The following is a 98190-nucleotide window of genomic DNA, read 5'->3' on the forward strand; positions in this document are numbered from 1 at the left end:
AGCGGAGCAGCGTCGGTCAGCTTGTCAGCGAAAGCCTTTTCAACGCTGGCAGCGACGAAGTTTTTGAAGTCGTCTTGCAGAGCCAGGAAGTCGGTCTGCGAGTTCACTTCCAGGATAACGGCAGCCTTACCGTCGTCCTTGATTGCGATTGCGCCTTCAGCGGCAACGTTGCCAGCCTTTTTCGCAGCCTTGATCGCGCCCGAAGCACGCATGTCATCAATGGCTTTTTCGATGTCGCCGTCAGCCTTTTCCAGGGCTTTCTTGCAGTCCATCATGCCTTCGCCGGTACGCTCGCGCAGTTCTTTAACCAACGCTGCAGTAATTGCTGCCATTTTCAAATTCCTCTTGGATAGGTTTTCAACCATTCCACCCGATCGAACGGGCGTTCAATTCTTCCCGAAACACCTTGTAGCTGCTGCACGTTACAAATGCAGGAGGTGCGCTGCCACAAGTGGGCGCCAACAAACGGTTTTCGAGGTGGCAAAAAGGGGGCCAAGCCCCCTTTTTGCTTACTGAGTCAACGCCAGGGCGTCGATTACTCAGCTGCAGCCTGAGTTTCTTCAGCTGCGAATTCAACAGTGCCGCCAGCAACATTGTTGCGACCACGGATCACTGCGTCAGCCATCGAACCCATGTACAGCTGGATAGCGCGGATTGCGTCATCGTTGCCTGGGATGATGTAGTCAACGCCTTCCGGGCTGCTGTTGGTATCGACAACGCCGATGACCGGGATGCCCAGCTTGTTGGCTTCGGTGATCGCGATGCGCTCGTGGTCAACGTCGATCACGAACAGTGCGTCTGGCAGACCGCCCATGTCCTTGATGCCGCCCAGCGAACGATCCAGCTTTTCCAGGTCACGGGAGCGCATCAGCGCTTCTTTCTTGGTCAGCTTGGCGAAAGTACCGTCTTCGGCTTGAACTTCAAGGTCACGCAGACGCTTGATGGAAGCACGAATGGTTTTGAAGTTGGTCAGCATGCCGCCCAACCAGCGGTGATCGACGTACGGCGAACCGCAACGTGCTGCTTCTTCAGCAACGATCTTGCCAGCGGAACGCTTGGTGCCGACGAACAGAATCTTGTTTTTGCCCTGGGCCAGACGCTCTACGAAAGTCAGAGCTTCGTTGAACATTGGCAGGGTTTTTTCAAGGTTGATGATGTGAATCTTGTTACGCGCGCCGAAAATGTACTTACCCATTTTCGGATTCCAGTAACGGGTTTGGTGACCGAAGTGCACACCGGCCTTCAGCATATCGCGCATGTTGACTTGGGACATGATAGTTCCTTAATAAGTCGGGTTTGGCCTCCACGTATCCCAATGACCAACCAGTGGCATAAAGCCAAAAGCACCCAGGTCATCGTGTCGACACGTGTGTGGATTTAAGCTTTTCGGGGTATCCCCGGAAAGCGGCGCATTTTATACCACAGGGTGCGCAGAAACGGAACCCGGAATCTGTAATCGCACCAGGGACATGGGCGCAGCCCCCTTGGAATCGCCTTCAGACACACCATTGTATAGAGAGAGACGATGCACGCAGGCGCGGATTTGCGCCTTTCGTCTGTTAGAATCGGGTTTTTCAGGGTCGCAAAACGCACACCTGCCACCCTATCCGTATCAGCAAGCGCCGCCGAGCGCAGAGAGAGCCTGTATGACCGTCAACCTCAAAACCCCCGAGGACATCGCTGGCATGCGTGTCGCCGGCAAACTGGCCGCCGATGTGCTGGAAATGATTGCCGAACACGTCAAACCGGGCGTGACCACCGATCAACTGAACCAGATCTGCCACGACTACATCGTCAACGTGCAGCAGGCCATCCCTGCCCCGCTCAACTACAAGGGCTACCCGAAGTCGATCTGCACCTCGATCAATCACGTGGTCTGCCACGGCATCCCGAATGACAAGCCGCTGAAGAATGGCGACACGCTGAACATCGACGTCACCGTGATCAAGGACGGCTACCACGGCGACACCAGCCGCATGTTCCACGTCGGCGAAGTGCCGGTCTGGGCCGAACGCCTGTCGCAGGTCACTCAGGAATGCATGTACAAGGCGATCGAAATCGTCAAACCTGGCTGCCGCCTCGGCGACATCGGTGAAATCATCCAGAAGCACGCGGAAAAGAACGGTTTCTCGGTGGTTCGCGAGTTCTGCGGCCACGGCATCGGCAAGGTGTTCCACGAAGAGCCGCAGATCCTGCATTACGGTCGCGCCGGCACCGGCATGGAACTGAAGGCCGGCATGACCTTCACCATCGAACCGATGATCAACCAGGGCAAGGCCGACACCAAGGTACTGGGCGACGGCTGGACCGCGATCACCAAGGACCGCAAGCTCTCGGCGCAGTGGGAACACACCCTGCTGGTGACCGACACTGGCTACGAGATTTTCACCCTGCGCACCGATGACACCATCCCGCGCGTCTCGGCCTGATCCCAAGAACGCTCCCAGCCTTATAGAAGGAAAGCCAATCGATGCCGCAGGTGGATCCCGAACTCTTCGACCGCGGCCAGTTCCAGGCTGAACTGGCCCTGAAAGCGAGTCCCATCGCGGCGTTCAAGAAGGCGATCCGCCAGGCGCGCGAGGTCCTCGACACGCGTTTTCGCAGCGGCCGCGACATCCGCCGACTGATCGAAGACCGTGCATGGTTCGTCGACAACATCCTGCAAAAAGCCTGGGAGCAGTTCAACTGGAGCGAAGACGCCGATATCGCGCTGGTCGCGGTCGGCGGCTACGGCCGGGGTGAGTTGCACCCCTATTCCGACATCGACCTGCTGATCCTGCTGGACAGCGCCGATCACGAAGTCTTCCGCGATTCCATCGAGCGTTTTCTGACGCTGCTGTGGGACATCGGCCTGGAAGTCGGTCAGAGCGTACGCTCGGTCGACGAATGCGCCGAAGAAGCCCGCGCCGACCTGACGGTGGTCACCAACCTGATGGAAAGCCGCACCATCTGCGGCCCCGAGCGCCTGCGCCAGCGCATGCTCGATGTCACCAGCACCGCGCACATGTGGCCGGCCAAGGAGTTTTTCCTGGCCAAACGCGCCGAGCAAAAGGCCCGTCACCACAAGTACAACGACACCGAATACAACCTGGAACCCAACGTCAAAGGCTCGCCCGGCGGCCTGCGGGACATCCAGACGATTTTGTGGGTGGCCCGGCGTCAGTACGGCACCCTGAACCTGCGCGCCCTCGCCGGTGAAGGTTTCCTGGTCGAGAGCGAAAACGCCCTGTTGGCGTCGTCCCAGGAATTCCTCTGGAAAGTGCGTTACGCCCTGCACATGCTCGCCGGGCGCTCGGAAGACCGCCTATTGTTCGATCATCAACGGACCATCGCCGGCCTGCTCGGTTTTGAAGGCGACGACGCCAAACAGGCCGTCGAAAACTTCATGCAGCAGTACTTCCGCGTGGTCATGAGCATCGCCCAGCTCAGCGACCTGATCATCCAGCACTTCGAGGAAGTGATCCTCGCCCCGGAAGACGAAGCACCGCCGCAGCCGATCAACTCGCGCTTCCAGTTGCACGACGGCTACATCGAAGCACGCAACGACAACGTATTCCGCCGCACGCCGTTCGCCATGCTCGAGATCTTCGTGCTGATGGCCCAGCAACCGGAAATCAAAGGCGTGCGCGCTGACACCATTCGTCTGCTGCGCGAGAACCGGCACCTGATCGACGACAACTTCCGCAACGATATCCGCAACACCAGCCTGTTCATCGAGCTGTTCAAGTGCAAGATCGGCGTGCACCGCAACCTGCGCCGGATGAACCGCTACGGCATCCTCGGGCGCTATCTGCCGGAGTTCGGCTTCATCGTCGGGCAGATGCAGCACGACCTGTTCCACATCTATACGGTCGATGCGCACACGCTGAACCTGATCAAGCACCTGCGTAAGTTGCAGTACACCCAGGTGTCGGAAAAATTCCCGTTGGCCGCCAAGCTCATGGCTAAACTGCCCAAGCCTGAACTGATCTACATGGCCGGTCTGTACCACGACATCGGCAAGGGCCGGCATGGCGATCACTCGGACATCGGCGCAGTCGATGCCGAAGCGTTCTGCCAGCGCCATCAGTTGCCCCTGTGGGACAGCCGCCTGATCGTCTGGCTGGTGCAGAACCATCTGGTGATGTCGACCACCGCGCAGCGCAAGGATCTGTCCGATCCGCAGGTGATCCACGACTTCGCGCAGATCGTCAGCGACGAGACCCGTCTGGACTACTTGTATGTGCTGACCGTGGCCGACATCAACGCCACCAACCCGACCCTATGGAATTCGTGGCGCGCCAGCCTGCTGCGCCAGCTCTACACCGAGACCAAACGCGCTCTGCGCCGTGGCCTGGAAAATCCGGTGGATCGCGAAGAGCAGATCCGCCAGACCCAGAGTGCGGCGCTGGACATCCTCGTGCGCGGCGGCACCGATCCGGACGACGTCGAGCAGTTGTGGGCGCAGTTGGGCGATGACTATTTCCTGCGTCACACCGCCGGCGACGTGGCCTGGCACAGTGACGCGATCCTGCAGCAGCCGGCCGATGGCGGTCCGCTGGTGCTGATCAAGGAAACCACCCAGCGCGAGTTCGAAGGTGGCACGCAGATCTTCATCTACGCCCCGGACCAGCACGATTTCTTCGCCGTGACCGTGGCCGCGATGGACCAGCTCAACCTGAACATTCACGACGCGCGGGTCATCACTTCGAGCAGCCAGTTCACCCTCGACACCTACATCGTGCTCGACACCGACGGCGACTCGATCGGCGACAACCCGACCCGGGTCAAACAGATTCGCGACGGCCTGACCGAAGCGCTGCGCAATCCTGACGATTACCCGACAATCATCCAGCGCCGGGTGCCGCGCCAACTCAAGCACTTCGCCTTCGCGCCGCAGGTGACAATCCATAACGACGCCCAGCGTCCGGTGACGGTGCTGGAACTGACGGCACCGGATCGCCCGGGCCTGCTGGCGCGGATCGGCGGGATCTTCCTCGAGTTCGACCTGTCGCTGCAGAACGCCAAGATTGCGACCCTGGGCGAACGCGTAGAAGACGTGTTCTTCATCACCGACGCCCACAACCAGCCGCTCTCCGACCCGCTGCTGTGCAGTCGCCTGCAGGACGCAATCGTCGAACAACTGAGCGTCAATCAGGAACCGGATATCAAGCTTTCGCGCATCAGTATTTGAATTAACAAACTATCCCTGTGGAGGCAGATATAGCTGCCCGGGGCTTTTGTGGTGAGGGGACTTATCCCCGATGGGTTGCGAAGCGGCCCCAAAAACCTGCAATCGCGGTGTATCCGCTACACCGCACGCGATGGTTTTGCGACTGCTGCGCAGCCGATCGGGGATAAATCCCCTCGCCACGGAGTTCTCTCCACATTGAACGAGGCCCCCATGAACAACGCTCTGAACCAGCTCCAGCCCTACCCGTTCGAAAAACTCCGCGCCCTGCTCGGCACGGTCACGCCGAACCCGGACAAACGCCCGATCGCCCTGTCGATCGGCGAGCCGAAACATCGCTCGCCAAGCTTTGTCGCCGAAGCGCTGGCGAACAATCTGGATCAGATGGCGGTGTACCCGACCACCCTCGGCATCCCGGCCCTGCGCGAAGCCATCGCCGGCTGGTGCGAACGTCGCTTTGGCGTGCCGAGCGGCTGGATTGATCCGGCGCGCAATGTGCTGCCGGTCAACGGTACCCGCGAAGCGCTGTTCGCCTTCACCCAGACCGTGGTCAACCGTGGCGACGATGCACTGGTGGTCAGCCCGAACCCGTTCTATCAGATCTACGAAGGCGCAGCGTTCCTCGCCGGGGCCAAGCCGCACTACCTGCCATGCCTGGACGAAAACGGCTTCAACCCGGACTTCGACGCCGTGTCACCGGACATCTGGAAACGCTGCCAGATCCTGTTTCTGTGCTCGCCAGGCAACCCGACCGGCGCACTGATCCCGGTTGATGTACTGAAAAAACTCATCGCCCTGGCCGACGAATACGACTTCGTGATCGCCGCCGACGAGTGCTACAGCGAACTGTACTTCGACGAACAGACCCCGCCGCCGGGCCTGCTCAGCGCCTGCGTCGAACTCGGCCGCAAGGACTTCAAGCGTTGCGTGGTGTTCCACAGCCTGTCCAAGCGCTCCAACCTGCCGGGCCTGCGCTCCGGGTTCGTCGCCGGTGACGCGGATATCCTCAAGGGTTTCCTGCTGTACCGCACCTACCACGGTTGCGCGATGCCGGTGCAAACCCAACTGGCCAGCGTTGCCGCGTGGAATGACGAAGTGCATGTGCGTGCCAACCGTGCGCTGTACCGCGAGAAGTTCGACGCAGTGCTGGCAATTCTCAGCCCGGTGATGGACGTACAGCGTCCGGACGGCAGCTTCTACCTCTGGCCAAACGTGGCCGGTGACGATGCCGCATTCTGCCGGGACCTGTTCGAGCAGGAGCATGTGACCGTGGTGCCAGGCTCGTATCTGTCGCGCGAGGTAGACGGCGTAAATCCGGGCGCCGGGCGCGTGCGCATGGCACTGGTTGCGCCTTTGGCTGAATGTGTGGAAGCTGCAGAACGGATCCGTAACTTCATCACCCGCCAACACTGAGTTGTTAATATCCGTGCCAGTCATCTGGCACGGATATACCCTTCAAGTTACATTCAAAACCACTTTACGACTGCTCCAGACACTGCCCGAAGATTAATCTTGCGCAGTGGTTTTTTGCATGCGCAAAAAAACCAAAAAAACATATCAAGGAAGAGCCTTCATGGACAATCCAACTTCGGAACACAAAAAGAAAATCATTGCCGCCTCCGAAAAATGGCCACCTTATATCAGTTTGATTTTGAGTTCGTTGAATCGCGCCTTTACCGTGCCAGTTCTGTTGGCACGGTAACCCGCCATGAAATCGTACACATATCCAATTTACCTGCTCAGACACAGCAACTAGCATCCTTCATTCAAAGCGACTTTCCGGGAACAAAAAGCAACCCGAGAAGTTACATATGACGAATGAAAACATGGATGTTCGGTTATGCACTCAACCCGGCTTCAGCCAAACAAAAAAACCGAAACCACACGCACCTCCCGCAACATCAAATGCACTTCGGAGGTTCAGTAAAATGTGGGCTAAAAACAATCCGGCAAAATTCTGGACTCCCGGCAGCACTCTCCGCATCGCCTTCCTCAACGGCACGCAGGAATTCAAGGACGCGACCATTGCCGCTGCCAGCAACTGGTTGCCGCACATCAACTTGAAATTCGATTTCGTTGAAGGTGAAGTGGGCGACATCCGCATACTCAGTCAGGAAGGAACGTTTTCCTCCCGGATAGGTACGGATGCTCTGCTACATCCCGATGAGCCGACCATGACACTGTGGCCGCATCCGAGTCTGCCACGTTACTTCGCAGCCAATGTCATGCATGAGTTCGGTCACATGCTGGGCGCGGAGCATGAACAGACCAATCCCACGGCAGATATTCCCTGGGACAAGCCAGCCATCTATGCACAATTTGGAATCACCGCCGATCCGGAAGAAGACGACTCCCAGGCCAGCGTGACGCGCAAACGCCTGCACGACTGGTACTTTGACCGCGGCAATCCCGACGAAAGCATTTATTCGGAATACGATCCAAAGTCGATCATGCACTATCGCATCAGCCAGTCCTGGACCACCGGTGACTTCCAGCTCTTCATCAATCTGGATCTCAGCGAACAGGACAAAATCTTCATGGCGAACGCTTATCCCTGCCCCGCGAGTGAGTGAGCGCATCAGGTCCGTGTCGGGCTATTTGACCTGCCCCAGATTCGCCTCACTCAAATCGAGCTCACCCAGTACCTCGCGCAACACGTCATCACCGATCTGGTGCTGACGGCTGAGGCTATACAGCTCCAGGCGCTGCGCCCGCAACGCCTTCAAGCGCAAACGGCGTTCCAGCAGATCCATCTGGAACGCCAGCGCCTGGGCTTCGGCCGAATCATTGAACACGTCGAGCTGATGACGATACTCGGACATGATCCGCGCCTTGAGTTCCGCCGAGAGTGCGGCCTGCGCCGCATCCTGCGGGCCGACCTCTTCGGTTTCCAGCGCATGGATCGCCGCCTCGGCGGTCTTGCGCCAGGCGTCGCGCACTTCCTGACGACGTTTGTCGTCCGGGCTTTTCTCGATGCCACGCAGCAGCAACGGCAGGGCGATGCAGGCGCAAATAAGCGACAACAGAATCACCCCGGCGGCGATGAAAATCAGCAGATCACGCTCGGGGAACGCCTCGCTACCCATCAACATCGGCACCGACATCACACCGGCCAGCGTCACCGCCCCGCGCACTCCGCCGACAGTCAGCAACCAGCAGGATCGCGCGGTCGGCACTTGCGTCAGGTCGCCCTTGCCGCGCAGCCGTCGCAGCAGTACCGACAGGCGCCAGATGCTCTGTACCCAGATAAAGCGCAACAGCACCAGCGCGAGGAAAATCGCCACCACGTCGAGGCCGCGATACATCAGCGTCGGCCACAACGTCGGCTCGTGGCTGACCACCGCTTTGATGATGTCCGGCAATTGCAGGCCCAGCAGCAGAAAGATCAGACCGTTGAAGGCAAATTCGAGCAATGACCAGACGCTGCGATTGAGCAGCCGGGTGCTGGTCTGCCGCGGCAGCAGATCGAGCCAGCTCTGCATCATCCCCGCCGCCACCGCCGAAAGAATCCCCGAGGCACCCAGTCGCTCGGCCAATACATAAGCGGCGAACGGCAGCAGCAACATGAACACCACGTGGGTGGCCGGATCGTCCCAGCCCCGGGCAATCATCCACGCGCGCAAGCGCCCGACCAGCCAGCTCAGCGCGACGCCGACGGCCAAGCCCCCGACCGCCACCAGCACGAAAGTCAGGCTGGCATTGGCCAGCGAGAACACCCCGGTTACCGCCGCCACCAAGGCAAACTTGAACGTCACCAGACCCGAGGCATCATTCATCAGCGCCTCGCCTTGCAGGATGTGCATCAGCGGTGTCGGCAAGCGGTTCTGCGAGATCGCCGAGACCGCCACGGCATCGGTCGGCGAGAGCACGGCGGCCAGCGCGAAGGCCACCGGCAGCGGAATACTCGGCAACAGCCAGTGAATGAAGTACCCGGCGCCGACCACGGTGAACAGCACCAGGCCAACCGCCAGCGTCAGGATCGGCCCGCGCAGATGCCAGAACTCGCGTTTGGGCATGCGCCAACCGTCGGAAAACAGCAGCGGCGGCAGGAACAGAAACAGGAACAATTCGGGGTCCAGCGCGACGTGCAGGCCCAGTGTCGGCCAGGCCAGCAAAGCACCGGCGGCGATTTGCACGAGAGGCAGCGGCAGCGGGATGACCCGTCCGACCAGCCGCGAAACGCTGACCAGCATCAGCAGGATCAGGACGGTATAAGCGGTTTGCATAAAGCGGAAATCTCAGACAATCGACAGCGTTGAACTGCCATATTAGCCGCTTAGGATGCGTCTGGCGTTTGCACCTATGTCGCACTGCCCTATGTAGGAGCTGCGGCACGCTGCGATCTTTTGACGTTTAAAAACAAAATCAACAGATCGCAGCCTCGTTTCACTCGACAGCTTCTACAGGGATTTGTGCAGGGTAATGAAGCCGGGCGCCCGAAACGCTTTGGTCATGGCATAATCCGACACCATTTTTTTCCAGCACCTGTAAAGGGGGCGATTCCTTGACCGTTTCAAGTAAAACGTTGCACCTTTTCGGCATCAAAGCCTGCGACACCATGAAGAAGGCGCGCACCTGGCTCGATGAACACGCTGTCAGCTACGACTTCCACGACTACAAAACCGCCGGTATCGACCGTGAGCACCTGACCCAATGGTGTGACGAGCACGGCTGGCAAACGGTGTTGAACCGTGCAGGCACGACCTTTCGCAAACTCGACGACGAACGTAAAGCCGATCTCGACCAGTCGAAAGCCATCGAACTGATGCTCGCTCAACCCTCGATGATCAAGCGCCCGGTGCTCGATCTCGGTGACCGAACCCTGATTGGCTTCAAGCCAGACATCTACGCGGCCGCACTCAAGTAAGCAGCCCGTCACTTATTGCTAGAGGTATTCACATGTCCAACTCTCTGTTCAGCATCGCCTTTGGTGTCGGCACGCAAAACCGTCAAGGCGCCTGGCTGGAAGTGTTCTACGCTCAGCCACTGCTCAACCCGTCGGCCGAACTGGTCGCCGCTGTTGCGCCGATCCTCGGCTACACCGAAGGCAACCAGGCCATCACCTTCACCACCGCGCAGGCGGCGCAACTGGCTGAAGCGGTCAAAGGCATCGACGCCGTTCAAGGCAAGCTGCTGACCCGTCTGGCCGAGAGCCACAAGCCACTGGTCGCCACCCTGCTGGCCGAAGACGCACAGCTGACCTCGACGCCAGAGGCGTACCTCAAGCTGCACCTGCTGTCGCATCGCCTGGTCAAGCCGCACGGCGTAAGCCTGGCCGGGATCTTCCCGCTGCTGCCAAACGTGGCCTGGACCAGCCAGGGTGCGATCGACCTGAGCGAACTGGCCGAGATGCAACTCGAAGCGCGTCTGCGTGGCGAGCTGCTGGAAGTGTTCTCGGTGGACAAGTTCCCGAAAATGACCGACTACGTGGTGCCGGCCGGTGTGCGTATCGCTGATGCGGCACGTCTGCGTCTGGGTGCGTACGTGGGCGAAGGCACCACTGTGATGCACGAAGGCTTCATCAACTTCAACGCCGGCACCGAAGGCCCGGGCATGATCGAAGGCCGCGTTTCCGCTGGCGTCTTCGTCGGCAAGGGTTCGGACCTGGGCGGCGGCTGCTCGACCATGGGTACTTTGTCGGGCGGCGGCAACATCGTGATCAAGGTTGGCGAAGGCTGCCTGATCGGCGCCAACGCCGGTATCGGTATTCCGTTGGGCGACCGCAACACCGTCGAGTCGGGCCTGTACGTGACCGCCGGCACCAAAGTCGCGCTGCTGGACGAGCACAACAACCTGGTCAAGGTGGTGAAGGCGCGTGAACTGGCTGGTCAGACCGACCTGCTGTTCCGTCGCAATTCGGAAACCGGTGCCGTGGAGTGCAAAACCCACAAATCGGCGATCGAGCTGAACGAAGCGCTGCACGCTCACAACTAAGTGCCGCAGGCACTTGTGGGAGCGAGCCTGCTCGCGAAGGCGTCCTTGAGGTCGCAAAAAGCTTCGCGAGCAGGCTCGCTCCCACAGTGCCTTGTGTACACCCCGCCCAAGTTCACAGGGCTGAACAGATGATGATTCCCTCCCCGTGGCGCGCCGACTTTCCGGCCATCGCCGCCCTGCAACGGCAAGACCAGACCTATCTGGACAACGCCGCCACCACGCAAAAACCCCAGGCCCTGCTCGACGCATTGACGCATTACTACGCCAACGGCGCGGCCAATGTGCATCGTGCGCAGCATCTGCCCGGCGCCCACGCGACGCAGGCGTTCGAAGACAGTCGGCTCAAGGTTGCCCAGTGGCTGAATGCCGGTGACAGCGGGCAGATCATCTTCACCCATGGCGCCACCAGCGCGCTGAATCTCCTGGCCTATGGCCTTGAGCATCTTTTCCATCCGGGCGATGAAGTTGTCATCAGCGCCCTGGAGCATCACGCCAACCTGCTGCCGTGGCAGCAACTGGCACAACGGCGCGACCTGAAACTGGTGATCCTGCCGCTGGACGCCGACGGCGTGATCGACCTCGGCGCCGCCGTGCGTTTGATCACCCCGCGCACTCGCTTGCTGGCGGTCAGTCAGCTGTCCAACGTGCTCGGTGCCTGGCAACCGTTACCGGCGCTGCTGGCGATGGCCAAGGCGCAGAACGCGCTGACCGTGGTCGATGGCGCACAAGGTGTGGTGCACGGTCGCCACGACGTGCAGGCGCTGGGTTGCGACTTCTACGTATTTTCCAGCCACAAGCTGTACGGCCCCGATGGCCTCGGCGTGCTGTTCGGGCGCAACACCGCACTTGAGCAACTGCAGCCGTGGCAGTTCGGCGGCGAAATGGTGCTGGAAGCCAACTATCACGATTCACGCTTCCGCCCTGCCCCGCTGGGTTTCGAGGCGGGCACGCCGCCGATTGCCAGCGTGATCGGCCTCGGCGCGACCCTCGATTATCTGGCTGGCCTGGATCAGGACGCGGTGTCGGCCCATGAAGCGGCGCTGCACGCTTACCTGCTGCAAGGCCTCGCCGCGCGCAACGGCATTCGTCTGCTGGGCAAGCCGCAATTGGCGCTGGCGAGTTTTGTCGTCGAGGGCGTGCACAACGCCGATCTGGCGCACTTGCTGACCGAGCAAGGTATCGCCGTGCGCGCCGGGCATCACTGCGCCATGCCGTTGCTGAAAAGCTTTGAGCTGGCCGGTGCTATTCGTGTGTCGCTGGCGCTGTACAACGACTCCGAGGATCTGGAGCGTTTCTTTGACGCGCTGGATCAGGCCCTGGAGTTGCTGCGATGAGCCTGCCTCTTGCCGCCGCCGAAGCGTTACAGACCTTTCAGAATGCCGCCGGCTGGGAACAACGGGCGCGGTTGCTGATGCAGTTTGGCGATCGTCTGCCGCCGCTGGATGACGCGGACAAATGCGAAACCAACCGCGTGCATGGCTGTGAGAGCCAAATGTGGCTGGTGGGTGAGTTGCAGGACGGTCACTGGCAGTTCAGCGCTGCCAGCGATGCGCGGATGATTCGTGGGTTGGTGGCGTTGCTGCTGTTGCGGGTCAACAGTTTGAGCGCTGCCGAGTTGCAGCAGGTGGATCTGCCCGAGTGGTTCAATCAACTGGGACTTTCGCGGCAGTTGTCGCCGTCGCGCAGTAATGGCTTGAATGCTGTGCTCAAACGCATGAATGAGTTGGCCACCACCCTGTAGGAGCTGCCGCAGGCTCGGGCCGCGATCGGACGATCTTTTGATCTTGTTTTTTAAAATCAGGATCAAAAGATCGCAGCCTGCGGCAGCTCCTACAAGGGAGTTGTGGGAGTTGGCTTGCCAGCGATGAGGCCCTCAGCCCCTGCATCAAACCTGAGGCTTGACCCGATCCGCCGGGCGCCGCACACCCGCCACAATCTTGTCCACCGCCTTGGTCGCCGCGACCATGCCGAACGTCGCCGTGACCATCATCACCGCGCCAAACCCGCCGGCGCAGTCGAGCTTCACCCCGTCGCCGACAAAACTCTTCTGCAAACAGATGCTGCCGTCCGGCTTCGGATAGCGCAGTTGTTCGGTGGAGAACACACACGGCACGCTGTAATGGCGAGTCACGGTACGCGAGAAACCGTAGTCGCGGCGCAGGGTCGAGCGCACTTTCGAAGCCAGCGGGTCGTTGAAGGTACGGTTGAGGTCGCAGACCTGAATCAGCGTCGGATCGATCTGCCCACCCGCGCCGCCAGTGGTGATGATCTGGATCTTGCGGCGTTTGCACCAGGCGATCAGTGCAGCCTTGGCGTTGACCGCGTCGATGCAGTCGATCACGCAGTCGATGTTCGGCGTGATGTACTCGGCCATGGTGTCGCGCGTCACGAAGTCCGCCACCGCATGCACGGTGCAATCCGGGTTGATCCCGCGCAGGCGCTCGGCCATCACCTCGACCTTGGGCTTGCCGACGGTGCTGTCCAGTGCGTGCAACTGGCGGTTGGCGTTGCTGACGCAGACGTCGTCGAGGTCGAACAGCGAAATCTCACCGACGCCACAGCGAGCCATGGCTTCCGCCGCCCAGGAGCCGACGCCACCGACGCCGACAATCGCCACATGGGCCGCACGCAGGCGCTCGAGGCCCTCGATGCCATACAAACGGGCGATGCCTGCAAACCGCGGATCTTCTGTACTCATGACCATTACCCCAAAAACCGGCGCGCATTATAGGGCCGTCGGCGGACAAGAGCATCTTTGACGCTATGAACGGTGAACGCAGCCGTTTTCACACAACCTTTGTGGCGAGGGAGCTTGCTCCCGCCGGGTCGCGAAGCGGCCCTTGAAAAGCGGACTGCTTCGCAGTCCGGCGGGAGCAAGCTCCCTCGCCACGGGAATTGCTATAACTGAATAACAAAGTTTTCTCTTACAAGCTGTTACTAAAGAACTTAAATCAGGTTGGACTGCCCAATGTCGGGCATTTTCCTGCCCGGTGTACGAGCAGTGAACTGCCGGTGTAGGATTCGCGCCCTTTTGGCGTAAGCCGATCCGTTCCTTCGTTCCACAGCCTTTGGAACCCGAAATAGCTATGTCATCGCGTAAATTTGGTCTCAACCTGGTGGTGGTTCTGGCAATCGCCGCCCTGTTCACCGGTTTCTGGGCGCTGATCAACCGCCCGGTCTCCGCGCCCAACTGGCCGGAGCAGATCTCCGGTTTCTCTTATTCGCCATTCCAGCAGGGCCAATTCCCGCAGAAGGATCAGTATCCGACTGACGACGAAATGCGCCGCGACCTGGAGATCATGAGCAAGCTGACGGACAACATCCGCATCTACTCGGTCGATGGTTCGCTGCAGGACATCCCGAAACTGGCGGAAGAGTTCGGTCTGCGCGTGACCCTCGGGATCTGGATCAGCCCCGATCAGGAACGCAACGAGCGGGAAATCCAGCGCGCCATCGAACTGGCCAATACCTCGCGCAGCGTGGTTCGCGTGGTGGTCGGTAACGAAGCGATCTTCCGCAAGGAAATCACTGCCGAGCAACTGAGCGTGCTGCTGGATCGGGTGCGCGCAGCGGTGAAAGTGCCGGTGACCACCTCCGAGCAGTGGCACGTCTGGGAAGAACACCCGGAACTGGCCAGGCACGTCGACCTGATCGCTGCGCACGTCCTGCCGTACTGGGAATTCATTCCGGTCGACAAGGCCGGGCAGTTCGTCTTCGACCGCGCCCGCGACCTGAAAAAGCTGTTCCCGAAAAAACCGCTGCTGCTGTCCGAAGTCGGCTGGCCGAGCAACGGGCGCATGCGCGGTGGCGCCGATGCGTCGCCGGCGGATCAGGCGATCTACCTGCGCACGCTGGTCAACAAGCTCAACCGTCAGGGCTTCAATTACTTCGTGATCGAAGCCTTCGACCAGCCGTGGAAGGCCAGTGACGAAGGTTCGGTGGGCGCTTACTGGGGCGTGTTCAACGCCGCGCGCCAGCAGAAATTCAACTTCGAAGGCCCGGTCGTCGCCATCCCGCAATGGCGCGTGCTGGCCATCGGTTCGGTGGTGCTGGCGCTGTTGTCGCTGACCCTGCTGATGATCGACGGCTCGGCCCTGCGCCAGCGTGGCCGCACCTTCCTGACCTTTATCGCGTTCCTTTGCGGTTCGGTGCTGGTGTGGATCGGTTACGACTACAGTCAGCAATACAGCACGTGGTTCAGCTTGACGGTGGGTTTCCTCCTGGCACTGGGTGCGCTCGGGGTGTTTATCGTGTTGCTGACCGAAGCGCATGAACTGGCCGAGGCGGTCTGGACACACAAGCGCCGGCGTGAATTCCTGCCGGTGGTGGGCGATTCGGACTACAGACCAAAAGTCTCGATCCACGTCCCTTGCTACAACGAGCCGCCGGAGATGGTCAAACAGACCCTCGATGCCCTGGCCGCCCTCGATTACCCGGACTACGAAGTCCTGATCATCGACAACAACACCAAAGACCCGGCCGTCTGGGAGCCGGTGCGCGACTACTGCGCAACCCTCGGCCCGCGCTTCAAGTTCTTCCACGTTGCGCCATTGGCCGGGTTCAAGGGCGGTGCGCTGAACTACCTGATTCCGCACACCGCCAAGGACGCCGAAGTGATCGCGGTGATCGACTCCGACTACTGCGTGCATCCGAACTGGCTCAAGCACATGGTGCCGCACTTCGCCGATCCGAAAATCGCCGTGGTGCAATCGCCGCAGGACTATCGCGACCAGAACGAAAGCACCTTCAAGAAGCTCTGCTACGCCGAATACAAAGGCTTCTTCCACATCGGCATGGTCACCCGCAACGACCGCGACGCGATCATTCAGCACGGCACCATGACCATGACCCGGCGTTCGGTTCTGGAAGAGCTGGGCTGGGCCGACTGGTGCATCTGTGAAGACGCCGAGCTCGGTCTGCGCGTGTTCGAAAAAGGCCTGTCGGCGGCGTATTACCACGACAGCTACGGCAAGGGTCTGATGCCGGATACGTTTATCGACTTCAAGAAGCAGCGTTTCCGCTGGGCCTACGGCGCAATCCAGATCATCAAGCGCCACACCCGCAGCCTGCTGCGCGGCAAGGATACCGAGCTGACCCGTGGCCAGCGTTACCACTTCCTCGCGGGCTGGTTGCCGTGGGTCGCGGACGGCATGAACATCTTCTTCACCGTCGGCGCCCTGCTGTGGTCGGCGGCGATGATCATCGTGCCGCAACGGGTCGATCCGCCGCTGCTGATTTTCGCGATCCCGCCACTGGCGCTGTTCGTGTTCAAGGTCGGCAAGATCATCTTCCTCTACCGTCGCGCCGTCGGCGTGAACCTCAAGGATGCGTTCTGCGCGGCACTGGCCGGGCTGGCGTTGTCGCACACCATCGCCAAAGCGGTGCTGTACGGCTTCTTCACCAGCAGCATTCCGTTCTTCCGCACACCGAAAAACGCCGACAACCACGGCTTCTGGGTGGCGATTTCCGAGGCTCGCGAAGAGCTGTTCATCATGCTGCTGTTGTGGGGCGCGGCGCTGGGGATCTACCTGGTGCAGGGCATACCGAGCAACGACATGCGTTTCTGGGTAGCAATGCTGCTGGTGCAGTCGCTGCCATACCTGGCCGCGCTGATCATGGCGTTCCTCTCGTCGCTGCCAAAACCTGCGACAGCGCCTGAACCGGCCGCCGCTTGATCAGTTATTGTTGAACGTCAAACGGCGGCCTTCGGGTCGCCGTTTTGCATTAGAATGGTCGCCTTTTTCAATGCCAACACATCCTGTAGGAGCTGCCGCAGGCTGCGATCTTTTGATCTTGCTGTAGATTTTCAAAAACAAAATCAAAAGATCGCAGCCTGCGGCAGCTCCTACAGGTTTACCGTGCGCACCCCGGAGTTATTACATGACGGCCCACGCCGACCTTTCGCCGACCCTCCAACTCGCCATCGACCTGATCCGCCGTCCGTCCGTGACGCCGGTCGACGCCGATTGCCAGAAGCAGATGATGCAGCGCCTGGGCGATGCCGGTTTCACCCTGGAGCCGATGCGCATCGAAGATGTGGATAACTTCTGGGCCACCCACGGCAACGACGACGGCCCGGTGCTGTGCTTCGCCGGCCACACCGACGTGGTGCCGACCGGTCCGGCGACCGCCTGGCAGATCGACCCGTTCAACGCCGTGATCGATGAACACGGCATGCTCTGCGGCCGTGGCGCAGCGGACATGAAAGGCAGCCTGGCGTCGATGACCGTGGCCGCGGAGCGTTTCGTCGCCGACTACCCGAATCACAAGGGCAAGGTCGCGTTCCTCATCACCAGCGACGAAGAAGGCCCGGCACACCACGGCACCAAAGCGGTGGTTGAACGTCTGGTCGCGCGCAAGGAACGCCTGGACTGGTGCATCGTCGGCGAACCGTCGAGCACCACGCTGGTCGGTGACGTGGTGAAAAACGGCCGTCGTGGCTCGCTGGGCGCCAAGCTCACCGTGCGCGGGGTGCAGGGTCACGTGGCCTACCCGCATCTGGCGAAGAACCCGATTCACCTCGCCGCCCCGGCGCTGGCCGAACTGGCCGCCGAGCACTGGGACCACGGCAACGATTTCTTCCCGCCGACCAGTTTCCAGATTTCCAACCTCAACTCGGGCACCGGCGCGACCAACGTGATCCCGGGTGATCTGGTGGCGGTGTTCAACTTCCGCTTCTCCACCGAATCCACCGTCGAAGGCCTGCAGAAACGCGTGGCCGACATCCTCGACAAACACGATCTGGACTGGCACATCGACTGGGCGCTGTCCGGTCTGCCGTTCCTCACCGAGCCGGGCGCGCTGCTCGACGCGGTGTCATCGAGCATCAAGGACATCACCGGCCGCGAGACCAAGGCGTCGACCAGCGGCGGTACCTCCGACGGCCGTTTCATCGCGACCATGGGTACCCAAGTGGTTGAGCTGGGCCCGGTCAACGCGACCATTCACCAGGTCAACGAACGTGTGCTGGCCGCCGATCTCGACGTACTGACCGAGATTTATTACCAGACTCTGATCAAGTTGCTCGCCTGATGCTCGCGTGCCCGATCTGCAGTGAACCGCTGAACAGCGTCGACAACGGCGTGGTCTGCCCCGCCGGCCACCGCTTCGACCGTGCGCGTCAGGGCTACCTGAATCTGTTGCCGGTGCAGCACAAGAACAGCCGTGACCCTGGCGACAATCAGGCGATGGTCGAGGCGCGCCGCGACTTCCTGAACGCTGGGCATTACGCTCCGGTGGCCAAGCGTCTGGCCGAACTGGCGGCAAGTTATGCGCCGGCACGCTGGGTCGATATCGGTTGCGGTGAGGGTTACTACACCGCACAGATCGCCGAGGCCCTGCCGGACGCCGATGGCTACGCACTGGACATCTCGCGCGAGGCGGTGAAACGCGCCTGCAAGCGTAATCCGGCGCTTACCTGGTTGATCGCCAGCATGGCCCGCGTGCCGTTGGCGTCGGGCAGTTGCCAGTTTCTCGCCAGCGTGTTCAGTCCGCTCGACTGGGAGGAAGCCAAGCGTCTGCTCAGCGTTGGCGGCGGCCTGATGAAGGTCGGCCCGACCAGCGGCCACCTGATGGAACTGCGCGAACGCCTGTACGACGAAGTGCGCGAATACACCGACGACAAGCATCTGGCCCTGGTGCCCGAAGGCATGGCGCTGGCGCACAGCGAAACCCTGGAATTCCAACTGACGCTGGACAAGCCCGAGGATCGCGCCAACCTGTTGGCGATGACGCCCCACGGCTGGCGCGCCAGTGCCGAACGCCGCGCCGCCGTGATCGAACAGGCCGAGCCGTTCGTGACCACCGTGTCGATGCGCTACGATTATTTCGTTCTTCAATAACTTTTGGTCTCGGGCAAGTGCCCGGGGCCGGCTAAATCCGCGAATGGATTTTTCAGACCCGCAGTGAGGACATCCATGCGCCAACCGGATATCGAGATTTACCTGAAAGACGCCGACGTCGACCACAAGGCGATTTCCGCCTGGCTCGGTGAGGCTCTGGGCCCGTGCAGCGACTGGGTACAGAAAGGCCAGACCTACAAGTGCAAGGCCGGCAACATCCCGGTGACCTGGTTGCCGAAAGCCGTGGGCAAATGGAACAGCCTGTACCTGGAAAGCGACGCGACCCCATGGGACGACGACATCGCCTGCGCCCGTGCAGCCTTCGCCGCGCTGAACGTCGAAGTGCGTTGCGCACCGGGAACGTGGGTCGAGGAAGAAGGCGAGGAAACGGCTGATCGCTGGATTCGCATCAGCGCCGACGGTGAAGAAGAGATCACCTGGAAAACCGCCTGAAAGCAAAAGATCGCAGCCTTCGGCAGCTCCTACAGGGGAACGCATTCCAAACTGTAGGAGCTGCCGCAGGCTGCGATCTTTTGATCTTGAAAGTTACAGACCTACCACATCCTCAGCCTGCAACCCCTTCTCGCCGGTCACCACCGCATATTCAACCTGCTGACCTTCAGTCAGCGAGCGATGCCCCTCACCGCGAATCGCGCGGTAGTGCACGAACACGTCCACCCCGTCGTCGCGCTGAATGAAGCCGTAGCCCTTGGCGTCGTTGAACCACTTCACATTGCCGGTTTCACGTGTTGCCATCTGTTCATACTCCTTTTTTATTATTGAACAGGCTTTTCGCAGGAAAGCCTTTGCGGAACGTCAGACTGCGTCCGACGTCCATAAAAGGGCCTCGGCGACAGATTGCCGAGTATATGACAGGCGCAAAAAGTCTCAACAGGAGATTACTTCGCCGCTTTTTTGCCGATTTTCGGTGAATACGGCAAACTGTCGACCTCCCGAGCAAACGCTCGGTTTTATTCACTCACGCAGAAGCCGTATGACCCGTTCCCCGTTCCGCCGTCTTGTGTTTGGCACCTTGCGCCGACTGTTGTACCTCTGGGTTCGCTCGGAGACGATCAACCAGTCGTCGTTCACCCTCAACCTCGACCGCAGTCGTCCGGTGTTCTACGTCTTGCAAAACCCCTCGCTCACCGATCTGGCGGTGGTCGACACCGAGTGCACCAAGGCCGGTCTGCCGCGTCCGGTGCTACCGGTGTCAGTCGGGCCATTGATCGAACCGGCGGCGTTTTTCTATCTGACGCCGGACCCTGACTGGCTCGGTCGTCAGGACAAGCGCGGCGCACCGCCGACCCTGACCCGTCTGGTCAGCGCCCTGACCCAGAACGCTGCCGAAGACGCGCAGATCATTCCGGTCAGCGTGTTCTGGGGCCAGTCGCCGGACAGCGAAAACAGTCCGTGGAAGTTGCTGTTTGCCGACAGCTGGGCCGTCACCGGGCGTCTGCGCCGACTGTTGAGCATCATCGTTCTGGGGCGCAAGACTCGCGTGCAGTTCTCCGCGCCGATTCACCTGCGCGAACTGATCGAGCACAACAAGGGCCACGAACGCACCGTACGCATGGCCCAGCGCATCCTGCGCGTGCACTTCCGCAACCTCAAAGCCGCGGTGATCGGCCCGGACATTTCCCACCGCCGTAACCTGGTCAAGGGCCTGCTCAACCAGCCACTGGTCAAGCAAGCGATCGTCGAAGAGGCCGAGCGCGAGAACATCTCCCTGGAAAAAGCCAAGGCTCAGGCGTTGCGCTACGGCAACGAGATCGCCTCGGACTACACCTACACCGCGATCCGTTTCCTCGAAGTGGTGCTGAGCTGGTTCTGGAACAAGATCTACGACGGGATCAAGGTCAACCACATCGAAGGCGTGCAGAAGGTCGCCCAGGGTCACGAAGTGATCTACGTGCCGTGCCACCGCAGCCACATCGACTACCTGCTGCTGTCGTATCTGCTGTTTCGCAACGGCCTGACTCCGCCGCATATCGCCGCCGGGATCAACCTGAACATGCCGGTGATCGGCAGCCTGCTGCGCCGTGGTGGCGCGTTCTTCATGCGCCGCACTTTCAAGGGCAATCCGCTGTACACCTCGGTGTTCAACGAATACCTGCACACCCTGTTCACCAAAGGCTTCCCGGTCGAATACTTCGTCGAGGGCGGCCGCTCGCGCACCGGGCGCATGCTGCAACCGAAAACCGGGATGCTCGCGATCACGATGCGCAGCTTCCTGCGCTCGTCGCGCATGCCGATCGTTTTCGTGCCGGTGTACATCGGCTACGAGCGCGTTCTTGAAGGCCGTACTTACCTCGGCGAACTGCGTGGCGCGAGCAAGAAGAAAGAGTCGATCTTCGACATCTTCAAAGTCATCGGCGCGCTCAAGCAGCGCTTCGGTCAGGTCGCGGTGAACTTCGGCGAGCCGATCAAACTCGCGGAGTTCCTCGACAGCGAACAGCCAGACTGGCGCCAGCAGGAACTCGGCCCGCAGTACAAACCGGCATGGCTCAACGAAACCACCAACCGCCTCGGCGAGAAAGTCGCGCAGCACTTGAACGAAGCAGCGGCGATCAACCCGGTCAATCTGGTGGCGCTGGCGCTGCTGTCGACCACCCGCCTGGCACTTGACGATCGGGCCATGGCGCGGGTGCTGGATCTGTATCTGGCGCTGCTGCGCAAAGTCCCGTACTCGCCGCACACAACCCTGCCGGAAGGCGATGGCCGCGCGCTGATCGAGCATGTGAAGGACATGGATCTGCTGTCCGAGCAGAACGATGCGCTGGGCAAGATTCTCTATCTGGACGAGCAGAACGCCGTCCTGATGACCTACTACCGCAACAACGTGCTGCACATCTTCGCCTTGCCGGCGCTGCTGGCGAGCTTCTTCCAGAGCACCTCGCGCATGAGCCGCGAGCAGATCCTGCGCTACAACCGCGCGTTGTATCCGTACCTGCAGGCGGAGCTGTTCATTCGCTGGTCGCTGGAAGAACTGGACGGCGTGGTCGATCAATGGCTGGAAGCGTTCGTCGAGCAAGGCCTGCTGCGTTTCGAAAAGGACGTGTACATGCGCCCGGCGCCGAGTTCGCGGCACTTTGTGTTGCTGACCCTGCTGTCGAAAAGCATCGCCCAGACCTTGCAGCGTTTCTACATGACCGTGTCCCTGCTGCTCAACAGCGGCCAGAACAGCATCAGCGCCGAAGAGCTGGAGGACCTGTGCACGGTCATGGCACAGCGCCTGTCGATCCTCCACGGTTTGAACGCCCCGGAGTTCTTCGACAAGAGCCTGTTCCGCCACTTCATCCAGACCCTGCTCGACCTCGACGTGTTGCGCCGCGACGAAGCGGGCAAGCTGAGCTACCACGAACTGCTCGGCGAACTGGCCGAAGGCGCGGCCAAACGCGTGTTGCCGGCGGAGATCCGTTTGTCGATTCGTCAGGTGGCGCTGCACCGCAGTGAGGATGCCGCGGAAACAGCGGACGCACCACCAGTTTGAAACTTGCCGACAACTAACGGGGATGTACTTCAATGGCCCCGTTAGTTGACTCATGGATTAATAGGCTCAATCCACCAATCACGATACGGATATCGAGATGAGCCTGTTAATCGAAGAAACCTGCGCAGTAATCCTGGACTTCCGTCTACCACCCGAATTCCGCGCACCTGCCGATGGTGTCAATGAAACCATTGTCAGCATCAAAGTATTCAATTCCCAATCGCCTGTTAACATCAAGGACTGGCACCGTGCTTCGATCTTCGACGCCGGCTGGAAATTTGACTTCCCTCATCACTACGGCGATGTAGGCGTCAGGTACCAAGTCAATGTGCAGATCCTTCATGACCAAATACCGTTGCTGATCGAGCAGGACTACTTCGTCACTGTCAACAGCACTCCCCATCGCCAAACCCTGCACCTGAGCCCGATCGGTTTTCTATATGTCGAGGCTCAAGAAGCCGAAATTGTTGCGCCAGAAGAAGCTGTCACCATCAGTCTGCATGAAGCAGAGTCTCCCGACGTAGAGCTGGCAAGTGTCAAACAGGACGAACAGTCAGTCTCCGGGTTTTATCTGAAATATGATCCTGACAGCGTTATACCCGGTAAGCGCTATGCACTGACGGGTATTGAAAACCGCTACCATCAACGTCTTAGGATTTCGCCTGAACAAGTAGAACTGGTTCCCGCGATGCCAATACAAGCGCGCAGTCGTTTCAAAAATTGATGCAGTGGCTGGAAAAACCCTTACGTTTGTTCACTGACGCTGGCGCCAGAATCCGCTAGATTTGCTTCGGCGCCGGGATTCTTCCGGCGCGAAAGTCTCAGAGGTCCCGATGAAAAAACTCACCCTTCTCGCCGCAGCCACCCTGTTGAGCGCCTGCCAGTCGACCACCCCCGCCGGCAAGGTCGGCCTCGACGGCGAAGTGTTCTACCTGCAACGCATCGCCCTGCCACCGAGCGCGACACTGAGCGTGAGCCTGCAGGACGTGTCGCTGGCCGACGCCCCGGCGGTGGTCCTCGACGAACAGAAAGGCCCGGTCAAAGGCCAGGTGCCGCTGCCGTTCCATTTGAACTACGATCCGGCCCAGGTCAAACCGGGTCACCGCTACTCGGTCAGCGCGCGCATTGAAGTCAACGGCGAGCTGATGTTCATCACCACCGAAAACCACGCCGTGCAACTGGACGGCAACGATCCGCAGCCGCTGAAAATCCGCGTCGACGCGATTCGCTAATTGTCTTTCAAGGAAGCTGCCATGTTCCGCCCCACCCTTCGCTTCGCCGGCCTGTGCGCGGGCCTGATGATCTCTGCCAGCGCTCTGGCACTGTCGCTCAGCGACCTCTCGCAACAAGACGCCACCGGCGGCCTCAAGGATGCCCTGACCCAAGGCGCACAAATCGCCGTCAAACAACTCGGCACCCCGGGCGGTTTCAGCAACAACCCGGACGTTAAAATCGAACTGCCGGGCAAACTCGGCAAAGTCGCCGGCAAGATGAAAGCCTTCGGCATGGGTGCCCAGGTCGACGAACTCGAAACCGCCATGAACAAGGCCGCAGAAAGCGCCGTGACCCAGGCCCAACCGATCCTCGTCGACGCCGTGAAAAAAATGACCGTGGCCGACGCCAAGGGCATCCTCAGCGGCGGCACCGACTCGGCCACCCAATACCTGGACAAAACCAGCCGCGAACAGATCCGCGCCAAGTTCCTGCCCATCGTCAAACAAGCCACCGACAAAGTCGGCGTCGCGCAAAAGTACAACGCCTTCGCCGGCCAGGCCGCGACCCTGGGGGTGGTGGATGCGAAGAGCGCCAACGTCGAAAACTACGTCACCGAACAAGCGCTCAATGGCCTGTTCGAAATGATCGGCAAACAGGAAGAAACCATCCGCAAGAACCCGGCTGCTGCGGCGACGGGCCTTGCGAAGAAAGTGTTCGGCACCTTGTGATTTTTGCCGCTGCACGCAAAAGCCCGCTGAACCGGTGAAGGTCAGCGGGCTTTTTGTTGCGTGTCAGCCTTGCGGATCGACTTGATCGAGGACGCGGTTAACCGACAGCTCAGCGAGCGAAATCATCTGCTGGATACCGAGAAGCTGACTGCACGTCGGACCGCTCAGGGTAAACGCCAACTCACTGGCCATGACATTGGCCGAGGCCAGCGTTTCACAGGCATGGGCGAGCAAGGTTTCGGAATCGACTTCGGGGATGACAGTGAAGATTGTGCTGGGCTGAGTGACGGGTTTGGGCTGTTTTTCAGGCTGGGGCAGGAGGTAGTGATCGAGCGCACGCAGGGCTGCGTCGTGGAGCTTGCGCGAGTCGAGGAAGGCGTAGGGAGAGACGGGGTCGGTTGGTCGTTCGGGGGTGGTTTCGGGTGCGGATTCGGGGGGATTGGGGGTGTGTTTGAACATGGTGGAACTCCTGAAGTAGTGGAGCCGCCACCATTCGCTGCGAAACGAATGTAAGGTGGCAGCTGTACGCAGGTTCGCAGACCGGGACTTCAGGCACCCGGCATACCCGAAGGTATCCCGCGCACAACCGCCATGACACAGGCATAAAAAAGCGCCCGCTTTCGGATGGTGGACGCTGTGCGTCTGAAGTTTAACCGGGCTGCGAAACCCGGTCGCTGATTTTTGCAGCGACACACTCAGGCTAGAGATCGCGCTTCCGACGGGCAACCTGAAAACCTTGTGGGAAGGTTCTGGTTTTCTCCAACCCCCTTAAACACAACCAGACTCAATGTAGGAGCTGCCGAAGGCTCGGGCCGCCATCGCTGGCAAGCCAGCTCCCACAAGATCAAGATCAAAAGATCGCAGCCTTCGGCAGCTCCTACAGGGGATTGGGTGTGGTCTGTTGGAGGTGGGGCGGCTGTCAGGCCGCGATCGCTGGCAAGCCAGCTCCCACAAGATCAAGATCAAGATCAAGATCAAGATCAAGATCAAGATCAAGATCAAAAGATCGCAGCCTTCGGCAGCTCCTACAGGGGATTGGGTGTGTGGCTCTCAGGCCGCCATCGCGAGCAGGCTCACTCCTACAGAAAAGCAAAAGCCGACCACATGCTTTTCACCACTCAATGGCCGAGTGTCAGCTCGCCGAAAGCTTTTGATCTTGCCGTGCCGGCCCCTTCGGCAGGCTGAGTGGAGGGGTTTATCCGGGGGTGGGAGCGCAGCGACCGTTCGACGAAGTCGAACACATCGAGAGGAGGTGCAGCGAAGCAAACCGGAGGCGATGCCCCCGGATGAACCCCGCAACGAAGGAACCCGAGCCTAAGCGAGGGCCGTACGCCGGGGCCCAGCCTTTTGGTTACTTTTCGGCGTCTGGAAAAGTGACTCGCCGTAAGGGCGAAACCGCCAGCGGCAGCACCCGAAGCAACGGATATACACCCAAAACCCCAGGAACATGGTCGGCCCAAAGGCCGCCAAGTCCAAAACCCTCACCCCTCCCGACGCACTCGGAACCAGGCCGCATACAAAGCAGGCAAAAACAAAAGCGTCAAAGCCGTAGCCACAATCAACCCCCCCATGATCGCCACCGCCATCGGCCCGAAAAACACACTGCGCGACAAAGGAATCATCGCCAGCACCGCCGCCAAAGCCGTCAACACAATCGGCCGAAACCGCCGCACCGTCGCCTCGATAATCGCCTGCCAAGGCTTAAGACCAGAGGCAATATCCTGCTCGATCTGATCCACCAGAATCACCGAGTTGCGCATGATCATCCCCGACAGCGCGATCGTCCCCAGCATCGCCACAAACCCGAACGGCTGGCGGAATACCATCAGAAACAACACCACCCCGATCAACCCCAGCGGCGCCGTCAGAAACACCATCGCCGTGCGCGAGAAACTGCGCAATTGCACCATCAGCAACGTCAGCACCACCACGATGAACATCGGCACCCCGGCATTCACTGACTTCTGCCCACGCTCCGAATCTTCCACCGTACCGCCAACATCCAGCAGATACCCGTCAGGTAATTCGGCACGGATCGGATCCAGCGTCGGCTCGATCTGCTTGACCAGCGTCGCCGGCTGCTCCTTGCCGTAAATGTCGGCACGCACTGTCACGGTCGGCAGACGATTACGGTGCCAGATGATCCCTTCCTCAAACCCGTACTCCAGCGTGGCGATCTGCGACAGCGCCACACTGCGACCGTTATCGGTCGGCACCGCCAGACTCGGCAGCAACGACAACTCGGTACGCTCATGCACGGTGCCGCGCAGCAGAATCTCGATCAACTCGTTGTCCTCGCGGTACTGGCTGACACTTGAGCCGGTCAGCGAGCTCTGGAGGAATTTCGCCAGATTGGCCGTGCTCACACCGAGCGCCCGGGCACGATCCTGATCAATGTTCAGGTACACCACTTTGCTCGGTTCTTCCCAGTCCAGGTGCACATTGACCACGTGCGGGTTCTCGCGCACCTTGGCCGCCACTTTGCGCGCCAGCGCACGGACTTCCTCGATGTGTTCACCGGTGACGCGGAACTGCACCGGATAGCCAACCGGCGGACCGTTTTCCAGACGCGTGACCCGCGAACGCAGAGTCGGGAATTGCTCGTTAAGGGTCTCGATCAACCAGGTGCGCAGAGTCTCGCGCTCCTCGATGTTTTTCGCCAACACCACAAACTGGGCGAAGCTCGCCGCCGGCAGTTGTTGATCCAGCGGCAGGTAGAAACGCGGCGAACCGGTGCCGACATACGCCACATAGTTATCGATGCCGGCGTGTTCCTTGAGCATCGCCTCCAGGCGTTTGACCTCGGCCGTGGTGTTGGCCAGCGACGCCCCTTCAGCCAGCTTCAGATCGACCATCAACTCCAGTCGATTGGAGGCCGGAAAGAACTGCTGCGGGACGAAACGGAACAGCATCACCGACGCGATGAACAGACCTACGGTCAGCACAATCACCGTTTTGCGGTGCGCCACGCACCACTCCACCAGACGTCGAACCCGTTGATAAAACGGCGTGCCATACGGGTCGGCCTGGCCGTCAGTCGTGCCGTGTTTAGCCGCATGAATCTTTGCCAGATCCGGCAGGAGTTTTTCACCCAAATAGGGCACGAACATCACCGCCGCCACCCAAGAGGCGAGCAACGCGATGGTCACCACCTGGAAGATCGAACGTGTGTATTCACCGGTGCCGGACTGCGCGGTGGCAATCGGCAGGAAGCCGGCAGCGGTGATCAGCGTACCGGTGAGCATCGGGAACGCGGTACTGGTCCAGGCGTAGCTCGCAGCCTTGATCCGGTCGAAACCCTGCTCCATTTTGATCGCCATCATTTCCACAGCGATGATCGCGTCGTCCACCAGCAAGCCCAGCGCCAGCACCAGCGCGCCGAGGGAGATCTTGTGCAGACCGATGCCGAGGTAATACATGCAGGCAAAGGTCATCGCCAGCACCAGCGGAATGGTCAGCGCGACGACCATCCCGGTGCGCACGCCAAGGGAGAAGAAGCTCACCAGCAACACGATTGCCAGCGCCTCGACCAGCACCTGGACGAACTCGCCCACACCGGTTTTCACCGCCGCCGGCTGGTCGGACACCTTGCGCAGTTGCATGCCGGCCGGGAGGTTTTTCTGCAGGCGCGAGAACTCGCCTTCCAGCGCTTTGCCCAGCACCAGAATGTCGCCACCATCCTTCATCGCTACTGCGAGGCCAATGGCGTCCTCGCCCATGAAGCGCATGCGCGGCGCCGGTGGATCGTTGAAACCGCGATGCACATCGGCGACATCGGAGATGCGGAACGTCCGATCACCGACGCGGATCGGGAAGTTCTTGATCTCCTCGACCGTCTGAAAATTCCCCGAGACCCGCAATTGCACGCGCTCGCTGCCGGTTTCGAAGAAGCCGGCGGTGGACACCGCGTTCTGCTCTTGCAGCGCTTGCTGTACAGCCGCCAGTGGCAAGCCCAAGGTCGCCAGCTTCACATTGGAAAGTTCGACCCAGATCTTCTCGTCCTGCAAACCGAGCAGATCGACCTTGCCGACATCCTTGACCCGCTGCAGCTGGATCTGGATGCGGTCGGCGTAATCCTTGAGCACCGCGTAGTCGAAACCGTCTCCGGTCAGCGCATAGATGTTGCCGAACGTGGTGCCGAATTCATCGTTGAAGAACGGTCCCTGAATATCCGGCGGCAAGGTCTGGCGAATGTCGCTGACCTTCTTGCGCACCTGATACCAGAGCTCAGGGATTTCCTTGGAATGCATCGAGTCGCGGGCAATGAAGGTAACCTGCGACTCGCCCGGGCGGGAGAACGACACGATGCGTTCGTACTCGCCGGTTTCCATCAATTTCTTTTCGATGCGTTCGGTGACCTGGCGCGAGACTTCCTGCGCAGTCGCCCCCGGCCAGCGGGTCTGGATGACCATAGCCTTGAAGGTGAACGGCGGGTCTTCGCTCTGGCCGAGCTTGGTGTAGGACAACGCGCCGACGATGGCCAGCAAAAGCATCAGGAACAGTACGATCTGGCGATTACGCAGCGCCCATTCAGAAAGGTTGAAGCGCATCGGGACTTACTCCTTGTCCGCCAGATTGACCACTCGGTTGGAGCGATCCACAGGCCGCACCTGCTGACGTTCGAGCAATACGTGAACGCCGGCGGCGACTACCCAGTCGCTGGCGTTGAGGCCTTCGAGCACCGGCACGCTTTTCTCGCCGAACGGGCCGATGCGCACCGGGGTCTTTTTCAGGGTGTTGTTGGCGCTGACGACCCAGACGTAGGTCGCGCCGTTTTCCGCGGTGAGCGCCGAGAGCGGCACCGACAGCGGCACGGCATCCGCCGATTGCACAAACACCCGGGCGCTCTGGCCGAGTTCCGCCGGGACTTTGCCACTGGTGAACGAGATGCGCGCGGCGAAGGTGCGGGATTTCGGGTCGGCTGCCGGCGACAGTTCACGAATCTGCCCGGCGAAGCGCTGGTTCTGCTGGGTCCACAGTTCAACGGTCACTGGCTGGCCGACCTTGAACCGCCCGAAGCTCTGCTCCGGCAGGCTGATCGACACTTCGCGCTCGCCATCAGTAGCGAGGGTGAACACGGTTTGCCCGGCGGCAACCACTTGCCCGACTTCCACCGAACGCTTGGCCACCACGCCGTCCTGCGGCGCGCGCAACACGGCGTAACTGGCCTGGTTGGTCGAGACGTTGAATTCGGCTTTGATCTGCTTGAGGCGCGCCTCGCCGGAGCGGTAGAGGTTTTCCGCGTTGTCGTAGGCCGAACGGCTGACCATCTGCCGCTCCATCAGCGTCTTGTAGCGGTCACGCTCGGCGCGCACCAGATTCAGATTGGCTTCGGCGGCGGCGACCTGTGCGCGGGTGGCTTCCAGTTGCAGGCGCACATCCTGCGGATCGAGCTCGGCCAGTGGCTGATCGGCCTTGACGCGCTGGCCTTCCTCGACCAGTCGTCGGCTGACTTTGCCGCCAATGCGGAATGCCAGATCGGGCTCGTAGCGGGCACGGACCTCGCCCGGATAACTTTCCATCGCCTGCGCCGAAGGCTCTGGCTGCACCACCATGGCCGGTCGAACGCTGACTTGCGTCGCCTCTTCCTGACCGCATGCGGACAATAAAACAGCCAGGCTGACTGGCACGGCAAACGACAACGCATGGCGGAACATGGTGACGGACCTTTCGCTAATGGTGCTTGGAATATTTATACTGGCCGGTATGGTATTAATAGCAAACTCACCAGTCCAGTATTAAAAGCGAAGAATGTCGAACAATCTTGCAGCTCCAAACGGCCCGGGCCGTCCGAAGGATCCGGCCAAGCGCCGGGCGATCCTCGACGCGGCGAAAACCCTGTTTCTGAGTCACGGCTACGCCAACACCAGCATGGACGCGGTCGCCGCCGAGGCCGGCGTGTCGAAACTGACGGTTTACAGCCACTTCAACGACAAGGAGACACTGTTCTCCTCCGCGGTGATGGCCAAATGCGAGGAGCAGTTACCGCCGCTGTTCTTCGAATTGCCCGCCGGAATCCCCGTGGAAAATGTGTTGCTGAACATTGCCCGAGGCTTTCATCAACTGATCAACAGCGACGAGTCGGTGAATCTGCATCGCTTGATGATGGCGCTGGGCACGCAGGATCCGAAGCTGTCACAGATTTTCTTCGAGGCCGGTCCCGAGCGCATGGTGCAAGGCATGGAGCGGCTGCTCAAACGCATCGACGAGACCGGCGCGCTGAGCATCGACCTGCCGCGTAATGCGGCCGAGCATTTCTTCTGCCTGCTCAAGGGCGCGGGGAATTTTCGTTTGCTGTATTGCTGCGGTGAGCCGCTGAGCGAAGAGGCGGCAGAGAGTCATGTGCAGGAAGTGGTGGGGTTGTTCATGCGGGCGTATCGGCCCTGATTTTTTAGCGCCTGTTCTGACGTCATCGCTGGCAAGCCAGCTCCCACAGGGATCGTGCTGAACACAAATTGTGCGAACGACACAAAAACTTGTGGGAGCTGGCTTGCCAGCGATTAAGGCGACGCGGTCTCAGGCCTTGAGCGCTTTCTTCGGGTAGATGTCATACCGACTGGATTTGCCATCCAGCGCATGGCTCGGCTTCGGCCCCTCGATGCACGGCGCCTTGCGTGGGCGCTTGACCACCACCCGGTGCGTCGCCAATGCCAGCGCCGCCTCCAGCAACGCCGGTGCATCCGGATCATCCCCGACCAGTGGCCGGAAAAGGCGCATTTCCTTCTTCACCAGCGCGGTTTTCTCGCGGTGCGGGAACATCGGGTCGAGGTAGATCACCTGCGGCGGCTCGCCTTCCCAGTTGCGCATGACCTCGATCGAGTTGCCCTTGAGCAGCTTCATGCGCGCGACAATCGGCGCCACATCGAAATCTTCCGCCGCCCGCGCCAGACCATCCTCCAGCAACGCGCCGATCAACGGCTGACGCTCGATCAGGCTCATCTCGCAACCCAGACTGGCCAGCACGAACGCATCCTTGCCCAGCCCCGCTGTGGCGTCCAGCACCCGTGGGCGCACGCCTTGAGCGATGCCGACCGCCTTGGCGATCATCTGCCCGCTGCCGCCGCCGTACAGACGCCGATGCGCCGCGCCGCCCTCGACAAAGTCCACCCGCACCGGCCCTGGTGCATCCGGGCCGAGCTGCTGCAGCTGCAAACCCTGCTCGCCGACCTGCAAGGCAAACTCACCGTCGTCCACCTGCAGCGGCAGGCCCAGACGCTCGGCCCACTGCTCGGCTTGCGCTTCAAACGTCGGACCGAGGGCCTGGACATGGATGCGGCAGGCCGCGGGTTGCTCAATCATGAAAACACGCTCAAAAAAGTTAAGGATCGGCAAAAAGTGGCCGATAAACCAATCAACGCGCATTTTGCCAGAGCTGAGCGTCAACCGAAAAAAATGTCAGGCATTCTTCCCACATCGATTGGCTACATTTCGCCCAAGGGTGACTTCAGCCGTCATAACACTCAAGCATTGGGCGGCGTCAGTCACCTGTGGCAGGATTTCTTTGCCCAGGCGATGGCCGAACAAACGAGTGATGTGGTGCCGGCCTGTGGCACCTTTCCACCGGTTGACCTGAACAGCCCGGAAGAACCGACCCTGGGCAGCGAGCTGCACGCGCACATCGTCGAGCAGCGTCAGTGCGATGTGGTCGACACCGAAGTACGTCCGCCGGAGCCGCTGTTCCTGCCGATCGCCGAGTTCGAAACCGATCTGCTGGACAAGCCGTTCCCACCGTTCCCGCCAGAAGAACTCAAGGCTCAGCAAGAGCAGCAGGACTTCGACAGCAGCTGGGTCCGTCCAATCGTGATCAACAATGGTCAGCCGCTTCCCGAGCCTGGCCCGGCGCCACAGAAGAAGCCGCTGTACCTGCCGATTGCCGAATTCGACCTCGACCTGCTGCAAAAACCTTATCCACCGTTCCCGCCGGAAGAAATCGTCGAGCAGCAGAAGGCTTTGGACTTCGATAACGGTTGGGCGCGCCCGATCGTGTTGCAGAACCTGCGCCTCGCCGCCTGATCCCTCAGCGACACACGCTCCAGCGCCCGACATCGACATGAAAGTGATTGCGGTGGGCGGCGTTGTAATCCGGACTCAACACCACATTGAACGCCTCACAGGCGCCATCGCGCACCTGACGCAGAAACTGCGCATCCTGATTCTGTTTCGGCCAGTCCTTGAGAACGCTGATGCTGCGCCCGTCCGCCAGCCGAAAACCGGCGATGTCCAGCGCATCGGCACTGGCATGCCGACTGAGCGCCCCGCTCTCGCGGTTATAGACATTGCGACAGGCAAAGCTGCCGAGGTGATCAAGCCGCGCCACCCTCTGCCCGTAAACAGATTGCGCGACGGGTTGCAGGCTATGCCGTTCAAACATCGCGTAAGCCACCGCCAGCGGGCAACTGGCGAGGAAGCTGCTGCTCAGCGCCACCTCACCGCCCTGCACGCGCACGGTACCGATCAGCGGGCACTTGGCATCAGGACTGTCGGCTTGCGCGGTGACGCGCAGACCCGAGTTGCTCAGGACTTGTGCGCATAATTCGGGATTGCCGCGCAGGCGCATCAGCTTGAAACCGGTCAACCAGTTCGGCGCTGCCTTCACGTCCAGCGGCGCCCACGGGTTCCACTCGGCCGGGACGTCGAGCCAGCCGCGCCAGACGCTGAGCACGGCACCCGCGATGATCAGCAGTAGCGACAGCGCGATCCAGCGGCCCATGCTCAGCCTTTGAAAAACTGATTGGCCTTGGCGTACGGCATCGATTGCGACGTGAAGCCGAACGTGCCGTGCTGCTGGATCTCTTCAGCGGCGCGGAAGAACTCGCCGAATGCTGCCAAGGCCAACGCCGAGCCGGTGCTGATCCTGCGCACCCCCATTTCTTCCAACTCCTGTACGGTCAGTTTCAAACCGCCGGACATCAACACATTGACCGGCTTCGGCGCCACTGCGCGCACCACCGCCAGCACTTCTTCGGTGTTACGCAAACCCGGCGCGTACAGCACGTCGGCGCCGGCCTCGGCGAAGGCTTGCAGGCGGCGAATGGTGTCGTGGATATCGGGATTACCGTGCAGGTAGTTTTCCGCGCGAGCGGTCAAGATGAAGGGAAATGGCAGCGTGCGCACCGCAGCGACGGCGGCTTCGATGCGTGCAACGGCGTGTTCGAAGCAGTAGATCGGCGCGTCGGCACGGCCCGTGGCATCTTCGATCGAACCACCGACCGCGCCGGCCTCGGCGGCGCGCAACAGGCTTTTTGCGCACTCGGTGGGGTCATCGGCGAAACCGTTTTCCAGATCCACCGCTACCGGCAAATCCGTGGCCGCGACAATCGCCCGGACGTTGGCCAAGGTGTCATCGAGACTCAGGGCGCCGTCGGCCTTGCCCTGGGAAAACGCGTAACCGGCGCTGGTGGTCGCCAACGCCTGATAGCCCAGACTGGCGAGCATCTTCGCCGAGCCGGCATCCCACGGATTGGGAATCACAAAAATCCCCGGACGCTCGTGCAGGGCCTTGAAGGCCTGGGCTTTGCGGGTTTGTTCTTGAAGGGCGTGGGCGTCCATCGGCAGGCTCCTGGGCAGGGGAAAAATCCGCCTTCAGAGCAAGCCGAGTTGCTCGGCGGCGGGTTCTCTGTATAGCTCAGGCAGGGATGGCAGGCCAGGCAAACGTTGCATCAATTGTGCGTGAAAACGTTGCGCCAGCTTCGCCGCCATGACGTTGTCGGCGGTGTGCAGGAAGATGTACGGCGTGCGGCCCTCTTCGATCCAATCGGCGATTTTCGCCACCCATGGCACGAGGAACGGATCGTTGGCTTCCAGCTCCGGGTGGCCGATGAAGCGCACCTGCGGGAACTGGGTGAACGCCGCCGGACGCGTTGGCACCCGGGGCTTTTTCGATTGCGCGTGGATCACCGAAGACTCGGTCGACAGGCAACTGAACAGCGCCCGTGGATCGAGGCAGATGCGCTCCACGCCACGATCCAGCAGCAGGCGATTGAGCAGGCGTTCGCTCTCACCCTTGGCGAAGAACTGCTCGTGGCGCACTTCCACCGCCAGTGGCCGGTCCAGCGCGTCGATGAACGCGGTCAGCTCCGGCAATCGATGCGGAGTGAAGCTCTTCGATAGTTGCAGCCACAGCGGCGAAACGCGTTCGCCGAGCGGGTTGAGAAGATTTACGAAGGTTTCGGCGGCGGTCAGTTGATCACGCAGGTCACCGCTGTGGCTGATATCGCCGGGAAACTTGGCGGTGAAGCGAAAGTGTTCGGGCATGGTCTCGGCCCAACGCTGCACGGTGGCCGGCGACGGGCTGGCGTAGAAGGTCGTGTTGCCTTCCACGGCGTTGAACACTTGAGAATAGAGACTGAGGAAATCGGCGGTCTTGGCGTCTTCGGGGTACAGATAATCGCGCCAGGCGTTTTCGCTCCAGGACGGACAACCGAGGTAGTAAGGCAGATCCATCAGATGTACAGGTCGAGGCCCAGCACATCCGCATCCCAATCGACAAAACCGGCGGTGCTCAGGTAGCTGGCCAAGGCCATCGCTACGCTTTTGCTCATGGCGCGGTGATAAATCATGTCTTGCTGACGGGCGGGCAGATTGGCCAGGCGTTGTGCGGAGGCTTTGGCAGCGCGGGCGGCCAGTTGCTCTTCAGTCGGGAATTCCAGCTCGCCGTCGATATCGTCGACGGATTCATCCAGCGCCACATTGCCTTTGCGAGGCTTGCGCTTGATGGGGTAGGACTGAGAGGAAAGGCCGTCTATACGCATAATTTCATGCTCGGTATCGATGATGGCAATTTAGCGGCACTTGACCGACTTAGCAAACTGCCGAGTGATAACTAGAACACATAAAGCGCAAAAGGTTTAAAGCGAGGGGATGGAAACTGATGATTGGCAGCTGTAGAAGCAAAAGATCGCAGCCTTCGGCAGCTCCTGCAAAAGCATGCAATTCCTGTAGGAGCTGCCGCAGGCTGCGATCTTTTAAGGGCTCAGCGAGCCTTGGGGGTGGCGACTTTGTCGCGCAGGTAAACCGGTTGCGCATCATCGGCCGGGATCGACTCGCCGCGCTCCCAGCCAAACCGCGCCAGGGTCAGCAGGTCTTCGGCGTGAGGCAGCATGCCAGCGTCCTGACCGCTCGGTTTGACCGCGATCCGCTCGCCATAACCCCAACCCGTCCCGGCACCGAACCACTCACCGCTGGCATCGCCCGGCAGCGCTGCCACTTCCGGCGGCAGTACCGCCTCGACGCCGACCAGACGCATCTCGCCAGCCGTTTCGCGGTAGCAGCCCCAATACACTTCATCCATTCGCGCATCGATGGCCGCCGCGACCTGGCTGACGCCGTGCTCGCGATACGCACGCTGCGCCAGGACGGCGAGGTTGGACACCGGCAGCACCGGACGATCCAGCGCGAACGCCAGACCTTGCACCACACCGATGGCGATCCGCACACCGGTAAACGCACCCGGCCCACGACCGAACGCGATCGCGTCCACCGCTTGCAACGTGGTGCCAGCGTCCGCCAGCAGTTGCTGGATCATCGGCAGCAGCTTCTGCGCGTGCAGACGCGGGATCACCTCGTAATGGCTCGTGACCTTGCCGTCATGCAGCAAGGCAACGGAGCAAGCTTCGGTCGCGGTGTCCAGGGCCAGCAAGGTGCTCATCGATGTATCCAAAACAGGTGGTGGAAAAAGTGCGTCAGTATAAACAACTACGGCCCGCAAGCGGGCCGTGGATGATGCAGCCGATCAGCTTTTTCAGCTCAGCGCTTCGAGCACCTTGGCGGTGATCGCTTCAACCGAACCAACGCCCGGAATGTGGCTGTACTTCGGCTTGCCGTTGGCAGCGGAAAGCTTCTGGTAGAAGTCCACCAGCGGCTTGGTCTGCGAATGGTAGACCGACAGGCGATGACGTACGGTTTCTTCAGTGTCGTCCTTGCGCTGCACCAGATCGTCGCCGGTAACGTCGTCTTTGCCAGCCACTTTCGGCGGGTTGTAGACGATGTGGTAAACGCGGCCGCTGGCCTCGTGAACGCGACGACCAGCGATACGCTGAACGATTTCTTCGTCTTCAACAGCGATTTCAACCACGGCGTCCAGCTCGACACCGGCAGTTACCAGTGCTTCGGCCTGTGGAATGGTGCGCGGGAAACCGTCGAACAGAAAGCCGTTGGCGCAGTCTGGTTGAGCGATGCGATCCTGCACCAGCGCGATGATCAGGTCATCCGACACCAGGCCGCCGGCATCCATGATGCTCTTGGCTTGAACGCCCAGCGGAGTGCCAGCCTTGACCGCAGCACGCAGCATGTCGCCGGTGGAGATTTGCGGAATGCCGAATTTCTCGGTGATGAACTTAGCCTGAGTACCTTTACCGGCCCCGGGAGCTCCCAGCAGAATGACGCGCATCGATGTGCTCCTCAATTTTTTATATAGAAAACAACGGGATTCGCCTCTTTGGGCCAATCTTAAAAAACGGGTCGTGGCCGCACAAACGGCCAAAGGCTGATCAAGATACACAGCAGGCTGCGCCCACACAAGACGCCAAAAGTCGGAGAAACCGGCGCCTGCCGTGACCTTGCGACGCAGTAACCCAAGTCGCAACCCCATCACTAACTGTCGCCTGCCCGCACTTTCTCCCTGTGTACAAAGCGGCACCCGGGCTGTGCACCGGGCGCCCGATACCAGCGCAGAAACCTTAGCCGGTATTACGCAAACCGGCGGCAATCCCCGCCACAGACACCAGCAGCGCCTGCTCCACCGGGCTGCCCTGCTCGACATTCTGTTGCCTTGAACGGGCCAGCAGCTCAGCCTGCAATAGATGTAGCGGATCAAGATAAGTGTTGCGCAGACGGATGAATTCCAGGGTGTCTGGGCTATGTGCCAGCAGTTGCGACTGCCCGGTCAGACCAAGCACCACCGCACACGCCTGCGACAATAGGTCGCGTAACTGCGCGCCCAACGGCAGCAAGTCCGGCTCGACCAGACGCTGGTCGTACGACAGCGCGATGTCGGCGTCGGCCTTGGCCAAGACCATTTCCAGCATGTCGATACGGGTGCGGAAGAACGGCCACTGTTCGCGCATCTGCCCGAGCAGTTCGCCTTCGCCGCGCTCCAGCGCCTTGCTCAGCGCAGTTTCCCAGCCGAGCCACGCCGGCAGCATCAGCCGCGTTTGCGTCCAGCCGAAGATCCACGGAATCGCCCGCAGGCTCTCGATCCCACCGGCACGGCGCTTGGCCGGACGGCTGCCAAGGGGCAAGCGCCCCAGTTCCTGCTCCGGCGTCGATTGGCGGAAATACTCGACGAACTGCGGATTTTCACGCACCACGGCGCGGTACGCGGCGACGCCATCGGCGGCCAGTTCATCCATCAAGTGCCGCCATTCCGGCGTTGGTGGCGGTGGTGGCAACAACGTCGCTTCCAGCACGGCAGCCAGATACAGATTGAGGTTCTGCTCGGCGATGTCCGGCAGGCCGAATTTGAATCGAATCATTTCGCCCTGCTCGGTGGTGCGGAAACGCCCCGCCACCGACCCCGGCGGCTGCGACAGAATCGCCGCGTGCGCCGGACCGCCGCCACGGCCCACGGTGCCACCGCGACCATGGAACAACAGCAGTTCGACTTGCTGCTCGCGGCAGATCTCCACCAGCCGCTCCTGCGCGCGATATTGCGCCCACGCCGCCGCGGTGGTGCCGGCGTCCTTGGCCGAGTCGGAATAACCGATCATCACTTCCTGCGGGCCTTGCAGCCTTGCGCGGTAGCCCGGCAGCAGCAACAGACGCTCCATCACCGGCCCGGCGTTGTCGAGGTCGGCGAGGGTTTCGAACAGCGGCACCACGCGCATCGGCCGCAGCACGCCGGACTCTTTCAGCAGCAGTTGCACCGCCAGCACATCGGAGGCGGCGCCCGCCATCGAGATCACGTAGGAACCCAGCGAGGCGCCCGGTGCGGCAGCGATTTCCTTGCAAGTGGCGAGCACTTCAGCGGTGTCGGCGGACGGTTTGAAATGCGCCGGCAGCAGTGGGCGACGATTGCTCAATTCGCGGGTGAGGAAGCTGATGCGCTGTTCTTCGTCCCAGTCTTCGTAGCGACCGAGGCCGAGGTAGTCGGTGATTTCGGTCATCGCCGAGCTATGCCGCGTCGAATCCTGACGCACATCGAGGCGTACCAGGAACAGGCCGAAGGTCACCGCCCGACGCAGGCAATCGAGCAGCGGCCCGTCGGCAATCACGCCCATGCCGCACTCGTGCAGCGAGTTGAAGCACAGCTCCAGCGGATCGAGCAGATCGCGGTTGTTGTGCAACACATCGGCTGGCGCTGGCGTTGTAGCGCTGAGCGAGGCGTGCGCCCAGTTGCGCGTGGCGCGCAGGCGTTCGCGCAATTGCTTGAGCACCGCCCGATAAGGTTCGGCGCTGTCGCCGGCCTTGGCCTTGAGCGCGTCGCTGGCCTGCTGCATCGATAGCTCGGCGGCCAGGTGATCGACGTCACGCAAGTACAGGTCGGCGGCCATCCAGCGCGCCAGCAACAGCACTTCGCGGGTTACTGCGGCCGTGACATTCGGGTTGCCGTCACGGTCGCCGCCCATCCACGAGGCAAAGCGAATCGGTGCCGCCTCCAGTGGCAAACGCAGGCCCGTCGCTTCATACAGCGCCTTGTCGGCCTTGCGCATATGGTTGGGAATCGCCTGCCACAGCGAATGTTCGATCACCGCGAAACCCCATTTCGCTTCGTCGACCGGGGTTGGTCGGGTGCGGCGGATTTCCTCGGTGTGCCAGGCTTCGGCGATCAGCCGTTGCAGGGTGTTCTGGATCTGTTCGCGCTCGGCGCTGGTCAGGTCGCGATGATCCTGCGCGGCCAGTTGCGCGGCAATCGCGTCGTACTTCTGGATCAGCGTGCGCCGCGCCACTTCGGTCGGGTGGGCGGTCAGCACCAGTTCGATTTCCAGTCGCGCCAGTTGCCGGGCCAGGGATTCGGCGCTGTGGCCTTCATTGCGCAGGCGCGCTAGCAGTTCCGGCAGCACGCGGGACTCGAACGGCGCGGGTTGCGACTCTTCGCGGCGATGAATCAATTGATACTGCTCGGCGATGTTCGCCAGATTGAGAAACTGGTTGAACGCCCGCGCCACCGGTAGCAGTTCGTCTTCGCTCAACTGATTGAGGCTGGCACTGAGTTCGGCGTCCATCGAGCCACGGCGGTCGGCCTTGGCGCCCTTGCGAATCTGCTCGATCTTGTCGAGAAATTCCTCGCCGTACTGGTCACGGATGGTATTGCCCAACAGCTCACCGAGCAGGTGAACGTCCTCGCGCAAGCGTGCATCAATATCGGTCATCAGCAGTTCTCCAGCGTTAATCGGGACGGCGCAGAAACGAATGCTTTGCCCAGAGAGTGCCGCTCTACGGCGCTTCTTACAAGCAGACGACGAAGGGACTTTAAACCTTGGGGCTTGGAGCTAGTCTCAACAGTAAGCCGCACAACGGCTTGCCGCCGGCCCCGCCGGACACTCACCCAGGCCTGCCACGAGCAGGCGCGAAATGAGGTCATCATGAAAATTCGTGAACTCGCCCAGCATTGGGAAGAAAACGCCAAGGGTCGCCTGACCGACACCGGCTACACGATTCATCTGGACGTCGAGGCCGCTGCGCGACTGGCGGCGATTGCCGAGATGTACCCCAAACGTCACCCGGAAGAACTGCTCGGCGAACTGATCGGCGCCGCGCTTGAAGAGTTCGAGGCGAGCCTGCCGTATGTGAAAGGCTCGACGGTGGTGGCGACTGATGAGGAAGGTGATCCGCTGTACGAAGATGTCGGGCCGACACCGCGATTTCTGGCCCTGTCGCGCCGGCATTTGCAGGATTTGTCCGCCGCTGCCGGCAAGCAAAAACACTGACACAACAAAGATCAAACTGTAGGAGTGAGCCTGCTCGCGATAGCGGTGTATCTGTGGCTTTTGATGCTGACTGACACACTGCTATCGCGAGCAGGCTCACTCCTACAGGATCGTGTTTCCTTTTGAAAAGTTTTCTGACTTTCCCCCGCGCGTACCTCTCCCCGCCTCCAAAGTTCCCGGTTTAGAGCCTTGTCCGTTTGGTCAAAAAAAAATTTGGCGATAGGCCATCTTTTCTGAACTTTTGAAAAACGCCTCCGGTCGGAAGCTGTAACCACGCCTGGAACGAGCGTTTCAAAAACGCGCTTTTACACGACGCTTGCGGCTCCTCGACCAGGATGGATTTTCGGTTTTATCAGGAGTTAAACAATGGAGTTGAAGACCATGAAGACCCAAACCTCGTTCTCCCACCTGCGCGGTCTGAAACTGGCTGCTCTGGCTATCGGTACCAGCCTCGTTCTGGCCGGTTGCGCCGGTAACCCGCCGACCGAGCAGTACGCCGTGACTCAATCGGCCGTCAACAGCGCCGTCAGCGCCGGTGGTACCGAGTTCGCTGCAGTGGAAATGAAGCAGGCTCAGGACAAGCTCAAGCAAGCCGAAATCGCCATGCACGACAAGAAGTATGAACAGGCTCGCACCCTCGCCGAACAAGCCGAATGGGACGCTCGCGTAGCAGAACGCAAGGCTCAGGCTGCCAAGGCCGAACAGGCTGTGAAGGATTCCCAGAAAGGTGTTCAGGAACTGCGTCAGGAAAGTCAGCGCACCGTGCAGTAAGCGCGCATCCCGAATCGCAAAGCTGAAACTTTTATCGATAGAAAGGACGACAAATTATGCGTAAGCAACTGATGATCCCCGCTCTTCTGGCCGCAAGCGTTGCCCTAGCTGCCTGCTCTACTCCGCCTAACCCGAACCTGGAACAGGCGCGCACCAACTACGCCGGCCTGCAGGCCAACCCACAGGCGAGCAAAGTCGCTGCCCTGGAAACCAAGGACGCCAGCGATTACCTGGACAAGGCCGACAAGGCTTATCTGGACAAGCAAGACGCAGCCAAGGTTGACCAACTGGCCTACCTGACCAACCAGCGCGTGGAAGTGGCCAAGCAGACCATCGCCCTGCGCACCGCTGAAAACAACCTGAAAAACGCTGCCGCGCAACGTGCCCAAGCGCGTCTGGACGCTCGTGATCAGCAGATCAAACAACTGCAGCAGAGCCTGAACGCCAAGCAGACAGATCGCGGTACCCTGGTGACCTTCGGTGACGTGCTGTTCGCCACCAACAAGGCTGATCTGAAATCCAGCGGTCTGGTGAACATCAACAAACTGGCGCAATTCCTTCAGGAAAACCCTGATCGCAAAGTGATCGTCGAGGGTTACACCGACAGCACCGGCGCTGCTTCGTACAACCAGTCGCTGTCCGAGCGTCGCGCGACCTCGGTACAAGTCGCTCTGATCAAGATGGGCGTAGATCCTTCGCGCATCGTGGTTCAGGGTTATGGCAAGGAATACCCGGTTGCCGATAACAGCAGCGTCTCGGGTCGTGCAATGAACCGTCGTGTGGAAGTGACCATTTCCAACGACAACCAGCCAGTGATGCCACGTTCGGCGGTCAGCTCGAACTAAGCAACACGCGCTAACTCAAAAGCCCCGCCTGAGTGATCAGGCGGGGCTTTTTAAGATCAAAAGATCGCAGCCTTCGGCAGCTCCTACATTGGAATGCATTCTCCTGTAGGAGCTGCCGAAGGCTGCGATCTTTTGCTTTTATGGTTCGAGTTTCTGCGGGGTTTCCTGACCCATGCAGCGCACCGCTTTTTTCTGCGCATTGATCAGCACCCCGGTCAGGCCTTTCTGCTCAGTGTCGAACAGCACCAGCACGCCATCGATGCACTGCGCCACTTGCGGCGCCGGGTCCAGTGAGACTTTGTAGTCTTCGCCCGGCACGGTCTTGAGCATGGTGAATTCGTTGAGCAGCAGCGCATCCTCGGGTTTGGCGAAGTGCAGGTAGCCGTAGTACCACAGCGCCCCGACCGTGCCGAGGATGCTGCAGATACCGGTGATGATCAGCGGGATGGCGTTACGTTCTTCAGTCATTGCGGACTCTCATCTTCAGAATTCGGGGGTTGCGGATAATTCGGGATCTCGCCGAGGCGGCGCAGGCCGTTGAAGTGTTCGGGATCTTCCAGATAGCGCAGCATCACCTGGCGCCAGACCGGGTCACCGAAGGTCTGCACGTGGCCGCCGCGGGTCAGTTGCAGCACGCGCGGTGGTGGCGCAGCCTGATACAGGCGGATGGCGTTGGCCATCGGCACCAGCGGGTCATCGATGCTGTGAAAGATCAGTTTCGGCACGCCCGTGAGCTGCGGCATCGAGTTGATCGCGCTGTCGCCGTCCGGCACCAGCCACGACAGTGGCACCTGAAACGGCCAGGTCAGCCATGAAGTGCTGAGGGCGTACTGGCCGACGCTGCGATAACTGGCGGGCACACCGTCGAGCACGAAGGCCTTGAGTTGCTTCTGCCGCTCGGGATGCTGCACCAGCCAATGCACGGCCATCGAGCCGCCGAGGCTCTGGCCGAGGAGGATCAGCGGCTTGCCTTTGACCTCCGGCGCCTTGTCGAGCCAGGCGAACGCAGCGTCGATGTCCTGATAGATCGCCGGCAGGCTCGGCTTGCCCTCGGACAAGCCATACCCGCGATAGTCCACCAGCAGCACTTGATAGCCGTTTTTCGGCAACCACCAACTGCCGCCGAGGTGCATCGGCAGGTTGCCGCCGTTGCCGTGCAGGTGCAGGACTGTGCCTTTGACTTCAACGCCAGGTTTGGCTGGTAGCCACCAGGCGTTCAGCTTCAAGCCATCGGCCGTGACCAGTGTGACGGTGCGGTATTCGAGCTTGGCTTTTTCCGGGGTGAAGATCTGGCCCGGCTCGGGGTAAAACAACAGCGAACTGCAACCGCCGAGGGTCAGGAGCAGGCAAAAGATGCCGAGGATTCTCATCCGGTGAAACCTCGCAGAATTCGAATTGGAATACAGTCAAAAACTGTAGGAGTGAGCCTGCTCGCGATAGCGGTGTGCCAGTCGATATTTATCTTGATTGACACACCGCTATCGCGAGCAGGCTCACTCCTACAGGGGTGTTGTGTTGGGTTAGAGGATATTGGAGTAATCCGCCTCGATCCGGTCCAGGCTCAAGTGATTGAGGAAGTTGGAGAAGCACATCCACGCCGACAGCGCGTTCATGTCGCGGAACTGTTCCGGCAGATATTTCGGCGGCACCACCAGACCTTCATCGACCAACTGACGCAGGGTACGCATGTCTTCCAGGGTGGTCTTGCCGCAGAACAGCAGCGGCACCTGCTCAAGCTTGCCTTTACGCACAGCCAACTGAATGTAGTTGTAAACCATGATAAAGCCCTTGAGATAGGACAAGTCTTTGGTGAATGGCAGACCGGTCGGGGTCGAACCACGGAACACCCGGCTGGCGTTGCCGTAGCTTTCGGCCATTTCAAAGCCCTGTTCGCGGAAGAACTCGAACACCTGCAAAAAGTCCGCGCCCTCCTCGACCATGTGAATGGCGCGGGTGCGGTTGGTCAGTTTGCGCAAGCGACTCGGGTAGGAGGCGAAGGTGATGATTTCCATCAGGATCGCCAGGCCTTCCTGGGTCACCGTCGACGAAGGTGGGCCTTTGGACAGGAAGGTGCAGATCGGCTGGTTCAAGCCATTGAGCGTGGTGCCGACGTGCACCAGACCTTCGTGGACTTCCAGTGCACGCACGTCGCGGTCGTTGAACAGCGCGTCGGTGCGGATCTTGATGTAGTCGGCGCCTGCCGCCGCGTCGGCGACGATGCCGTCGGACTCGAAAACGCGAATGGTTTCCTCGGCCTCGCCAAACACCTTGTTCAAGCGGGTTTGCAGCAGGTGCACGGCATCCTTGGCGGTGAGGATCTTCGGTTCGTCCTTCAGGTCGCCCCGGCCATCGATGTTGTTCAGGTAGTCGGACATCATCAGGCCGAGGTCGGCCAGGGTCGGGTCGCCGGCGTGGAACGCATCGGAGGCGGCGCCGTAGAGTTCCTGGGAGATCAGGCCGAAATCCTCGGTGCCGCGCGCTTCGAGCATGCGCACCACCATGCGGTATTCCTTGCACATGCGCCGCATGATCTGCCCGACCGGGTTGAACTGGCCGAGCTGGCGGGTGATGTCGCGCTCGATGTTCTGGAATTCCAGTTTGACCTTGCTCGAATCGAAGGACAGCGGCCGATTGAGGTAATAGTCGCGATCCACCGCCGGCATTTCCTTGCCTTTGGCCTTGAGAAAGCCCTTGCGGATGTTCTCGTCCCACTTCACCGCATCGAGCACGCGGATCGGCGTCTGCGCCAGCACAATGCGATCGGACAGCGTGCGTATCGTCTGCTGGTAATCGTCCACCCGAAACTCCTGTAGAAAACTGAATTATTTGGCGCGGGCCTGGCGCTGATAGCGCGCGGCCTCGACGAAGACATCGGAATTGGCCGGATCGTCGAGGTAAGCAAAGACCTTGTCGAGGCTACTGTCGACCTGCACGCCGTCGCCGTCGTCTTCAGTCTGGAAAGCCTTGCCGTCGAGGGCTTGCTGTTTGATCGCCTGATTGATCTGTTCGAGGTCGAGGTTGTACACCACCAGCTCGTGTTTGTCGGTGAGTTCGAAACCGGCGATGGTGTATTGCCCACCGTAACGCGCCGGCACTTTCGCCGACAGGTACCAGCGACTGCCATGGCGCGACACGGTGAACGGGTACGCCTCGCGCTCGTGAGGCCGGGCCTTGAACCAGGTGATGGCCTGATAGCGATCGTTGCCGACGCGGGTCAGCTCAAGGTTCATCGGCTCGCCCCAGGCATTGGTGCTCGACCACCTGCCCAGCAGGCCCTTGGGCGCCGGGTCACTGGCAGGCAGCGGATCCTTGAAGGTCACCAGACAGCCACTGAGCAGCAGGAACGACAGGGCGATCAGCACGCCACGCCAGGCTTTCATTCAATACTCCCTATGAACCCACCACACCTCCCCTGTAGGAGCTGCCGCAGGCTGCGATCTTTTGATCTTGATCTTGAAAATCAAAAGATCGCAGCCTGCGGCAGCTCCTACATTGGGATTGGCGTCAGACGGACAACATTGCGTTACACCGAGGCCAGGACCAGATGCATATACCGCGTCAGAATCCCGAGCATGTCCTGTTCGGCCAAAGGCTCGGCGTCGTTGAGCAGGCCCTGATATTCCATCCGTCCGATAATCGCCGTCAACACCTTGGCATCTTGCTGCGGTTCACGCGAGCCCAGCACCTGGAACAACTGGCAGGTGCCCTGCAGCAGAATTTGCTGATGGGAGCGCACCAGATCCGCCAGCCGCGGGTTGAGCAGCGCTTCCTGGCGGAACGCCTGCTCAGCCATCAGGTGCTCGCGGCGGTTGACCAGTTGCCGGTGCACGTAGTCAGCCATCAGCCGCGCGATGTCATCCGCCAGTTTCGAGCGCGACTCGGGGCTGCCGTCGCCACTGACGACCATCTCGCGCAGCAGGCCTTCGTTGTTGATCCACAGCTTGGCCATGTAGGCCGCGCTGCGTTCGACGTATTGGGCGAAGGTATCGGTGAGCAGGTCATCGATGTCCTTGAAGTAATAAGTAGTGGCCGACAGCGGCACACCGGCCTCGGCCGCCACCGCACGGTGGCGCACGGCGCGCACGCCGTCACGCACGACAATGCGCATCGCCGCGTCGAGAATGTCCTGTCGACGCTGCTCACTGCCCTGTCGGCTGGCCTTGCGGCCCTGGTACTGAACACTTTCAGCGACCGCAGTGGCGATTCCCGCTGCACCTTCTTGAGCGATTGCAACCATCACGACTGGACTTCCTCTGCTATTGCAAAATTAACCAATTGATACATTTGTACCAGACAGGCAATAAAAAGCCGCCTGTTTTAGGCGGCTTTTTAACTGAAACGTTTACGCTTGCGGTCGCATGTGCGGGAACAGGATCACATCGCGGATCGACGGCGAGTTGGTCAGCAACATCACCAGACGGTCGATGCCGATACCTTCACCGGCCGTTGGCGGCATGCCGTACTCCAGCGCACGCACGAAGTCGGCGTCGTAGTGCATGGCTTCGTCGTCGCCGGCGTCCTTGTCGGCCACCTGCGCCATGAAACGCTCGGCCTGGTCTTCCGCGTCGTTCAACTCGGAATAGGCGTTGGCGATTTCACGGCCGCCGATGAACAGCTCGAAACGGTCGGTGACGTTCGGGTTCTCGTCGTTACGACGGGCCAGCGGCGACACTTCGAACGGGTACTGAGTGATGAAGTGGGGCTGCTCCAGCTTGTGCTCGACCAGTTCTTCGAAAATCATCACCTGCAGCTTGCCCAGACCTTCGAAGCCCAGCACCTTGGCGCCGGCCTTCTTGGCGATGGCGCGCGCCTTGTCGATGTCGTTCAGGTCATCGGCGGTCAGCTCAGGGTTGTACTTGAGGATCGAGTCGAACACCGACAGACGGGCAAACGGCTCGCCGAAGTGGAACACCTTGTCGCCGTACGGCACGTCGGTGCTGCCCAGTACCAGCTGCGCCAGTTCACGGAACAGCTCTTCGGTCAGGTCCATGTTGTCTTCGTAGTCGGCGTAAGCCTGGTAGAACTCCAACATGGTGAATTCAGGGTTGTGACGAGTCGAAACGCCTTCGTTACGGAAGTTGCGGTTGATCTCGAACACTTTCTCGAAACCGCCAACCACCAGACGCTTGAGGTACAGCTCAGGCGCGATACGCAGGAACATTTCCATGTCCAGCGCGTTGTGGTGGGTTTCGAACGGCTTGGCTGCGGCGCCGCCAGGAATGGTCTGCAGCATCGGCGTTTCGACTTCGAGGAAGTCGCGCTTCATCAGGAAGCTGCGGATGTGCGCGATCACTTGCGAACGCACGCGGAAGGTCTGGCGCACGTCTTCGTTGACGATCAGGTCAACGTAACGCTGACGGTAGCGCTGTTCGGTGTCGGTCAGGCCGTGGTGCTTGTCCGGCAGCGGGCGCAGCGACTTGGTCAGCAGGCGCACGTTGGTCATTTCGACGTACAGGTCGCCCTTGCCGGAACGCGCCAGAGTGCCTTCGGCGGCAATGATATCGCCCATGTCCCAGGTCTTGACCGCGGCCAGAGTGTCTTCGGACAGGGTTTTACGGTTGACGTAGACCTGGATGCGACCGGTCATGTCCTGGATCACCATGAACGAGCCACGGTTGAGCATGATGCGACCGGCAACCTTGACCGGGATTGCAGCCTCGGCCAGCTCTTCCTTGGTCTTGTCCGCGTATTTCTTCTGCAGATCTTCGCAGTAGTTTTCGCGGCGGAAGTCGTTCGGGAAGGCGTTGCCCTTGGCGCGCTCGGCAGCCAGCTTTTCCTTGCGCAGGGCGATCAGGGAGTTTTCTTCCTGTTGCAGGGCTTGCGGGTCGAGTTGTTGGTCGCTCATGTCTTCAGATATTCCATCAGGTTCGTTGCCCCCGGGCCTGGCGGCCCGGGAATCGCCAGCTGAGCTGGCTCCTACAGGGATCGCGTTGCATCAGCGACCCTGTGTGCGTCTTTTACAGCCCCGACTTCAGGCTGGCTTCCAGGTATTCGTCGATGTCGCCGTCGAGCACCTTGTCGCAGTCGCTGCGTTCGATGTTGGTGCGCAGGTCCTTGATCCGCGAAGCGTCGAGCACGTACGAACGGATCTGGTGACCCCAGCCGATGTCCGACTTGGTGTCTTCCAGCGCCTGGGAAGCGGCGTTGCGCTTCTGCATTTCCTGCTCGTACAACTTGGCCCGCAGCATTTTCATGGCGGTGTCCTTGTTCGCGTGCTGGGAACGCTCGTTCTGGCAGCTGACCACGGTGTTGGTCGGTACGTGAGTAATACGTACGGCCGAGTCGGTGGTGTTTACGTGCTGACCACCGGCACCGGAGGAACGATAGGTGTCGATCCGCAGATCTGCCGGGTTGATTTCGATTTCGACCTTGTCGTCGATCTCTGGCGAAACGAAAACCGCAGAGAACGAGGTGTGGCGACGGTTGCCGGAATCGAACGGGCTCTTGCGCACCAGACGGTGCACGCCGATCTCGGTACGCAGCCAGCCAAAGGCGTATTCGCCCTTGATGTGCACGGTCGCGCCTTTGATACCGGCGACTTCACCGGCCGACAGTTCCATGATGGTCGCGTCGAAACCACGTTTGTCCGCCCAGCGCAGGTACATGCGCAGCAGGATGTTGGCCCAGTCCTGGGCCTCGGTGCCGCCGGAGCCGGCCTGGATGTCCAGGTAGGCGTTGTTCGGGTCCATCTCGTGGCTGAACATGCGGCGGAATTCAAGCTTGGCCAGTGACTCTTCAAGTCCTTGAAGCAGTTCAACGACGTCGTTTACCGCGCCTTCGTCGTTTTCTTCAACGGCCATGTCGAGCAACTCGCGGGAATCGGCCAAACCGCTGGAAAGCTCATCCAGGGTGTCGACGATCTGCGCCAGCGATGCTCGCTCGCGGCCCAGTTCCTGGGCGTATTCAGGTTTGTTCCAGACTGCAGGATCTTCAAGCTCGCGATTGACTTCGATCAGACGCTCATGCTTTTGATCGTAGTCAAAGATACCCCCGAATAGTTTCGGAGCGCTCGGACAGGTCCTTGATGGTGTTCAGGATCGGGTTGATTTCCATGACGGGCAGCACTCGTTGGCGAACTTTTGAAAGCCGGCGAGTATAACGTAATCACGCTGTCACGGCAGCCCGTCTGGCGGCTGTCGGGGCGAATCACTTGACACATTGCCCCTGTAGGAGCTGCCGCAGGCTGCGATCTTTTGATCTTTAAAAGCAAAATCAAAAGATCGCAGCCTGCGGCAGCTCCTACCGGGATCGCGGTTATTCGATGCCGACCTGGTTACGGCCGTTATTCTTGGCCAGGTACAACCCGCGATCCGCCGCCGAAATCAGCAGCCGGCAATCGCTGCCCGCCTGCGGCACCATGGTCGCCAGGCCGATGCTGATGGTCAGGCTCGCCCCTTCGCTCGGGGTGTTGTGCGGAATCTTCAGCGCCGCCACCGTCTGGCGCAGTTTCTCCGCCACCAGCCGCGCGCCGCCCGGCGAGGTGTTCGGCAGCACCAGGGCGAACTCTTCACCGCCGTAGCGTGCCGGCAGGTCCGACGGGCGGGCGCTGGCGTCGCGGATCGCGGTGGCGACCTTGCGCAGCGCCTCATCGCCTTCGACGTGGCCAAAACTGTCGTTGTAGGACTTGAAGTAATCGACGTCGATCATCAGCAACGACAACTGGCTCTGGTCGCGCAGCGAGCGGCGCCATTCCAGCTCCAGGTACTCGTCGAAGTGCCGGCGGTTGGACAGCCCGGTCAGCCCATCGGAGTTCATCAGCCGTTGCAGCACCAGGTTGGTGTCGAGCAATTGCTGCTGGCTGACGCGCAACGCACGGTACGCCGCATCGCGCTGCAGCAGGGTCATGTAGGAGCGCGAGTGATAGCGGATGCGCGCCACCAGTTCGATGGTGTCCGGCAGTTTCACCAGATAGTCGTTGGCCCCGGCGGAAAACGCCGCGCTCTTGATCAGCGGGTCTTCCTTGGTCGACAGGACGATGATCGGGATGTCCCTGGTCGCCGGATGATTGCGGTATTCGCGCACCAGGCTCAGGCCGTCGAGGCCGGGCATCACCAGATCCTGCAGAATCACCGTCGGCTTGATCCGTACCGCCTGGGCGATGGCCTGGTGCGGGTCGGAGCAAAAGTGGAAGTCGATGTTCTCTTCATTCGACAGCCCACGGCGCACGGCTTCGCCGATCATCGCCTGATCGTCCACCAACAACACCATGGCGGCGTTTTCGTCGGTTTTAATGTCGTCGATCTGTAAATCATTCATGGGCGGTCACCTGAGTACTGCGGGGGCCAGGATTGCGGAATAGCCTGTTCATTTGGGGAAAACCTCCAGCAATCGTGGCGCTATCTTTTCCAGTGGACGGATTTCGACGGCCGCATCGATCGCCGCTGCTGCCTTGGGCATGCCGTACACCGCACTGCTTTGCTGGTCCTGCGCGATGGTCAGATAACCCTGCTGGCGCATGAGCTTAAGCCCTTGCGCCCCGTCGCGTCCCATCCCGGTCAATAAAACCCCGATGGCATCGCCGTTCCAATAACTGGCGACACTTTCGAAAAACACGTCGATCGAAGGCCGGTAGATCTCGTTGACCGGCTCGGCGGTGTAGGCCAGCGTGCCGTTTTTCAATAAACGAATATGGTGGTTGGTGCCGGCCAACAGCACCGCGCCGGCCTGCGGAGGCTCGCCTTCGCGGGCCAGGCGTACATCGAGGCCACTGGCGCTGGCCAGCCATTCGGCCATGCCCGCGGCAAACACCTGATCCACGTGCTGCACCAGCACGATGGCGGCCGAGAAATGGCGTGGCAGGCCCTTGAGCAGCACTTCCAGCGCGGCCGGTCCGCCGGCAGACGAGCCGATCGCCACCAGCCGCTTGCACGACGCCGAACTGCGGTGGGGCGTCGGCACCGGGCGCGAGCGCGGGGTTTTCTCGCCGATCAGCCAGCCGATGTTGAGGATCTTGCGCAGCAACGGCGCCGCCGCTTCCTGCGCGTTCCCCGCGCCAATGGCCGGGGTGTCGACCACGTCGAGCGCGCCGTGGCCCATGGCTTCGAAGACCCGGTGCACGTTTTGCTGACGGTCGACCGTGACGATAACGATGGCACACGGGCTCTCGGCCATGATCCGCCGGGTTGCCTCGACGCCATCCATGACCGGCATGATCAGGTCCATCAGGATCAGATCCGGGGTGTTTTCGGCGCACAACCGCACCGCCTCGGCGCCGTTGTTGGCGACCCAGACCACCTGATGCGCCGGCTCGAAGGCCAGCGCGCGGCGCAAAGCCTCTACCGCCAGGGGCATGTCGTTGACGATTGCGATTTTCATGCCCGCGCTCCTCCAATGAGCTCAACCACTGCATCAAGCAGGGCGTCGTCATGAAAACTGGCCTTGGCTAAATAATAGTCGGCGCCAGCGTCCAGTCCACGACGCCGGTCCTCTTCACGATCCTTGTACGAGACCACCATCACCGGCAGCGATTGCAGGCGGTTGTCGCGGCGCAACAGGGTGACCAGTTCGATGCCATCCATGCGCGGCATGTCGATGTCGGTGATCAGCAAATCGAAGTCCTCCGAACGCAGCGCGTTCCAGCCGTCCATGCCGTCCACCGCGACCGCCACGTCATAGCCGCGATTGAGCAGCAACTTGCGTTGCAACTCGCGCACGGTCAGCGAGTCATCGACCACCAGAATCCGTTTGCGCGCCACTTCGGCGGCCTGATTGCCATGGCGGGCAATGCGCTCGAGACGCCCGGTGTTGAGCAGTTTGTCCACCGAGCGCAGCATGTCTTCGACATCGACGATCAGCACCACCGAACCGTCGTCGAGCAGCGCCCCGGCGGAAATATCCTGAACCTTGCCCAGTCGCTCATCCAGCGGCAGCACCACCAGCGTGCGCTCGCCGACAAAACGCTCGACCGCCACCCCGTAGACCGCGTCACGCTCGCGGATCACCACGACCTTGAGGGTTTCGCCGCTGCTCTGACTGGCCGGACGATTCAGCAACTGACTGGCCGCGACCAGCCCGACATGCCGACCTTCGTGCCAGAAATGCTGACGGCCCTCGATCTGCACGATGTCCTGTGGCTCCAGGTCGCACATGCGCTCGATGTGCGCCAGCGGAAACGCATAAGCCTCCTCGCCGACTTCCACCACCAGACTGCGCACCACCGACAGGGTCAGCGGCACTTCCAGATGAAAGCGGCTGCCCTCGCCCGCCGTCTGCTCCAGCACCACTGCACCGCGCAGTTGCCGCACCATGTGCTGCACCGCGTCGAGGCCGACGCCACGCCCGGACACTTCGGTCACAGTGTCGCGCAGGCTGAAACCCGGCAGAAACAGGAACGTCAGCAGTTCTTCTTCGCTCAACTGCGCCGCCGTCTCGGCGGGCGAAAGCTGACGCTCGACAATGCTGCGGCGGACCTTTTCCAGGTCGACACCATTGCCGTCGTCACTCAGTTCGAGCACCAGCAAACCGGCCTGATGCGAAGCGCGCAGGCGGATCAGGCCTTCTTCGGACTTGCCTTTGAGCAGGCGTTGTTCCGGGGTTTCGATGCCGTGGTCGACCGCGTTGCGCAACAAATGAGTCAGAGGCGCCTCGAGTTTTTCCAATACGTCGCGATCGACCTGGGTCTTCTCGCCTTCGATTTCCAGCCGCACCTGTTTGCCAAGACTGCGCCCCAGATCCCGAACCATGCGCACCTGACCGGTGAGCACGTCGGCAAACGGGCGCATGCGGCAGGCCAGCGCGGTGTCGTAGAGCACTTGTGCGCGCTGGCTGGCTTGCCAGGCGAACTCGTCGAGCTCGGCGTTCTTTTCCGCGAGCAATTGCTGGGATTCGGCCAGCAGGCGCCGCGCATCTTCGAGGGCTTCCTGGGCCTCAAGGCTCAGCGCATGTTCCTTGAGGTGCACATTGAGACTTTCCAGTGCCCGCAGGCCGTTGTTCTGCATGCGCCTGAGGCGCTGCATGGTCGCCAGATGCGGTTTGAGGCGCTGGGTTTCGACCAGCGATTTACTCGACAAGTCGAGCAGGCTGTTCAGGCGCTCGGCGGTGACCCGCAGCACCCGTTCGCCACCCTCGGTGGTGCGCTTGCTCTTGCGCGGGGCCGGGTCGGAGGTCTCCAGCGCTGTATCGATCGATGGCGCCGGGGTTTCAATCGGCGCAGGTGGCGGCGCCTGCATCTGCAATTCGGCCATCGGCGGTGGCGCGACTGTGGGCGCTGCCGAAGGGTCGAGCAGGCGGCCCATCAACGCCACATACGCTTCGATGTCCAGCGCTTGCGGAGCATTGGCCGGCGTGGCGATGCGCATCAACAGATCGGTGCCTTGCAACAGCGCATCGATGTGCTCGGGACGCAACAACAGCCGCCCTTCCTGCGCACTGACCAGGCAATCTTCCATCACATGGGCGACGCTGACACCGCTGTCGATGCCGACGATACGCGCCGCGCCCTTGAGCGAGTGCGCCGCACGCATGCACGACTCCAGATAGTCGGCCTGAGTCGGGTTACGCTCCAGCGCCAGCAGCCCGCTGCTGAGCACCTGGGTCTGGGCCTCTGCTTCGAGGCTGAACAGCTCCAGCAGCGAGGCGTCGCGCATTTGCTCGGGGGTCATGTGAGGCTCCGGGTCACGGCGGACAGCAGCTGTTCTTCATCCAGCCAACGCAGGCTGCGCCCCCGGAATTGCAGGACACCACGGGTGTATTTGGCGCTGGCCGTGCTGTTGTGCTCACCGCCGGCACGCGACGCGGCGTCGAGAATTTTTTCATCGATGGCGTGGATGCCGTCGACTTCGTCCACCGGCACCACCACCGGTCCGCCGTGGGCGGCAATGATCAGCATGCGCGGCATGATCCGCGCGCCAGTGACCGGTGCGGTGTTGCCATCCAGATCGAGCAACTCGACCAGCGACAGGCACGCCACTAATGCCCCGCGCACGTTCGCCACGCCGAGCAAGGCCCGCGAGCGCTGGTGCGGCAGCGAGTGAATCGCCTGCAGCGGCGCCACTTCCACCAGACTGCGAGTCGCCAGTCCCAGCCATTCCTCGCCGAGGCGGAACATCAGTAGCGAACGGGTTTTCACATCGGTTTCGACCGCCACGGCGACCGGATCGCGTTCGTCCTGCTGCAATGCATAACGGTCCAGCAGGCGCGTGGCGGCGGCGGAATACACCGCGCAGTTGCGGCAGTGAATATGCTCGGCCAGCAACGGGCACGACTTGTCGCCATGAATACCGATACGGTTCCAGCAATCATCAATGGCCCGGGCGTCTTCGTGGGTGACGTTCAAGGTGTCGGACGGGATCATCGTTTACGCTCACTGTCGGCGGTGCGACCGCTGCGGGCGGCGCGTTCCTGCAATCGTCTGGCACCGGCGCTGTCGCCCTGGGCCTGCAGCAAGGCGGCCAGGTGCATCAACGCTTCGGGGTGTTGCGGTTCAAGGTACAAGGCCTTGCGGTAATGACTCTGGGCTTCGAGCGCGGCACCGGCAACATCGCTGAGCAGACCGAGCCAGTAAAACACCTGCGCCACCGGTTCGTGACTGCGCAGATACTGCTCGCATACCGCGCGGGCCTGGGCGCTTTTGCCTTCGTTGGCCAGCGCGGCGATGTTGGCGAGCAAGGTCGCCGCGTCCGGTTTGGCGCTTTTGCTGCTGACGGGCAACGGTGCAACGCTGGCAAACGGACGTGGACGCACCGGCGGCGATACTGGCGGCGGACTGCGCAGCGGTTGGCGCACCGGCAAAGGGGTCGGGGTCGGCAATGCCACAGGTTCGGGCATGGGTTCCGCGTGTCGACTGAAGGCAAACGACTGCGGGATGCCGATCGAGCGCATGCCCAGGCGCCCAAGCAGACTGCCCTCGGCCGGGCCGATGAACAACACGCCATCAATGTGCGTCAGACGCTTGAGCACTTCGAAAACTTGCTTCTGGGTCGGCTGGTCGAAATAGATCAGCAGGTTGCGGCAGAACACAAAATCGAACGGCGGCTCACCCGCCAGCAGCGTCGGATCCAGCACGTTGCCGGCCTGCAGGCGCACCTGCTCACGCACCGCTTCGCTGACCCGATGGCCGTCCTGCTCGGCGGTGAAATGACGCTCGCGATAGTCCAGACCCTGACCACGAAACGAGTTCTTGCCGTAAAGAGCCCGCCGCGCCTTGTCCACTGACAGTGGGCTGACGTCCATGCCGTCGACCTTGAACTGATGCGGCTTGAGCCCGGCATCGAGCAAGGCCATGGCAATCGAATAGGGTTCTTCGCCGGTCGAGCACGGCAGGCTGAGGATGCGCAGCGCGCGCATGTTGTTCAATTCGTCCAGACGCTTGCGCGCCAGCTTGCCGAGGGTGGCGAAGGATTCCGGATAACGGAAAAACCAGGTTTCGGGGACGATCACCGCTTCGATCAACGCCTGCTGTTCGTCCCGCGAACCTTGCAGCAGTTGCCAGTATTCATCGCTGTGCGCCGCTTGCGAGAGCGTGATGCGTTGGCGCACCGCGCGCTCGATGATCGCCGGCCCCACCGAGGTGACATCCAGGCCGATGCGTTCCTTGAGGAAATCGAAAAAACGCTGGTCGCTGCTCATGACTGCGCCCCAAGCGGCGCCGGAAACAGCAGGCTGCGCACCGCGTCATCCAGCAAGTCGTTGACCCGCACCCACTGCACCAGTCCCTGGGCATCTTCGCGCACCGGGCCGAGGTACGGCGCCTGACGATTGTCCAGGCCATATGGCTGAAAATCCTCGGGGTTGCAGCGCAGGGTATCGGTCGCCTGCTCAAGGATCAGCCCGAGCCAGCGCGGCGGCTGCAGTGCATCCGGACGGTAATGCACCAGCACCAGCCGGGTGCTGGTGCGCGCCTCGGCGGGATGGCCGAAAGTCAGCGCACTGAGGTCGAGCGCCGGTACCACCGTACCGCGATAGGCGAACACTCCGGCAACCCAGTCCGGTGCCTGGGCAATCGGCTTCAACGGCAGGCGCGGCAGCACTTCCGCCACCTCGGTGGCGCGCAAGGCGTAACGCTCGCTGCCGATGCGAAACAGCAGGAACAACGCCTGCTTCGTCACCGGCACAGCGCTGCGTTTGGCGGTGATTTCGCTCATCAGACTTTGAATCGCGAAACGCCGCTGCGCAGCCCGACGGCCACCTGGCTCAGTTCGTCAATGGCGAAACTGGCCTGACGCAGCGACTCGACGGTCTGGCTGCTGGCGTCGCCCAACTGCACCAGCGCATGGTTGATCTGTTCGGCACCGGTGGCCTGGGCCTGCATGCCTTCGTTGACCATCAACACCCGCGGCGCCAGCGCCTGCACCTGATGGATGATCTGCGACAGCTGCTCACCGACCTGCTGCACCTCGGCCATGCCACGGCGCACTTCTTCGGAGAACTTGTCCATGCCCATCACGCCGGCAGACACCGCCGACTGGATCTCGCGAACCATCTGCTCAATGTCGTAAGTGGCGACGGCAGTCTGATCCGCCAGACGCCGCACTTCGGTGGCGACCACGGCAAAACCACGACCGTATTCGCCAGCCTTCTCGGCTTCGATGGCGGCGTTGAGCGACAGCAGATTGGTCTGGTCGGCGACCTTGACGATGGTCACCACCACCTGATTGATGTTGCCGGCCTTCTCGTTGAGGATCGCCAGTTTGGCGTTGACCAGATCGGCCGCGCCCATCACCGAGTGCATGGTGTCTTCCATGCGCGCCAGGCCTTGCTGGCCGGAACCGGCGAGCACCGAGGCCTGATCGGCGGCGGTGGAGACTTCGGTCATGGTGCGCACCAGATCCCGCGAAGTGGCGGCGATTTCACGTGAGGTCGCGCCGATTTCGGTGGTGGTGGCCGCGGTTTCGGTGGCGGTGGCCTGTTGCTGTTTAGACGTGGCGGCGATTTCGGTCACCGAAGTGGTCACCTGCACCGAGGAGCGCTGGGCCTGGGACACCAGCGAAGTCAGCTCGGTCATCATGTCATTGAAGCCGGTTTCCACCGCGCCGAACTCGTCCTTGCGGTCCAGATTCAGCCGGCTGCTCAGGTCGCCGGTACGCATGATTTCGAGGATTTTCACGATGCGGTTCATCGGCGCCATGATCGCGCGCATCAGCAGCAGACCGCAGGCACCGGCCGCGAGCACGGCCACCAGCAGCGAGACGAACATGCTGACCTTGGCCGCCGCCACGGCTTCGTCGATGTTGGCCATGGCCTGATCAGCGACCCGTTTGTTCTCGCCAATGATGTCGTTGAGTTTCATGCGGCCGGTGTACCAGGCCGGGGTCAACTTCTCGGTGAACAGCTTGACCGCGTCGGCTTCCAGGTTGCGCTTGTGCAAGTCGAGCACCTGATCCTGGATCTGCATGTAGACGTCGTGGTCCTTCTCGAACGCTGCGAACTCGACCCGGTCCTCGTCGGTGGTGACGGTGTTGCGGTAGTTGGCCATCTGCTCTTGCAGACGGTTTTCGAACGCCTTGTAGTCCGCCGCATCTTCACTGCTGATACCCTGCCCTTCCTTGAGGCCGAGCAGTTCCTGGGTCTGCAGGTAGCTGTCAACCCACGCGCCGCGGATCATCGAGCTGTAATAGACGCCGGGAACCGCGTCGTCACGCACGCTGCTTTCACTGGCCTCGATCTTCAACAAGCGTGAATACGAGACAACGACCATCAGCAACATGATGGCGATAATCACCGCAAAGCTCGCCAAAATGCGTTGGCGCAACGTCCAGTTCTTCACAGTGATTCCTCGTGCCTAAGTCGAAATGCGGGGAGTATAGCCGAGGGCGGTGTTTCATTTATAAGACGCTTTTTAACCCTCGGGCCGGCCCGACATGGTTGGCGGGAAGGCTCTGGGGTGGGACTGTCCGACAATCCGGGGCTGGCGTGCCAGCGATGGAACGGCAAAAAGGGGCGCTGGATCGGCCATTGCTGTGGATGCGCGGCTGAAAACGCAATCGCGAGCAGGCTTCGGCGTCTGGCCCAAAACCTTGTAGGAGCTGCGGCACGCTGCGATCTTTTGCTGTTGGCTTAAAAAATCAAAAGATCGCAGCGTACCGCAGCTCCTACATGAATACCGTGTTCAGGCAGTTCTATAGCGATGCCAGGCGCACCTGCTTCTCCAGCTCCACCTTCAACCCCGGCTCCAGCTTCAGTTGCTTGGCCAACTCCTCCAGATACGCCTTTTCCATAAAGCTCTCCTCATCCACCAGCATCACGCTGGCGATGTACATCTCCGCGGCCATTTCCGGGGTGCTGGCGGCGCGGGCGACGTCGGCGGGGTCGAGGGGTTTGTTGAGTTCGGCGTGCAGCCAGTGTTGCAGTTCCTGATCGTTGTCGAGTTTGGTGAATTCGCCTTCGATCAACTGGCGCTCGCGATCATCGATATGGCCGTCAGCCTTGGCGGCGGCGACCAGTGCTTTGAGAATCGCCTGGCTGTGCTGCTCGGCTTGCGCCGGTGGCAGTCGATCCAGGGTTTGCGGTTCGGTTTGTGGGGCGGTGCCTTTCTGGGCGTTCCAGTTGCCGTAAGCCTTATAGGCCAGCACACCAAGGGCAGCGAGGCCACCGTAGACCGCAACTTTGCCGCCGACCTTTCGCGCCTTTTTGCTGCCGAGCAGCAGGCCCATGGCCCCGGCCGCCAGAGCACCACCGCCCGCCCCCGAGAGCAAGCCGCCCAGCGCACCGGAGCCTGAAGACCCACCGAGCAAACCGCCCAGCCCGCCAGCCGACGATTTGTTCCGCGCCCCGCCGGCCTTGTTCTGCAACAGATCCTGGCCGGACTTGAGAAGTTGATCGAGCAATCCACGGGTGTTCATGTTCCGCCTCCAAAACAGGGGTTATCCAGATCTATCAGGCCCTCAGCCTAGTTCGAAAGTGCCCTGGCCCGGCCTGCAAGTGTGCTTCCAGATGTTGCTCCGCCTGCAGAAGCCCTTCGTGAAAATAGATATACACTCCAGCCAATCGATAAAAACCGCCCACCGGGTACCCTCCTCATGATGACCCTGCGTCAGATCCGTCACTTCATCGCGGTGGCCGAGACCGGCTCGATTTCCGCCGCCGCGCAAACCGCGTTTATTTCCCAATCGACCCTGACCCTCGCCATTCAGCAACTGGAAGAGGAAATCGGCGTCAGCCTGTTCAGCCGCCACGCCAAGGGCATGACCCTGACCCATCAGGGCCACCAGTTCCTGCGCCAGGCGCACCTGATTCTGGCCACCGTGGACAATGCCAAGCGCAGCCTGCAACAGAGCACCGATCAGGTCGCCGGACAGTTGATCGTCGGCGTAACCAGCCTGGTCGCCGGTTATTACCTCGCCGATTTGCTGACCCGGTTCCAGCGCGCCTATCCCAACGTCGAGATTCGGGTGATGGAGGACGAGCGGCCGTACATCGAGCATTTGCTGGTCAGCGGCGAAATCGATGTCGGCGTGCTGATCCTCTCCAACCTCGAAGACCGCCACGCCCTGCAGACCGAAGTGCTGACCCACTCACCGCACCGTCTGTGGCTGCCGGCCCAGCATCCATTGTTGGAACACGACAGCATCAACCTCGCCGACGTCGCTCGCGAACCGCTGATTCAACTTAACGTCGACGAAATGGATCGCAATGCCCAGCGCCTGTGGCGCGGCGCCGGGCTGCAACCGAAGATCACCCTGCGCACGGCCTCAACCGAAGCGGTGCGAAGCCTCGTAGCGGCAGGTCTGGGCGTATCGATTCAACCGGATATGACTTACCGCCCGTGGTCACTGGAGGGCGACATCATCGAAGCGCGGCCGATTGCCGACCTCAACCAGACCCTCGATGTCGGTCTGGCGTGGCGCCGCGGTACTGCACGCCCCGCTCTGGTCGACCCGTTTTTGACTGTGGCCCGCGAGCAGCCGCACGGCGGACGCAAGCCATCTATTTAATCGAATGCCACCTTCAGTATTTAGAATTTGTCGACCTCGGAGCCGCGCACTAGTCTTGCTGCATCTATAAGACGGTCGGCTCCCGGGCACGGGAGCAACAATGACCACACAAGAAAAGAGATCGCGGAAAATGGCTGGCGTGCAGACCCCGATGTGTACCGCGTTGTTGATCGACGGCGAACTGGTCGCCGGTCAAGGTTTCGTCGAACCGATCCTCAACCCGGCCACCGGTGAAATCCTCACCCACATCGCCGAGGCCAGCACCGAGCAGGTCGAAACCGCGATTCTCGCCGCCCACCGCGCCTTTGCCGAATGGTCGCGCACCACGCCGCAACAACGTTCCAGTCTGCTGCTGGACATCGCCAACGCCGTCGAAAAACACGCCGATTACCTCGCCCGCCTCGAAGCGCTGAACTGCGGCAAGCCGCTGCACCTGGCGCGGCAGGACGATCTGACCGCCACCGTCGACGTGTTCCGTTTCTTCGCCGGTGCCGTGCGCTGCCAGACCGGCCAGCTCAGCGGCGAATACCTGCCGGGCTACACCAGCATGGTGCGCCGCGATCCGATTGGCGTGGTGGCGTCGATTGCGCCGTGGAACTACCCGATCATGATGGCCGCGTGGAAAATCGCCCCGGCCCTCGCCGCCGGCAATACGCTGGTGTTCAAGCCGTCGGAACACACACCGCTGTCGATCCTCGCACTGGCGCCAGCACTCGCCGAGATCCTGCCGCGCGGGGTGATCAACATCATCTGCGGCGGCGGTGAAGGCGTCGGCAGCCATCTGGTCGGGCACGCCAAGGTGCGCATGGTCTCGCTGACCGGCGATATCGTCACCGGGCAGAAGATTCTCCAGGCTGCAGCGAAAACCCTCAAACGCACACACCTGGAACTCGGCGGCAAGGCCCCGGTGATCGTCTGCAACGACGCGGATATTCAAGCGGTGGTCGACGGCGTGCGCACCTACGGTTACTACAACGCCGGGCAGGACTGCACCGCCGCGTGCCGGATCTACGCGCAAACAGGCATTCACGACAAACTGGTCGCCGAACTCGGCGCAGCGGTCAGCAGCCTGCGCTTCGCCGGCAAGCGCGATGCCGACAACGAGATCGGCCCGCTGATCAGCACCCGCCAGCGCGACCGCGTGGCCAGTTTTGTCGAACGCGCCCTCGGCCAGCCGCACATCGAGCGCGTGACTGGCGCGGCGGTGCATTCCGGCGCCGGGTTCTTCTACCAGCCGACGTTGCTGGCCGGTTGCAAACAGACTGATGAAATCGTCCAGCGCGAAGTGTTCGGCCCGGTGGTCACCGTGACCCGCTTCGACGAACTCGCGCAAGCCGTGGACTGGGCCAACGACTCCGAATACGGCCTCGCCTCGTCGGTGTGGACGCAGAATCTGGACAAGGCAATGCAGGTCGCCGCCCGTTTGCAGTACGGCTGCACGTGGATCAACAGCCACTTCATGCTGGTCAGCGAAATGCCCCACGGCGGGCTGAAACGCTCCGGATACGGCAAAGACTTATCCAGTGATTCGCTGCAGGACTACAGCGTGGTGCGGCACATCATGGCCCGCCACGGCCAGCATCTCTGACTACGCTAATAACAAGCCGCCAACGGCATGCTTCACCGCGTTCACAACTGCCCCGACCATAATTTAAAGAAGAGGGTTCAACCATGTTCGTGCACAAGACCGCACTGCTCAGTGCAATCACCACAGCCTTGCTGGCCAGCGCCAGCCTGCAAGCTGCCGAGCCGCTGAAGGCGGTCGGCGCCGGCGAGGGACAGCTGGATATCGTGGCCTGGCCGGGCTACATCGAACGTGGCGAGAGCGACAAGGCCTACGACTGGGTGAGCGGTTTCGAGAAGGAAACCGGCTGCAAGGTCAACGTCAAGACCGCCGCGACCTCCGACGAGATGGTCAGCCTGATGGCCAAGGGTGGTTACGATCTGGTCACCGCTTCGGGCGATGCCTCGTTGCGCCTGATCGTCGGCAAGCGTGTGCAACCGATCAACACCGCATTGATCCCGAACTGGAAAACCCTCGACCCACGGCTGAAAGATGCGCCGTGGTACGTGGTCAACAACCAGACCTACGGCACCCCGTATCAGTGGGGCCCGAACGTGCTGATGTACAACACCAACGTGTTCAAGACGCCGCCGACCAGCTGGAACGTCCTGTTCGACGCGCAGAATTTCCCCGATGGCAAACCGAACAAGGGTCGCGTGCAGGCCTACGACGGCCCGATCTACATCGCCGACGCGGCGCTGTACCTGAAGACCGCCAAACCTGAGCTGGGGATCAAGGATCCGTATCAACTGACCGAAGCGCAGTACAAGGCTGTGCTCGATCTGCTGCGCGCGCAGCAGCCATTGATTCACCGTTACTGGCACGACACCACGGTACAGATGAGCGACTTCAAGAACGAAGGCGTGGTGGCGTCGAGCGCGTGGCCGTATCAGGTCAACGGCCTGATCAACGAGAAACAGCCGATCGCTTCGACCATCCCGAAAGAAGGCGCTACCGGTTGGGCCGACACCACCATGCTGCACGCCGAGGCCAAGCACCCGAACTGCGCGTACAAGTGGATGGACTGGTCGTTGCAGCCGAAAGTCCAGGGTGATGTTGCGGCGTGGTTTGGTTCCCTGCCAGCAGTGCCGGCGGCGTGCAAGGAGAGCGAACTGCTCGGCGCCGAGGGCTGCAAGACCAATGGCTTCGACCAGTTCGACAAGATCGCCTTCTGGAAAACCCCGCAGGCCGAGGGCGGCAAGTTCGTGCCTTATAGCCGCTGGACTCAGGACTACATCGCGATCATGGGCGGCAGGTAAGCCCTTTCAAGATCAAAAGATCGCAGCCTGCGGCAGCTCCTACATCAATGGACACAGCTCTCCTGTAGGAGCTGCCGCAGGCTGCGATCTTTTCGACGCAACACCCGATCATTCTTTGAAAGCCCGCTTTACCGGAGCACCGCACCATGACGCTTGCAGTCCAGTTCACCAACGTTTCCCGGCAGTTCGGCGAAGTGAAAGCCGTTGACCGGGTTTCCATCGATATCCAGGACGGCGAGTTCTTTTCCATGCTCGGCCCTTCCGGCTCGGGCAAAACCACCTGCCTGCGCCTGATCGCCGGTTTCGAACAACCGAGCGCCGGCTCGATCCGCATTCACGGCGCCGAAGCCGCCGGTCTGCCGCCGTATCAGCGTGATGTGAACACGGTCTTCCAGGATTACGCGCTGTTCCCGCACATGAACGTGCTGGACAACGTTGCCTATGGCTTGAAGGTCAAAGGCGTGAGCAAAACCGAGCGCCACAAGCGCGCCGAAGAGGCGTTGGACATGGTCGCCCTCGGCGGTTATGGCGCACGCAAACCGGTGCAGTTGTCCGGCGGTCAGCGCCAGCGTGTCGCCCTCGCCCGCGCCTTGGTCAATCGTCCGCGCGTGCTGTTGCTTGATGAGCCATTGGGTGCTCTCGATCTGAAACTGCGCGAGCAGATGCAGAGCGAACTGAAGAAGCTGCAACGCCAGCTCGGCATCACTTTCATCTTCGTCACTCACGACCAGACCGAGGCGCTGTCGATGTCCGATCGCGTCGCTGTATTCAACAAGGGCCGCATCGAACAGGTCGACACCCCGCGCAATCTGTACATGAAACCCACCACCACCTTCGTCGCCGAATTCGTCGGCACCTCGAACGTGATTCGCGGAGATCTGGCGCGCCAGCTCAGCGGCCATCCGCAGCCGTTTTCGATTCGCCCCGAGCACGTGCGTTTCGCCGAAGGGCCGCTCGCCAGCCATGAAATCGAAGTCAGTGGTCTGCTCCACGACATCCAGTATCAGGGCAGCGCCACGCGCTATGAACTGACGCTGGAAAACGGCCAGATCCTGAGCATCAGTCACGCCAACAATCAGTGGATCGACAGCAGCGCACAACACCAGACCGGCCAGCGCCTGAGCGCACGCTGGGCGCGGGAAGCGATGATCCCGCTGCACGACACCGTGGCGAGCGGGGTCTGAAATGAGCACGCTCGCGATGACTCAAGCACCGCCCCTGCGCCGGTTTTCCAACCTGCTCTACCGCAAGCCGAATCTGTATCTGTCGCTACTGCTGGTGCCGCCGTTGCTGTGGTTCGGCGCGATCTATCTCGGCTCGCTGCTGGTGCTGTTGTGGCAGGGTTTTTACACCTTCGACGACTTCACCATGGCGGTCACTCCTGACCTGACCCTGGCGAATTTTGCCGCGCTGTTTCAGCCGTCCAACTTCGACATCATCCTGCGCACGCTGAGCATGGCCATCGTCGTGTCGATCGCCAGCGCCATCGTCGCGTTCCCGATTGCCTATTACATGGCGCGCTACACCACGGGCAAGACAAAGGCGTTTTTCTACATCGCGGTGATGATGCCGATGTGGGCCAGTTACATCGTCAAGGCCTACGCCTGGACGTTGCTGCTGGCCAAGGGCGGCGTCGCGCAATGGTTCGTCCAGCACCTGGGGCTGGAGCCGGTGTTGCAGTTCATTCTGGGGATTCCCGGGGTGGGCGGCAGTACCTTGTCGACCTCGCATCTGGGGCGGTTCATGGTGTTCGTCTACATCTGGCTGCCGTTCATGATCCTGCCGATTCAGGCCTCGCTGGAGCGCTTGCCGCCATCGCTGTTGCAGGCTTCCGCCGACCTCGGCGCCAAGCCGCGTCAGACCTTCATGCAGGTGATTCTGCCACTGTCGATTCCGGGAATTGCTGCCGGCTCGATATTCACGTTTTCGCTGACGTTGGGCGACTTCATCGTGCCGCAATTGGTCGGGCCGCCGGGTTACTTCGTCGGCAGCATGGTCTACGCGCAGCAAGGTGCGATCGGCAACATGCCGATGGCCGCAGCGTTCACGTTGGTGCCGATTGTGTTGATCGCGGTTTACCTGTCCATCGTCAAACGACTGGGGGCCTTCGATGCACTCTGAGCGCGCTTCACTGGGCCTGCGTATCGCCGCCTGGGGCGGGTTGGTGTTTCTGCACTTCCCGATCCTGATCATCTTCCTTTACGCCTTCAACACCGAGGAAGCCGCGTTCAGCTTTCCGCCGAAGGGTTTCACCCTGCACTGGTTCAGCGTGGCGTTTTCGCGGCCGGATGTGCTGGAGGCGATCAAGCTCTCGCTGCAGATTGCCGCCATCGCCACCTTGATCGCGATGGTGCTCGGCACGCTGGCTTCGGCAGCGTTGTATCGTCGCGACTTCTTCGGCAAACAGGGCATTTCGCTGATGCTGATTTTGCCGATCGCGCTGCCGGGGATCATCACCGGGATCGCGCTGCTGGCAACGTTCAAGACGCTGGGGATCGAGCCGGGGATGTTCACCATCATCGTCGGCCACGCGACCTTCTGCGTGGTGATCGTCTACAACAACGTCATCGCCCGCCTGCGCCGCACCTCGCACAGCCTGATCGAGGCCTCGATGGATCTCGGTGCCGACGGCTGGCAGACCTTTCGCTACATCATCCTGCCGAACCTTGGCTCGGCGCTGTTGGCTGGCGGCATGCTCGCCTTTGCGCTGTCGTTCGACGAAATCATCGTCACCACGTTTACCGCCGGGCATGAGCGCACGTTGCCGTTATGGCTGCTCAATCAACTGAGCCGGCCACGGGATGTGCCGGTGACCAACGTCGTCGCCATGCTGGTGATGATGGTGACCATGTTGCCGATCCTTGACGCGTACTACCTGACTCGGGGTGGCGAGAGCGTCGCCGGCAGTGGCGGGAAATAAATCCCCCTGTAGGAGCTGCCGCAGGCTGCGATCTTTTGATGTTGCTTTGGAGATCAGGATCAAAAGATCGCAGCCTGCGGCAGCTCCTACACGGGATCCGGTTTCGACAGAACAATAAAAGTGTTAGTGAGGACAAAACCATGCAAACCAGACTCTTGATCAACGGCCACCTGGTCAACGGCGAAGGCCCGGCGCAACCGGTGCTCAACCCGGCACTCGGCAGCGTACTGGTGGAAATCAATGAAGCCAGCGAGGCCCAGGTCGACGCCGCCGTGCGCGCCGCCGACAATGCGTTCGCCGAGTGGTCGCAAACCACGCCGAAAGACCGTTCGCTGCTGCTGCTCAAACTCGCCGACGCCATCGAAGCCCACGGCGAGGAACTGGCCAAACTCGAATCCGATAACTGCGGCAAACCCTACAGCGCCGCGCTGAACGACGAGATCCCGGCGATTGCCGACGTGTTCCGTTTTTTTGCCGGCGCCAGCCGTTGCATGAGCGGTTCGGCCGGTGGCGAATACCTGCCCGGCCATACTTCGATGATCCGCCGCGACCCAGTGGGCGTGATCGCGTCCATCGCGCCGTGGAACTACCCGTTGATGATGGTCGCCTGGAAAATCGCCCCGGCCCTCGCTGCCGGTAATACCGTGGTGCTCAAGCCGTCGGAACAAACCCCGCTGACCGCGTTGCGTCTGGCCGAACTGGCGTCGGAAATCTTCCCGGCCGGTGTACTCAATCTGGTGTTTGGTCGCGGTCCTACCGTCGGCAGCCCGTTGGTTACGCATCCTAAAGTGCGCATGGTCTCGCTGACTGGCTCCATCGCCACTGGCTCGAACATCATTTCCAGCACCGCCGACAGCGTCAAACGCATGCACATGGAACTGGGTGGCAAGGCGCCGGTGATCATCTTCGACGACGCCGACATCGATGCCGCCGTCGAAGGCATCCGCACCTTCGGTTTCTACAACGCCGGACAGGACTGCACTGCCGCGTGCCGGATCTATGCGCAGCAAGGCATTTACGACAAGTTTGTCGAGAAGCTCGGCGCGGCGGTGAGCAGCATCAAGTACGGCTTGCAGGATAATCCGTCGACCGAGCTGGGGCCGCTGATAACCGCGCAGCATCGCGACCGCGTCGCTGCTTTCGTCGAACGCGCCGTGGCACAGTCGCACATTCGCTTGATCACCGGTGGCAAGGCTGTGGAAGGCGACGGTTTCTTCTTCGAGCCGACGGTGCTGGCCGACGCGCAACAGGATGACGAGATCGTCCGCCGCGAAGTGTTCGGGCCGGTGGTGTCGGTGACCAAGTTCACCGATGAAGCGCAGGCGCTGGAGTGGGCCAACGATTCGGACTACGGCCTCGCCTCCTCGGTATGGACGGCGGATGTCGGACGCGCGCATCGCTTGTCCGCACGGTTGCAGTACGGCTGCACCTGGGTCAACACGCACTTCATGCTCGTCAGCGAAATGCCCCATGGCGGTCAGAAATTGTCCGGCTACGGCAAGGACATGTCCATGTACGGGCTGGAGGACTACACCACGGTTCGGCATGTGATGTTCAAGCATTAACAGCAAAAAGATCGCAGCCTGCGGCAGCTCCTACAGGATGAACGCCGTACCCCGTAGGAGCTGCCGCAGGCTGCGATCTTTTTCCGCGACACACGGATGATGTCGGCGATTCACCACCAGGCTTCACCGAAACCAAAACAATAACTACCGACCCGGGCGGTGCCCACAAAGCCCCGCCACGGCCTCGGCCATCCGAAATCTGCCGATTTCACGGAGCAAACACTCATGAGTACCTCACCCGAACTCTCGGCCGCCGTTGCCGACAGCGATGCCGAACAACTGCGCAAACTCGGCTACACCTCGAACTTCAACCGCAGCATGAGCCTGTGGGAAAATTTCGCACTAGGCTTCACCTATCTGTCACCGGTCGTGGGGGTTTATACCCTGTTCGGCCTGTGCCTCGCCGCGGGTGGGCCACCGATGTTCTGGGCCTATCTGCTGGTCGGTTGCGGCCAGTTGCTGGTGTGCCTGATCTTCGGCGAAGTGGTTTCGCAGTTCCCGATTTCCGGTGGCGTTTATCCTTGGGCGCGGCGTCTGGTCGGCAAGAAATGGGCGTGGATGGTCGGCTGGATCTACTCCATCGCCCTGTGCGTGACCATTGCTGCGGTGGCTGTCGGTGCCGGCCCGTATCTGGCGGCGATGCTCGGGTTTGAACCTAGCAACAACACCAACATCGTCATCGCGCTGGTGCTGACGTTGTTCGCCACGCTGGTCAATCTGAGCGGCACCAAAGTGCTGGCGCGCATTGCCATGTTCGGTTTCCTCTGCGAACTGGTCGGCGCGGTGATCGTCGGCGTGTACCTGCTGATCTTCGAGCGCCACCAACCGCTGAGTGTGCTGTTCAACACTTTCGACATCAGCGTCGATGGCTCATACCTGCCGGCGTTCCTCACCGCGTCACTGGCCGGGATGTTCCTCTACTACGGCTTCGAGGCTTGCGGCGACGTCGCCGAAGAAACACCGAACCCCAGCGCAAAAATCCCGGTGGCCATGCGCATGACCATCTACATCGGCGGCGTCGCGGCGATGTTCGCCTGCCTGGCGCTGATCCTCGCCGTGCCGGACATGCAAGCGGTGATCAACGGCACCGACAAGGACCCGGTCACCACCATCCTCAACAACGCCTTCGGCCCGATCGGCTCGAAAGTGGTGATGGGCGTGGTGATGATTTCCTTCATCTCCTGCGTCATCAGCCTGCAGGCTGCGGCGAGTCGTCTGCTGTATTCCTACGCTCGCGACGAAATGGTCATCGGCAGCCGACTGCTGAAAAAGATTTCTCCTACCACTCAGGTGCCCGTTGCTGCGCTGTTCGTGTCCGGCGTCCTGCCCGCCCTGATCATCGCCCTCGGCTTCTTCCTGCAAGACGCCGTGGCCACCATCGTCAGCTTCGCCGCCATCGGCATCTACCTCGCGTTCCAGATGATCGTGCTGGCCGCCCTCTACGCCCGCAGCAAAGGCTGGAAACCCAGCGGCAAATTCACCCTCGGCGCGTGGGGCTGGCCAGTGAACATCGGCGCTCTGGTGTATGGCGTCGGCGCAATCATCAACATGGCCTGGCCACGTACACCGGAGGCGGCTTGGTATGTGAACTATGCGATGGTGTTGAGCACGGCGATCGTGATTGGACTGGGGTTGGTTTATATGTGGATTGGCAAGCCGTATGACCATGGCAAGGCGCCGGCTGGGGATGCTTGGAAGGTGAGTCGCTAAGAAGAATCACCCCGGAATCGAGATTTGATTCCGGGGTCTCCTCGAAGCACTGCCATCAATTCATCAGTACGCCATTTGATATCGGCTTTACCTCTAACAGCTTCGAAGCGATCCAGATCGATCACCTTTCTCTTTTTACCTTTCGCTTCATCTTTGCTCACAGAATTGCTTCTCCCTTTTCCCGATTGCTAACTCATAAAGGAAAATCTTCGGTGCAGGGATGGTTTAGCAGCGTAAGCTGCAAAAACAGGCATTTCCTACAGACACAGCCTTCCTGAAAAAGCCCCATTTCCTACGATGTGCGGCGAAAGGGTAGACTTGTCGCCGCAAGCGCCTGACCGATAGGCTTCATCCCGTCGCTGCTAATTCAGCGACCCGGGGTCGAAGCCGGAAACTGTCAAAACGGTGCTTGCATGCCCTCCATTGAACTGTGGCTTTTTCACAACTTCAGTTCTGCTTTATGGCGGGCCGTGTGGCGCGGGCCTTCTGGCTTTTCCGTGTTTGACTGGAAGTATCCCGACTTCGAACGCCACACGGTTCGCCACCCAACTTGTCGAAGAGTTGATGACGACTTTCCTACTCAAATCGGAAGTCACTACATGTCTGCGCAAATCCAAAATTCATCGTCGACCCACTTCACCCCCACCGCCTTCACCCGCCACAACCGCTTCCTCCACGCATTCATGCAGGAACACGAAGCCTGGTTCTGTGTTCAGGATCTCGGTCGCCTGATAGGCTACCCGCTAAACGAACGCCTCACCCTGAAACTCAATCCCGATCAGCGCCGCCATGTCCTCCTGCGTCGGGATGGCGAAATTATCGATTGCGCGATGGTCAGCGAATCCGGCCTGTTCGCACTGCTCGTTCATCACTTCGTCCCGGAAAACCGACACCTGCGCCAATGGCTGAGCCATGAAGTCATCCCGATGCTGCGCGAAACTCAATCAAGCCCTGTGGAAAACCACCCGAGCTTGAGCTCAATGCATTGGGCAGGCGTTACCGTACCGCTGCTGCACTGGCAACAGCAGGCGTGGGTCAAATGGCGGGATGTGCCGGAGTTGATGCGCGGCCAGCGGCCGTATCCAGTCCTGGGAACGTGTAGCTGATCCAAATAAAAAGGGGCGGACCTTTCAGTCCGCCCCTTTTTATTTCCACTCAAAACCGCGAAACACTGCGCATCGCATCCACCAGATAGCGCATCGCTATCCGGTCACTCTCCGACAACTCGCGATAACGCTCCACCAGCTTCAGCTCTTCAGAACTCAAACGACGCCTTCTACGGCCGCTGCCGAGGCAGGGGAAGATGCCGAGCATTTCGGCGATACCTTGTATTTTTGCCATGGACGATGTCCTTCAATACTTCAAAGAATTGCTAAACCACCACATCGCCCTGCCCCTTACAGCAGCGCCGTGTGCCCTACCGGTCAACACCGGTCATGCCCATAGAATAGAAATTAAATCGGTGCTGAAAAGCGGTTTTTAGAGTAATTAGTCGAAAAAAGCAGATATGCCGCATAAATCAGAACGCCCTGTCAGATTTTTAACCGACATGTCTTGTTTCATTGACACTCTGTCACTGTGAATCAACGAATTTTGCTCGGCGAGCGAACCGTTTAAGCTAGCCGGCATCTGTTTATAGTCCGTTGCGTTTGGCCGAAGGCTTGTCCGAACCGTAATTTCTGATCCAGCACGTGCCAGGAACGGCGCGGGATTGCTCACGACAGGTTGTATTTATGCACCGCAGGAATTTGCTCAAAGCGTCGATGGCCATTGCGGCTTACACCGGTCTCTCGGCTTCCGGCCTGCTGGCCGCCCGTGCCTGGGCCGCCAATGGTGGCGCTGCCGATGGTGAAGCGCAGGCCTTCGACTTCGAAGCGCTCAAGCGCCAGGCCAAGCAACTGGCCGGCTCGGCTTATCAGGACAGCAAACAGGTGCTGCCGCCAACGCTGGCGACCATGACCCCGCAAAATTTCAACGCGATCCGCTACGACGGCGATCATTCGTTGTGGAAAGAAAACAAGGGTCAGCTGGACGTGCAGTTCTTCCACGTCGGTATGGGTTTCCGTCAACCGGTGCGCATGTACAGCGTCGACCCCAAGACCCGCACCGCCCGCGAAGTGCATTTCCGCCCGACGCTGTTCAACTACGAAAACACCTCGGTCGATACCCAGCAGCTCAAGGGTGACCTGGGCTTTGCCGGTTTCAAGCTGTTCAAGGCGCCGGAGCTGGATCGGCATGACGTGGTGTCGTTCCTCGGCGCCAGTTATTTCCGCGCAGTGGATGCGACTGGCCAATATGGCCTCTCCGCTCGCGGCCTGGCCGTCGACACCTACGCGAAAAAGCGCGAAGAATTCCCGGACTTCACTAAATTCTGGTTCGAGACCCCGGATCAGAACGCCACGCGTTTTGTGGTCTATGCGCTGCTCGACTCGCCGAGCGCCACCGGTGCCTACCGCTTCGACATCGATTGCCAGGCCGAGCGCGTGGTGATGGAGATCGACGCCCACATCAACGCGCGTACCGCCATCGAACAACTGGGCATCGCACCGATGACCAGCATGTTCAGCTGCGGCACCCACGAACGCCGCATGTGCGACACCATCCACCCGCAGATTCACGACTCCGATCGCCTGGCGATGTGGCGCGGCAACGGCGAGTGGATCTGCCGTCCGCTGAACAACCCGGCGACCCTGCAGTTCAACGCGTTCGCCGACACCGATCCGAAGGGCTTCGGTCTGGTGCAGACCGACCACGAATTCGCCAACTATCAGGACACCGTTGACTGGTACAGCAAACGCCCGAGCCTGTGGGTCGAGCCTACAACCGCGTGGGGCGAAGGCTCCATCGATCTGCTGGAAATTCCTACCACCGGCGAAACGCTCGATAACATCGTCGCGTTCTGGACGCCGAAGAAGCCAGTGGCCGCCGGCGACTCGCTGAACTATGGCTACAAGCTCTACTGGAGCGCCCTGCCACCGGTCGGCACGCCGCTGGCGCGGGTGCATGCGACCCGTTCGGGCATGGGTGGCTTCGTCGAAGGCTGGGCACCGGGCGAGCATTACCCGCCGGTCTGGGCCCGTCGCTTCGCCGTGGACTTCACCGGTGGTGGCCTGGATCGCCTGCCGCAGGGCACCGGGATCGAACCGGTGGTCACTTGCTCCAATGGCAAGGTCCAGGACTTCAGCGTGCTGGTGCTCGATGACATCAAGGGTTACCGGATCCTGTTCGACTGGTACCCGACCAGCGACAGCGTCGACCCGGTGGAACTGCGCCTGTTCATCCGCACCAATGACCGCACATTGAGCGAGACCTGGCTGTACCAGTACTTCCCGCCGGCGCCGGACAAGCGCAAGTATCCTTGATGATGTGAGGCGCCTGCATGGGCCTCTACATTGGTTTTGAGCAAAACGAATCCCTGTAGGAGCTGCCGAAGGCTGCGATCTTTTGATCTTGTTCATGCCCCGTGAAAGTCAAAAGATCGCAGCCTTCGGCAGCTCCTACAGGGAATGTTGTCAGCCGAGAGGACAGTGCAAATGGATATCGCAGGGTTCCAGGGCAAACAGTTCAGGATCTGCCTGATCAACCAACCGGCAACCCTGACGCTGATAAAACTCCACGGTATTGCGCGATTCGGTGGCTGAGACATACAACGCCTGGGCACCGAAGCGCCATCCCTGCTCACAGGCCAGCGCAAACAACTTCGCCCCCAGCCCTTGCCCGCGGTAATCACGGCTGATGTGCAGAAACTTCAACTGGCGCATGCTCAACCCCTGATTGTGAATAACCCGGTTATCCACAACCACCGCCGCGACCAGTGCCAGCCCATCGAAAACCCCGTACAACCAGCCACCGCGCCGCAAGCACTTCTCCAGCGCCAGCGCGTTTTCCTCTGCTTCCCCTTCCGGCCAGCCACGCATGTTGAAATGTACCGGGTACAGAATCAGCTCACCGTTTTCCAGCCGATAACATTCCTCCACCAGCTCGCTACGGTCGATCTGCGCCAGCAACGGCAAGTCGTGTTCGGTCAGTTCTCGTTCGATCAACATGCTCGACTTCCTTGGCAAATGGCAGGCAAGAAAAAACCCGCCGGTTCAATGGCGGGTTTTATAGACGTTGCGCCGGCTTGAAATCAATCGCGCAGGTCAGACTCGTGGATCGGCTGATCACGATGGGTCGCGCGCTGATACTGCGCCGGCCACACCGCTTTGCGCCCGCCCAGATCATCGTCGGCATGCAGCGGCCAGTACGGATCCCGCAGCAGTTCACGGGCGAGGAAGATGATGTCGGCCTGACAGGTGCGCAGAATGTGCTCAGCCTGCGCTGGCTCGGTAATCATGCCGACGGTGCCGGTGGCGATGCCCGACTCCTTGCGCACCCGTTCGGCGAAGCGCGTCTGATAACCCGGCCCCACCGGAATCTCGGCGTTGGCGGCGGTACCACCGGAGGAGACGTCGATCAGGTCCGCTCCCAGTGCCTTGAGGCGGCGCGCCAGCTCCACGGTTTCATCCGGGTTCCAGCCGTCTTCGACCCAGTCGGTGGCCGACACCCGGACAAACACCGGCAACTCTTGAGGCCAGACCTCGCGCACGGCCTCGGTGACTTGCAACACCAGCCGAATACGATTTTCGAACGAACCACCGTATTGATCGCGGCGCTGATTGCTCAATGGCGACAGAAACTGATGCAGCAGATAACCGTGGGCGGCATGCACTTCGACCACGCTGAAACCTGCGGTCAACGCACGTTTGGCCGCAGCAACGAACGCCTGGATGACTTCGGCGATCTGAGCTTCATCGAGCTGCTTGGGTTGCGTGTGTTGCGGGTCGAAAGCAATCGGCGACGGCCCGACCGGGATCCAGCCGCCATCCTCCGGTTTGACGCTACCGTGTTTGCCGATCCATGGCCGATGGGTGCTGGCCTTGCGCCCGGCGTGGGCCAGTTGAATGCCAGCAACCGCGCCCTGAGCCGTAATGAAACGGGTGATGCGTTGCAGCGGTTCGATCTGTTCGTCGTTCCACAAACCGAGGTCTTCGGCGGTGATCCGCCCGTCGGCGGTGACCGCCGTGGCCTCGGTGAAAATCAGGCCGGCACCGCCCACCGCACGGCTGCCCAGGTGCACCAGATGCCAGTCGTTGGCCAGACCGTCGACGCTGGAATACTGGCACATCGGCGACACGGCGATGCGGTTGGGCAGGGTCAGTTGGCGAAGGATAAAGGGTTCGAGCAGCAGACTCATGGGGCACCTCTCAAATCAGTGGGCAGGCTCCAGGGTTCTGTTTGAAAAGTCGACGAGTGACAGGAAATGGTGCAGCACCCGCCCCCGCGGGCAAAAAATTCGACAAGACGTCACAAGGCCAATCAAGCAGTGCTTAGAGCCTAGTCGACAACCGGGGATGAGGGAGGGTTCAGAGTGATTCAGTGTGTGAAAGGGTGCTTTCGCGAGCAGGCTCGCTCCCACAAAGACAACACCGTGCCTGTGGGAGCGAGCCTGCTCGCGAATGGCGTCAGCGCGGTTCGATGTGGGCAATCATCAGTTGCACCGTCTCGTTGCCCCGAAATTCGTTGACGTCGAGTTTGTAGGCCAGTTCGACCCACTGAATGGTCGGGTTCGGCCAGACATCACGGTCAATGCCGAAAGCGATGCCATCCAGCTTCACCGACCCGCACTCGCTTTTCAGCACCACTTTCAGGTGCCGCTCGCCAACCACCCGCTGCTCGATCAACTGGAACACGCCGTGGAACAGCGGCTCCGGAAAGTGCTGGCCCCAAGGCCCGGCATGGCGCAGGGCGCGGGCCAGTTCCAGATGGAATTCCTCGACCGCCAGCGTGCCATCCGAAAGCATGCGCCCGGTCAGGTCCTCCTCACGAAGTTGCCGACGCACTTCGGCATCGAAAGCCTCGGCGAACAGCGGAAAATTCTCCTGCGGCAAGGTCAGGCCGGCCGCCATCGCATGGCCACCGTACTTGGCGATCAGGTTCGGATGCTGCGCCGCCACCACGCTCAAAGCATCGCGAATGTGGAAACCCTGCACCGAACGCCCCGAGCCCTTGAGTAAACCGTCACCGGCATCGGCGAAGGCAATCGTCGGGCGGAAATAACGCTCTTTCATCCGCGAAGCGAGAATGCCGATCACGCCCTGGTGCCACTCGGGATCGAACAGGCACAGGCCGAACGGCATCGATTCCACCGGCAAATCCTTGAGCTGGGCCAGCGCCTCTCGCTGCATGCCCTGCTCGATGGATTTGCGATCCTGGTTCATGCCGTCCAGTTGCGCAGCCATTTCCCGCGCCAGATTGGCATCGGCGGTGAGCAGGCATTCAATGCCGAGGCTCATGTCATCCAGGCGCCCCGCCGCATTCAGGCGCGGGCCGACGATGAAACCCAGGTCGGTGGAGGTAATCCGCGCCGCGTCACGCTTGGCCACTTCAAGAATCGCCTTGATCCCCGGCCGTGCGCGCCCGGCGCGAATCCGCTCCAGCCCCTGATGCACCAGAATCCGATTGTTGGCGTCCAGCGGCACCACGTCGGCAACGCTGCCCAGCGCCACCAGATCCAGCAGTTCGCCGATGTTCGGCTGCGGCTTGCTCTCGTACCAGCCGAGGCTGCGCAGGCGTGCACGCAAGGCCATCAACACGTAGAAAATCACCCCGACCCCGGCCAGCGCCTTGCTCGGAAACTCGCAGCCGGGCTGGTTTGGGTTGACCAACGCATCGGCCAGCGGCAGTTCATCGCCGGGCAAGTGGTGGTCGGTGATCAACACCTTGAGCCCGGCCTTCTTCGCCGCCGCCACGCCTTCGACGCTGGAGATGCCGTTGTCGACAGTGATCAGCAACTGCGGCTCGCGGGTCAGGGCAACCTCGACGATTTCCGGGGTCAGGCCATAGCCGTATTCGAAGCGGTTCGGCACCAGATAATCGACATGCGCCGCGCCCAGCAGACGCAAGCCGAGCACGCCGACCGTACTGGCCGTCGCGCCATCGGCGTCGAAGTCACCGACGATCAGAATCCGTTGACGCTGCTCCAGCGCCGTCACCAGCAGATCCACCGCCGCCTCGATGCCCTTGAGCTGCTGGAACGGAATCAGCCGCGCCAGACTTTTATCCAGCTCCGCCTCGGACTGCACACCCCGCGCCGCGTACAAACGGGTCAGCAAAGGTGGCAGGTCACCGAGAAACGGCAGCGTGGCAGGCAACGGTCGAGGATCAATACGCATGGGGTAACGGAAACTTCTCTTGAATACGTGGGATTAATCAGTGAACGACGCAGGATCAGCCGCGTTCACCTTGCAGCCATTGCAACTGGACTTCATGCTGACCGCGGTCGTCGGTGACGAAGATCGTACCTTCACTGATCATCACGTCCCACTTGATGACGCGCGGCATGTCCTTGGCCAGGGTTTCCAGCACTTCCTGCGGCACAGCGGCGATGTTGACGTTCTTCAGGTTCTTGATTGCCGGGATCACTTTGGTTTCCCACACGCGCAGGCTGCCATAGGCCAGCAGGCTGGTGCGTTCGGTGCGACGCGAGCACCAGGTCAGGCGATCAGCGTCTGGCTGACCGACTTCGATCCAGTGCAGAACGCGGTCATCCAGGCTTTTTTCCCACAGCGCAGGTTCATCCACGTCCGACAGACCACGGCCAAACGACAACTGCTCGTTGTACCAGAGGGCGTAGGCCAGCAGCCGCACGGTCATGCGCTCTTCGGTTTCCGAAGGGTGACGGGCGATGGTCTGCTTGACGCTCTCGTAGACGCTGCGGTCGAGGTCGGTGAGGTTCAGTTCGAATTTGTAAGTGGTAGACGGCTGGGCCATGAACGGGCTTCTTGATACGAGGAAAGTCGGCAAGTCTAACCGATGCCGTAGGCAATCATCGAATTGATGGCGATCAACCTGCGGCGTCTGACAGCCGGCTATGTTAAAACGCTGTATCCGCTCAGCCTTGTCCTACAGGATTCAGTATGCCGTTCGCCAACAAACCGCTCAGCGGTGTGAAAGTCATTGAATTGGGTACGTTGATTGCCGGGCCGTTCGCCTCGCGCATTTGCGGCGAGTTCGGCGCCGAAGTGATCAAGATCGAATCGCCCGACGGCGGTGATCCGCTGCGCAAGTGGCGCAAATTGTATGAAGGCACTTCGCTGTGGTGGTTCGTCCAGGCGCGCAACAAAAAGTCGCTGACGCTGAACCTCAAGCACCCCGAGGGTCTGGCGATCCTGAAAAAACTCCTTGGCGAAGCCGACATCCTGATCGAAAACTTTCGCCCCGGTGTCCTGGAAAAACTCGGGCTGAGCTGGGAAACCCTGCATGCCCTGAACCCGAAACTGGTGATGGTGCGCCTCTCGGGTTTCGGCCAGACCGGGCCGATGAAGGATCAACCGGGCTTCGGCGCGGTCGGCGAGTCCATGGGCGGTTTGCGCTACATCACCGGTTTCGAGGACCGGCCCCCGGTGCGCACCGGGATTTCCATCGGCGACTCGATAGCCGCGTTGTGGGGCGTGATCGGCGCGCTGATGGCGCTGCGTCATCGCGAGGTCAACGGCGGTCTCGGCCAGGTGGTCGATGTCGCGTTGTACGAGGCGATTTTCGCCATGATGGAAAGCATGGTGCCGGAGTTCGACGTGTTCGGCTTCATCCGCGAGCGCACCGGCAACATCATGCCGGGCATCACGCCGTCATCGATCCATACCAGCGCCGACGGCAAGCATGTGCAGATCGGCGCCAATGGCGACGCGATCTTCAAGCGCTTCATGCTGATCATCGGCCGGGAGGATCTGGCCAACGACCCGACACTGGCGAGCAACGACGGGCGCGACAGTCGCCGTGACGAGTTGTATGGCGTGATCGACCGCTGGGTCAATTCGCTGCCGCTGCAAAGCGTGCTCGACCTGCTCAATCAGGCGGAAGTGCCGGCCAGCCGGATCTTCAGTGCCGAGGACATGTTCAGCGATCCGCAGTACCTCGCCCGGGAAATGTTCCTGCAGGCGAAACTGCCGGACGGCAAGCCTTTCAAGATGCCGGGCATCGTGCCGAAACTCTCTGAGACACCGGGCACTTCCGAATGGGTCGGGCCGCAGCTCGGTGAACACAATGCGCAGGTACTGCGCGATCTTGGCTACGACGAACAGCAGATCGCCCGGTTGCGCACAGACGGAGCTATTTAACCTGAAACATCGGCAGACATTGGACGCCAACCGCGCCCACCACTGGTGGACGTGGCGGCTGTTCGGCCTGTTGTTTCTGCTCGCCCTGCCCGCCTGGGCGCAAGCGAAACCCACGCTGGTCTGGCTGTTGCGCGACCTGCCGCCCCTGACCATCTTCGAAGGCCCGAAAAAGGGCCAGGGTGTGATCGATCAACTGATGCCAATGCTGATCGCCGGCATGCCGCAATACGAACACACGCTGATGCGGGTCAATCGCGCCCGCGGCATGCAAATGCTGCAAGAGCCGTCCTTCACCTGCGACCCCTCGCTGATCTGGAGCAAGGAGCGCACGCAATGGATCGCCTTCTCTATCCCGGCGTTTCGCGCTGTCAGTAATGGTCTGGTGGTGCGTCAGAAGGATCGCAATGTTCTGGCGCCGTACCTGACCGACGGTGAAGTCGATCTGACCGCATTTCTGGCCAACGGCGAAACCAAGGTCGGAGTCGTCGCCGAGCGCAGTTACGGCGAGTATCTCGACACTCTACTCAAGCAGGCTCCCAGCGGTGCACTGACGCCGCATTATGGCAACGACGCCCTGAGCAGCCTGCTGTCGATGCAGCGCCTGGGGCGTCTGCAAGTGGTGCTGGGTTACTGGCCGGAGATCCGCTATCAGGCGCAGCAGGCGCAAATTGCCGAAGACGAACTGGTGTTCTATCCGATTCGCGGCACCGGCAAGTATCTGTCTGGTTACGTCGGGTGTTCCGATACGCCCCAGGGCCGTCAGGCGATCACTGAGATCAACCAACTGCTGCGGACCTTGCCCCATGAACCACTGAACCAGTCGTACGCCGACTGGCTGGACCCCGAAATGCGCGCGGATTACCTGCAACAGGCGCGGACTTTTTTCGAGCAGCAGGCCGCGCAATAAAAACCTGCGGGCAAAAAGAAACCCCGAGAAGTGGGGAGACGACTCGGGGTTAAACGCGGTCTACATAAAGACCCGTAGCAGCAAGCGACAAGCACCGGAGCACAATGCTTGATCCTGCTGTTACGGGGTCTGACTGACGGGAATGCAGGAAGGTTCCCACAAAAAATATTTCATCTTCACAATGCCGCGCGCTTATCCAGTGCTGCATTGCGCAAGGCCGCGATCACACAGGGCTCCAGCCGCCCTTCGGCGATCAGCACATCACGGTGCAAACCGTCGACCACATCTGTCAGCAGGCGTTTGTCGCTCAACTGCGCCTGATTGAATTCGCGCTCCACCACGAGGGCGCCGTTGCTGTTCTTCAGCGTCACCAGGCATTCGCCATGGGTGCCACACGGAGTCAACGTCACCTGATACGGGCTCAGAGCCTCACCGAGCAATAGACTGATACTTTCCATCTCGATCTCCACTCAATAGTCCGAAAACATTGTGCCTGGGGCGTGTTCACAATAAATGACCACCGGCCCGAGAAGAAAGTTCTGAATACCGCGCTGCTCCCGGAGCAGTTAGCGGTCTGTCAGAGCATGCACGGTGAAGATGACAGAAACATAACCATTGGCTCAAGCCCGCACCGGGTGGGCTGCCGCTTGCAGGTAGCTGTCCAGCAGCCCGCGCATCAGCACTGCTGAAACCGGCGTTTGCAAACGCCCCAGCAATTTCAGCTCGTGCTCGTGGAGCAGGCTTTCGAGATCGCTCAACAGGCCCGGTGGCGTCCGGCCCAGCAGAATGAGCGCCCTGGCTTGCTGTTCGGTCGCCAGATGGCGGATCAACGCCAGCCCCTCACCGCCTCGTAATTGTGGATCGCAGATTGCAATGTCGACCTGGGAACGGCGCTCCAGCGAGCACTTGGCTGATGCCAGCGATGGCGCTGTCAGCACGTCGTAAATGCCGACGGCGTTGAGCATCTGGTGCAAAGCCATCATTTGATAGGGGTCAGGTTCGAGAATCAGGACTTTGAGCGAGCGCAAGGGCGGCCTCCGGGACAGCAATCGCGGATTTCCCGCAGTTGGCATCCACTCTAGGGCAGCCTCCTTCAGCCTCCCATCGGAAAAGGCGGCGCGCCGTATAGGAACTTTCCTAACTTTAGCCTGGACTTAATCCCGCTATGTCATTGCGCCGGGTGATGTCAGTCCAGCCACCGAGCAAGCCGCGCAATTCACCGTCCGCGCTATAGAACGGCACTGTCCACTGATAAATCTCCCGGGTCCCCGTATTGAACTGTAACCAGCGTTTGCTGAAGCGTGTCCGGCGTGTGCGCAACTGGGCCATGAACTCACCATGGAGCAGGCTGGCAGTGGTTGGCGGCAGCACCTCGAGATCAATCAGGCGCCGCCCCTGAACCTGGTCGAAACGGATCGACAGCGCTTCTTCATAGCTTTTGTTGCACAGGATCAGGCGCCCCTCCAGATCCCGCACGAACACTGGATCAGGCATCGCATCAATCAGCGCACGCTGGAACACCAGTTGATCCCCCAGGTGCCTTTGCACTTCGCTGCGCTGCTTGATCACAACTGCCAGCCGACGATTCCAGATCAGCGACAGGATCAAAAAAACACTGCCGGCGAACAGCCCCCAGCAGCCGAGCCGGGCCACTAGCTGTTGATCGGCTGACGCCCGTTTCGGGTGAAGACCACCCAGCCACTTCAGGCGTATGGCCCGTAACTCGGTCGCGGGAAAGGCTTCAAGGGCCTTGTTCAGTATGCTCAAGAGCTCTGGTTGCCCCTTGCGCAAGGTCAGATGATCGGCTTCCCATTTACCCTCCAGCAACTCGCCAACCTTAAGCAGGCCGGACGGATACAGTTGCGAACCGATTTCATTTTCGATCGTGGCGTAGGCCTCCCCACTTTCAACCAGCGCCCGTGCCTCGGCGTAGGTTTTGACCGAACGGATTTCGATGGAGGGATAATCGCGCCGAATGACGCTTTCCAGCGCGTGCCGCGTCGGTAGCACCAGAACCCGTTTGCTCAGTTGCGCAAATGAGCGCACGACCGGTTGATCCACGTGTCCGACGAAAACCCAGCCAGCACCGCCAAACGCGTGGCTGAAATCCAGGGCCGACTTGCGTTCATCATTCATTGCCAGGGTCGTGGTCATGTCCGCCAAGCCGCTTTCGAGGCGCTCAAGCAACTGATCGGTGGAAAACGTTTCGTGGTAAACGAATTGCAACCCGGTCATGGCGCTGATACGCCTGAGCACATCACTGTTCAGGCCACTCCAGTGGCCGTGCTCGTCCTGGAACAGGTACAACGGATATTGCACGGACGCGACGATGACCCTGGGGTTGTCGCGAACCCATTGGCGCTCGTGCTCGTCCAGAGCGATGGGCGCGACGTTCAGCGGCTCCTCGTGGTGCAACGCCAGTTGCGCCGCCGTGACCGGACGCCAGCAACTCAGCAGGCAAACTAAAAAAAAGCCGTTCAGGGTGTATTTCCATCCTCTCTCAAACTGCATTGCCACTTCCTTCGTGATCGACTCACCCGTCTTACGTGGGCGAAAACCCGAGCAGTGTGGCAGCAGAAACAAAAAAGCCCGTCAGGAGACGGGCTTCAAAATGTGACAGCTTTTTCGACTTACAGCGGCTTGCCACGGTTGCCATGCTGGCTGACAAAGGCCTGTACGGCTTTCAGTTCGTTCGGCAAAACGGTGCAGCGCTCGTTTCGCTCAAACAAATCAGAAAGATGTGCAGGCAGTTCGAGAGCTTTTCCTACACCCGCTTTCTCCACGGCATCCGGGAATTTCACCGGATGTGCAGTGCCCAGAATCACCATCGGGATGTCCAGGCTGCGACGGCATTCGCGGGCGGCCTTGACGCCAATGGCGGTGTGCGGATCCAGCACTTCGCCGCACTGCGCGTAGACTTCAGCGATGGTTTCGCAGGTTTGCGCATCGTCCACGGCCAGCGAGTCGAAGAGCTTGCGGGCTTCGGTCCAGCGCTCTTGCTCGACGCTGAAACCACCGCCCTGCTTGAACGAATCCATCAAACCGGCGATGGCCGCGCCGTTGCGACCGTGCAGGTCGAACAGCAGACGTTCGAAGTTCGACGAAACCATGATGTCCATCGACGGCGACAGCGTGGCGTGCAAGGTTTCCTTGACGTACTGGTTGCCGCTCATGAAGCGGTGCAGGATGTCGTTGCGGTTGGTGGCGACGATCAACTGGTTGATTGGCAGGCCCATGTTGCGCGCCAGGTAACCGGCGAAGATGTCGCCGAAGTTGCCGGTCGGTACCGAGAACGCCACCGAACGCGCCGGGCCGCCCAGTTGCAGGGCTGCGTGGAAGTAGTAGACGATCTGGGCCATGATCCGCGCCCAGTTGATCGAGTTCACCGCTACCAGGCGCGTGCCCTTGAGGAAGCTCTGGTCGGCGAAGCTGTTCTTGACCATTTCCTGGCAGTCATCGAAGTTGCCTTCGATGGCGATGTTGTGGATGTTCTCGCCGACAATCGTCGTCATCTGCCGACGCTGCACTTCGGACACACGGTTGTGCGGGTGCAGGATGAAGATGTCGACGTTTTCGCAGTGCTTGCAGCCTTCGATGGCGGCCGAACCGGTGTCACCCGAGGTGGCACCGACGATGACCACGCGCTCGCCGCGCTTTTCCAGCACGTAATCGAGCAGACGACCGAGCAGTTGCAGGGCGAAATCCTTGAACGCCAGGGTCGGGCCGTGGAACAGCTCGAGCACCCATTCGTTGCCGTTGAGCTGACGCAGCGGCGCAACAGCGCTGTGCGAGAACACACCGTAGGTTTCTTCGAGGATCTTTTTGAAATCGGCGTCCGGGATGCTGCCGGTGACAAACGGGCGCATGACCCGGAAAGCCAGCTCGTGATACGGCAGGCCGGCCCAGGAAGCGATTTCTTCCTGGGTGAAACGTGGCAGGTTTTCCGGGACGTACAGACCGCCGTCAGTGGCCAGACCGGCCAGCAGGACGTCTTCGAAATTCAGGGCCGGTGCCTGGCCGCGGGTACTGATGTAACGCATGACTGACTCCAATGGAGAGTGTGCACAACAGTGGCCCCTTTCACGGGGCCATTGCAGGACAACGACTTAGTTCAGGTGCTCGACGCGGATCCGCACAACCGGACCATTCACGCCGGCCAGGGCTTCGAGGGCGGCGATCGCATCGTTGATACGCTGCTCGACCACGCGGTGGGTCAGCAGGATCATCGGTACCAGACCGTCGTGTTCCTCGACTTCCTTCTGCATGATCGACTCGATGTTGATGCCGCGCTCCGAGAGGATGCTCGCCACCTGAGCCAGTACGCCCGGATGGTCCTTGGCCTGGATGCGCAGGTAGTAGGCGCTTTCGCAGGCTTCGATCGGCAGGATCGGATGCGCCGACAGCGAGTCGGGCTGGAAGGCCAGGTGCGGCACGCGGTTTTCCGGATCGGACGTCATGGCGCGAACCACGTCCACCAGGTCGGCGATCACCGACGACGCGGTCGGCTCCATGCCGGCACCGGCGCCGTAGAACAGTGTCGAACCGGCGGCGTCACCGTTGACCATCACGGCGTTCATCACGCCGTTGACGTTGGCGATCAGACGATCGGCCGGGATCAGCGTCGGGTGTACGCGCAGCTCGATGCCGGCAGCGGTGCTGCGCGCCACGCCGAGGTGCTTGATGCGGTAGCCCAGCGCTTCGGCGTAGTTCACGTCAGCGGTGGTCAGCTTGGTGATGCCTTCGGTGTAGGCCTTGTCGAATTGCAGCGGAATGCCGAACGCGATGGAGGCCAGAATCGTCAGTTTGTGCGCGGCGTCGATGCCTTCGACGTCGAAGGTCGGATCGGCTTCGGCGTAGCCCAGCGCTTGCGCTTCGGCCAGCACGTCTTCGAAGGTGCGACCCTTCTCGCGCATTTCGGTGAGGATGAAGTTGCCGGTGCCGTTGATGATCCCGGCGACCCAGTTGATGCGGTTGGCGGACAGGCCTTCACGGATCGCCTTGATCACCGGAATGCCACCGGCCACGGCCGCTTCGAATGCCACGATCACGCCTTTCTCTCGTGCCTTGGCGAAAATCTCATTACCGTGAACGGCGATCAGTGCCTTGTTCGCGGTGACCACATGCTTGCCATTCTCGATGGCCTTGAGTACCAGCTCGCGGGCAACGGTGTAGCCGCCCATCAGCTCTATGACGATGTCGATCTCAGGGTTCGTGGCCACTTCGAAGACATCGTTGGTAATCGCAATACCGGTCGTCTGGAACTGAGGCTTTGGCGTGCGCATGGCAATTTGTGCCACTTCGATCCCACGCCCGGCACGACGAGCAATTTCCTCGGCGTTGCGCTGAAGTACGTTGAAGGTACCGCCACCGACGGTCCCTAACCCACAGATGCCTACTTTGACCGGATTCACTGTGAACTCCCCATGAAACGGCCGACGCAAGGTCGGCCGGAAAACAACCGCGTGTTCGCGGCTCTCTATTAATGGCCCGGCGATGTTGCTGCCGGACCATGATCGTCAACGGCGGACCGTGACGATGCGAATTACTTGGCGCCCAGCGCCAGTTTGGCGACTTGTGGCGCCGGCTGGTAGCCCGGAATGACCTGTCCGTCGGCCAAAACGATAGCCGGTGTGCCGTTCACGCCGATCGACTGACCGAGCGCGAACTGCTTGGAAACCGGGTTCGCGCACTTGGCGGCCTTGATTTCCTTGCCATCAACCATTTTGTCCATGGCGGCTTTCTTGTCGGTCGAGCACCACACGGCCTGCAATTGCTCGTCACCCGGCGAACCGAGGCCTTGACGCGGGAACGCCACGTAACGCACTTCGATGCCGCGTTTGTTCAGCTCAGGCACTTCGGCGTGCAGCTTGTGGCAGTACGGGCAGGTGGTGTCGGTGAACACGGTGATGTGCGATTTGGTCTCGCCCACCGCCGGATACACCACGGTTTCGGCCACTGGAATGGCATTGATCAGTTTGGAGATGCCCAGGCGTTCGGTTTTCTCGGTCAGGTTGACCGGTTTGCCGTCCTTGAGCTGAAACAGGTAGCCCTGAACGATGTACTGGCCATCAGCGCTGGCATACAGCACGCGGCTGCCCTTGAGCTTGACTTCATACATGCCCGGCAACGGGCTGGCACTGATGCTTTCTACCGGAACCTCGAGTTCGAGTTTTTCCAGGCTTTGACGAATGGCTTTGTCGGCCGCGTCATCGGCGACGGCAAAGGTGCTGACCAACGCAATGGCTGCGGCGGCGAAAATCTGGGTCAGACGCATGAGAACTCCTGAAGGCGGACAAATGAAACGGTCAGAACGCCCGTGCCGGAACACCGGGTCATAACCGTCCATCGTGCAAACCGGCAAAGCCTACCACATAAGGCTCGCATGGCCGAATGCGCCTGACACAAGACATGTAGGAGCTGCCGAAGGCTGCGATCTTTTGACTTTGCTTTTGGAATCACAAGCAAGATCAAAAGATCGCAGCCTTCGGCAGCTCCTACAGGGGACTGTGTTCAGCCGCGCGGGTGGTGTTTGGCGTGGAGGTCTTGCAGGCGCGCACGGGCGACATGGGTGTAAATCTGCGTGGTCGACAGGTCACTGTGCCCCAGCAGCATCTGCACCACCCGCAGATCGGCGCCGTGGTTGAGCAGATGCGTGGCGAAGGCGTGACGCAAAGTGTGCGGCGACAGCGATTTGCCGATCCCGGCGACCTTGGCCCAATGCTTGATCCGGTGCCAGAAGGTCTGACGGGTCATTTGTTCGCCGCGCTGGCTGGGGAACAGCACATCGCTGGGGCGCCCGCCGAGCAGCTCGCTGCGACCATCGCGCATGTAGCGCTCGATCCAGACGATTGCCTCCTCGCCCATCGGCACCAGGCGCTCCTTGCTGCCCTTGCCCATCACCCGCAGCACGCCCTGACGCAGGTTGACCTGCTCCAGCGTCAGGCTGACCAGTTCGGTCACCCGCAGACCACAGGCATACAACACCTCAAGCATGGCGCGGTCACGCTGGCCGATGGCTTCGCTCAGATCCGGCGCCTTGAGCAACGCCTCGACGTCGGCTTCCGATAACGACTTGGGCAGCGGTCTGCCCAGTTGCGGCATGTCGACGCGCAAGGTCGGATCGACCGTAATCAGCTTTTCTCGCAGCAGATAGCGATAAAAACCACGCACACCGGAAAGAAATCTGGCGGTGGAACGCGGCTTGTAGTTCTGCTCCAGGCGCCAGGACAGGTGATCGAGGATCAACTCACGACCGGCATTGATCAGCTCGAGGTTTTTCTCCTGCAGCCAGCCGTTGAACAGCGCCAGATCGCTGCGGTAGGCGCCGCGGGTGTTGTCGGACAGGCCTTTTTCCAGCCACAGGGTGTCGAGGAATTGGTCAATCAGTGGATGGTCGATGGCAGGCATGGGCGCTCAAGGCACACAACCTCCGGGGCTGTGCGCAAATGTAGAGTGAACTGTAGGAATGGCCGCTAGTCTTTCATAGCCCGCAATTTCAAGGAACAGGGAGCTTCAATGAACGAGCAGCAAATTCTCTTGGCATTTGGCGGGATCGGCGTCGCTGCGTTGGGTTGCCAGTGGCTGGCGTGGCGCCTGAAGCTGCCGGCGATTCTGTTTCTGTTGCTGACCGGGATACTCGCCGGGCCGGTGCTGGGCTGGCTCGACCCGCAGGAAATGTTCGGCCCATTGCTGATGCCGCTGGTGTCGCTGGCGGTCGCGTTGATCCTGTTTGAGGGCAGTCTGACCCTTCACCTGTCGGAATGGCGCGAGATCGGCAGCGTCGTGCATCGGCTGGTGACCCTCGGCGCGCTCACGACCTGGGTGGTGATTGCCGTCGCCACCCACTTCTTGCTCGGCTTCGACTGGCTGCTGGCGATCCTGTTCGGCAGCCTGACGCTGGTGACCGGACCGACGGTGATCGTGCCGATGCTGCGGGTGGTGCGGCCGAAAGCCTCGATCGCCAACATCCTGCGCTGGGAAGGCATCGTCATTGACCCGATCGGCGCCCTGCTCGCGGTGGTGGTCTACAGCTTCATCATTGCCCGCTCCGAGGGCAACGGCCTCGAACAGAGTCTGCTGACCTTCGGCGGCGTGATTGTCTGCGGCAGCGTATTCGGGGTGGTCGGCGGCTGGGTGCTGGGCACCATCATCCGTCGCCAATGGCTGCCGGAATACCTGCACAACCTCGCCTCGCTGGCAGCCGTACTGGGGATTTTCATTGCGTCGAATCAGGTGATGCACGAGTCCGGCCTGCTGGCGGTGACGCTGATGGGCATGTGGCTGGCGAACATGAAGGGCGTGGATGTGCGGCACATCCTGCACTTCAAGGAAAATCTCAGCGTGCTGCTGATTTCCGGGCTGTTCATCCTGCTCGCGGCGCGACTGGATCTGCATGCCTTGATCGGCCTCGGGCCGCTGGTGCTGATTCTGCTGCTGGTGATTCAACTGATCGCGCGCCCGCTGAACGTGCTGTTGAGCACTGCCGGCTCCAGCCTGAGCTGGCGTGAACGCGCCCTGCTGTGCTGGATCGCCCCGCGCGGGATCGTGGCGGCGGCGGTGTCGGCGATTTTCGCGATTCGTCTGGATCAGGCCGGGCACGAAGGTGCGCTGCTGCTGGTGCCGCTGACTTTCGCGGTGATCATTGGCACTGTGGTGCTGCAAAGTGCAACCGCTCGGCCACTGGCACGTTTGCTTAACGTCGCCGAACCGGCGCCGAGCGGCTTCCTGATCGTCGGTGCCAACGGCCCGGCGCGGCTGCTGGGCAAATCGTTGCAGCAACTAGGCAGTCGCGTGTTGTTGACCGATTCGAGCTGGGAGAATATTCGTGCGGCGCGCATGGAGGGTTTGCCGACGTACTTTGGTAACCCGGCTTCACAGCATGCCGATGCGCATCTGGATCTGGTGGGGCTGGGGCATCTATTGGCGTTATCGCCTTCAGGCGAGCTGAATACCTTGGCGGCGATGCGTTTTCGACACGACTTTGGTCATCAACGCCTGTTTGGTCTGGCCAGTGGTCAGGAAAGCCGTCGCAGCGACAAGCACCGGGCGAGTCTTGAGCATCGCGGCAATCAACTGGGGAGCGAGGCGCTGACCTATGCCAAGCTGGCCAGCCTGATCAGCAACGGCGCCGAGGTCTACAGCACGACGCTGACCGATGGGTTTGGCTGGGAGGATTACCAGGCATTGCATGGCAATCGGGCGACGCTGCTGTTCATGCGCGATGACAGTGGCTGGGTGCATGTGGTGACGCCGGAGACCGCTTTGAAACCGGGATCCGGGTGGACGTTGCTGGCGTTGATTCAGCCGGAGGCCAGCGGTGCCTGAGCTGACGCTTCGCGAGCAGGCTCGCTCCCACAGTGATCGGAAATTGTGTCCGACACAAAACCTGTGGGAGCGAGCCTGCTCGCGAATGGCGCGACTCGGTTTCAGATCAGGCTGCAAACCCAGGCAGCACCGGCACCGGCCGCTTGTCATCATCAATAGCGACAAAGCTGAACTGCCCATGAATCGCCTTCTCGCGGCCATCGCAACTCATGCTCTCGACAAACACTTCCACCTCGACCTTGAGGCTGGTGTTGCCGACTTTGATCACCCGTCCCACCAGTTCGACGATGGAGCCGGCCGGGATCGCGTGGTTGAAGTCGATGCGGTCGGTTGAAACAGTCACCAGCGGCAGGCGGCAGAAGCGCGTGGCGGTGATGAACGACACTTCGTCCATCCATGCCAGCGCGGTGCCGCCGAACAGGGTGTTGTGGTGGTTGGTGGTCGGCGGGAAGACGGCTTTGGTCACGCGGGTTACCGAGAGTTCGGTGCGGCGCTGGATTTCCTGGTCGCGGGTGGTCATGGGTTATTGCTCGTAAATCGCGGGCTTCCGAATTGAAAGCAAGATCAAAAGATCGCAGCCTTCGGCAGCTCCTACAGGGGAGGCGGGTTGAATTGCGGGCAACAAAAAAGCAGCCCGTAGGCTGCTTTTTTCTGCATCGGAAGCTGGACTTAAGCCAGTTTTTCCTTGATGCGAGCTGCTTTACCCGACAGGTCGCGCAGGTAGTACAGCTTGGCTTTACGTACGTCACCGCGACGTTTAACAGCCATGCTGTCGATCTGCGGGGAGTAGGTCTGGAAAGTACGTTCTACGCCAACACCGTTGGAGATTTTACGAACGGTGAACGCACTGTTCACGCCGCGGTTACGCTTGGCGATTACAACGCCTTCGAACGCTTGCAGACGGGAACGATCGCCTTCCTTCACTTTCACCTGAACGACAATAGTGTCGCCTGGGGCAAAGGTAGGGATTTCTTTGGTCATCTGCTCTGCTTCGAGTGCAAGGATGATTTTGTTGGTCATGCTGTGCTCCTAAGGTAAATCAACTGATCTACCATCGATACGTTGTTAACTATCGTCCCGCTCGCGGATGTATTCCTCGAGCAGCTTCTTCTCTTCTCCAGAAAGCGAGCGGCTTTCCAGAAGATCGGCGCGTCGTTCATAGGTCCTACCAAGGGACTGCTGTAAACGCCAACGCCGGATATGCGCGTGATTGCCACTCAGCAACACGTCGGGAACACGCTGATCCGCATACACCTCAGGTCGGGTGTAGTGCGGGCAATCCAGCAGACCATCCGTAAAGGAATCTTCCTCAGCGGAATCCGCATGCCCTAAAGCTCCGGGCAGCAGTCGTGTAACCGCATCGATCATGACCATGGCCGGCAGCTCGCCGCCAGACAGTACATAGTCACCAATCGACCACTCTTCATCGACATGAGCCTCAATAAAGCGCTCGTCAATGCCTTCATAGCGGCCGGCAATCAGGATCAATGCATCCGATTTTGCCAACTCGCGTACCGCCGACTGAGTCAGTTGACGGCCTTGGGGGGACAGGTAAATCACCTTCGCCGCCTCCCCGGCTGCTGCCTTGGCCTGAACCAGAGCATCTTCCAGGGGCTTGATCTTCATCACCATGCCCGGACCACCGCCAAACGGGCGATCGTCCACAGTGTGATGCCGATCCGTCGTGTAATCCCGCGGATTCCAACAGGTCAGCTGCAACAGCCCCTGTTTGACCGCACGACTGGTAATGCCGTACTCACTGATGGCCGAGAACATCTCGGGGAACAACGTTATGACGTCTACGCGCAGGCTGGCCATTGCTTAGAAGTCCGCGTCCCATTCCACCCTCATCACGCCTGCTTCCAGGTCGATTGCCAGCACGCATTGCTCCGTATAGGGCAACAACCGCTCGCGATCATCCAGGCTGCCCGCGCAGGGCTTGACCACCAATACATCGTTCGCGCCGGTCTCCAACAGGTGATCAACCTTGCCGAACAATTGCTCGTCCTGGTTGATGACGCTCAGACCCTGCAACTGGTACCAGTAGTACTCGTCGCCTGTCAGGTTGGGCAAAAGGCTTCGCGAGATGCAAATCTCATAACCGCTCAGAAGACGGGCTTCATCGCGATCGTCGAGGCCTTTGAGCTTGGCAACCAGATCCTTTTGAGTGGATCGGCCGCTGACCAGCTCGACCTGTTTCACCACGCCTTCGCGCCGAAGCGTCCAGTTGCGGTAGTCCAACAGGTTTTCAATCGGATCGGTAAAGGAAAAGACCTTCACCTCGCCGCGAACGCCGTGAACCGAAAAAATCTTGCCGACAACGATCAGGTCATCAGCTTTTTCTGGCGTCGCGCTCATACTGCTCAGGCTGCAGCCTTGGCAGATTCCTTCAGCAACTGAGCAACACGCTCAGAAGGCTGTGCACCAACGCTCAGCCAGTAGGCTACGCGCTCTTGGTTCACGGACAGACGGATTTCCTGACCACGGGCAACAGGGTTGAAGAAACCAACCTGTTCTTTGTGGGAGCCGTCACGCGGGTTACGCGAGTCGGTTACGGTCAGGTGGTAAAACGGGCGCTTTTTGGAGCCGCCAAGGGCAAGACGGATTGTTAGCATGTGAACATCGTTCCTGTAGTCGGTGCTGCAAATCTAAATGCACAGCGGGCATGGGTGCCCGAAAGGCCGCATATTCTAAGGAATATCCGGACTTTTGCAAATGACTTTTTCCGGCGCCTATGGCATGCCGTGCGGATTTGCATATAGAGCCGTCGATGAAAACGGCCAGTCAGCTCCCGCCGAGTGCGGGTTTGCTGTTGATCCTGCGTCCTTGCAGGGTCTGCGCCGGTGCGACGACCGGCGAAGTCTTGGTGTCCTGAATCACATTTTCGGCATGCCGCCGCCGGGCAACATACCGCCCATGCCGCGCATCATTTTCGCCATTCCGCCTTTGGCGGTGAATTTTTTCATCATCTTCTGCATCTGCTTGTGCTGCTTGATCAAGCGACCGATGTCCTGCACCTGAGTGCCGGAACCCATGGCGATCCGGCGTTTGCGCGAACCGCTGATCAGTTCAGGGTCGCGGCGCTCGGCCGGGGTCATGGAGTTGATGATGGCTTCCATCTGCTTGAACTGCTTCTCTGCCGCGTTCTGGGCATTGCCCATTTGCGACAGGTTGACGCCGCCGATGCTCGGCAGCTTGTCCATGAGTCCGCCGAGGCCGCCCATGTTCTTCATCTGTTGCAACTGATCGCGGAAGTCTTCGAGGTCGAAGCCCTTGCCCTTCTTCAGCTTCTTGGCCAGTTTGTCGGCCTTGTCCTTGTCGAGGGTCGCTTCAGCCTGTTCGATCAGGCTGAGCACGTCGCCCATGCCGAGGATCCGCGAAGCGATACGCTCGGGGTGGAACGGATCGAGCGCTTCGCTCTTCTCGCCCATACCGATGAACTTGATCGGCTTGCCGGTGATCGCGCGGACCGACAGTGCGGCACCGCCACGGGCATCGCCGTCGACTTTGGTCAGGATCACCCCGGTCAGTGGCAGCGCATCACCGAAGGCCTTGGCCGTGTTGGCGGCGTCCTGACCGGTCATGGCGTCGACCACGAACAGGGTTTCCACCGGGTTGATCGCGGCGTGCAACGCCTTGATTTCGCCCATCATCTCTTCATCGATGTGCAAACGACCGGCGGTGTCGACGATGACCACGTCGATGAATTTCAGTTTTGCTTCTTTAATAGCCGCGTTGGCGATGTCGACCGGCTTCTGACTCAGATCGGACGGGAAGAACGTCACGCCGATGTCGTTGGCCAGGGTTTCCAGCTGTTTGATCGCAGCCGGACGGTAGATGTCCGCCGAGACGACCATTACCGACTTCTTCTTGCGCTCTTTAAGGAAGCGCGCGAGTTTGCCGGCGGTGGTGGTTTTACCGGCACCCTGCAGACCGGCCATCAGAATGACGGCGGGCGGCACGGCGCTCAGGTTCAAGTCTTCGTTGGCCGCGCCCATCAGGCTTTCGAGTTCGGCCTGGACGATCTTCACGAAGGCCTGGCCCGGCGTCAGGCTGCGCGACACCTCGGTGCCGACAGCGCGCTCCTTGACCGAATTGACGAAGTCCTTGACCACCGGCAGGGCGACGTCGGCTTCGAGCAACGCCATGCGCACTTCGCGCAGGGTGTCTTTGATATTGTCTTCAGTCAGCTTCGCCTTGCCGGTGACATGGCGCAGCGTCTGCGAGAGACGGTCGGTTAAGTTTTCAAACATTGCGCGATCCTTTCAGGCCCTGTGTAGACCGGGATAATGGCGGCCCAGACCGGATTCAACATGTGCTCGGCGAGCCTGCGGCGTGGGCAGGTCGCGGATTATAGCGAAGACTGCGTCGGGCGGACACCTCGCACTTTCGTGGTGTGGCGGTTCTATGCCAAACTCAGCGCCTTTCGGGCCTGCCTAACAGGATTTATGCTCCCCTTGTCACCCAGTTTGCTGACTACCATCGCCGCCGCTCTTCTTTATGCCGCTGCGACCCTTTATCAGGGCACCCGCCTGGCCTCCGGCGCCAAGGCGAACAAGCGCCTGCTGGTTACGCTCGGCATCCTTGCCGTGCTGGCCCACAGCGCCAGCCTGCTCACTCACCTGCTGACGCCGATCGGCCTGGGCCTGGACTTCTTCAGCGCCGCCAGCCTGATCGCCGCGGCCGTCATCGCCCTGACGCTGCTGGCCTGCTCGCGGATCCCGGTGGAAAACCTCTTGGTGCTGCTGTTCCCGCTCGGCGCGGCGACGGTGCTGCTGGCGCAGTTCGCCCCGGCTGGCACGGTACAGATCATCGACGAAGAACCGGGCATCCTCGCCCACATCCTGCTGTCGATCCTTGCCTACGGCATGTTCACCATCGCGGTGTTCCAGGCCTTGTTGCTGCTGGTACAGGATCACCAGCTCAAGCACAAGCACCCGTCAGGCCTGATCAAGAACTTCCCGCCGCTGCAAACCATGGAAAGCCTGTTGTTCGGCTTCCTCTGGGCCGGCTGGACGCTGCTGTCGCTGTCGCTGATCTCCGGCTGGCTGTTCGTCGAGAACCTGTTCGCCCAGCATCTGGTGCACAAGACCTTGCTGGCGTGCCTGGCCTGGATCGTGTTCAGCGTGCTGCTGTGGGGCCGCAATCGCCTCGGCTGGCGTGGCCACAAGGCGATTCGCTGGACTCTCGCCGGTTTCTGCCTGCTGATGTTGGCGTATTTCGGCAGCAAACTGGTTCGTGAATACATCCTGCACATCTGACGGGCGGCATAAATGGACGGTTTGCCCATAGGGCCGATGCTTGCGGTATTTGTCCTGCTGATTTTATGGTCGGGGCTGTTTACCGCCGTCGAAATCGCACAGCAGCACTTGCTCGCGCAACGCACCGCCTCGCGTGCCAGCGATAAGCCGCTGGCGAAGCTGAGCTTTCCGCTCGACAGTCTGATCCTGTGCAACACCCTGTGCCGCGCCCTCGCGGTGGTCATTGCCACACTGCTGGCAATCTTCCTTTGCGAAGAAAACGGCCCGTGGGCCGCCTGCCTCGGCGCCGGTGCCGTGTTGCTGGTGTTTGCCGATTACTTTCCGCGCACCGTGGCCCAGCGCTACCCGGATGCGGTGCTGTCGTTCGGTAATACCCTGCTGGCGGTTCCGCTGAAGATTCTTTACCCGCTGGCCTGGCTGCTGAGCCGCATCAGCGGTCTGCTGCTGCGTCCCTTCGCGCGCAAACCCCAGGTGGTGCAACAAAGTGAAGACGAAGAACCTGCCGACCCGAACGACGACCCGGAACATCCGTCTCGCACCCACCCGGTTTCCGGGATCCACGCGCTGGACAACATCACGGTCAACGACATTCTAGTGCCGCGCAGCGATGTCGACGGCATCAACCTCGACGACTCAATCGAAGCGATCGTCGAACAACTGCGCCACAACAAGCGCACGCGCCTGCCGGTGTTCCACAGCGACATCAACCAGGTCGAAGCGGTGCTCAACACCCGGCAGATCCGCCATCTGCTCAACGATGGCCAGCTGACCCGCGAAGCGCTGCTGGCCGCCAGCTACGAGCCGTACTTCGTTCCGGAAAGCACCCCGCTGCAACTGCAACTGCTGAACTTCCACAAGCAGCAGCGCCGCTTGGGCATGGTGGTGGACGAGTACGGCGAAGTGCTGGGCATCGTCACCCTGGAAGACATTCTCGAAGAAATCGTCGGCGAATTCGAAAGCGAGCACAGCCTCGACAACCCGCACATCCATCCGCAGCCCGACGGGCGCATGGTGATCGACGGCACCGCGTCGATCCGCGAGTTGAACAAATGCCTGGGCTGGCATTTGCCGAGCGACGGGCCGAAAACCCTCAACGGCCTGGTGACCGAGGCGCTGGAGACCATTCCGGACAGCGCGGTGTGCCTGAAGATCGGGCGTTATCGGCTGGAGATTCTCGAGACCGAGGACAACCGGGTGAGCAAGGTGTTGATCTGGCATACGAGCGCTGTGCCTGCTTTGGTGCCGGCCAGATAAAAGATCAAAAGATCGCAGCCTTCGGCAGCTCCTGCATTTGGGAATGCGTTCCTCTGTACTCTGTAGGAGCTGCCGAAGGCTGCGATCTTTGCTCTTGTTCATTCGTTAGCCCCCTTCCTATAATCGAGCCACTTACCCAGGCGCTGCCGAGCCCTGTGCTTACCCCGCACTAAAGCGGTTTCGGCCATTTCCGCACTACCCCGACGACTGTTCCTACTCGAAACAGCGCTCGCGTCTCATCCCACATCCCTGGGTGTTCAACCATAATAATTCGCTCCAACGGAGCTCATGACTGTCAGGGATCACCGCATGACGACCAGTACCGCTTACAGCGCCACCGCGCCTGCCCAGCCGACCAACTCCGCCACCCGCGTGGCGACAGCGAGTTTCATCGGCACCGCCATCGAGTTCTACGACTTCTACGTTTACGCCACGGCCGCCGCGCTGGTTATCGGGCCGGTGTTCTTTCCGCAGACGTCCGGCACCGCGCAAATGCTGTCGGCGTTTCTCACCTTCGGCATCGCCTTCCTCGCCCGTCCCCTGGGTTCGGCACTGTTCGGCCACTTCGGTGATCGCATCGGACGCAAATCGACACTGGTCGCCTCGCTGTTGCTGATGGGCGTCTGCACCACGTTGATCGGCGTGCTGCCGGGTTACGCCAGCATTGGCGCCTGGGCGCCGATTCTGTTGTGCGTGCTGCGTTTCGGTCAGGGCCTGGGCTTGGGCGGTGAATGGGGCGGCGCAGCGCTGCTGGCGACGGAGAACGCGCCCAAGGGCAAACGGGCGTGGTTCGGCATGTTCCCGCAGCTTGGCCCGTCAATCGGCTTTCTTGCAGCCAATGGCCTGTTCCTGACCCTGGCCATGACCCTCGATGACGAGCAGTTCCGCAGCTGGGGCTGGCGGATTCCGTTCCTCCTCAGCGCGGCACTGGTGATGGTCGGCCTGTATGTGCGCTTGAAACTGCACGAAACCCCGGTATTCGCCAACGCCATCGCCCGTCAGGAGCGAGTGAAGGTGCCGCTGGTCGAGCTGTTCAGCCAGTACTGGGCGCCCACCCTGCTCGGCGCGGCGACGATGGTGGTGTGCTATGCGCTGTTTTACATCTCGACGGTGTTTTCCCTGAGCTACGGCGTGTCCACCCTCGGCTACAGCCGTGAGACGTTTCTTGGACTGCTGTGTTTTGCCGTGCTGTTCATGGCCGCGGCAACACCGTTGTCCGCCTGGGCGAGTGACCGTTACGGGCGCAAACCGGTGCTGATCGTTGGCGGCGTGCTGGCGATTCTGTCCGGGTTTCTGATGGAGCCGTTGCTGACACAGGGCTCGACCTGGGGTGTGGCGCTGTTCCTGTGCATCGAGCTGTTCTTGATGGGGGTGACGTTTGCCCCGATGGGCGCGCTGCTGCCGGAACTGTTTCCGACGCACGTTCGCTACACCGGCGCATCGGCCGCTTACAACCTCGGCGGCATCGTCGGCGCCTCGGCAGCTCCGTTCTTCGCGCAGAAACTGGTGGCGATGGGGGGGTTGAGTTATGTCGGCGGGTATGTGTCGGCGGCAGCGGTACTCAGCCTGATTGCTGTGCTGTGCCTGAAGGAAACGCGCAATAACGACCTGAATCAGGTTGCCTGACAGGAGATCAAAAGCTTCGCGAGCAAGCTCGCTCCCACATTGGAATGCATTTCCCTGTGGGAGCGAGCTAGCTCGCGATAGGGGCGACTCGGTTTACAGCTCTACCACAACAGCCTGAGCAGCCCGGGTCGCCTTGGCACGCGCAGCCTCAATCGACTCATCCCGCGCCAACGCCACGCCCATCCGGCGCTGACCATTGACTTCAGGCTTGCCGAACAGACGCAACGCCGTATCCGGCTCGCTCAACGCTGCCCCAAGGTTGGCGAACGCGGCCTGGGTCGACTGCCCTTCCACCAGAATCACCGCCGAAGCGGATGGGCCGAACTGACGGATCATCGGCACCGGCAGACCGAGAATGGCGCGGGCGTGCAGGGCGAACTGCGACAGATCCTGAGAAATCAGGGTCACCAGACCGGTGTCATGCGGGCGTGGCGAGACTTCGCTGAACCACACCTGATCACCCTTGATGAACAGCTCGACGCCGAACAGCCCGCGACCACCCAAGGCCTCGGTCACGGCTTTGGCCACGCGCTCGGACTCAGCCAGGGCAATCGGGCTCATGGCTTGCGGCTGCCAGGATTCCTGATAGTCGCCCTTCTCCTGACGGTGACCGACCGGTGCGCAGAACGTGGTGCCGCCGATGTGGCGCACGGTCAGCAGAGTGATTTCGTAGTCGAAATCGATGAAGCCTTCGATGATCACCCGACCTTTGCCGGCGCGACCGCCCTCTTGCGCGTAATCCCAGGCTTTCTGCACGTCATCGGCGCTGCGCAGCAGGCTCTGGCCTTTGCCCGACGAGCTCATGACTGGCTTGACCACGCACGGGAAACCCAGATCCTGCACGGCTTTGCTGTAGTCCTCGAAGGTGTCGGCAAAATGGTACGGCGAGGTTGGCAGGTCCAGCTCTTCAGCGGCCAGACGGCGGATGCCTTCGCGGTTCATGGTCAGTTGCGCGGCGCGGGCCGTCGGGATCACGGTGAAGCCTTCGGCTTCCAGCTCGACCAGCGTGGCGGTGGCGATGGCTTCGATTTCCGGCACGATGAAGTGCGGCTTCTCGGCTTCGATGACTGCACGCAGCGCGGCGCCGTCGAGCATGTTGATCACGTGGCTGCGGTGCGCAACCTGCATGGCCGGCGCGTTGGCGTAACGGTCGACGGCAATCACTTCAACGCCCAGGCGTTGCAGCTCGATCACCACTTCCTTGCCCAACTCACCACAGCCACACAGCAATACGCGGGTCGCGGTTGGCGACAATGGAGTTCCGATACGGGTCATCTCAGGTCCTCAAAGAAGCGGATCATCGAGGAAAGCGACGCCAGACGCGCTTTCCATGGGGAGAAAGCGCGGCATTTTACATGAACCGGAGGGTTTGGCTCAGCTGGCGACAGCCTGTTTGCGCTCGCGCCAGGCCATGATCAGCCAGACGGCAGTGACGCCAGCGAACTTCGAGACCAGTGCAGTGATGATCACCGGTGGCGTCATCAGGTCGATCATGCCGAAAAAGATGAAGGTATCGAGCGGAATGCTCAGCGCCGAGCTGATCCACAGGCGGTCGCGCAGCGGCCGTTTGGTGACGCTGAACACCAGCCAGTCGATGATTTCCGACACCGCGAACGCCGTGGCGCTGGCCAAGGCGATGGATGGATCAGAAGTGACGTAAGACAGTACCAGCGCCGCCAGCATCGCCACGAGCGCACCGTGGCCGAAACGGGTTTGCACCATGTCGCGCAACACGAACACCAACCCGCCCCAGGCCGACCAGATAATGTCCAGGTGTGGCGCGGTGGAGAAAGCGAAGTTGATCAGCACGACGCTGCTGATGTAGGCGATGAGGAAAATCATGGCGGCGACCTGGGAAATTGGCGCACAGGTTACTTCAGGCAAAGCAGAATCAAAAGATCGCAGCCTG

The 98190-nt window shown here is 60.8% G+C and carries 90 protein-coding genes (1 of these 90 cut by a window edge); 38 read left to right on the forward strand and 52 right to left on the reverse strand.

Annotated elements, in window-relative coordinates; all coding sequences use genetic code 11:
• Both tsf and rpsB read right to left on the reverse strand, forming a co-directional pair.
• Positions 1–332 carry the start of a translation elongation factor Ts gene (tsf, locus tag JN524_RS12885; protein ID WP_003222121.1) on the reverse strand. Its footprint begins 532 nt before the window's first position, so the window shows 332 of its 864 coding nt (coding positions 1–332); it begins with the start codon at positions 330–332; its stop codon lies beyond the left edge, outside the window.
• Positions 333–535: 203 nt separating this feature from the next.
• Positions 536–1273 (reverse strand): 30S ribosomal protein S2, encoded by a 738-nt coding sequence (rpsB, locus tag JN524_RS12890; protein ID WP_003222119.1) that lies wholly within the window; start codon positions 1271–1273, stop codon positions 536–538.
• 373 nt (positions 1274–1646) lie between these two features.
• Here rpsB and map point away from each other — a divergent pair, with 373 nt between their 5' ends.
• From map to JN524_RS12910, 5 genes are all read left to right on the forward strand, one after another.
• Positions 1647–2429 (forward strand): type I methionyl aminopeptidase, encoded by a 783-nt coding sequence (map, locus tag JN524_RS12895; protein WP_202369575.1) that lies wholly within the window; start codon positions 1647–1649, stop codon positions 2427–2429.
• 41 nt (positions 2430–2470) lie between these two features.
• On the forward strand, positions 2471–5173 hold the full coding sequence (locus JN524_RS12900; protein ID WP_202369576.1) for a [protein-PII] uridylyltransferase: 2703 nt from the start codon (positions 2471–2473) through the stop codon (positions 5171–5173).
• A gap of 210 nt (positions 5174–5383) precedes the next feature.
• Positions 5384–6583, forward strand: a complete 1200-nt coding sequence (dapC, locus tag JN524_RS12905) for a succinyldiaminopimelate transaminase (protein WP_202369577.1) — start codon at positions 5384–5386, stop codon at positions 6581–6583.
• Positions 6584–6743: 160 nt separating this feature from the next.
• A complete protein-coding gene (locus JN524_RS27335) occupies positions 6744–6872 on the forward strand; it encodes a hypothetical protein (protein ID WP_272929679.1) in 129 nt (42 codons plus the stop codon).
• Between the two features lie 226 nt (positions 6873–7098).
• Positions 7099–7743, forward strand: a complete 645-nt coding sequence (locus JN524_RS12910; protein ID WP_202369578.1) for a hypothetical protein — start codon at positions 7099–7101, stop codon at positions 7741–7743.
• 21 nt (positions 7744–7764) lie between these two features.
• Here JN524_RS12910 and JN524_RS12915 read toward each other — a convergent pair whose 3' ends face one another.
• Positions 7765–9396, reverse strand: coding sequence for a Na+/H+ antiporter (locus JN524_RS12915; RefSeq protein WP_202369579.1), 1632 nt, complete (start codon positions 9394–9396; stop codon positions 7765–7767).
• 278 nt (positions 9397–9674) lie between these two features.
• Between JN524_RS12915 and JN524_RS12920 the strand changes: the two genes are divergently transcribed.
• The 4 genes from JN524_RS12920 (at position 9675) to JN524_RS12935 (ending at position 12845) form a co-directional block, all read left to right on the forward strand.
• Positions 9675–10037 carry an ArsC family reductase gene (locus JN524_RS12920; RefSeq protein WP_003222107.1) on the forward strand — a complete coding sequence of 121 codons (363 nt, stop codon included), beginning with the start codon at positions 9675–9677 and terminating at the stop codon, positions 10035–10037.
• 32 nt (positions 10038–10069) lie between these two features.
• The gene (dapD, locus tag JN524_RS12925) at positions 10070–11104 is read left to right on the forward strand and encodes a 2,3,4,5-tetrahydropyridine-2,6-dicarboxylate N-succinyltransferase (protein ID WP_003222105.1); all 1035 of its coding nucleotides are present in this window, start codon (positions 10070–10072) and stop codon (positions 11102–11104) included.
• 128 nt (positions 11105–11232) lie between these two features.
• Positions 11233–12438 (forward strand): aminotransferase class V-fold PLP-dependent enzyme, encoded by a 1206-nt coding sequence (locus JN524_RS12930; RefSeq protein ID WP_202369580.1) that lies wholly within the window; start codon positions 11233–11235, stop codon positions 12436–12438.
• Complete coding sequence (locus JN524_RS12935) at positions 12435–12845, forward strand: SufE family protein (protein ID WP_202369581.1); 411 nt, start codon at positions 12435–12437, stop codon at positions 12843–12845. The genes JN524_RS12930 and JN524_RS12935 overlap by 4 nt, the downstream gene beginning before the upstream one ends.
• A 144-nt stretch (positions 12846–12989) precedes the next feature.
• On the opposite strand, the gene tcdA is transcribed toward JN524_RS12935, so the two are convergent.
• Positions 12990–13808, reverse strand: a complete 819-nt coding sequence (gene tcdA / locus JN524_RS12940; RefSeq protein WP_003222099.1) for a tRNA cyclic N6-threonylcarbamoyladenosine(37) synthase TcdA — start codon at positions 13806–13808, stop codon at positions 12990–12992.
• Between the two features lie 382 nt (positions 13809–14190).
• Here tcdA and JN524_RS12945 point away from each other — a divergent pair, with 382 nt between their 5' ends.
• From JN524_RS12945 to JN524_RS12960, 4 genes are all read left to right on the forward strand, one after another.
• Complete coding sequence (locus JN524_RS12945; protein ID WP_202369582.1) at positions 14191–16779, forward strand: glycosyltransferase; 2589 nt, start codon at positions 14191–14193, stop codon at positions 16777–16779.
• A gap of 205 nt (positions 16780–16984) precedes the next feature.
• A complete protein-coding gene (dapE, locus tag JN524_RS12950; protein ID WP_202369583.1) occupies positions 16985–18136 on the forward strand; it encodes a succinyl-diaminopimelate desuccinylase in 1152 nt (383 codons plus the stop codon).
• Positions 18136–18945, forward strand: a complete 810-nt coding sequence (locus JN524_RS12955; RefSeq protein WP_202369584.1) for a putative RNA methyltransferase — start codon at positions 18136–18138, stop codon at positions 18943–18945. The genes dapE and JN524_RS12955 overlap by 1 nt, the downstream gene beginning before the upstream one ends.
• 75 nt (positions 18946–19020) lie before the next feature.
• Positions 19021–19398: a hypothetical protein gene (locus tag JN524_RS12960; protein WP_007964251.1), complete on the forward strand. Its 378-nt coding sequence runs from the start codon at positions 19021–19023 to the stop codon at positions 19396–19398.
• 93 nt (positions 19399–19491) lie between these two features.
• Here JN524_RS12960 and JN524_RS12965 read toward each other — a convergent pair whose 3' ends face one another.
• Positions 19492–19701, reverse strand: a complete 210-nt coding sequence (locus JN524_RS12965) for a cold-shock protein (protein WP_003222087.1) — start codon at positions 19699–19701, stop codon at positions 19492–19494.
• A 238-nt stretch (positions 19702–19939) separates the two neighbouring features.
• Here JN524_RS12965 and plsB point away from each other — a divergent pair, with 238 nt between their 5' ends.
• From plsB to JN524_RS12985, 4 genes are all read left to right on the forward strand, one after another.
• Positions 19940–22438: a glycerol-3-phosphate 1-O-acyltransferase PlsB gene (gene plsB, locus JN524_RS12970; RefSeq protein WP_202369585.1), complete on the forward strand. Its 2499-nt coding sequence runs from the start codon at positions 19940–19942 to the stop codon at positions 22436–22438.
• A gap of 97 nt (positions 22439–22535) precedes the next feature.
• Positions 22536–23162 carry a hypothetical protein gene (locus tag JN524_RS12975; protein ID WP_237403038.1) on the forward strand — a complete coding sequence of 209 codons (627 nt, stop codon included), beginning with the start codon at positions 22536–22538 and terminating at the stop codon, positions 23160–23162.
• A gap of 109 nt (positions 23163–23271) precedes the next feature.
• A complete protein-coding gene (locus tag JN524_RS12980; RefSeq protein WP_202369586.1) occupies positions 23272–23670 on the forward strand; it encodes a YbaY family lipoprotein in 399 nt (132 codons plus the stop codon).
• Positions 23671–23691: 21 nt separating this feature from the next.
• Entirely contained in the window at positions 23692–24381 is a 690-nt protein-coding gene (locus JN524_RS12985) for a DUF4197 domain-containing protein (RefSeq protein WP_202369587.1), read from the forward strand.
• Between the two features lie 63 nt (positions 24382–24444).
• Here JN524_RS12985 and JN524_RS12990 read toward each other — a convergent pair whose 3' ends face one another.
• From JN524_RS12990 to JN524_RS13000, 3 genes are all read right to left on the reverse strand, one after another.
• Positions 24445–24840, reverse strand: a complete 396-nt coding sequence (locus JN524_RS12990) for a DUF6124 family protein (protein ID WP_202369588.1) — start codon at positions 24838–24840, stop codon at positions 24445–24447.
• 1022 nt (positions 24841–25862) lie between these two features.
• Positions 25863–28931: an efflux RND transporter permease subunit gene (locus JN524_RS12995; RefSeq protein WP_202369589.1), complete on the reverse strand. Its 3069-nt coding sequence runs from the start codon at positions 28929–28931 to the stop codon at positions 25863–25865.
• 6 nt (positions 28932–28937) lie between these two features.
• Positions 28938–30038, reverse strand: a complete 1101-nt coding sequence (locus JN524_RS13000; RefSeq protein ID WP_202369590.1) for an efflux RND transporter periplasmic adaptor subunit — start codon at positions 30036–30038, stop codon at positions 28938–28940.
• A 94-nt stretch (positions 30039–30132) separates the two neighbouring features.
• Here JN524_RS13000 and JN524_RS13005 point away from each other — a divergent pair, with 94 nt between their 5' ends.
• Positions 30133–30768, forward strand: a complete 636-nt coding sequence (locus JN524_RS13005) for a TetR/AcrR family transcriptional regulator (RefSeq protein ID WP_150370358.1) — start codon at positions 30133–30135, stop codon at positions 30766–30768.
• 129 nt (positions 30769–30897) lie between these two features.
• Here JN524_RS13005 and JN524_RS13010 read toward each other — a convergent pair whose 3' ends face one another.
• A complete protein-coding gene (locus JN524_RS13010) occupies positions 30898–31680 on the reverse strand; it encodes a class I SAM-dependent methyltransferase (RefSeq protein WP_115986519.1) in 783 nt (260 codons plus the stop codon).
• 93 nt (positions 31681–31773) lie between these two features.
• On the opposite strand from JN524_RS13010, the gene JN524_RS13015 reads away from it, so the two are divergent.
• Complete coding sequence (locus JN524_RS13015; RefSeq protein WP_123587365.1) at positions 31774–32394, forward strand: energy transducer TonB; 621 nt, start codon at positions 31774–31776, stop codon at positions 32392–32394.
• 4 nt (positions 32395–32398) lie between these two features.
• Here JN524_RS13015 and JN524_RS13020 read toward each other — a convergent pair whose 3' ends face one another.
• The 7 genes from JN524_RS13020 to ppc all read right to left on the reverse strand — a co-directional run bounded on the left by JN524_RS13020 (position 32399) and on the right by ppc (position 39689).
• A complete protein-coding gene (locus JN524_RS13020) occupies positions 32399–33091 on the reverse strand; it encodes an extensin-like domain-containing protein (protein ID WP_202369591.1) in 693 nt (230 codons plus the stop codon).
• 2 nt (positions 33092–33093) lie between these two features.
• Positions 33094–33930, reverse strand: coding sequence for an isocitrate lyase/PEP mutase family protein (locus JN524_RS13025; RefSeq protein ID WP_202369592.1), 837 nt, complete (start codon positions 33928–33930; stop codon positions 33094–33096).
• Positions 33931–33963: 33 nt separating this feature from the next.
• Positions 33964–34824, reverse strand: a complete 861-nt coding sequence (locus JN524_RS13030) for a DUF72 domain-containing protein (protein ID WP_202369593.1) — start codon at positions 34822–34824, stop codon at positions 33964–33966.
• Positions 34824–35132, reverse strand: a complete 309-nt coding sequence (locus JN524_RS13035) for a hypothetical protein (RefSeq protein ID WP_003222071.1) — start codon at positions 35130–35132, stop codon at positions 34824–34826. Before JN524_RS13035 ends, JN524_RS13030 begins: the two co-directional genes overlap by 1 nt.
• A gap of 221 nt (positions 35133–35353) precedes the next feature.
• A complete protein-coding gene (gene tsaB / locus JN524_RS13040) occupies positions 35354–36028 on the reverse strand; it encodes a tRNA (adenosine(37)-N6)-threonylcarbamoyltransferase complex dimerization subunit type 1 TsaB (RefSeq protein ID WP_202369594.1) in 675 nt (224 codons plus the stop codon).
• Between the two features lie 93 nt (positions 36029–36121).
• The gene (adk, locus tag JN524_RS13045) at positions 36122–36769 is read right to left on the reverse strand and encodes an adenylate kinase (RefSeq protein WP_003222067.1); all 648 of its coding nucleotides are present in this window, start codon (positions 36767–36769) and stop codon (positions 36122–36124) included.
• Between the two features lie 289 nt (positions 36770–37058).
• Complete coding sequence (gene ppc, locus JN524_RS13050) at positions 37059–39689, reverse strand: phosphoenolpyruvate carboxylase (RefSeq protein WP_150370354.1); 2631 nt, start codon at positions 39687–39689, stop codon at positions 37059–37061.
• Positions 39690–39902: 213 nt separating this feature from the next.
• Here ppc and JN524_RS13055 point away from each other — a divergent pair, with 213 nt between their 5' ends.
• The 3 genes from JN524_RS13055 to JN524_RS13065 all read left to right on the forward strand — a co-directional run bounded on the left by JN524_RS13055 (position 39903) and on the right by JN524_RS13065 (position 41863).
• Positions 39903–40247 carry a hypothetical protein gene (locus tag JN524_RS13055; protein WP_003222064.1) on the forward strand — a complete coding sequence of 115 codons (345 nt, stop codon included), beginning with the start codon at positions 39903–39905 and terminating at the stop codon, positions 40245–40247.
• Between the two features lie 366 nt (positions 40248–40613).
• Entirely contained in the window at positions 40614–41018 is a 405-nt protein-coding gene (locus JN524_RS13060) for a DUF4398 domain-containing protein (protein WP_202369595.1), read from the forward strand.
• Between the two features lie 56 nt (positions 41019–41074).
• Positions 41075–41863 carry an OmpA family protein gene (locus JN524_RS13065; protein WP_007964218.1) on the forward strand — a complete coding sequence of 263 codons (789 nt, stop codon included), beginning with the start codon at positions 41075–41077 and terminating at the stop codon, positions 41861–41863.
• Between the two features lie 138 nt (positions 41864–42001).
• Here JN524_RS13065 and JN524_RS13070 read toward each other — a convergent pair whose 3' ends face one another.
• The 15 genes from JN524_RS13070 to JN524_RS13140 form a co-directional block, all read right to left on the reverse strand.
• Positions 42002–42331 carry a hypothetical protein gene (locus tag JN524_RS13070; protein ID WP_007964217.1) on the reverse strand — a complete coding sequence of 110 codons (330 nt, stop codon included), beginning with the start codon at positions 42329–42331 and terminating at the stop codon, positions 42002–42004.
• Entirely contained in the window at positions 42328–43233 is a 906-nt protein-coding gene (locus JN524_RS13075; protein ID WP_202369596.1) for an alpha/beta hydrolase, read from the reverse strand. The genes JN524_RS13070 and JN524_RS13075 overlap by 4 nt, the downstream gene beginning before the upstream one ends.
• A gap of 150 nt (positions 43234–43383) precedes the next feature.
• Positions 43384–44661, reverse strand: a complete 1278-nt coding sequence (locus JN524_RS13080; RefSeq protein WP_003222055.1) for a flavohemoglobin expression-modulating QEGLA motif protein — start codon at positions 44659–44661, stop codon at positions 43384–43386.
• A gap of 24 nt (positions 44662–44685) precedes the next feature.
• Entirely contained in the window at positions 44686–45243 is a 558-nt protein-coding gene (locus JN524_RS13085; RefSeq protein WP_202369597.1) for a hypothetical protein, read from the reverse strand.
• A 143-nt stretch (positions 45244–45386) separates the two neighbouring features.
• Positions 45387–46100 (reverse strand): TetR/AcrR family transcriptional regulator, encoded by a 714-nt coding sequence (locus JN524_RS13090; RefSeq protein ID WP_003222051.1) that lies wholly within the window; start codon positions 46098–46100, stop codon positions 45387–45389.
• 105 nt (positions 46101–46205) lie between these two features.
• Positions 46206–47708 carry a lysine--tRNA ligase gene (gene lysS, locus JN524_RS13095; RefSeq protein ID WP_003222049.1) on the reverse strand — a complete coding sequence of 501 codons (1503 nt, stop codon included), beginning with the start codon at positions 47706–47708 and terminating at the stop codon, positions 46206–46208.
• Positions 47709–47820: 112 nt separating this feature from the next.
• A protein-coding gene (gene prfB, locus JN524_RS13100) for a peptide chain release factor 2 (RefSeq protein ID WP_096795805.1) occupies positions 47821–48916 on the reverse strand; the annotation gives its coding sequence in 2 pieces (ribosomal slippage) (positions 47821–48843 and positions 48845–48916; 1095 coding nt in all).
• Positions 48917–49117: 201 nt separating this feature from the next.
• A complete protein-coding gene (locus tag JN524_RS13105; RefSeq protein WP_202369598.1) occupies positions 49118–50119 on the reverse strand; it encodes a response regulator in 1002 nt (333 codons plus the stop codon).
• Between the two features lie 48 nt (positions 50120–50167).
• Entirely contained in the window at positions 50168–51178 is a 1011-nt protein-coding gene (locus JN524_RS13110) for a chemotaxis response regulator protein-glutamate methylesterase (protein WP_096795804.1), read from the reverse strand.
• Positions 51175–53463, reverse strand: coding sequence for a hybrid sensor histidine kinase/response regulator (locus JN524_RS13115; RefSeq protein WP_202369599.1), 2289 nt, complete (start codon positions 53461–53463; stop codon positions 51175–51177). Before JN524_RS13115 ends, JN524_RS13110 begins: the two co-directional genes overlap by 4 nt.
• Positions 53460–54155, reverse strand: coding sequence for a chemotaxis protein CheW (locus tag JN524_RS13120; protein WP_202369600.1), 696 nt, complete (start codon positions 54153–54155; stop codon positions 53460–53462). The genes JN524_RS13115 and JN524_RS13120 overlap by 4 nt, the downstream gene beginning before the upstream one ends.
• A complete protein-coding gene (locus JN524_RS13125) occupies positions 54152–55429 on the reverse strand; it encodes a CheR family methyltransferase (RefSeq protein WP_202369601.1) in 1278 nt (425 codons plus the stop codon). Before JN524_RS13125 ends, JN524_RS13120 begins: the two co-directional genes overlap by 4 nt.
• Positions 55426–55944: a chemotaxis protein CheW gene (locus JN524_RS13130; RefSeq protein WP_202369602.1), complete on the reverse strand. Its 519-nt coding sequence runs from the start codon at positions 55942–55944 to the stop codon at positions 55426–55428. Before JN524_RS13130 ends, JN524_RS13125 begins: the two co-directional genes overlap by 4 nt.
• The gene (locus JN524_RS13135) at positions 55944–57566 is read right to left on the reverse strand and encodes a methyl-accepting chemotaxis protein (RefSeq protein ID WP_202369603.1); all 1623 of its coding nucleotides are present in this window, start codon (positions 57564–57566) and stop codon (positions 55944–55946) included. The genes JN524_RS13130 and JN524_RS13135 overlap by 1 nt, the downstream gene beginning before the upstream one ends.
• 352 nt (positions 57567–57918) lie before the next feature.
• Positions 57919–58641 carry a tellurite resistance TerB family protein gene (locus JN524_RS13140; protein ID WP_202369604.1) on the reverse strand — a complete coding sequence of 241 codons (723 nt, stop codon included), beginning with the start codon at positions 58639–58641 and terminating at the stop codon, positions 57919–57921.
• Between the two features lie 177 nt (positions 58642–58818).
• Here JN524_RS13140 and JN524_RS13145 point away from each other — a divergent pair, with 177 nt between their 5' ends.
• From JN524_RS13145 to JN524_RS13180, 8 genes are all read left to right on the forward strand, one after another.
• Complete coding sequence (locus JN524_RS13145) at positions 58819–59733, forward strand: LysR family transcriptional regulator (protein ID WP_007967749.1); 915 nt, start codon at positions 58819–58821, stop codon at positions 59731–59733.
• Between the two features lie 130 nt (positions 59734–59863).
• Positions 59864–61321, forward strand: coding sequence for a gamma-aminobutyraldehyde dehydrogenase (locus JN524_RS13150; protein WP_183785776.1), 1458 nt, complete (start codon positions 59864–59866; stop codon positions 61319–61321).
• Positions 61322–61404: 83 nt separating this feature from the next.
• Complete coding sequence (ydcS, locus tag JN524_RS13155; RefSeq protein ID WP_096795797.1) at positions 61405–62556, forward strand: putative ABC transporter substrate-binding protein YdcS; 1152 nt, start codon at positions 61405–61407, stop codon at positions 62554–62556.
• A 146-nt stretch (positions 62557–62702) separates the two neighbouring features.
• Positions 62703–63740: an ABC transporter ATP-binding protein gene (locus JN524_RS13160; protein ID WP_202369605.1), complete on the forward strand. Its 1038-nt coding sequence runs from the start codon at positions 62703–62705 to the stop codon at positions 63738–63740.
• Between the two features lies 1 nt (position 63741).
• Positions 63742–64677, forward strand: a complete 936-nt coding sequence (locus JN524_RS13165; RefSeq protein ID WP_045122310.1) for an ABC transporter permease — start codon at positions 63742–63744, stop codon at positions 64675–64677.
• Positions 64667–65476 (forward strand): ABC transporter permease, encoded by an 810-nt coding sequence (locus JN524_RS13170; RefSeq protein ID WP_202369606.1) that lies wholly within the window; start codon positions 64667–64669, stop codon positions 65474–65476. Before JN524_RS13165 ends, JN524_RS13170 begins: the two co-directional genes overlap by 11 nt.
• A 140-nt stretch (positions 65477–65616) precedes the next feature.
• Positions 65617–67041 (forward strand): gamma-aminobutyraldehyde dehydrogenase, encoded by a 1425-nt coding sequence (locus JN524_RS13175; RefSeq protein WP_202369607.1) that lies wholly within the window; start codon positions 65617–65619, stop codon positions 67039–67041.
• Between the two features lie 225 nt (positions 67042–67266).
• Positions 67267–68751, forward strand: a complete 1485-nt coding sequence (locus JN524_RS13180) for an APC family permease (RefSeq protein WP_202369608.1) — start codon at positions 67267–67269, stop codon at positions 68749–68751.
• On the opposite strand, the gene JN524_RS13185 is transcribed toward JN524_RS13180, so the two are convergent.
• Positions 68748–68912 (reverse strand): hypothetical protein, encoded by a 165-nt coding sequence (locus JN524_RS13185; protein WP_158242603.1) that lies wholly within the window; start codon positions 68910–68912, stop codon positions 68748–68750. The two genes, JN524_RS13180 and JN524_RS13185, sit on opposite strands and share 4 nt — an antisense overlap.
• Before the next feature lie 438 nt (positions 68913–69350).
• Between JN524_RS13185 and JN524_RS13190 the strand changes: the two genes are divergently transcribed.
• Positions 69351–69857, forward strand: a complete 507-nt coding sequence (locus JN524_RS13190; RefSeq protein WP_202369622.1) for a BRO-N domain-containing protein — start codon at positions 69351–69353, stop codon at positions 69855–69857.
• Positions 69858–69906: 49 nt separating this feature from the next.
• On the opposite strand, the gene JN524_RS13195 is transcribed toward JN524_RS13190, so the two are convergent.
• Positions 69907–70092 (reverse strand): hypothetical protein, encoded by a 186-nt coding sequence (locus JN524_RS13195; protein WP_003222012.1) that lies wholly within the window; start codon positions 70090–70092, stop codon positions 69907–69909.
• 392 nt (positions 70093–70484) lie between these two features.
• Between JN524_RS13195 and JN524_RS13200 the strand changes: the two genes are divergently transcribed.
• A complete protein-coding gene (locus JN524_RS13200; protein ID WP_139053775.1) occupies positions 70485–72113 on the forward strand; it encodes a glucan biosynthesis protein D in 1629 nt (542 codons plus the stop codon).
• Positions 72114–72263: 150 nt separating this feature from the next.
• Here the strand turns inward: JN524_RS13200 and JN524_RS13205 are convergent, their stop codons facing one another.
• The 4 genes from JN524_RS13205 to JN524_RS13220 all read right to left on the reverse strand — a co-directional run bounded on the left by JN524_RS13205 (position 72264) and on the right by JN524_RS13220 (position 76563).
• Positions 72264–72797, reverse strand: a complete 534-nt coding sequence (locus JN524_RS13205) for a GNAT family N-acetyltransferase (RefSeq protein ID WP_202369609.1) — start codon at positions 72795–72797, stop codon at positions 72264–72266.
• Positions 72798–72880: 83 nt separating this feature from the next.
• A complete protein-coding gene (locus tag JN524_RS13210; RefSeq protein WP_202369610.1) occupies positions 72881–73987 on the reverse strand; it encodes an NADH:flavin oxidoreductase/NADH oxidase in 1107 nt (368 codons plus the stop codon).
• Positions 73988–74255: 268 nt separating this feature from the next.
• Positions 74256–75965 carry a single-stranded-DNA-specific exonuclease RecJ gene (gene recJ / locus JN524_RS13215; RefSeq protein ID WP_202369611.1) on the reverse strand — a complete coding sequence of 570 codons (1710 nt, stop codon included), beginning with the start codon at positions 75963–75965 and terminating at the stop codon, positions 74256–74258.
• A gap of 55 nt (positions 75966–76020) precedes the next feature.
• The gene (locus tag JN524_RS13220; RefSeq protein WP_007908961.1) at positions 76021–76563 is read right to left on the reverse strand and encodes a YaeQ family protein; all 543 of its coding nucleotides are present in this window, start codon (positions 76561–76563) and stop codon (positions 76021–76023) included.
• Positions 76564–76709: 146 nt separating this feature from the next.
• On the opposite strand from JN524_RS13220, the gene JN524_RS13225 reads away from it, so the two are divergent.
• Positions 76710–77909, forward strand: a complete 1200-nt coding sequence (locus tag JN524_RS13225) for a CaiB/BaiF CoA transferase family protein (RefSeq protein ID WP_202369612.1) — start codon at positions 76710–76712, stop codon at positions 77907–77909.
• Positions 77836–78816 (forward strand): TIGR02285 family protein, encoded by a 981-nt coding sequence (locus tag JN524_RS13230; RefSeq protein ID WP_442964272.1) that lies wholly within the window; start codon positions 77836–77838, stop codon positions 78814–78816. The genes JN524_RS13225 and JN524_RS13230 overlap by 74 nt, the downstream gene beginning before the upstream one ends.
• A gap of 176 nt (positions 78817–78992) precedes the next feature.
• On the opposite strand, the gene JN524_RS13235 is transcribed toward JN524_RS13230, so the two are convergent.
• The 7 genes from JN524_RS13235 to xerD all read right to left on the reverse strand — a co-directional run bounded on the left by JN524_RS13235 (position 78993) and on the right by xerD (position 86223).
• Positions 78993–79274: a DUF3509 domain-containing protein gene (locus JN524_RS13235; RefSeq protein WP_139053778.1), complete on the reverse strand. Its 282-nt coding sequence runs from the start codon at positions 79272–79274 to the stop codon at positions 78993–78995.
• Between the two features lie 162 nt (positions 79275–79436).
• Complete coding sequence (locus JN524_RS13240; protein WP_202369614.1) at positions 79437–79844, reverse strand: response regulator; 408 nt, start codon at positions 79842–79844, stop codon at positions 79437–79439.
• Between the two features lie 115 nt (positions 79845–79959).
• Complete coding sequence (locus tag JN524_RS13245) at positions 79960–81327, reverse strand: transporter substrate-binding domain-containing protein (RefSeq protein WP_202369615.1); 1368 nt, start codon at positions 81325–81327, stop codon at positions 79960–79962.
• Positions 81328–81446: 119 nt separating this feature from the next.
• The gene (gene thrC, locus JN524_RS13250; RefSeq protein WP_027610971.1) at positions 81447–82856 is read right to left on the reverse strand and encodes a threonine synthase; all 1410 of its coding nucleotides are present in this window, start codon (positions 82854–82856) and stop codon (positions 81447–81449) included.
• A gap of 66 nt (positions 82857–82922) precedes the next feature.
• Entirely contained in the window at positions 82923–84227 is a 1305-nt protein-coding gene (locus JN524_RS13255) for a homoserine dehydrogenase (protein ID WP_007908972.1), read from the reverse strand.
• A 131-nt stretch (positions 84228–84358) separates the two neighbouring features.
• Complete coding sequence (dsbC, locus tag JN524_RS13260) at positions 84359–85090, reverse strand: bifunctional protein-disulfide isomerase/oxidoreductase DsbC (RefSeq protein ID WP_007967782.1); 732 nt, start codon at positions 85088–85090, stop codon at positions 84359–84361.
• Between the two features lie 236 nt (positions 85091–85326).
• Positions 85327–86223: a site-specific tyrosine recombinase XerD gene (gene xerD / locus JN524_RS13265; protein WP_202369616.1), complete on the reverse strand. Its 897-nt coding sequence runs from the start codon at positions 86221–86223 to the stop codon at positions 85327–85329.
• 108 nt (positions 86224–86331) lie between these two features.
• Between xerD and JN524_RS13270 the strand changes: the two genes are divergently transcribed.
• Positions 86332–88140: a cation:proton antiporter gene (locus tag JN524_RS13270; RefSeq protein WP_202369617.1), complete on the forward strand. Its 1809-nt coding sequence runs from the start codon at positions 86332–86334 to the stop codon at positions 88138–88140.
• 106 nt (positions 88141–88246) lie between these two features.
• On the opposite strand, the gene JN524_RS13275 is transcribed toward JN524_RS13270, so the two are convergent.
• The 6 genes from JN524_RS13275 to ffh form a co-directional block, all read right to left on the reverse strand.
• On the reverse strand, positions 88247–88660 hold the full coding sequence (locus JN524_RS13275; RefSeq protein ID WP_041063151.1) for an acyl-CoA thioesterase: 414 nt from the start codon (positions 88658–88660) through the stop codon (positions 88247–88249).
• A gap of 149 nt (positions 88661–88809) precedes the next feature.
• Positions 88810–89160, reverse strand: a complete 351-nt coding sequence (gene rplS, locus JN524_RS13280) for a 50S ribosomal protein L19 (RefSeq protein WP_003175895.1) — start codon at positions 89158–89160, stop codon at positions 88810–88812.
• Positions 89161–89205: 45 nt separating this feature from the next.
• A complete protein-coding gene (gene trmD, locus JN524_RS13285; RefSeq protein ID WP_003221981.1) occupies positions 89206–89958 on the reverse strand; it encodes a tRNA (guanosine(37)-N1)-methyltransferase TrmD in 753 nt (250 codons plus the stop codon).
• Between the two features lie 3 nt (positions 89959–89961).
• The gene (gene rimM / locus JN524_RS13290; protein ID WP_047601381.1) at positions 89962–90498 is read right to left on the reverse strand and encodes a ribosome maturation factor RimM; all 537 of its coding nucleotides are present in this window, start codon (positions 90496–90498) and stop codon (positions 89962–89964) included.
• Between the two features lie 5 nt (positions 90499–90503).
• Entirely contained in the window at positions 90504–90755 is a 252-nt protein-coding gene (gene rpsP / locus JN524_RS13295; RefSeq protein WP_003185073.1) for a 30S ribosomal protein S16, read from the reverse strand.
• Positions 90756–91016: 261 nt separating this feature from the next.
• Positions 91017–92393 (reverse strand): signal recognition particle protein, encoded by a 1377-nt coding sequence (gene ffh, locus JN524_RS13300; protein WP_007967791.1) that lies wholly within the window; start codon positions 92391–92393, stop codon positions 91017–91019.
• Between the two features lie 195 nt (positions 92394–92588).
• Here ffh and JN524_RS13305 point away from each other — a divergent pair, with 195 nt between their 5' ends.
• From JN524_RS13305 to JN524_RS13315, 3 genes are all read left to right on the forward strand, one after another.
• Positions 92589–93401: a cytochrome C assembly family protein gene (locus JN524_RS13305; RefSeq protein WP_027610969.1), complete on the forward strand. Its 813-nt coding sequence runs from the start codon at positions 92589–92591 to the stop codon at positions 93399–93401.
• Between the two features lie 12 nt (positions 93402–93413).
• Positions 93414–94655, forward strand: a complete 1242-nt coding sequence (locus tag JN524_RS13310) for an HlyC/CorC family transporter (protein WP_183785702.1) — start codon at positions 93414–93416, stop codon at positions 94653–94655.
• A gap of 309 nt (positions 94656–94964) precedes the next feature.
• Positions 94965–96281, forward strand: a complete 1317-nt coding sequence (locus JN524_RS13315; protein ID WP_139053781.1) for an MFS transporter — start codon at positions 94965–94967, stop codon at positions 96279–96281.
• Between the two features lie 93 nt (positions 96282–96374).
• Here the strand turns inward: JN524_RS13315 and purT are convergent, their stop codons facing one another.
• Complete coding sequence (gene purT / locus JN524_RS13320; RefSeq protein ID WP_202369618.1) at positions 96375–97556, reverse strand: formate-dependent phosphoribosylglycinamide formyltransferase; 1182 nt, start codon at positions 97554–97556, stop codon at positions 96375–96377.
• 99 nt (positions 97557–97655) lie between these two features.
• Positions 97656–98123, reverse strand: coding sequence for a VUT family protein (locus JN524_RS13325; RefSeq protein ID WP_007967799.1), 468 nt, complete (start codon positions 98121–98123; stop codon positions 97656–97658).
• Between the last annotated feature and the right edge of the window lie 67 nt (positions 98124–98190).

The sequence above is a fragment of the Pseudomonas sp. MWU318 genome, from assembly GCF_016756945.1.
In the GTDB taxonomy this organism is placed as follows: domain Bacteria; phylum Pseudomonadota; class Gammaproteobacteria; order Pseudomonadales; family Pseudomonadaceae; genus Aquipseudomonas; species Aquipseudomonas putida_A.

What these genes read in the sequence shown, in the direction of transcription:
- JN524_RS13230 (WP_442964272.1), top strand. Translation starts at nt 77,836, where the DNA reads ATGCGCAGGTACTGCGCGATCTTGGCTACGACGAACAGCAGATCGCCC.
- JN524_RS13075 (WP_202369596.1), bottom strand. Translation starts at nt 43,233, where the DNA reads ATGAGAATCCTCGGCATCTTTTGCCTGCTCCTGACCCTCGGCGGTTGC.
- JN524_RS13175 (WP_202369607.1), top strand. Translation starts at nt 65,617, where the DNA reads ATGCAAACCAGACTCTTGATCAACGGCCACCTGGTCAACGGCGAAGGC.
- JN524_RS13195 (WP_003222012.1), bottom strand. Translation starts at nt 70,092, where the DNA reads ATGGCAAAAATACAAGGTATCGCCGAAATGCTCGGCATCTTCCCCTGC.
- plsB (WP_202369585.1), top strand. Translation starts at nt 19,940, where the DNA reads ATGACCCGTTCCCCGTTCCGCCGTCTTGTGTTTGGCACCTTGCGCCGA.
- JN524_RS13060 (WP_202369595.1), top strand. Translation starts at nt 40,614, where the DNA reads ATGGAGTTGAAGACCATGAAGACCCAAACCTCGTTCTCCCACCTGCGC.
- JN524_RS12995 (WP_202369589.1), bottom strand. Translation starts at nt 28,931, where the DNA reads ATGCGCTTCAACCTTTCTGAATGGGCGCTGCGTAATCGCCAGATCGTA.
- JN524_RS13205 (WP_202369609.1), bottom strand. Translation starts at nt 72,797, where the DNA reads ATGTTGATCGAACGAGAACTGACCGAACACGACTTGCCGTTGCTGGCG.
- rplS (WP_003175895.1), bottom strand. Translation starts at nt 89,160, where the DNA reads ATGACCAACAAAATCATCCTTGCACTCGAAGCAGAGCAGATGACCAAA.
- JN524_RS13220 (WP_007908961.1), bottom strand. Translation starts at nt 76,563, where the DNA reads ATGGCCCAGCCGTCTACCACTTACAAATTCGAACTGAACCTCACCGAC.
- rimM (WP_047601381.1), bottom strand. Translation starts at nt 90,498, where the DNA reads ATGAGCGCGACGCCAGAAAAAGCTGATGACCTGATCGTTGTCGGCAAG.
- JN524_RS13170 (WP_202369606.1), top strand. Translation starts at nt 64,667, where the DNA reads ATGCACTCTGAGCGCGCTTCACTGGGCCTGCGTATCGCCGCCTGGGGC.
- JN524_RS12915 (WP_202369579.1), bottom strand. Translation starts at nt 9,396, where the DNA reads ATGCAAACCGCTTATACCGTCCTGATCCTGCTGATGCTGGTCAGCGTT.
- JN524_RS13225 (WP_202369612.1), top strand. Translation starts at nt 76,710, where the DNA reads ATGCCGTTCGCCAACAAACCGCTCAGCGGTGTGAAAGTCATTGAATTG.
- JN524_RS13110 (WP_096795804.1), bottom strand. Translation starts at nt 51,178, where the DNA reads ATGAAAATCGCAATCGTCAACGACATGCCCCTGGCGGTAGAGGCTTTG.
- JN524_RS13190 (WP_202369622.1), top strand. Translation starts at nt 69,351, where the DNA reads ATGTCTGCGCAAATCCAAAATTCATCGTCGACCCACTTCACCCCCACC.
- JN524_RS13105 (WP_202369598.1), bottom strand. Translation starts at nt 50,119, where the DNA reads ATGAATGATTTACAGATCGACGACATTAAAACCGACGAAAACGCCGCC.
- JN524_RS13035 (WP_003222071.1), bottom strand. Translation starts at nt 35,132, where the DNA reads ATGCGTATAGACGGCCTTTCCTCTCAGTCCTACCCCATCAAGCGCAAG.
- dsbC (WP_007967782.1), bottom strand. Translation starts at nt 85,090, where the DNA reads ATGCGTCTGACCCAGATTTTCGCCGCCGCAGCCATTGCGTTGGTCAGC.
- dapE (WP_202369583.1), top strand. Translation starts at nt 16,985, where the DNA reads ATGACGGCCCACGCCGACCTTTCGCCGACCCTCCAACTCGCCATCGAC.
- JN524_RS13275 (WP_041063151.1), bottom strand. Translation starts at nt 88,660, where the DNA reads ATGACCACCCGCGACCAGGAAATCCAGCGCCGCACCGAACTCTCGGTA.
- JN524_RS13005 (WP_150370358.1), top strand. Translation starts at nt 30,133, where the DNA reads ATGTCGAACAATCTTGCAGCTCCAAACGGCCCGGGCCGTCCGAAGGAT.
- JN524_RS12975 (WP_237403038.1), top strand. Translation starts at nt 22,536, where the DNA reads ATGAGCCTGTTAATCGAAGAAACCTGCGCAGTAATCCTGGACTTCCGT.
- JN524_RS13325 (WP_007967799.1), bottom strand. Translation starts at nt 98,123, where the DNA reads ATGATTTTCCTCATCGCCTACATCAGCAGCGTCGTGCTGATCAACTTC.
- JN524_RS12930 (WP_202369580.1), top strand. Translation starts at nt 11,233, where the DNA reads ATGATGATTCCCTCCCCGTGGCGCGCCGACTTTCCGGCCATCGCCGCC.
- xerD (WP_202369616.1), bottom strand. Translation starts at nt 86,223, where the DNA reads ATGCCTGCCATCGACCATCCACTGATTGACCAATTCCTCGACACCCTG.
- JN524_RS13115 (WP_202369599.1), bottom strand. Translation starts at nt 53,463, where the DNA reads ATGACCCCCGAGCAAATGCGCGACGCCTCGCTGCTGGAGCTGTTCAGC.
- JN524_RS12945 (WP_202369582.1), top strand. Translation starts at nt 14,191, where the DNA reads ATGTCATCGCGTAAATTTGGTCTCAACCTGGTGGTGGTTCTGGCAATC.
- JN524_RS13125 (WP_202369601.1), bottom strand. Translation starts at nt 55,429, where the DNA reads ATGAGCAGCGACCAGCGTTTTTTCGATTTCCTCAAGGAACGCATCGGC.
- JN524_RS13030 (WP_202369593.1), bottom strand. Translation starts at nt 34,824, where the DNA reads ATGGATCTGCCTTACTACCTCGGTTGTCCGTCCTGGAGCGAAAACGCC.
- dapC (WP_202369577.1), top strand. Translation starts at nt 5,384, where the DNA reads ATGAACAACGCTCTGAACCAGCTCCAGCCCTACCCGTTCGAAAAACTC.
- JN524_RS12990 (WP_202369588.1), bottom strand. Translation starts at nt 24,840, where the DNA reads ATGTTCAAACACACCCCCAATCCCCCCGAATCCGCACCCGAAACCACC.
- JN524_RS13210 (WP_202369610.1), bottom strand. Translation starts at nt 73,987, where the DNA reads ATGAGTCTGCTGCTCGAACCCTTTATCCTTCGCCAACTGACCCTGCCC.
- ppc (WP_150370354.1), bottom strand. Translation starts at nt 39,689, where the DNA reads ATGACCGATATTGATGCACGCTTGCGCGAGGACGTTCACCTGCTCGGT.
- JN524_RS13010 (WP_115986519.1), bottom strand. Translation starts at nt 31,680, where the DNA reads ATGATTGAGCAACCCGCGGCCTGCCGCATCCATGTCCAGGCCCTCGGT.
- JN524_RS13070 (WP_007964217.1), bottom strand. Translation starts at nt 42,331, where the DNA reads ATGACTGAAGAACGTAACGCCATCCCGCTGATCATCACCGGTATCTGC.
- JN524_RS13025 (WP_202369592.1), bottom strand. Translation starts at nt 33,930, where the DNA reads ATGGACGCCCACGCCCTTCAAGAACAAACCCGCAAAGCCCAGGCCTTC.
- JN524_RS13055 (WP_003222064.1), top strand. Translation starts at nt 39,903, where the DNA reads ATGAAAATTCGTGAACTCGCCCAGCATTGGGAAGAAAACGCCAAGGGT.
- JN524_RS13315 (WP_139053781.1), top strand. Translation starts at nt 94,965, where the DNA reads ATGACGACCAGTACCGCTTACAGCGCCACCGCGCCTGCCCAGCCGACC.
- JN524_RS13150 (WP_183785776.1), top strand. Translation starts at nt 59,864, where the DNA reads ATGGCTGGCGTGCAGACCCCGATGTGTACCGCGTTGTTGATCGACGGC.
- tcdA (WP_003222099.1), bottom strand. Translation starts at nt 13,808, where the DNA reads ATGGTCATGAGTACAGAAGATCCGCGGTTTGCAGGCATCGCCCGTTTG.
- JN524_RS13065 (WP_007964218.1), top strand. Translation starts at nt 41,075, where the DNA reads ATGCGTAAGCAACTGATGATCCCCGCTCTTCTGGCCGCAAGCGTTGCC.
- JN524_RS13000 (WP_202369590.1), bottom strand. Translation starts at nt 30,038, where the DNA reads ATGTTCCGCCATGCGTTGTCGTTTGCCGTGCCAGTCAGCCTGGCTGTT.
- JN524_RS12980 (WP_202369586.1), top strand. Translation starts at nt 23,272, where the DNA reads ATGAAAAAACTCACCCTTCTCGCCGCAGCCACCCTGTTGAGCGCCTGC.
- map (WP_202369575.1), top strand. Translation starts at nt 1,647, where the DNA reads ATGACCGTCAACCTCAAAACCCCCGAGGACATCGCTGGCATGCGTGTC.
- JN524_RS13130 (WP_202369602.1), bottom strand. Translation starts at nt 55,944, where the DNA reads ATGAGCGAAATCACCGCCAAACGCAGCGCTGTGCCGGTGACGAAGCAG.
- adk (WP_003222067.1), bottom strand. Translation starts at nt 36,769, where the DNA reads ATGCGCGTCATTCTGCTGGGAGCTCCCGGGGCCGGTAAAGGTACTCAG.
- JN524_RS13015 (WP_123587365.1), top strand. Translation starts at nt 31,774, where the DNA reads ATGTCAGGCATTCTTCCCACATCGATTGGCTACATTTCGCCCAAGGGT.
- purT (WP_202369618.1), bottom strand. Translation starts at nt 97,556, where the DNA reads ATGACCCGTATCGGAACTCCATTGTCGCCAACCGCGACCCGCGTATTG.
- JN524_RS12900 (WP_202369576.1), top strand. Translation starts at nt 2,471, where the DNA reads ATGCCGCAGGTGGATCCCGAACTCTTCGACCGCGGCCAGTTCCAGGCT.
- rpsB (WP_003222119.1), bottom strand. Translation starts at nt 1,273, where the DNA reads ATGTCCCAAGTCAACATGCGCGATATGCTGAAGGCCGGTGTGCACTTC.
- tsaB (WP_202369594.1), bottom strand. Translation starts at nt 36,028, where the DNA reads ATGAGCACCTTGCTGGCCCTGGACACCGCGACCGAAGCTTGCTCCGTT.
- lysS (WP_003222049.1), bottom strand. Translation starts at nt 47,708, where the DNA reads ATGAGCGACCAACAACTCGACCCGCAAGCCCTGCAACAGGAAGAAAAC.
- JN524_RS13020 (WP_202369591.1), bottom strand. Translation starts at nt 33,091, where the DNA reads ATGGGCCGCTGGATCGCGCTGTCGCTACTGCTGATCATCGCGGGTGCC.
- JN524_RS13165 (WP_045122310.1), top strand. Translation starts at nt 63,742, where the DNA reads ATGAGCACGCTCGCGATGACTCAAGCACCGCCCCTGCGCCGGTTTTCC.
- JN524_RS13270 (WP_202369617.1), top strand. Translation starts at nt 86,332, where the DNA reads ATGAACGAGCAGCAAATTCTCTTGGCATTTGGCGGGATCGGCGTCGCT.
- JN524_RS13085 (WP_202369597.1), bottom strand. Translation starts at nt 45,243, where the DNA reads ATGAAAGCCTGGCGTGGCGTGCTGATCGCCCTGTCGTTCCTGCTGCTC.
- recJ (WP_202369611.1), bottom strand. Translation starts at nt 75,965, where the DNA reads ATGCGTATTGATCCTCGACCGTTGCCTGCCACGCTGCCGTTTCTCGGT.
- JN524_RS12955 (WP_202369584.1), top strand. Translation starts at nt 18,136, where the DNA reads ATGCTCGCGTGCCCGATCTGCAGTGAACCGCTGAACAGCGTCGACAAC.
- JN524_RS13140 (WP_202369604.1), bottom strand. Translation starts at nt 58,641, where the DNA reads ATGAACACCCGTGGATTGCTCGATCAACTTCTCAAGTCCGGCCAGGAT.
- JN524_RS13160 (WP_202369605.1), top strand. Translation starts at nt 62,703, where the DNA reads ATGACGCTTGCAGTCCAGTTCACCAACGTTTCCCGGCAGTTCGGCGAA.
- JN524_RS12965 (WP_003222087.1), bottom strand. Translation starts at nt 19,701, where the DNA reads ATGGCAACACGTGAAACCGGCAATGTGAAGTGGTTCAACGACGCCAAG.
- thrC (WP_027610971.1), bottom strand. Translation starts at nt 82,856, where the DNA reads ATGCGTTACATCAGTACCCGCGGCCAGGCACCGGCCCTGAATTTCGAA.
- dapD (WP_003222105.1), top strand. Translation starts at nt 10,070, where the DNA reads ATGTCCAACTCTCTGTTCAGCATCGCCTTTGGTGTCGGCACGCAAAAC.
- ydcS (WP_096795797.1), top strand. Translation starts at nt 61,405, where the DNA reads ATGTTCGTGCACAAGACCGCACTGCTCAGTGCAATCACCACAGCCTTG.
- JN524_RS13120 (WP_202369600.1), bottom strand. Translation starts at nt 54,155, where the DNA reads ATGATCCCGTCCGACACCTTGAACGTCACCCACGAAGACGCCCGGGCC.
- JN524_RS13305 (WP_027610969.1), top strand. Translation starts at nt 92,589, where the DNA reads ATGCTCCCCTTGTCACCCAGTTTGCTGACTACCATCGCCGCCGCTCTT.
- rpsP (WP_003185073.1), bottom strand. Translation starts at nt 90,755, where the DNA reads ATGCTAACAATCCGTCTTGCCCTTGGCGGCTCCAAAAAGCGCCCGTTT.
- ffh (WP_007967791.1), bottom strand. Translation starts at nt 92,393, where the DNA reads ATGTTTGAAAACTTAACCGACCGTCTCTCGCAGACGCTGCGCCATGTC.
- JN524_RS12985 (WP_202369587.1), top strand. Translation starts at nt 23,692, where the DNA reads ATGTTCCGCCCCACCCTTCGCTTCGCCGGCCTGTGCGCGGGCCTGATG.
- JN524_RS12910 (WP_202369578.1), top strand. Translation starts at nt 7,099, where the DNA reads ATGTGGGCTAAAAACAATCCGGCAAAATTCTGGACTCCCGGCAGCACT.
- JN524_RS13200 (WP_139053775.1), top strand. Translation starts at nt 70,485, where the DNA reads ATGCACCGCAGGAATTTGCTCAAAGCGTCGATGGCCATTGCGGCTTAC.
- JN524_RS13235 (WP_139053778.1), bottom strand. Translation starts at nt 79,274, where the DNA reads ATGGAAAGTATCAGTCTATTGCTCGGTGAGGCTCTGAGCCCGTATCAG.
- JN524_RS12960 (WP_007964251.1), top strand. Translation starts at nt 19,021, where the DNA reads ATGCGCCAACCGGATATCGAGATTTACCTGAAAGACGCCGACGTCGAC.
- JN524_RS27335 (WP_272929679.1), top strand. Translation starts at nt 6,744, where the DNA reads ATGGACAATCCAACTTCGGAACACAAAAAGAAAATCATTGCCGCCTCC.
- trmD (WP_003221981.1), bottom strand. Translation starts at nt 89,958, where the DNA reads ATGGCCAGCCTGCGCGTAGACGTCATAACGTTGTTCCCCGAGATGTTC.
- JN524_RS13245 (WP_202369615.1), bottom strand. Translation starts at nt 81,327, where the DNA reads ATGCAGTTTGAGAGAGGATGGAAATACACCCTGAACGGCTTTTTTTTA.
- JN524_RS12935 (WP_202369581.1), top strand. Translation starts at nt 12,435, where the DNA reads ATGAGCCTGCCTCTTGCCGCCGCCGAAGCGTTACAGACCTTTCAGAAT.
- JN524_RS13090 (WP_003222051.1), bottom strand. Translation starts at nt 46,100, where the DNA reads ATGGTTGCAATCGCTCAAGAAGGTGCAGCGGGAATCGCCACTGCGGTC.
- JN524_RS13145 (WP_007967749.1), top strand. Translation starts at nt 58,819, where the DNA reads ATGATGACCCTGCGTCAGATCCGTCACTTCATCGCGGTGGCCGAGACC.
- JN524_RS13180 (WP_202369608.1), top strand. Translation starts at nt 67,267, where the DNA reads ATGAGTACCTCACCCGAACTCTCGGCCGCCGTTGCCGACAGCGATGCC.
- JN524_RS13310 (WP_183785702.1), top strand. Translation starts at nt 93,414, where the DNA reads ATGGACGGTTTGCCCATAGGGCCGATGCTTGCGGTATTTGTCCTGCTG.